This is a genomic window from Streptomyces sp. NPDC042364, from assembly GCF_056437585.1.
The window spans coordinates 1-108,018 of the sequence record NZ_JBWKAJ010000024.1 but is presented as its reverse complement, the minus strand read 5'-3'; the positions used below and the strand labels follow the sequence as shown (position 1 = coordinate 108,018).

Annotated in this window: 124 protein-coding genes, 1 tRNA gene and 3 pseudogenes (1 of these 128 only partly in view); 91 read left to right on the top strand and 37 right to left on the bottom strand. The window is 70.7% G+C overall.

Translation table 11 applies throughout. The annotated features are described in order from the left end of the window. The 7 genes from AC067N_RS33450 to AC067N_RS33420 all read left to right on the top strand — a co-directional run. Positions 1–248, top strand: partial view of a hypothetical protein gene (locus tag AC067N_RS33450; protein WP_478682676.1) — the final stretch only. The gene continues 1,060 nt to the left of window position 1, outside the view; the window shows 248 of its 1,308 coding nt (coding positions 1,061–1,308); its start codon lies beyond the left edge, outside the window; it ends in the stop codon at positions 246–248. After that, positions 245–2,353, top strand: coding sequence for an FtsK/SpoIIIE domain-containing protein (locus tag AC067N_RS33445; RefSeq protein ID WP_478682675.1), 2,109 nt, complete (start codon positions 245–247; stop codon positions 2,351–2,353). Before AC067N_RS33450 ends, AC067N_RS33445 begins: the two co-directional genes overlap by 4 nt. A 192-nt stretch (positions 2,354–2,545) precedes the next feature. Beyond that, the gene (locus tag AC067N_RS33440; protein ID WP_478682674.1) at positions 2,546–3,166 is read left to right on the top strand and encodes a DnaJ-like cysteine-rich domain-containing protein; all 621 of its coding nucleotides are present in this window, start codon (positions 2,546–2,548) and stop codon (positions 3,164–3,166) included. Between the two features lie 8 nt (positions 3,167–3,174). After that, the gene (locus tag AC067N_RS33435; protein WP_478682673.1) at positions 3,175–3,627 is read left to right on the top strand and encodes a hypothetical protein; all 453 of its coding nucleotides are present in this window, start codon (positions 3,175–3,177) and stop codon (positions 3,625–3,627) included. 11 nt (positions 3,628–3,638) lie between these two features. After that, positions 3,639–3,860, top strand: a complete 222-nt coding sequence (locus AC067N_RS33430) for a hypothetical protein (protein ID WP_478682672.1) — start codon at positions 3,639–3,641, stop codon at positions 3,858–3,860. A gap of 12 nt (positions 3,861–3,872) precedes the next feature. Then, on the top strand, positions 3,873–4,142 hold the full coding sequence (locus AC067N_RS33425) for a hypothetical protein (RefSeq protein ID WP_478682671.1): 270 nt from the start codon (positions 3,873–3,875) through the stop codon (positions 4,140–4,142). A 266-nt stretch (positions 4,143–4,408) separates the two neighbouring features. Beyond that, positions 4,409–4,717 (top strand): hypothetical protein, encoded by a 309-nt coding sequence (locus AC067N_RS33420; protein WP_478682670.1) that lies wholly within the window; start codon positions 4,409–4,411, stop codon positions 4,715–4,717. A 76-nt stretch (positions 4,718–4,793) separates the two neighbouring features. Here the strand turns inward: AC067N_RS33420 and AC067N_RS33415 are convergent, their stop codons facing one another. Further along, positions 4,794–5,087, bottom strand: a complete 294-nt coding sequence (locus AC067N_RS33415) for a hypothetical protein (protein WP_478682669.1) — start codon at positions 5,085–5,087, stop codon at positions 4,794–4,796. A gap of 149 nt (positions 5,088–5,236) precedes the next feature. Between AC067N_RS33415 and AC067N_RS33410 the strand changes: the two genes are divergently transcribed. From AC067N_RS33410 to AC067N_RS33280, 27 genes are all read left to right on the top strand, one after another. Continuing rightward, positions 5,237–5,974, top strand: coding sequence for a hypothetical protein (locus tag AC067N_RS33410; protein ID WP_478682668.1), 738 nt, complete (start codon positions 5,237–5,239; stop codon positions 5,972–5,974). Between the two features lie 68 nt (positions 5,975–6,042). After that, entirely contained in the window at positions 6,043–6,207 is a 165-nt protein-coding gene (locus AC067N_RS33405) for a hypothetical protein (protein ID WP_478682667.1), read from the top strand. After that, positions 6,204–6,983 (top strand): tRNA(His) guanylyltransferase Thg1 family protein, encoded by a 780-nt coding sequence (locus AC067N_RS33400; protein ID WP_478682666.1) that lies wholly within the window; start codon positions 6,204–6,206, stop codon positions 6,981–6,983. The genes AC067N_RS33405 and AC067N_RS33400 overlap by 4 nt, the downstream gene beginning before the upstream one ends. A gap of 125 nt (positions 6,984–7,108) precedes the next feature. Beyond that, entirely contained in the window at positions 7,109–7,351 is a 243-nt protein-coding gene (locus tag AC067N_RS33395) for a helix-turn-helix domain-containing protein (protein WP_478682665.1), read from the top strand. Between the two features lie 107 nt (positions 7,352–7,458). After that, positions 7,459–7,962, top strand: coding sequence for a phage tail fiber protein (locus AC067N_RS33390; protein WP_478682700.1), 504 nt, complete (start codon positions 7,459–7,461; stop codon positions 7,960–7,962). Between the two features lie 11 nt (positions 7,963–7,973). Next, on the top strand, positions 7,974–8,909 hold the full coding sequence (locus tag AC067N_RS33385) for a hypothetical protein (RefSeq protein WP_478682664.1): 936 nt from the start codon (positions 7,974–7,976) through the stop codon (positions 8,907–8,909). Next, positions 8,900–9,193, top strand: coding sequence for a hypothetical protein (locus AC067N_RS33380; RefSeq protein ID WP_478682663.1), 294 nt, complete (start codon positions 8,900–8,902; stop codon positions 9,191–9,193). The genes AC067N_RS33385 and AC067N_RS33380 overlap by 10 nt, the downstream gene beginning before the upstream one ends. Before the next feature lie 12 nt (positions 9,194–9,205). Beyond that, positions 9,206–9,916 carry a hypothetical protein gene (locus AC067N_RS33375; RefSeq protein ID WP_478682662.1) on the top strand — a complete coding sequence of 237 codons (711 nt, stop codon included), beginning with the start codon at positions 9,206–9,208 and terminating at the stop codon, positions 9,914–9,916. Further along, on the top strand, positions 9,913–10,110 hold the full coding sequence (locus AC067N_RS33370) for a hypothetical protein (protein WP_478682661.1): 198 nt from the start codon (positions 9,913–9,915) through the stop codon (positions 10,108–10,110). The genes AC067N_RS33375 and AC067N_RS33370 overlap by 4 nt, the downstream gene beginning before the upstream one ends. After that, positions 10,107–10,706 (top strand): class I SAM-dependent methyltransferase, encoded by a 600-nt coding sequence (locus AC067N_RS33365; RefSeq protein ID WP_478682660.1) that lies wholly within the window; start codon positions 10,107–10,109, stop codon positions 10,704–10,706. Before AC067N_RS33370 ends, AC067N_RS33365 begins: the two co-directional genes overlap by 4 nt. Continuing rightward, positions 10,706–11,572: an NAD-dependent epimerase/dehydratase family protein gene (locus tag AC067N_RS33360; protein WP_478682659.1), complete on the top strand. Its 867-nt coding sequence runs from the start codon at positions 10,706–10,708 to the stop codon at positions 11,570–11,572. Before AC067N_RS33365 ends, AC067N_RS33360 begins: the two co-directional genes overlap by 1 nt. Before the next feature lie 24 nt (positions 11,573–11,596). After that, positions 11,597–11,995, top strand: a complete 399-nt coding sequence (locus AC067N_RS33355; protein WP_478682658.1) for a hypothetical protein — start codon at positions 11,597–11,599, stop codon at positions 11,993–11,995. A 35-nt stretch (positions 11,996–12,030) separates the two neighbouring features. Beyond that, positions 12,031–12,765: a zinc metalloprotease gene (locus AC067N_RS33350; protein ID WP_478682657.1), complete on the top strand. Its 735-nt coding sequence runs from the start codon at positions 12,031–12,033 to the stop codon at positions 12,763–12,765. 19 nt (positions 12,766–12,784) lie between these two features. Beyond that, on the top strand, positions 12,785–12,976 hold the full coding sequence (locus AC067N_RS33345; protein WP_478682656.1) for a hypothetical protein: 192 nt from the start codon (positions 12,785–12,787) through the stop codon (positions 12,974–12,976). Then, complete coding sequence (locus AC067N_RS33340; protein WP_478682655.1) at positions 12,976–14,022, top strand: hypothetical protein; 1,047 nt, start codon at positions 12,976–12,978, stop codon at positions 14,020–14,022. The genes AC067N_RS33345 and AC067N_RS33340 overlap by 1 nt, the downstream gene beginning before the upstream one ends. A gap of 3 nt (positions 14,023–14,025) precedes the next feature. After that, on the top strand, positions 14,026–14,301 hold the full coding sequence (locus AC067N_RS33335; protein WP_478682654.1) for a hypothetical protein: 276 nt from the start codon (positions 14,026–14,028) through the stop codon (positions 14,299–14,301). A gap of 301 nt (positions 14,302–14,602) precedes the next feature. Further along, complete coding sequence (locus tag AC067N_RS33330) at positions 14,603–14,821, top strand: hypothetical protein (RefSeq protein WP_478682653.1); 219 nt, start codon at positions 14,603–14,605, stop codon at positions 14,819–14,821. A gap of 301 nt (positions 14,822–15,122) precedes the next feature. Continuing rightward, entirely contained in the window at positions 15,123–15,293 is a 171-nt protein-coding gene (locus AC067N_RS33325) for a hypothetical protein (protein ID WP_478682652.1), read from the top strand. 211 nt (positions 15,294–15,504) lie between these two features. Then, positions 15,505–15,939, top strand: coding sequence for a phage terminase small subunit (locus tag AC067N_RS33320; protein ID WP_478682651.1), 435 nt, complete (start codon positions 15,505–15,507; stop codon positions 15,937–15,939). Further along, complete coding sequence (locus AC067N_RS33315) at positions 15,920–17,665, top strand: terminase (protein WP_478682650.1); 1,746 nt, start codon at positions 15,920–15,922, stop codon at positions 17,663–17,665. The genes AC067N_RS33320 and AC067N_RS33315 overlap by 20 nt, the downstream gene beginning before the upstream one ends. Beyond that, the gene (locus AC067N_RS33310) at positions 17,662–19,125 is read left to right on the top strand and encodes a phage portal protein (protein ID WP_478682649.1); all 1,464 of its coding nucleotides are present in this window, start codon (positions 17,662–17,664) and stop codon (positions 19,123–19,125) included. The genes AC067N_RS33315 and AC067N_RS33310 overlap by 4 nt, the downstream gene beginning before the upstream one ends. Next, positions 19,112–20,968, top strand: coding sequence for a VG15 protein (locus tag AC067N_RS33305; RefSeq protein WP_478682699.1), 1,857 nt, complete (start codon positions 19,112–19,114; stop codon positions 20,966–20,968). Before AC067N_RS33310 ends, AC067N_RS33305 begins: the two co-directional genes overlap by 14 nt. Positions 20,969–21,028: 60 nt before the next feature. Beyond that, the gene (locus AC067N_RS33300; protein ID WP_478682648.1) at positions 21,029–21,682 is read left to right on the top strand and encodes a hypothetical protein; all 654 of its coding nucleotides are present in this window, start codon (positions 21,029–21,031) and stop codon (positions 21,680–21,682) included. A gap of 22 nt (positions 21,683–21,704) precedes the next feature. Then, positions 21,705–22,661, top strand: a complete 957-nt coding sequence (locus AC067N_RS33295) for a phage major capsid protein (protein ID WP_478682647.1) — start codon at positions 21,705–21,707, stop codon at positions 22,659–22,661. A gap of 74 nt (positions 22,662–22,735) precedes the next feature. Beyond that, complete coding sequence (locus tag AC067N_RS33290) at positions 22,736–23,692, top strand: glycosyltransferase family 4 protein (RefSeq protein WP_478682698.1); 957 nt, start codon at positions 22,736–22,738, stop codon at positions 23,690–23,692. 13 nt (positions 23,693–23,705) lie between these two features. Further along, positions 23,706–24,122: a hypothetical protein gene (locus AC067N_RS33285; protein WP_478682646.1), complete on the top strand. Its 417-nt coding sequence runs from the start codon at positions 23,706–23,708 to the stop codon at positions 24,120–24,122. Next, positions 24,122–24,484: a hypothetical protein gene (locus AC067N_RS33280; RefSeq protein WP_478682645.1), complete on the top strand. Its 363-nt coding sequence runs from the start codon at positions 24,122–24,124 to the stop codon at positions 24,482–24,484. Before AC067N_RS33285 ends, AC067N_RS33280 begins: the two co-directional genes overlap by 1 nt. Here the strand turns inward: AC067N_RS33280 and AC067N_RS33275 are convergent. Next, positions 24,481–24,807 carry a DUF4429 domain-containing protein gene (locus AC067N_RS33275; RefSeq protein ID WP_478682644.1) on the bottom strand — a complete coding sequence of 109 codons (327 nt, stop codon included), beginning with the start codon at positions 24,805–24,807 and terminating at the stop codon, positions 24,481–24,483. The genes AC067N_RS33280 and AC067N_RS33275 overlap by 4 nt on opposite strands. A gap of 39 nt (positions 24,808–24,846) precedes the next feature. Between AC067N_RS33275 and AC067N_RS33270 the strand changes: the two genes are divergently transcribed. The 13 genes from AC067N_RS33270 (at position 24,847) to AC067N_RS33210 (ending at position 38,307) form a co-directional block, all read left to right on the top strand. Beyond that, positions 24,847–25,176 (top strand): HK97 gp10 family phage protein, encoded by a 330-nt coding sequence (locus AC067N_RS33270; RefSeq protein WP_478682643.1) that lies wholly within the window; start codon positions 24,847–24,849, stop codon positions 25,174–25,176. Beyond that, positions 25,173–25,565 carry a phage tail termination protein gene (locus tag AC067N_RS33265; protein WP_478682642.1) on the top strand — a complete coding sequence of 131 codons (393 nt, stop codon included), beginning with the start codon at positions 25,173–25,175 and terminating at the stop codon, positions 25,563–25,565. Before AC067N_RS33270 ends, AC067N_RS33265 begins: the two co-directional genes overlap by 4 nt. A gap of 75 nt (positions 25,566–25,640) precedes the next feature. Then, positions 25,641–26,228: a phage tail tube protein gene (locus tag AC067N_RS33260; protein WP_478682641.1), complete on the top strand. Its 588-nt coding sequence runs from the start codon at positions 25,641–25,643 to the stop codon at positions 26,226–26,228. A 92-nt stretch (positions 26,229–26,320) separates the two neighbouring features. Then, a complete protein-coding gene (locus tag AC067N_RS33255; protein WP_478682640.1) occupies positions 26,321–26,674 on the top strand; it encodes a hypothetical protein in 354 nt (117 codons plus the stop codon). A 74-nt stretch (positions 26,675–26,748) separates the two neighbouring features. Next, positions 26,749–27,078, top strand: coding sequence for a hypothetical protein (locus AC067N_RS33250; RefSeq protein ID WP_478682639.1), 330 nt, complete (start codon positions 26,749–26,751; stop codon positions 27,076–27,078). A 22-nt stretch (positions 27,079–27,100) separates the two neighbouring features. Continuing rightward, positions 27,101–32,002, top strand: a complete 4,902-nt coding sequence (locus AC067N_RS33245) for a phage tail protein (RefSeq protein ID WP_478682638.1) — start codon at positions 27,101–27,103, stop codon at positions 32,000–32,002. A 3-nt stretch (positions 32,003–32,005) separates the two neighbouring features. Beyond that, positions 32,006–34,252: a hypothetical protein gene (locus AC067N_RS33240; RefSeq protein ID WP_478682637.1), complete on the top strand. Its 2,247-nt coding sequence runs from the start codon at positions 32,006–32,008 to the stop codon at positions 34,250–34,252. 15 nt (positions 34,253–34,267) lie between these two features. Continuing rightward, entirely contained in the window at positions 34,268–35,365 is a 1,098-nt protein-coding gene (locus tag AC067N_RS33235; protein ID WP_478682636.1) for a DUF5047 domain-containing protein, read from the top strand. Next, positions 35,365–36,093 carry a hypothetical protein gene (locus AC067N_RS33230; protein ID WP_478682635.1) on the top strand — a complete coding sequence of 243 codons (729 nt, stop codon included), beginning with the start codon at positions 35,365–35,367 and terminating at the stop codon, positions 36,091–36,093. The genes AC067N_RS33235 and AC067N_RS33230 overlap by 1 nt, the downstream gene beginning before the upstream one ends. A gap of 8 nt (positions 36,094–36,101) precedes the next feature. Further along, positions 36,102–36,371 carry a hypothetical protein gene (locus AC067N_RS33225; protein ID WP_478682634.1) on the top strand — a complete coding sequence of 90 codons (270 nt, stop codon included), beginning with the start codon at positions 36,102–36,104 and terminating at the stop codon, positions 36,369–36,371. A 10-nt stretch (positions 36,372–36,381) separates the two neighbouring features. Next, positions 36,382–37,011 (top strand): hypothetical protein, encoded by a 630-nt coding sequence (locus tag AC067N_RS33220; RefSeq protein ID WP_478682633.1) that lies wholly within the window; start codon positions 36,382–36,384, stop codon positions 37,009–37,011. Between the two features lie 11 nt (positions 37,012–37,022). Beyond that, on the top strand, positions 37,023–37,454 hold the full coding sequence (locus tag AC067N_RS33215; RefSeq protein ID WP_478682632.1) for a hypothetical protein: 432 nt from the start codon (positions 37,023–37,025) through the stop codon (positions 37,452–37,454). 13 nt (positions 37,455–37,467) lie between these two features. Next, on the top strand, positions 37,468–38,307 hold the full coding sequence (locus tag AC067N_RS33210; RefSeq protein WP_478682631.1) for a peptidoglycan recognition protein family protein: 840 nt from the start codon (positions 37,468–37,470) through the stop codon (positions 38,305–38,307). Between the two features lie 10 nt (positions 38,308–38,317). Here AC067N_RS33210 and AC067N_RS33205 read toward each other — a convergent pair whose 3' ends face one another. Beyond that, on the bottom strand, positions 38,318–38,854 hold the full coding sequence (locus AC067N_RS33205) for an HNH endonuclease (protein WP_478682630.1): 537 nt from the start codon (positions 38,852–38,854) through the stop codon (positions 38,318–38,320). A gap of 17 nt (positions 38,855–38,871) precedes the next feature. Between AC067N_RS33205 and AC067N_RS33200 the strand changes: the two genes are divergently transcribed. From AC067N_RS33200 to AC067N_RS33185, 4 genes are read left to right on the top strand one after another with little or no spacing between them, the layout of a single operon-like run. Continuing rightward, positions 38,872–39,423 (top strand): 3'-5' exoribonuclease domain-containing protein, encoded by a 552-nt coding sequence (locus AC067N_RS33200; RefSeq protein WP_478682629.1) that lies wholly within the window; start codon positions 38,872–38,874, stop codon positions 39,421–39,423. Further along, the gene (locus tag AC067N_RS33195; protein WP_478682628.1) at positions 39,420–39,782 is read left to right on the top strand and encodes a hypothetical protein; all 363 of its coding nucleotides are present in this window, start codon (positions 39,420–39,422) and stop codon (positions 39,780–39,782) included. The genes AC067N_RS33200 and AC067N_RS33195 overlap by 4 nt, the downstream gene beginning before the upstream one ends. 12 nt (positions 39,783–39,794) lie before the next feature. Continuing rightward, the gene (locus tag AC067N_RS33190) at positions 39,795–40,229 is read left to right on the top strand and encodes a hypothetical protein (RefSeq protein ID WP_478682627.1); all 435 of its coding nucleotides are present in this window, start codon (positions 39,795–39,797) and stop codon (positions 40,227–40,229) included. After that, the gene (locus AC067N_RS33185; RefSeq protein ID WP_478682626.1) at positions 40,226–40,555 is read left to right on the top strand and encodes a hypothetical protein; all 330 of its coding nucleotides are present in this window, start codon (positions 40,226–40,228) and stop codon (positions 40,553–40,555) included. Before AC067N_RS33190 ends, AC067N_RS33185 begins: the two co-directional genes overlap by 4 nt. Before the next feature lie 17 nt (positions 40,556–40,572). On the opposite strand, the gene AC067N_RS33180 is transcribed toward AC067N_RS33185, so the two are convergent. Next, entirely contained in the window at positions 40,573–41,781 is a 1,209-nt protein-coding gene (locus tag AC067N_RS33180; protein ID WP_478682625.1) for an RNA-guided endonuclease InsQ/TnpB family protein, read from the bottom strand. A 157-nt stretch (positions 41,782–41,938) separates the two neighbouring features. Here AC067N_RS33180 and AC067N_RS33175 point away from each other — a divergent pair, with 157 nt between their 5' ends. The 3 genes from AC067N_RS33175 (at position 41,939) to AC067N_RS33165 (ending at position 44,413) form a co-directional block, all read left to right on the top strand. Continuing rightward, complete coding sequence (locus tag AC067N_RS33175) at positions 41,939–42,247, top strand: hypothetical protein (RefSeq protein ID WP_478682624.1); 309 nt, start codon at positions 41,939–41,941, stop codon at positions 42,245–42,247. Between the two features lie 315 nt (positions 42,248–42,562). After that, positions 42,563–42,639, top strand: a tRNA-Ser gene (locus AC067N_RS33170). Between the two features lie 100 nt (positions 42,640–42,739). Beyond that, on the top strand, positions 42,740–44,413 hold the full coding sequence (locus AC067N_RS33165; RefSeq protein WP_478682623.1) for a TROVE domain-containing protein: 1,674 nt from the start codon (positions 42,740–42,742) through the stop codon (positions 44,411–44,413). A gap of 62 nt (positions 44,414–44,475) precedes the next feature. Here the strand turns inward: AC067N_RS33165 and AC067N_RS33160 are convergent, their stop codons facing one another. Next, on the bottom strand, positions 44,476–45,147 hold the full coding sequence (locus AC067N_RS33160; protein WP_478682622.1) for a hypothetical protein: 672 nt from the start codon (positions 45,145–45,147) through the stop codon (positions 44,476–44,478). 208 nt (positions 45,148–45,355) lie between these two features. On the opposite strand from AC067N_RS33160, the gene AC067N_RS33155 reads away from it, so the two are divergent. Then, positions 45,356–45,808, top strand: a complete 453-nt coding sequence (locus tag AC067N_RS33155) for a lamin tail domain-containing protein (protein ID WP_478682621.1) — start codon at positions 45,356–45,358, stop codon at positions 45,806–45,808. Positions 45,809–45,884: 76 nt separating this feature from the next. Here AC067N_RS33155 and AC067N_RS33150 read toward each other — a convergent pair whose 3' ends face one another. Beyond that, a complete protein-coding gene (locus tag AC067N_RS33150) occupies positions 45,885–46,073 on the bottom strand; it encodes a hypothetical protein (RefSeq protein ID WP_478682620.1) in 189 nt (62 codons plus the stop codon). A gap of 180 nt (positions 46,074–46,253) precedes the next feature. Between AC067N_RS33150 and AC067N_RS33145 the strand changes: the two genes are divergently transcribed. From AC067N_RS33145 to ku, 7 genes and pseudogenes are all read left to right on the top strand, one after another. Continuing rightward, complete coding sequence (locus AC067N_RS33145) at positions 46,254–46,490, top strand: hypothetical protein (protein WP_478682619.1); 237 nt, start codon at positions 46,254–46,256, stop codon at positions 46,488–46,490. A 2-nt stretch (positions 46,491–46,492) separates the two neighbouring features. Further along, positions 46,493–47,539 carry a site-specific integrase gene (locus AC067N_RS33140; RefSeq protein ID WP_478682618.1) on the top strand — a complete coding sequence of 349 codons (1,047 nt, stop codon included), beginning with the start codon at positions 46,493–46,495 and terminating at the stop codon, positions 47,537–47,539. 2 nt (positions 47,540–47,541) lie between these two features. Next, positions 47,542–47,871, top strand: a pseudogene (locus tag AC067N_RS33135) (endonuclease domain-containing protein); the annotation flags it as partial. Between the two features lie 51 nt (positions 47,872–47,922). Further along, complete coding sequence (locus AC067N_RS33130; protein ID WP_478682701.1) at positions 47,923–48,057, top strand: hypothetical protein; 135 nt, start codon at positions 47,923–47,925, stop codon at positions 48,055–48,057. 13 nt (positions 48,058–48,070) lie between these two features. Then, a complete protein-coding gene (locus AC067N_RS33125) occupies positions 48,071–48,400 on the top strand; it encodes a hypothetical protein (protein WP_478682617.1) in 330 nt (109 codons plus the stop codon). A gap of 79 nt (positions 48,401–48,479) precedes the next feature. Beyond that, the gene (locus AC067N_RS33120) at positions 48,480–48,896 is read left to right on the top strand and encodes a hypothetical protein (RefSeq protein ID WP_478682616.1); all 417 of its coding nucleotides are present in this window, start codon (positions 48,480–48,482) and stop codon (positions 48,894–48,896) included. 110 nt (positions 48,897–49,006) lie between these two features. Next, complete coding sequence (gene ku / locus AC067N_RS33115; protein ID WP_478682615.1) at positions 49,007–49,801, top strand: non-homologous end joining protein Ku; 795 nt, start codon at positions 49,007–49,009, stop codon at positions 49,799–49,801. 170 nt (positions 49,802–49,971) lie between these two features. Here ku and AC067N_RS33110 read toward each other — a convergent pair whose 3' ends face one another. Further along, positions 49,972–50,313, bottom strand: coding sequence for a DUF6233 domain-containing protein (locus AC067N_RS33110; RefSeq protein ID WP_478682614.1), 342 nt, complete (start codon positions 50,311–50,313; stop codon positions 49,972–49,974). 65 nt (positions 50,314–50,378) lie between these two features. Between AC067N_RS33110 and AC067N_RS33105 the strand changes: the two genes are divergently transcribed. From AC067N_RS33105 to AC067N_RS33095, 3 genes are read left to right on the top strand one after another with little or no spacing between them, the layout of a single operon-like run. Beyond that, the gene (locus tag AC067N_RS33105; protein WP_478682613.1) at positions 50,379–50,621 is read left to right on the top strand and encodes a hypothetical protein; all 243 of its coding nucleotides are present in this window, start codon (positions 50,379–50,381) and stop codon (positions 50,619–50,621) included. A gap of 1 nt (position 50,622) precedes the next feature. Then, entirely contained in the window at positions 50,623–50,823 is a 201-nt protein-coding gene (locus tag AC067N_RS33100) for a hypothetical protein (protein WP_478682612.1), read from the top strand. 38 nt (positions 50,824–50,861) lie between these two features. Then, positions 50,862–51,071, top strand: a complete 210-nt coding sequence (locus AC067N_RS33095) for a hypothetical protein (protein ID WP_478682611.1) — start codon at positions 50,862–50,864, stop codon at positions 51,069–51,071. Positions 51,072–51,158: 87 nt separating this feature from the next. On the opposite strand, the gene AC067N_RS33090 is transcribed toward AC067N_RS33095, so the two are convergent. Beyond that, positions 51,159–51,362: a hypothetical protein gene (locus AC067N_RS33090; protein ID WP_478682610.1), complete on the bottom strand. Its 204-nt coding sequence runs from the start codon at positions 51,360–51,362 to the stop codon at positions 51,159–51,161. Between the two features lie 247 nt (positions 51,363–51,609). Continuing rightward, positions 51,610–51,828 (bottom strand): GntR family transcriptional regulator, encoded by a 219-nt coding sequence (locus AC067N_RS33085; RefSeq protein WP_478682609.1) that lies wholly within the window; start codon positions 51,826–51,828, stop codon positions 51,610–51,612. A 307-nt stretch (positions 51,829–52,135) separates the two neighbouring features. Between AC067N_RS33085 and AC067N_RS33080 the strand changes: the two genes are divergently transcribed. Continuing rightward, the gene (locus tag AC067N_RS33080) at positions 52,136–52,294 is read left to right on the top strand and encodes a hypothetical protein (protein WP_478682608.1); all 159 of its coding nucleotides are present in this window, start codon (positions 52,136–52,138) and stop codon (positions 52,292–52,294) included. A 127-nt stretch (positions 52,295–52,421) separates the two neighbouring features. Here AC067N_RS33080 and AC067N_RS33075 read toward each other — a convergent pair whose 3' ends face one another. Then, entirely contained in the window at positions 52,422–52,625 is a 204-nt protein-coding gene (locus tag AC067N_RS33075) for a helix-turn-helix domain-containing protein (RefSeq protein ID WP_478682607.1), read from the bottom strand. A 920-nt stretch (positions 52,626–53,545) separates the two neighbouring features. Here AC067N_RS33075 and AC067N_RS33070 point away from each other — a divergent pair. Together AC067N_RS33070 and AC067N_RS33065 are read left to right on the top strand one after the other, a co-directional pair. Next, entirely contained in the window at positions 53,546–55,150 is a 1,605-nt protein-coding gene (locus AC067N_RS33070) for a carboxylesterase/lipase family protein (RefSeq protein WP_478682606.1), read from the top strand. 73 nt (positions 55,151–55,223) lie between these two features. After that, the gene (locus AC067N_RS33065) at positions 55,224–55,874 is read left to right on the top strand and encodes a DedA family protein (RefSeq protein ID WP_478682605.1); all 651 of its coding nucleotides are present in this window, start codon (positions 55,224–55,226) and stop codon (positions 55,872–55,874) included. 45 nt (positions 55,875–55,919) lie between these two features. On the opposite strand, the gene AC067N_RS33060 is transcribed toward AC067N_RS33065, so the two are convergent. Next, a complete protein-coding gene (locus tag AC067N_RS33060; protein ID WP_478682604.1) occupies positions 55,920–56,462 on the bottom strand; it encodes a gamma carbonic anhydrase family protein in 543 nt (180 codons plus the stop codon). Positions 56,463–56,586: 124 nt separating this feature from the next. Here AC067N_RS33060 and AC067N_RS33055 point away from each other — a divergent pair, with 124 nt between their 5' ends. Then, positions 56,587–57,333 (top strand): acyltransferase, encoded by a 747-nt coding sequence (locus AC067N_RS33055; protein WP_478682603.1) that lies wholly within the window; start codon positions 56,587–56,589, stop codon positions 57,331–57,333. Positions 57,334–57,446: 113 nt separating this feature from the next. Here AC067N_RS33055 and AC067N_RS33050 read toward each other — a convergent pair whose 3' ends face one another. Beyond that, positions 57,447–58,304, bottom strand: coding sequence for an EamA family transporter (locus tag AC067N_RS33050; protein WP_478682602.1), 858 nt, complete (start codon positions 58,302–58,304; stop codon positions 57,447–57,449). A gap of 93 nt (positions 58,305–58,397) precedes the next feature. Here AC067N_RS33050 and AC067N_RS33045 point away from each other — a divergent pair, with 93 nt between their 5' ends. Then, the gene (locus AC067N_RS33045; RefSeq protein ID WP_478682601.1) at positions 58,398–58,970 is read left to right on the top strand and encodes a helix-turn-helix domain-containing protein; all 573 of its coding nucleotides are present in this window, start codon (positions 58,398–58,400) and stop codon (positions 58,968–58,970) included. Positions 58,971–59,013: 43 nt separating this feature from the next. Then, complete coding sequence (locus AC067N_RS33040) at positions 59,014–59,571, top strand: YbaK/EbsC family protein (RefSeq protein WP_478682600.1); 558 nt, start codon at positions 59,014–59,016, stop codon at positions 59,569–59,571. 83 nt (positions 59,572–59,654) lie between these two features. On the opposite strand, the gene AC067N_RS33035 is transcribed toward AC067N_RS33040, so the two are convergent. Then, complete coding sequence (locus AC067N_RS33035) at positions 59,655–60,215, bottom strand: NAD(P)H-dependent oxidoreductase (RefSeq protein ID WP_478682599.1); 561 nt, start codon at positions 60,213–60,215, stop codon at positions 59,655–59,657. A gap of 131 nt (positions 60,216–60,346) precedes the next feature. On the opposite strand from AC067N_RS33035, the gene AC067N_RS33030 reads away from it, so the two are divergent. From AC067N_RS33030 to AC067N_RS33020, 3 genes are all read left to right on the top strand, one after another. Then, positions 60,347–61,003, top strand: a complete 657-nt coding sequence (locus AC067N_RS33030; RefSeq protein ID WP_478682598.1) for a TetR/AcrR family transcriptional regulator — start codon at positions 60,347–60,349, stop codon at positions 61,001–61,003. Positions 61,004–61,274: 271 nt separating this feature from the next. Then, on the top strand, positions 61,275–62,171 hold the full coding sequence (locus AC067N_RS33025) for an AAA family ATPase (RefSeq protein WP_478682597.1): 897 nt from the start codon (positions 61,275–61,277) through the stop codon (positions 62,169–62,171). After that, on the top strand, positions 62,168–63,814 hold the full coding sequence (locus tag AC067N_RS33020; protein ID WP_478682596.1) for a VWA domain-containing protein: 1,647 nt from the start codon (positions 62,168–62,170) through the stop codon (positions 63,812–63,814). Before AC067N_RS33025 ends, AC067N_RS33020 begins: the two co-directional genes overlap by 4 nt. A gap of 117 nt (positions 63,815–63,931) precedes the next feature. On the opposite strand, the gene AC067N_RS33015 is transcribed toward AC067N_RS33020, so the two are convergent. Further along, a complete protein-coding gene (locus tag AC067N_RS33015; RefSeq protein WP_478682595.1) occupies positions 63,932–64,300 on the bottom strand; it encodes a VOC family protein in 369 nt (122 codons plus the stop codon). A 134-nt stretch (positions 64,301–64,434) separates the two neighbouring features. Between AC067N_RS33015 and AC067N_RS33010 the strand changes: the two genes are divergently transcribed. Further along, positions 64,435–64,947 (top strand): MarR family winged helix-turn-helix transcriptional regulator, encoded by a 513-nt coding sequence (locus tag AC067N_RS33010; RefSeq protein WP_478682594.1) that lies wholly within the window; start codon positions 64,435–64,437, stop codon positions 64,945–64,947. 28 nt (positions 64,948–64,975) lie between these two features. On the opposite strand, the pseudogene AC067N_RS33005 reads toward AC067N_RS33010, so the two are convergent. The 3 genes and pseudogenes from AC067N_RS33005 to AC067N_RS32995 form a co-directional block, all read right to left on the bottom strand. Beyond that, positions 64,976–65,251 (bottom strand): annotated as a pseudogene (locus AC067N_RS33005) (PPOX class F420-dependent oxidoreductase); the annotation flags it as partial. A 73-nt stretch (positions 65,252–65,324) separates the two neighbouring features. Beyond that, the gene (locus AC067N_RS33000) at positions 65,325–65,720 is read right to left on the bottom strand and encodes a nuclear transport factor 2 family protein (protein WP_478682593.1); all 396 of its coding nucleotides are present in this window, start codon (positions 65,718–65,720) and stop codon (positions 65,325–65,327) included. A 669-nt stretch (positions 65,721–66,389) separates the two neighbouring features. Beyond that, a complete protein-coding gene (locus tag AC067N_RS32995) occupies positions 66,390–66,956 on the bottom strand; it encodes a TetR/AcrR family transcriptional regulator (protein WP_478682592.1) in 567 nt (188 codons plus the stop codon). An 87-nt stretch (positions 66,957–67,043) separates the two neighbouring features. On the opposite strand from AC067N_RS32995, the gene AC067N_RS32990 reads away from it, so the two are divergent. From AC067N_RS32990 to AC067N_RS32980, 3 genes are all read left to right on the top strand, one after another. Next, positions 67,044–68,498: an MFS transporter gene (locus AC067N_RS32990; protein ID WP_478682591.1), complete on the top strand. Its 1,455-nt coding sequence runs from the start codon at positions 67,044–67,046 to the stop codon at positions 68,496–68,498. A gap of 62 nt (positions 68,499–68,560) precedes the next feature. After that, positions 68,561–69,838, top strand: coding sequence for an FAD-dependent monooxygenase (locus AC067N_RS32985; RefSeq protein WP_478682590.1), 1,278 nt, complete (start codon positions 68,561–68,563; stop codon positions 69,836–69,838). A gap of 12 nt (positions 69,839–69,850) precedes the next feature. Further along, entirely contained in the window at positions 69,851–70,789 is a 939-nt protein-coding gene (locus AC067N_RS32980) for a universal stress protein (RefSeq protein WP_478682589.1), read from the top strand. A 32-nt stretch (positions 70,790–70,821) separates the two neighbouring features. On the opposite strand, the gene AC067N_RS32975 is transcribed toward AC067N_RS32980, so the two are convergent. After that, positions 70,822–71,229, bottom strand: coding sequence for a CoA-binding protein (locus AC067N_RS32975; protein ID WP_478682588.1), 408 nt, complete (start codon positions 71,227–71,229; stop codon positions 70,822–70,824). 177 nt (positions 71,230–71,406) lie between these two features. Between AC067N_RS32975 and AC067N_RS32970 the strand changes: the two genes are divergently transcribed. From AC067N_RS32970 to AC067N_RS32950, 5 genes are all read left to right on the top strand, one after another. After that, entirely contained in the window at positions 71,407–72,093 is a 687-nt protein-coding gene (locus tag AC067N_RS32970) for a hypothetical protein (RefSeq protein WP_478682587.1), read from the top strand. Further along, entirely contained in the window at positions 72,090–72,632 is a 543-nt protein-coding gene (locus tag AC067N_RS32965; protein WP_478682586.1) for a SixA phosphatase family protein, read from the top strand. The genes AC067N_RS32970 and AC067N_RS32965 overlap by 4 nt, the downstream gene beginning before the upstream one ends. A gap of 66 nt (positions 72,633–72,698) precedes the next feature. Next, positions 72,699–73,325, top strand: a complete 627-nt coding sequence (locus AC067N_RS32960) for a YigZ family protein (RefSeq protein ID WP_478682585.1) — start codon at positions 72,699–72,701, stop codon at positions 73,323–73,325. A 228-nt stretch (positions 73,326–73,553) separates the two neighbouring features. After that, positions 73,554–74,717, top strand: a complete 1,164-nt coding sequence (locus tag AC067N_RS32955) for an exonuclease SbcCD subunit D (RefSeq protein WP_478682584.1) — start codon at positions 73,554–73,556, stop codon at positions 74,715–74,717. Then, positions 74,714–77,707 carry an AAA family ATPase gene (locus tag AC067N_RS32950; RefSeq protein ID WP_478682583.1) on the top strand — a complete coding sequence of 998 codons (2,994 nt, stop codon included), beginning with the start codon at positions 74,714–74,716 and terminating at the stop codon, positions 77,705–77,707. Before AC067N_RS32955 ends, AC067N_RS32950 begins: the two co-directional genes overlap by 4 nt. A gap of 34 nt (positions 77,708–77,741) precedes the next feature. Here the strand turns inward: AC067N_RS32950 and AC067N_RS32945 are convergent, their stop codons facing one another. Beyond that, a complete protein-coding gene (locus AC067N_RS32945; protein ID WP_478682582.1) occupies positions 77,742–78,197 on the bottom strand; it encodes an Lrp/AsnC family transcriptional regulator in 456 nt (151 codons plus the stop codon). 159 nt (positions 78,198–78,356) lie between these two features. Between AC067N_RS32945 and AC067N_RS32940 the strand changes: the two genes are divergently transcribed. Then, positions 78,357–78,836: a rhodanese-like domain-containing protein gene (locus AC067N_RS32940; protein ID WP_478682581.1), complete on the top strand. Its 480-nt coding sequence runs from the start codon at positions 78,357–78,359 to the stop codon at positions 78,834–78,836. A 65-nt stretch (positions 78,837–78,901) separates the two neighbouring features. Next, positions 78,902–79,426: an Imm21 family immunity protein gene (locus AC067N_RS32935; protein ID WP_478682580.1), complete on the top strand. Its 525-nt coding sequence runs from the start codon at positions 78,902–78,904 to the stop codon at positions 79,424–79,426. 63 nt (positions 79,427–79,489) lie between these two features. Here AC067N_RS32935 and AC067N_RS32930 read toward each other — a convergent pair whose 3' ends face one another. Then, positions 79,490–81,181, bottom strand: a complete 1,692-nt coding sequence (locus AC067N_RS32930; protein ID WP_478682579.1) for a DUF885 domain-containing protein — start codon at positions 81,179–81,181, stop codon at positions 79,490–79,492. Between the two features lie 78 nt (positions 81,182–81,259). After that, positions 81,260–81,775 carry an Lrp/AsnC family transcriptional regulator gene (locus AC067N_RS32925; protein WP_478682578.1) on the bottom strand — a complete coding sequence of 172 codons (516 nt, stop codon included), beginning with the start codon at positions 81,773–81,775 and terminating at the stop codon, positions 81,260–81,262. 60 nt (positions 81,776–81,835) lie between these two features. On the opposite strand from AC067N_RS32925, the gene AC067N_RS32920 reads away from it, so the two are divergent. Then, positions 81,836–83,071, top strand: coding sequence for a trans-sulfuration enzyme family protein (locus tag AC067N_RS32920; protein WP_478682577.1), 1,236 nt, complete (start codon positions 81,836–81,838; stop codon positions 83,069–83,071). 333 nt (positions 83,072–83,404) lie between these two features. Here AC067N_RS32920 and AC067N_RS32915 read toward each other — a convergent pair whose 3' ends face one another. After that, positions 83,405–84,439: an NAD(P)-dependent alcohol dehydrogenase gene (locus tag AC067N_RS32915; protein ID WP_478682576.1), complete on the bottom strand. Its 1,035-nt coding sequence runs from the start codon at positions 84,437–84,439 to the stop codon at positions 83,405–83,407. A 124-nt stretch (positions 84,440–84,563) separates the two neighbouring features. On the opposite strand from AC067N_RS32915, the gene AC067N_RS32910 reads away from it, so the two are divergent. Continuing rightward, positions 84,564–85,229 carry a TetR/AcrR family transcriptional regulator gene (locus tag AC067N_RS32910; RefSeq protein WP_478682575.1) on the top strand — a complete coding sequence of 222 codons (666 nt, stop codon included), beginning with the start codon at positions 84,564–84,566 and terminating at the stop codon, positions 85,227–85,229. Between the two features lie 126 nt (positions 85,230–85,355). Here the strand turns inward: AC067N_RS32910 and AC067N_RS32905 are convergent, their stop codons facing one another. The 5 genes from AC067N_RS32905 to pdxR all read right to left on the bottom strand — a co-directional run bounded on the left by AC067N_RS32905 (position 85,356) and on the right by pdxR (position 94,658). Beyond that, on the bottom strand, positions 85,356–86,783 hold the full coding sequence (locus AC067N_RS32905; protein WP_478682574.1) for an N-acetyltransferase family protein: 1,428 nt from the start codon (positions 86,781–86,783) through the stop codon (positions 85,356–85,358). A 123-nt stretch (positions 86,784–86,906) separates the two neighbouring features. Then, positions 86,907–89,672, bottom strand: coding sequence for a DUF7824 domain-containing protein (locus tag AC067N_RS32900; protein ID WP_478682573.1), 2,766 nt, complete (start codon positions 89,670–89,672; stop codon positions 86,907–86,909). After that, positions 89,669–91,126 carry an SWIM zinc finger family protein gene (locus AC067N_RS32895; RefSeq protein WP_478682572.1) on the bottom strand — a complete coding sequence of 486 codons (1,458 nt, stop codon included), beginning with the start codon at positions 91,124–91,126 and terminating at the stop codon, positions 89,669–89,671. The genes AC067N_RS32900 and AC067N_RS32895 overlap by 4 nt, the downstream gene beginning before the upstream one ends. 130 nt (positions 91,127–91,256) lie before the next feature. Continuing rightward, positions 91,257–92,846, bottom strand: coding sequence for an alkaline phosphatase D family protein (locus AC067N_RS32890; protein ID WP_478682571.1), 1,590 nt, complete (start codon positions 92,844–92,846; stop codon positions 91,257–91,259). 360 nt (positions 92,847–93,206) lie between these two features. Continuing rightward, positions 93,207–94,658, bottom strand: a complete 1,452-nt coding sequence (gene pdxR / locus AC067N_RS32885; protein ID WP_478682570.1) for a MocR-like pyridoxine biosynthesis transcription factor PdxR — start codon at positions 94,656–94,658, stop codon at positions 93,207–93,209. Here pdxR and AC067N_RS32880 point away from each other — a divergent pair. Further along, positions 94,649–95,494, top strand: a pseudogene (locus AC067N_RS32880) (EamA family transporter); the annotation flags it as partial. The gene pdxR and the pseudogene AC067N_RS32880 sit on opposite strands and share 10 nt — an antisense overlap. Before the next feature lie 87 nt (positions 95,495–95,581). Here the strand turns inward: AC067N_RS32880 and AC067N_RS32875 are convergent. Beyond that, complete coding sequence (locus AC067N_RS32875; protein WP_478682569.1) at positions 95,582–96,412, bottom strand: alpha/beta fold hydrolase; 831 nt, start codon at positions 96,410–96,412, stop codon at positions 95,582–95,584. A 142-nt stretch (positions 96,413–96,554) separates the two neighbouring features. On the opposite strand from AC067N_RS32875, the gene AC067N_RS32870 reads away from it, so the two are divergent. Both AC067N_RS32870 and AC067N_RS32865 read left to right on the top strand, forming a co-directional pair. Continuing rightward, entirely contained in the window at positions 96,555–97,442 is an 888-nt protein-coding gene (locus tag AC067N_RS32870) for an RNA polymerase sigma-70 factor (protein WP_478682568.1), read from the top strand. A 256-nt stretch (positions 97,443–97,698) separates the two neighbouring features. After that, entirely contained in the window at positions 97,699–98,460 is a 762-nt protein-coding gene (locus AC067N_RS32865) for a GntR family transcriptional regulator (RefSeq protein WP_478682567.1), read from the top strand. 119 nt (positions 98,461–98,579) lie between these two features. Here the strand turns inward: AC067N_RS32865 and AC067N_RS32860 are convergent, their stop codons facing one another. Beyond that, positions 98,580–99,737: an ROK family transcriptional regulator gene (locus AC067N_RS32860; protein WP_478682566.1), complete on the bottom strand. Its 1,158-nt coding sequence runs from the start codon at positions 99,735–99,737 to the stop codon at positions 98,580–98,582. Between the two features lie 291 nt (positions 99,738–100,028). Between AC067N_RS32860 and AC067N_RS32855 the strand changes: the two genes are divergently transcribed. Beyond that, entirely contained in the window at positions 100,029–100,466 is a 438-nt protein-coding gene (locus tag AC067N_RS32855; RefSeq protein WP_478682565.1) for a hypothetical protein, read from the top strand. 29 nt (positions 100,467–100,495) lie between these two features. On the opposite strand, the gene mug is transcribed toward AC067N_RS32855, so the two are convergent. The 8 genes from mug to AC067N_RS32815 all read right to left on the bottom strand — a co-directional run bounded on the left by mug (position 100,496) and on the right by AC067N_RS32815 (position 107,878). Next, positions 100,496–100,993, bottom strand: coding sequence for a G/U mismatch-specific DNA glycosylase (gene mug, locus AC067N_RS32850; RefSeq protein ID WP_478682564.1), 498 nt, complete (start codon positions 100,991–100,993; stop codon positions 100,496–100,498). Positions 100,994–101,037: 44 nt separating this feature from the next. Then, a complete protein-coding gene (purB, locus tag AC067N_RS32845) occupies positions 101,038–102,480 on the bottom strand; it encodes an adenylosuccinate lyase (RefSeq protein WP_478682563.1) in 1,443 nt (480 codons plus the stop codon). Between the two features lie 126 nt (positions 102,481–102,606). Then, complete coding sequence (locus AC067N_RS32840; protein ID WP_478682562.1) at positions 102,607–102,945, bottom strand: DUF4326 domain-containing protein; 339 nt, start codon at positions 102,943–102,945, stop codon at positions 102,607–102,609. 43 nt (positions 102,946–102,988) lie between these two features. Further along, complete coding sequence (locus tag AC067N_RS32835) at positions 102,989–103,780, bottom strand: SGNH/GDSL hydrolase family protein (RefSeq protein ID WP_478682561.1); 792 nt, start codon at positions 103,778–103,780, stop codon at positions 102,989–102,991. Positions 103,781–103,985: 205 nt separating this feature from the next. Next, positions 103,986–105,002 carry a hemolysin family protein gene (locus AC067N_RS32830; protein WP_478682560.1) on the bottom strand — a complete coding sequence of 339 codons (1,017 nt, stop codon included), beginning with the start codon at positions 105,000–105,002 and terminating at the stop codon, positions 103,986–103,988. Next, positions 104,999–106,342, bottom strand: a complete 1,344-nt coding sequence (locus AC067N_RS32825) for a hemolysin family protein (protein ID WP_478682559.1) — start codon at positions 106,340–106,342, stop codon at positions 104,999–105,001. The genes AC067N_RS32830 and AC067N_RS32825 overlap by 4 nt, the downstream gene beginning before the upstream one ends. 524 nt (positions 106,343–106,866) lie before the next feature. Continuing rightward, on the bottom strand, positions 106,867–107,286 hold the full coding sequence (locus tag AC067N_RS32820; RefSeq protein ID WP_478682558.1) for a GNAT family N-acetyltransferase: 420 nt from the start codon (positions 107,284–107,286) through the stop codon (positions 106,867–106,869). A 217-nt stretch (positions 107,287–107,503) separates the two neighbouring features. Then, the gene (locus tag AC067N_RS32815) at positions 107,504–107,878 is read right to left on the bottom strand and encodes a hypothetical protein (protein WP_478682557.1); all 375 of its coding nucleotides are present in this window, start codon (positions 107,876–107,878) and stop codon (positions 107,504–107,506) included. Positions 107,879–108,018 lie beyond the last annotated feature (140 nt).

The window sequence follows — 108,018 nt, the reverse complement described above, 5'->3', positions numbered from 1 at the left end:
TCGAGGCGGAGTCGCGTGCCGCACAGGCCCGCATGAAGGTCGCCACCGACGTTCCGATAATCGGTGACTTCGCGCAGGTCGAATCCCAAAAGGGTCCCCGCGCCAAGAAGGACCCCGACGTCCCCGACGGACGCCGCAACAACGGCGGCACCCCGCCCCGGCGTACCCCCGGTCAGACCGCCCCCTACACCCCCATCGCCCGCGCCCAGGCGCGCCTCGAGCAGACCGAGAAGAAGGACTCGCAGTGAGCATCGAGACGACCCCCAGCAGCACCCCAGATCCGGAGTGGGAGCGGCTCACCGCCACCCTCGTCAAGGACCCCGAGCCGGCCCGCGTCTTCGAGTTCGAGAAGCGGCCCCGGCCGGCGTGGATGATGTCGGGCGAGCAGTTGCGGCAGTGGGCGGTGTACGCCCGCGAAAACGCGGTCGACGCGATCCGCTTCCACGCCACCCACAGCCCCTACTACCTCGGCTGGTCGATCCGCGGCTACCGGCGGCTGTGCCTGCGTTGGTGGGAGGCCCTGCACGACGACTACCGGCAGCAGATCGCCACCGCGAAGCTGATGCTGCGGCAGGCGAAGGAGCAGTCGCGCGGTGAGGCGCGAGCCGCTGCCGAGTCGAAGGCCCGGGCACTGCTGGAGGTGCGGCGCGCCGAGTTCAAGGCGCACAAGAAGCGACACTGGATCCGCACCGGCATCAGCGGCCTGATCGTCGTCGGCGTCGGGACAGCCGGCTTCACCGTGGGGAGTTGGTGGGTGCAGCTGCTGTTGACGGTCGCCGTCATCCTCACCGGCGCCTACTTCGGCCGGCCCGACGAGCCCGTCGTCCAGCCGATCCAGGCGCCCACCCGCACCAGCCACCTGGGCGAAGAGACCATGCGGCGCGTCCTCGTCGAAGCCGGCGTCGTACCCGAGAAGCGGGCCGCAGAGATCCGCGGCGTCGGCATCCCCCACACCGAGGGGCCCGGCATCGCCTACGCCGTCCACATGGCCGGCCTCCCGGCCTCCTCGGCTATCGCCAAGAAGAAGGAGATCGCTGCCGCGCTCGGCGTTCACACGGACTGGGTCGACCTGGCCGTCGGCACTGTCGAGTCGGAGCTGAAGATCTGGGTGGCAAGCGAGGACCCGTTCGGAGTCGTGCGGACCTCACCCCTCCTCGACCACGAGGGCCAGATCAACACGTTCCGCGACGGGATCGTCGTCGCGTTCGGCAAGCGCGGCAACCCGATCACCTTGTGGATCCGGGACAGCAGCCTCATCGTGGCGGGTGCCACCCGCCGCGGTAAGGGCATGCTCCTGGCCAACATCCTAATCGGCGTGGCCAAGGACCCATGGGTCAACGTCCGTATCTTCGACGGCAAGGGCACCGCCGAGCACAACCCGTATGCGCCGATCGCTGCGACGTTCGTCAAACGCGATCCGAAGCGGCTCGCCCTGTTCCTGCGGGCCGTGGTGGACGAGCTCGCCCGCCGCTCCGACCTGCTCGACGAGCACGGCTACGAGAAGATCGACGACGACAACTACGAGAAGGCCATGGGTCTCCTCGGCGGACGTGAGTTGATCGTGGTCGACGAGCTCGCCACCTATACCCCCAAGGGCACCAGCCCCTGGGCCGACGAGATCACCGAGAACCTGTCCCAAGTCGCCGCCGTCGGAGCCGCCCTCGGCATCACCCTCATCAGCCTCACCCAGGTGCCCGAAGTCGACGTCATCCGTGGCAGGCTCCGCCAGAATCACGTCGCGCGCGCGGCGATGAACACCGAGTCGCCGACGGCGTCGAACACGATCCTCGGCGACGGCATGGCCGGCCAGGGCTACGACGCGTCGAAGATCCCCATCAACCAGCCGGGCCGGAACTGGCTCGCCACCCCCGAGACCGGCGTCATCGAAGACCGTTCCTATCTGGTCAAGCCTGCGGACAAGAAGCGGGTCGCCGTCGAGGCCTACGAGATCCGCAAGGCCGCCAGGCGCCTGCCGGGCCAGTGGAAGGACCCGGTCGAGACGTACCTCGTCGCCGAGACCGGTGTCTCCTCGGCGGCCGGCGGCGAGGGCGGCAAGGGTCGCATCGTCCGCGTCGACATCCTGGAGCAGCTCGCCGTCCTGGCGCGCGCCACCGGCAGGGGCAACGTCACCAACGCCGAGGTCTTCACCGCGTTCGCCGAATCGAACCCGGCCCAGTTCGGGCGCCGGGATGGCGAGACGGAGGAGGGCTGGTCGGCCCGGGTCGGCAAGGCGGTCCGGGAGCGGATCGAGGCAGTGACGTCCGATCTGAAGGTGAAGCGGGTGCCGACCGCGGACGGCAAGCGGCCTCAGGGCTACCTCCTGGAGGACATAGAAGCCGCCCGTAATGCGTAGATATGCGCCCTGACAGGCCCCTGTTGGCAGGTGGATCGCCGCAGGTCACCGCCCTGACTCCACCCTGACGGGGCCTGTCGCCCAGTACCCCGCGAGCCGCTGGTGTCAGCGCCCTGTCAGGGGCCTGACCTGCACGGATCCCCATCTGTCAGCGCGACTGTCAGCCCTAAATGCGAAGAAGGTCCGTATCCGATGCTCACCCTGAAGATCCAGCAGATGACGATCGATGGGAACCCCTACCGGTGCCCCGAGTGCATGTCGGAGGCGTTCACCCTCGACGGTGATGGCTTCATCGACGGATTTCCCGTCTGGGGTAACTGCTGGAATGGGCACAGCTGGGAAGAGTCGCTGATCACCCTCGGCGACCTGAAGCAGATCAACCAGGTCCGCACCGGTCGCGAGCGCGCCGAGGACATCGACACCTTCGAGATCACCATCGGTGGCGCCCGCCTCGCCGGGATCCTCCACCCCGAGGTCAACATCGACGACATCAAGAAGGCCGTCACCCGCGTCTACTGGGGCCGGATCTTGAAGCCTGCCATCCGCCGCCGGAAGCGTGCCGCGCTCCGCGCGGTGACCCGGCCCGTCAAGACGGCCGCCCGTAATGGTGTCGCCTCCGCCAAGGCCGCCGCTCTCGGCGCAGCCTGGGGCCTGCAAGCCGGCGGCCACGAACCCGACCCCGACTACACGCCCGAACCCGTCAACCCCTGCCCGGCCTGCAACGGCCGAGGCCACCACCGCATCGAATCCCGCATCCACGCCGCCACAAAGGTCCGCTGCACCGTCTGCAGCGGCACCGGCGAAATCGACTAGGAGACCCCATGCCCGAGCACCGCACCCCCGTCAGCGAGGAGGTGGCCGAGGAGGAAGCCGCACGACTCATCGACGAGGCCTACCGGCCCACCTCATTCCGCGACACCACACCCGTGCCCGCCATCGGCACCGCCCCGCCCGTACCCCAGCCCGGCCGGCCGCCCATGAGCCAGTCCGCAGTCGACGCCAGCACCCTCATGCTGTCCGGGGGAGTCGCCACCGTCCTCGTCGGCGGCGCCGCAAGCCTCGTCATGGTCGCCTCCGGGCACGCCGACCCCGTCGTCTGCGCCATCGTCCTCGGCGCCCCCACCACCCTCGCCCTCGCCGTCGGACGCGTCCTGCGCCGAGCCAAGAACGTGCTGCCAGACGAGCACCACCACCACTACAACGGCCCCGTCGACCAGCGCACCACCCACAGCAGCACCCGCGGCGTGTGGGCGAAGACCAACAACCAGCAGTAGGAGGAGACGCGATGCCCGACTCGTGGAACGGCCAGCCCCTCCGAGACCGCAAGCGGATCAACCGGCCGCTGCCCGAGCAAATCCACTACCGGCTGTACGACCAGCGCACCCGCCAACTCCTCAGCTTCAACTCCACCAACAGCCTCGCCTCGCTCGTGGCAGACGTCGCCAGCGCCCAGCTCGAACACCCGACCGCCCGCATCGACATCGTCCAATACGACGGCCCCGCCTAGAAGGAGCGAACGATGGCCATACGACAGACCACGTGCTTCGGCGCCGTCTGCGACCTGTGCGGCACCAGCGACACCCGCGAGGGCTACACACCCCACGGGCCCACCGAACAGGCGGTCATCGACATCGTCACGGAGAAGTGGGGCGACCCGACATGCGGCTGGACCGTCACTTGGGACGGCTGGCTCGTCTGCGACACCGTCGACGACGAAGCCCACCAGGCCGCCCACGAAGAAGCGGGGAAGACCATCAGCAGCTGCGCCATGACCGTCACATTCAGCTGAAAGGAACTCCACCTGGCTGAGGGCCACACCGACTGCACTCTCTCGGCCCCGCCCTGGCCTGTCCAACGGCCGGTGGCGGGGCTTTCTCGTGCCGTTTGGGTGCCATCCGCTGGTGGTGTGCCGCTACGATCCGGGACCCGAACCACATACTTGGGGGGACCGTGCGCCACGCCGCTACTGTCGTGTTTGCTGTCGTCTGTGTTGTGCTGGCGGGTTGTTCCAGCGGTGGCGATACCGAGCCGGAAGCGAAGCCGAAGGCCACGCTGGTGAAGGATCCGGCCGACGAGTTCATGGCGGCCGTCACCGACGCGCACCTCGACTCCTGGGCCGACAGCTACATTCGCGTCCCACCCCGCGAGGAACTCACCGCGTTCCCGCCCAGGTGGTGCGAGGAACTGGACGCCGACCACACGGTGCCGTGGATCCTGGATCAGATGGACCTGTACCCCGTCGGGGAAGACTGGGGCACCGAAAAGACGGACGCCTACCAGCTTGTTCTCCTCGGTACGAAGGCGTACTGCCCGAAGTATGTCGAGCGGGTACGGGAGGATCTGCGGGACTCGGGCGAGTACTGATGGGCTGTGTGGTGAGGCCCCGTCCCGGTGTTCGTCGTCATGCGGTGGGAGCGTGAAGTCCCGGAAAGAATGACGGCTACGGCGCCCACGCAGCGTCGAAGTCAGCATGTCCGGCGTGCTCCGCAGCCAGAAGGCGCAGTTGCTGTTCGGCGATCCGCCCCGTCGGGCCAGCAGTGCCAAGGTAAGGGATCACGGTTTCCTCGAACAGCTGGGACCTGGCTTCGGCGGCGTGCAGGCTGGCCCGAGTCTGCTGCTCCGCCTGCTCGCGAGGAACCCCGAAGCGTTCCTCCGCGTTCGTCACGAACAGGTTCCCGAACTCGCGGGCATGCGCGATCCCTTCCGCATAGCGGGCACGCAGGAACTCGACCATAGCGGCAGTTTCATCGGTCACACCCCCATCATCTCCGCCCCCACCCGGCACGCAACGCCGCCGATCCATTGGCCCCGGACTGTCAACCCCCTAGTGCACCATTGGCTCAAGCATCACTCTGCTTCCCGTACCGCCCCGAGGAGCCGACCATGCACCACCAGCCCGCCACCCTGGACGACTACGACTGGCCGACGTGCGTGACGCCCCGCTGCAACAAGCAGCTTTGGGCATCCGAAACCAGCCGCTGGGCATGCCGGCCATGCGAAGACGCCACCGCAATCCGGATCGCTGAACTCCCCGCCCTATACCGCCAGCTCGACACCACAGCCGCCCTCATGCGCGGCGCCCGACGCTCAGGCGGCGGCACTTCCGGCAGCAAGACCCCGCCGATCCCGCCCCGCCTCGACGTCCTGGCGCTCGTCGGCCCCGGCGGAATCGCAACTCGACTGCAGGCGATCGAAGACTCGTGGCGGCAGGCCCTCGGCTGGCCAATCGAAGTCCGCAGCGACGGCGCCCGTGTCTTCGCCGCCTGGCGCAGCGACCCGGCCCGCGGCCTACCCGCCCGCGCCCGGTTCCTCGCCAACAACCTGCTGTGGGCCTGCTCCAGCTACGAATCGGTGGGGCAGGACATCGAGGAGATCCGGCGGTTGCACGGCGAATGCCAGACCCTCGTCGAGGGCGATCGCAGGCCCGGCAGTGTAAAGATCGGCAACTGTCCGGTGCGAGCCGACGACGGCATCTGCTGGACGCCGCTGACAGCCACAGCCGCCTCGCACCGGGTCCGCTGCGACGGCTGCGGGGCACGCTGGGAAACCCTCGGCGAGTGGAGGGAACTCCGGGCCGCGCAAGAGCGGGTGCTCGCCGAGGCGGCAGGAGCCGCAGCATGAGCGGTCAGCCGACGCCACACGCGGCCGACCAACTCCCAGTCCTGACCGCCAGCAACGGGCAGCCATACATGCCCTGCGACGCAGTCCTGGCCCTGCTCCGCGCTATCGCCGAGTCCTGCCGGAACCTCGCCGACGACCCCGACTGCGACCTCCACACAGCCGGAGCAGCCATCGACAGCGAAGCCGACGCCCTCGAAACACGCGCCATCAGCCACACCATGGGGATGCCATGAGCGACAACACCGCACTGGGCGACCGTATGAAGGCCTACGAGGCTGCACAGCGCACCATCCTGCCGCGGCGCACCTACACGCTCCTCCGCTTGGACGGCCGCGCCTTCCACACCTACCTACGAGGCTGCCAGAAGCCGTTCGACGAGCAGTTCATCACTGACATGGACGCCGTCGCCGAGGCCCTCTGTGCCGAGATCAGCGGCGCCGTGTTCGCGTACACCCAGTCCGACGAAATCAGCATCCTCGTCACCGACTTCGCCACCACCCAGACCCAGCCCTGGTTCGACGGCGTAGTCGCCAAGCTCCTGTCCGTCTCCGCATCGCTCGCCACCGCAGTACTCAACGAGCGACGCCCCGGCAAGCGGGCCCTATTCGATGCTCGCGTCTTCACCATCGCTGACCCGGTCGAGGTCGCGAACTACTTCCTGTGGAGGCAACGCGACGCCGTCCGGAACTCGGTAAGCATGGCCGCACAAGCCCACTTCTCCCACAAACGGCTCCACGGCGTAAGTAGTGCAGGCATGCAGGAACTCCTGTTCGCTGAGGCTGGAGTGAACTGGAATGACTACCCCGACGGCTGCAAGCGCGGACGCGTCACAGTGCGACAGAGCGGGGAACGCCCTGTCGAGTACGTCGACAAGCGCACCAGCATGACCGTCACGGGGAGCGCAATTCGCTCCTGGTGGGAGACCGCAGCAGCTCCGCACTTCACCACAAAGCCAGGTGGCTGGCTCGCCGACACCATCCCTGAACTGCCGTCACTGCGCACCGCGTGATGCTGTTTCAGCAACACCACTTGCCGTTTGATCAGGGATGAGCGTATCGTCTGCTCCAATCGATCTCGCTGTGTCTGGAGGGCCGCCCCCACTGGCGGCCCTTTCGCGTTCCCGGAGGTGATCAAATGCCTCCGCAGTTGGTTCCCGAGGACCTCGCCGCCTACTGGACCGGGCGGCCCGCCACCACTATCCGACGGTGGGCGGCCGAAGGCCGACTTACGCGACACCACAACCCGCAGCGACGCAACGGCGTCCTCTACGACCTCGCCGAACTCCCTGAAGGTGAACGCGACAAGGACACTCGAGCCCTCATCGCCCCCGCCCCGACGCCGCCAGTGCTCGACACCACACCCTTACTGGCCGCATAGCTCCTGCGCCCGGGCGGTAGCGCAGGCCGGGCCTTGTAGCGCCTCGCGCTCGGCCCACCCGTCCGTCCGGTCCTAGTGGGGGGCCGGGCGGACGAACCTCCCACCGAATCCCCCTGACTCGGGGCCGGCCAGCTCATCCCGCCCCGAACGTCCCGCCGCCCGGTCGATCCCCCGCCACGGGCGGCGGGACCCCCAAACCGCACGCCAGGAGGGCAGTAGCCATCGCCGACAACCTCACTGACACAGCCGAATCGCTCCTGCTGAACTGGCTGCACGGCATCGGCACGCCCACCCGGCCCACCACCCCACTCAAGGTCGCCCTCGTCACCGCCAACGGCACAGACTCTGCGGCCGGAACCGAGGTCACCGGCGGGTCCTACACGCGGCAGAACATCACCCTCACCACCTCGGCCAGCGGCAGCGGAGTCTCCAACGACGCCGACATCCTGTTCGCGGGCATGCCAGCCTGCACTGTCGTCGGCATCGAGATCTGGGACTCCGCCGGAACGCCTGTCCGGCTGTGGCACGGGCCCCTCGCCGCGAACAAGACCCTCAGCGCTGGCGACGAACTCAAGCTGGCCGCCGGAGACGTGGACCTGTCGATCGGGTGAGGTGAGCCGCAGTGCCCACCTTCGCCGAACTCGTCGACGACTTCGAGGACGGGGTGCTCGACACCGGCCTGTGGTCCGGCAGCTACGGTGACCCCGACGAAACCGGTGGCCGGGCCCGAATCCCCTGCACGACCGGATACGCCGGGCTGAAGTCGGCGAGCGTCTACACGCTCACCGGCTCCGGGATCACGATGCGCCTGCACGCCCCCACACCGGGCGGGGCCACCACCTCCGCAGCCAGCTGCCTCGTCCTCACCAGCACCGGCGGCACCGACGCCGGGTTCATCGTCGACACCGCGCAGACCGCACTCGGCCTCTACCTCCGCGCAGGGTACGCCGACGGCGCCGCCGTTTTCCTCACCTACAGCGCCGCCGACCACGCCTGGCTCCGCTTCCGCGAAGACGCCGGCACCCTCTACTGGGACACCTCGCCCGACGGCACCACCTGGACCAACCGGCGCACCGCCACGACCCCCGCATGGGCCGCCGACACCAACCTGGCCTTCCTCATCGAAGGGCACCGGGACGCTGGCGCCAACGACTTTGTCGAAGTCGACTCGGTCAACGTGCCGCCCTTCGAGACCGTCGCCGGGTCGGCCGCGCTCACCGCTACTGGGACCGCCACCGCAGCCGGCGTCCGCCGCACGCTCGCCGCAGGCAGCCTCACCGCCACCGGCACCGCCAGCGCGACCGGTGTGCTCCGCGCCCGCAGCCAGACAGCCCTGGCGGCTGGCAGCATCGTCGCCGCGGACGGTACCCGGCGCACAGGAGCAGCGGCAGCAGCATCGGCTACGGGCACCCTCACCGCCACCACACAGCGAGCAGTCCGAGCAGCTGCCGCACTCACCGCCAGCGGCACCCTCGCCGTCGCCGAAACCGCGGTCGACTACGAGTTCGCTGCCGGTCGGCCTGCTCTGGCCTGGGAGGTTGGCACCCCATGGCTGTGATCCCCGCCAGCAGCACCGAATACCTGCACGTACCCGTTACCGCCACACCTGCCGGAACCAGCCTCACCGGCGTCCCTGTCAAGATCGCCGCTGTTGCGCACCGCAACAACCCGGCCGACGACGAATGGCACACCGCCACCTGGGACGGAACAACCGCACGCGTCCTCATCGGCCCCGGCACCAGCCTCGCCCTCGACGCCGGCGACTACCGCGTGTGGATCCACATCGACCCGCCCGGAGCAGAAGCCGTCATCCGCCGGTCCGGCATCCTCACCGTCATCTAAGGAGCCCGCGCCATGGCCGACGATCTCCTCGTCATCATCCCCACCCGCGGCCGGCCGCAGGCGATACCGGAGATCATGCAGGCGTGGGACGACACCGGGGCGACCGCGGATGTGCTGTTCGCCGTCGACACCGATGACCCCGAGCTGGCCGCGTACAAGAAGCACGCAGCCGCACTGAAGGCGGACGGCCGGGTGCGGTTCACGTTCGGCAAGCGGCGCCGCCTCGTCGGCACCCTCAACCAGCAGGCCGTGAAGAACGCGGGCTCGTACCGGTTCCTCGCGTTCCTCGGCGACGACCACCGGCCCCGCCCAGCCGCCATGGCTTGGGACGCGCGAATCCGCGAGTGCCTGTCAGGCGGGCCCGGCATCGTCTACGGCAACGACCTGCTACAGGGCGAGGCGATGGCCACAGCCGTAGCGATGACCAGCGACATCGTGCAGACGCTGAACTACATGGCCCCGGACTGCCTGGTGCACCTCTGCGCGGATCTGGTGTGGGTCGACTGGGGGCGCGGCATGGGCCGCATCACCTACCTGCACGACATGGTGATCGAACACCTCCACCCCGCGAACGGCAAAGCCTCAATGGACGCCGGGTACGCGGAGGTCAACAGCGAACAGCAGGTGTCCGCCGACTCGGCCGCCTACTACGACTACCGCGACAACGGCGGCCTCGCCGACGACCTGGAGAAACTCCGCAAGCTCGTCGAGGCATCTGCGTGATCGACCTCAACGACTACCGCGTCACCGCCGACGAACCGTCCGCGGATGCCCCGATCGTCGCCCTCGTCTGCTCGATCTGCTCACAAACGAGTGGCCGCGGTGACGTCCGCTGGTGGGAGCACGGCTACAGCCCCTCCATCCCCGAACTCGTCGCCGAAGCCGAGGCACACGAGAGGAAGGGGCACGCGCCGTGACCGCCGAAGCCGTCATCCGAGCCTGGGACCAGGCCGACCCTGCTGCCATCCATCCGACGCGCGGCATCTCCGAAGACGCCTACTGGCAGTCCGGGCAAGCGCAGGCCGACATGCTCGCCTCCGTCATCCCCGACGGGGCGAAGGTCATGGACTTCGGCTGCGGCGACGGCCGCGTCGCCATCCCCCTCGCCGTCCTCGGCTTTGAGGTGACGGCCGTGGACTCGTCAAAACGGATGCTCGACCGGCTCACCGAACGCGCCCCCGATATCACCGTGGTGCAGGCGGACGCCGACGGCATCGCCGGACACCTCGGCCGCCGCCGCATGGACGCCGTGTACAGCCTCGCCGTCCTCATCCACCACAGCTACACAGACGGCCTGCACATCATCGGCAAGCTCCGCGCGGCAACCAAGCTCGGCGGACTCCTCATCCTCGACTGGCCCCTCTCCGAGACACCGACCGAAGCCGACTCGTGGATCGGCGTCACCACCTGGTCACGCGAGCAGCAGACCGAAGCCTGCGAGCAGATCGGGCTGGAGCCTGTCGACTCCGGCCTGCCGTGGGGCGTCTACCGGGCAGTGAAGGCGGCCGGCTGATGCGCGTCCTCCTCACCGGCCACCGAGGCTTCGTCGGCCGCCACTTGCACAAGGCGATGGACGCCCGAGGCTGGGACGTCACCGGCATCGACCTTGCCGACGGCGACGACGCCCTCGACTTCTTCCGCACCAACGACACCCGCTACGACCTGGCTGTGCACTGCGCGGCCATCGTCGGCGGCCGGGCCAGCATCGACGGGTCGCCGCTCGGAGTCGCCACCAACCTCGCCCTCGACGCCTGGTACATGCGGTGGCTCATCCGCACCAGCACCCCGCGCGCCGTGTACTTCAGCAGCAGCGCTGCCTATCCGGTCGCGCTCCAGCAGCCCGGCGACGTGCGGCGTCTGTACGAGGAGGACATCAACCTCGCGTACATGGAAGAACCCGACGCCACCTACGGCTGGGCGAAGCTGACGGGCGAGAAGCTCGCCAGCTACGCCCAGGCTGAAGGCTGCCGCATCCTCATCCCGCGGCCGTTCTCCGGGTACGGCGAAGACCAGGACGACTGCTACCCGTTCCCCGCCTTCATCCAGCGGGCCAAACGACGCGACGACCCCTTCGAGATCTGGGGCGACGGCACCTCAACGAGGGACTGGATCCACATAGACGACCTCGTCGGCGCCACCCTCGCCCTCCTCGACGCCGACGTCACAGGCCCCGTCAACCTCGGCTGGGGACGCGCCACCAGCTTCGACGAACTCGCCCGCATCGTCACCGCGGCAGCCGGCTACCGGCCGCAGCTCAAGCACCGGGCCGATGCACCCCGCGGCGTCCACCACCGCATCTGCGACCCCAGCCGCATGCTCAACCACTACGTCCCCACAGTGACCCTCGAAGAGGGCGTGCGGCGGGCACTCAACACCTGATCGCCACTCGGAAGGCCCGCGCCCATGGCTTCCCCCGACCTGTCCGCCAACGAGCCGCTCGCCGCCGAGAACCTGTGCGAGCACGCCTGGTCGTACAACAAGCCCGCCCACGCCACAGCCTCAATCCGCATCTGCAGCCTCTGCCACACCATCGACGGCGAAGACCTGATGCGGACACTGAACGAGTGCACACAAGAGCAGATGAGCCTGCTCAAGCAGAAGCCGACCACGCTCGTGTACGCCTGGTCCGACGGACAGACGTTCAGCGTCGTCGACCAGGCGGGCGGCATCCCCGACAGCGGGCGTGAACGGGCGCTCCTGCGCGGACTCCTGGCCTACGCGACCACCCAACTCGACCGCTACGAGATGGACACGGCCCTGGGCATCCACCGCGTCACCGCCTCTGGCGGCGAACCGGCGTAGTCCGGTCAACAGCAGCCGCCCGGATCGGAGGTGCCATGCCGATCCGCCTCCGGGCCGCTGCCGCCGCGTTGATCGCCGCAGCCATCCTGCTCCTCGCCGCCCCACCCGCTGACGCGTCCACCGGGCCCGTGTACTCCGGGAAGGGCTGGAAGGCGGAGACCAGCAACTTCCACATCTACAGCATCAACCCCGGCCCCTACACGATCGTGTTCGCCACCTCCACCGCCCGCACCAAACTCCCCCCGTACCTGAAGGCGCTCGCGGCCCAGATCACCACCATCACCGGCGTCCAAGTCACCGTGACCACCGCCCTGGACAGCACGCCGATCGAGTCGTGCCCGTCGCGGCACCGCATCGTCGTCCACTACAAGTACCGGCCCTCCGGCGCCAAGGGGTACAGCCGGGCGCTGCCCTGCTACGACATGGGGGACGGCTCGGCGTGGGGCGGGCACGTGCTCATGGACTCCGAGTACTGGACCGTCCCGAACTGGTTCTCCAGCAACGCCACGGTGAACGAGTCCTACCGGAAAGACGCCGTCGCCCACGAACTCGGGCACATCTTCGGCCTCGGCCACCCCAACACCGACCTCAACAAGAACGGCATCGTCGGGGCCGGGGAGTGCGTGAAGAACAGCGCCGGTCTGAAGCCCGTCATGTGCAGCCCCAACCGGGGGCCCGTACCGACCACGGCGGGCGGAAAGTACACGACTGAGTTCGATGCCGTCGGCCTCAAACAACTCGCCCGCAACTGGTACCTCCGACTGACCTGACCCCACAGGAGCCCGCGCCATGGCCCGCTACACCATCAAGTACCTCACCGGTGACGAAGAGATCGTTGAGGCGAAGTACATCGAACCCTCCGGCAACCACTACATCGGCTGGGCCGGAGACGGATCCGCCTGCGCCTACATCCCCATAGCCAACGTGCTCAGCGTCGTCCGCCTGGCTGGCGATGACGCACCCGAGGCGGTGACCGGCTGATGGCCCGCCTGCAGATCCTCGAACTCCCCGAAGGCAGCGGAGACGAACGTCCGCCTTTCATCCTCGTCCTGGATCAGGTCGACGACGACCTCGCCGAGGAGATCACCCGCTGGCCCGAGAACATCGCCACACGGATCGGCGCCCGACAAGTCCTCTGCTTCCCCGGAACCATCGACATCCCCGCCAACGACACCACCGCCTACCTCCAACAGGTCGCGGAGGAAACCGGCGCCACGATCGGCAAGATCACATCCGGATTCAACGCCCAGATGCTGGCCGACGAACGCGCTGACATCGCCAACGACATGGACCGACTCGCCAAACGACGCGACGAACTCGCCGATGCACTCGGAATGGAACCCGGCAGCAACTGGGACGACATCCGCAACACGGCCGCAGAGTTCCGCTCCGAGCTGGTCCGGTCCGAGAATGCGCGCGACCGCCTCCGGCAGGACCGCGACGAGGCCCGCTCGTGGGCCCGACACGGCTACGAGATCGGCCAGAAGCACTGCGGGTGGACCGACCACGGCGTCGCCCCGACCTGGCTCACCGAAGGCTGGCCGCCCCACATCGAGAGCTGCGAGCACCTGAAGCAGGCGGCCGAACTGGACGACGCGCTCAGCCGAGTCCGGAACCCGCCCGAAGCGCCCGAGAGCATGAGCGACCAGCCCCCAGCCCTGCTGACTACCTTCAGGGCTACGGCGTCGCCATCCGAGAGGCCAAGCGGACGACGTACCGGCCTGAGCAGGCAGAATCTCCAAAGCAGAACCGCGACTGGTGCTGCAGCCTCGCCTTCCAAACCCTCGACAAGCAGCACAACGGCGACTGCCCCAATGCCGATGCCTGACGTGACGGTGAAGCTGTCCGACGGTGTCCGTGAAGTGACCGTCGAGATCAGCGGATCCGACGACGATCCCCTCGGCCGCGCCGAAGCAGCGGCAGTCCGGCTCTACGGCGTGGCCAGCGCCGGCAGCCCGACCGGACACCGCGCTGGCTTCGGAGGCTGGGCACTCAGCAGCGACACCGAGCGCAGCCCCGAGGAGTGAGCGATGAGCGACCCCGAATACGGAGACGTCCAGCTCACCCGACACCTCGGCAAGGGCATCACCGTCGACGAGGCCCCGCAGCGGGCCAAGATGAACGTCGACCTCCTCGCCCAACCAGGCCTCTACACCCGCATCGAACTCGGCGACATCAACATCGCCGACCAGGTCGTCTACCGCATCACCGGCTACAACCCCGACGACTGCATGCTCTTGCTTGAACTCGTCAAGGACTGGCGACCCGGGCAGAAAGACGACCCCAACGCCGAGACGCAGCCATGAGCAGCGGCTGGTCCGGGTCCGACAGGCGACGACGCCTCCCGCCCCAGTGGGCAAGGATCCGCGCCGAGATCCTGGAGCGCGACAGCACGTGCGTCCTGTGTGGCGTGCGCCCGTCCACGCATTGCGACCACATCAAGGCCAAGACGGATGATCACCGACCTGAGGGACTACAGGGAGTTTGCGGACCCTGCCATGATCAGAAGTCGTCGCGCGAAGGTAACGACGCGCAGCGCGCCAACCCGCGGCCCGGACGAAAACGCCCGCCCGAGCAACACCCCGGTCTCCTGTGAGGCGGTGCCCCATGCCCGCATACCTCATCGTCCACCCGCGTGAGCAGCGGCGTGAGGACGTCCACATCGAAGGCGACGACCTCACCCTCACCGTCACCGACGGATGGGCCGTCTTCTCCGATCACGCTGGCATCTGCCTCGCCATACCCGCAGGACTTGGCGCACAAGTACAGCGGGTAGACGAACCCCAAGTTCCAGACCACCACGAGCCCGCGCCACAGAAGGAGTGATCTGTCGTGGCGAGCAAGGGACGCGGAAGCCGAGGCAACGCCGAGACGCTTCGCAGGTACTGGACCAGCGGAGCCGGCGCAGCCCGCATCAGGTGGGGAACACCAGGCGACTGGACCCGATGCAACCGGATGCTCAGCCGCTACATGGGAGCAAGGGCCAAGGGCTACTGCCAGCTGCTGCACCGCCGGGCAACAGGGGTCTACACCGGGAGCCGCCTGAACCCGGGGCGGCGGGGCCGGTAGGGCATCCGGTCGCCCGGCTCGGGCAGGGCAGGGCAGGGCAGCAGGGAGTGTGGTCAGGGTGCTGCACGTCGTGCCACTGGGTGATGCGGTAGAGCACACGTCCGACGACGACTGTGTCTGTGGACCAACAGCCAAACCGATCAAGGGTGAAGACGGATCGGTCAACTGGATCATGGTCCATCACAGTCTCGACGGCCGGGAGATCGACGAGAGTGATCGTCAATCTTGACCATCCCCACCAAGATCACCTGGGGGGATACCCCATGATCCACTTTTCCCAGGGATCGGGGCCGTCTAGCTCACGAGATCCAGTACGGGTTTCCTAGGCCGCCCAGCCGATCCGATTACGCGCCGTCACGGTGCGGCCCTGGTGGCTGCCCGGCTGGCGCATTACATCTGCCCCGCACGCCCTGGCGGCGTGCCTGACCCTGGAGGTCGCTATGGGCACTCGTGGACCCATTCCGGAGCGCTCCGAGGCGCGCCGGCGTCGGAACAAGGACGACGGCCCGAGCTTGGCGAAGGCTTCCGCCGGCCCGCCGGTCGATGTTCCGGACTTGCCCGAGCCCGATCCGCTGTGGCATCCGATTGCCGCGGACTGGTATTTGTCCCTACAGCAGTCCGGCCAGGCCGCGTTCTACGAGCCGTCGGACTGGGCGATGGCCCGGTACGCGGCGGAGTTGATGTCGCGTGGCCTGTCCTCGGATCGGCCGCCGAACGGCCAGTATGTCAGCGCGCTCGACAGCGTCATGGCCCGTCTCCTCACCACCGAGGGGGACCGGCGCCGGGCTCGAATCGAGCTGGAGCGCAAGCCGGCCGGTCCTCAGTTGGCGTCGGTGAAGCCGCTGGACGCTTACCGTGACCTCGCTGGTGGCTGACGAGGTCGTCCCGGAGATCGTGCAGCCGTTCACCATCGGGCCAACGTGGAAGCGCGGCCCGGACGGTCGGTTCATACTGCCCGAGTACACGCTGGGCTGGCACTGCCTGGCATGGACGGCTACCTACCTGCAGCACTACGTCGGCAGGGCGTGGCAATACACCCCTGAGCAGGCGCGTCTGACCCTGTGGTGGTACGCGATGGACCCGGCGACGAACCGGTTCCTGTACCGAGACGGCGTGATCCAGCGGCTGAAGGGCTGGGGAAAGGACCCAGTCGTCGGCACCTGGTCCGGGTTTGAGTTCGTCGGCCCGTGCCGTCCGTCGGGGCAGGTGGCGGACGAGGGCAACGAGTGGGGCATCCCTCCGGGGCAGCCGCTCGGGATGCAGCATCCGGCGGCATGGGTTCAGATCGCGGCCGTGAGCCAGGATCAGACGCGGAACACGATGACGCTGTTCCCGTCGTTGTTCTCGAAGCGGGCGATCGAGGAGTACCGCATCGATCTCGGCAAGGAGATCATCTACGCCGACAAGGGGCGGGCTCGGATCGAGGCCGTGACCTCGTCCCCGCGTGCGCTGGAGGGTGGCCGCCCGACCTTCGTTCCGATGAACGAGACTCACCACTGGGTGGAGTCGAACCAGGGCCACGAGATGGCCGCGGTGATTGAGCGCAACGCCACCAAGTCGGCCGACGGTCAGTCACGGACGCTGGCGATCACGAACGCCTACGAGCCCGGCGAGGACAGTGTCGCCGAGCGAACGCGGGAGGCGTTCGAGTCGGCCGAGTCGGGCCGGGTGGTGAAGACGGGCCTGTTCTACGACTCGCTGGAGGCACCGGCCGAGGCGAAGCTGACCGAGGCGTGGATTGAGCCCACACTGCGGGCGGTCCGCGGAGACTCGACGTGGCTGGACATCGAGCGACTGAAGGCGTCGATCCTCGACGTCCGGAACCCGCCGTCGCGTAGCCGCCGTTTCTGGTTCAACCAGATCACTGCCGCCGAGGACGCCTACTTGGCGCCCTACGAGTGGGATGCCAACCCGCACGAGGGCTTCAGCCTGGAGGATGGCGACGACCTCGTCCTGTTCTTCGACGGTTCCAAATCGGACGACGCGACTGGCCTGGTGGGTTGCCGGATGCGGGACGGGTTCGTGAAGACGCTCGGCGTGTGGCAGCGGCCGGCGAACTGGCCGGGAGATCAGCCGTACCGGGTGCCGCGGGATGAGGTGGACGGGGTCGTCGACCACGTCTTTGCTCGGTACAGGCCGCTGGCGTTCTTCGCGGACCCTGGCGCTGGCTACGACGAGTCGGACGGCGAACGCTACTGGGATGGCTACATCGATGCGTGGGCGCAGCGCTACGGCAAGCGTCTGAAGCTGAAGGCTGTGCCGTCTGGGCATGGGCAGCATGCGGTGATGTGGGACATGGGCGACCGGCGTCGGCAGCAGATATTCACGGAGGCCGTGGATCGCTTCTATCGGGACGTTCTGGAGCGGCAGGTGCCTCATGACGGGAACAAGGTGCTGCGGCAGCACGTCGCGAACGCGCGGCGCAGGACGAACGCGTGGGGTTACACGATCGGCAAGGAGCATCGGGAGTCGGCCCGGAAGGTCGACCTCGCTGTGTGTGCGATCGGGGCGCGGATGTTGCGCCGCATGGTCATGAACTCGCCCTCTTGGGCCAAACGCTCGAAGGCCACAGGTAAGGGACGGGTGGTGGTGTTGCGATGACCCTGTCCATCCCTGAGCTCCCGCTGGTGACGCTCTCAGATGATGAGCTGGCCCTGGTCAACATGCTGCGCGCGGACATGCAGCGGGACCGGTGGGCGCTCCTTCTGCGGGATGCGTACTTCAACGGCGAGCAGCTGATCCGTGACTTGGGTATCAGCATCCCGCCGCAGCTCAAGGGCTTGCACACCGTGATCGGGTGGCCGCGGGTGGGTGTCGAGTCGCTTGAGGAGCGCCTGGATCTGGAGGCGTTCCGTTGGGCTGACGGTGCGGACTCGTCGGAGCTTGCGGAGATCGCTGAGGCGAACGATCTGTTCGACGAGTCGAGCCTGGCGCATCTGGATGCGCTGGTGTACGGCCGGGAGTATCTGGCGGTCGGCTCGGGGGACTGTGACGGGGATTGCCCGCCGCTGATCTCTGCCGAGTCGCCGCTGGATATGACGCTGCTGTGGGATGCCCGGCTGCGGATGGGTACGGCGGCCCTGCGGGAGTGCGCGGCCGACACGTACATCGAGTCGGGCCCTGAGGAACGGATGCTGGTCCTGTACCTGCCGGATCAGACGGTGATGTGCCTGCCGTCGGTGTCGGGCGGGTGGGAGGTCATCGACCGAGACATCCACAACCTGGGTGTGGTGCCGGTGGTTCGGATGGCGAACCGACAGCGCACTGCGGACCGGGTGGGGAAGTCGGAGATCACACCCGAGGTCATGTCGATCACGGATGCGGCGTGCCGACGGCTGATGGGTATGGAGGTGGCGGCGGAGTTCTTCGGCGCCCCGCAGCGGTACATTCTCGGCGCCTCCGAGTCGGCGTTTCAGGACGCGGACGGTACGGCGAAGAGTGCGTGGGAGACGTACATCGGCCGCGTGCTCGCCCTGGAGCGGGACGAGGACGGCAACGTCCCGAACGTGGGCCAGTTCGCCGCGCACGACCCGACGGGCATGACGCGGATCATCGACCTGTATGCGCGGATCATGTCGTCGCAGTTTGGTCTGCCGCCGCACATGCTCGGCTACACCACCGACAACCCGGCGTCGGCGGATGCGATCCGGTCGACGGAGGCGAAGCTGGTGAAGCGCTCGGAGCGGCGGATTCGCCGGTTCGGGGCGGCGTGGCAGCAGGCGATGCGTCTGGCGCTGTGGGTTCGTGACGGTGAGCCGCCGGAGAAGACGCGGCGGATCGAGACGGTGTGGCGGAACCCGGCGACTCCGACGGTGGCGGCCCAGGTGGATGCCACGGTCAAACTCGTGCAGTCCGGGGTCCTGCCCGCCGATTCCGATGTCACGTTGGAGATGGCTGGGTTCACGGAGGCGCAGCGGCAGCGGATCGCTGTCGACCGCAGGAGGGCGGCGGCTGCGGCGGCCGGGAACGGGATCTTGCAGCGTCTGGCGGCTTTGAACGGACAGTCTGAGGCGTCTCTGCCGGATGTGGTGGAGGTTGACGGTGGCGATGGCGGTCTCTGATGGTGGCCGTGATCCGGACCGGTATCGGGCTGCGCAGCGTGGGTTGACGCGGTTGCTGCTGAGGGATGTTCGCGGCCTGCGCAGGCTGATCATTCCGTCGCGGTTGCGGCAGTCGATGCCGGACTGGTTCGCCGCGGTGCAGACGGTCGTGGACCAGTACGCGCAGGCATCGGCGGCCTTGGGCGCCGATTTCTACGACGCTCAGCGTGACGCAGCTCGCGTGCCTGGTTCGTTCACGGTTCCGGTTGCGGAGCCTCCCCCGGAGGAGAAGACGGAAGCCTCGCTGCGGTGGGCCGTGAAGGACGTGTGGGAGCGCGATCCTGAGCAGGCCACGCCGGCGCAGCGGGAGCCGATCGAGGTCCGGCTGGAACAGGCGGAGAAAAAGGCCGAGCTGGTCGCGCAGAAGCTGGTCGCCGATACGGGCCGGAGCACTGTCCTGGAGGCGGTGCGGCAGGACCCGCAGGCGACGGCTTGGGCACGCTCGGCCGCGCTCGGTGCGTGCGCCTTCTGCAAGATGCTGGCCAGTCGGGGGAGTGTGTACGCCCAGGAAACTGCGCGCTTTCGGGCTCACGACAACTGTGTGCCTGCGGGGACGCTAGTCGATGGGCCTGCCGCTGAAGTCGGATACCGACGGTGGTATGAGGGGGAAATGCTCGTCATCGGCACCGCCGCTGGCCACGAGCTTTCCATCACCCCGAATCACCCGATACTGACGGACTGCGGATGGATCCCTGCTGGCTTGCTGGCCCCAGGAGATCGCGTACTCAGCAGCTTCAACGCACAGGGGAGCGCGCTTGATCTCCCATACGAAGAGTATGTGCCAGCCCGCATTGAGGATGTATGGCGTTCGCTGAGCGTGCTCGGGTTTGTAAGCGTGCCAGTTGCCTCCGAGGATTTCCACGGCGACGGAGCCAACGGCGAAGTCGATGTTGTACGGGCCGACGGCCTTCTGGGGAGTTACAGCCACCCCGTGGCCGCGGAGGTGTTTGCCGAATTCGAACTCACGCTGGCTTGCGTGCGAGAGAGTCTGCTCGCGCTGCTGGGCACGCCTGCAGAGTTCTTCGGCGGGGACCTCACGGCCGCGAGTAGCGTTGTGCGCAGCCTGTGCAAGGCGGAGTCGCTCCTCGCGGCTCAGCTTGGCCAGTCGGTTGGCTTGGGCCTGACCTCGGTCTCGGATTGGAGTTTCGGACTCAAGCAGGGCGCGTCTTATGGCGTCGCGGCTGATCTGGTAGCGCTGGGCGAGCGACAACTCGCTCTCGCCTCCCAGGTAGGCAGCGGCAATGTCGGCGGCGGGCAGGCTGGCCTTGTTGGTGCGAGTTGGGATTCCGCGCTTGCGGAGTTCGCGCGAGAGCACGGATGGAGGGACGCCGCAGGACTCGGCAACCTCGGCTCCGGTCTTGCCGCTGACGTAGAGCTCCACAGCGCGGTCAAGGTCGGTCTTGCTGGTTCGGTAGGGGCGCGGCGGTTCGATCCCTCGGGCCTTTACGGCTCGGTGGATGGTCGTGACTCCTATGCCCGTCTCGGCCGCGACCTCGGCGAACGTCTTGCCGGACGAGTAGAGCGTGACCGCATTGTCGATGTCCGTCGCACTGAATTTGCGGGGCACGTGTACAACCTCCAAACGGAGCAGGGCTGGTACCGGGCAGATGGTGTAATCGTATCTAACTGCCACTGCGGCGCCATACCTATTTTCCGTGGGCAGACGTTCGAGCTGTCCCCGCAGGCCCGCGAGTGGGCGCGGCTTTACGAGGAGTACGCGGCCGGGCATTCGGGAAGCCAACTCGCCCGGTTCAGGCGGGCGCTGGCGGAGCACGACTCGAACCCGCTCCCGGGTTCGTTCTGACCTTGGTCGCCCTGGTGGCGGCCTTTCTCATTTCCACAGCCCCTGGAGGGCCGATTCGTCATGCCCGAAGAGACCGAGACCGTCGAGCAGCAGCAGGAGTCCGGGACCGAGGAGACCGTCGAGGAGGCGGCCACCGAGGGTCAGGACGGCACCGCGCAGCAGGACGACGCCCAGGAGGCGGAGTCCGGCGACGAGGAGAAGCCGTTCGACCGGAAGCAGGCCGAGGCGAAGATTCGGAAGGCGAACTCGGAGGCCGCGAACCTCCGTAAGCGCCTGAAGGAGCTGGAGCCTCTGGCTCGGAAGGCGAAGGAGTTCGAGGACGCGCAGAAGTCCGAGCAGGAGCGCCTCAACGACCGTCTGGCCGCCGCTGAAGCCCAGATCGCAGCGACCCGCAAGCGTCTCGTAGAGGCACGGGTGCAGGCCCTGGCTGCTTCCCCGTCCGAGGTGCGGGCGGCGTTCACGGACCCGGAAGACGCTGTCACTTCGCTCGACCTCTCCGCGTACATCGACCCCGATTCGGGCGACGTCGACGAGTCCGCCATCGAGGCGGATCTCCAGGCGCTGTTGGAGCGCAAGCCGCACTGGGCGAAGACCCAGCCCCAGGAGGGCCCGCGGCGTCCCGCGCCGGATCGCACTCAGGCGTCCGGTGCCAACAAGAAGCAGGCCCCCAGCCCGCGCGAGGAGTTCGCCGGGTGGCTGAGTTCGAAGCTGTAGCAGCTTCGGGAGAAGAGACATCATGGCGGTCACCGCCCCCCTCACTCTGTCCAATGTCGATGCGTCGCTTCTGCCGCGCACGATCACCGCACCGATCTTCGAGAAGTCCGTCGAGCAGTCCGCGGTCATGGCGCTGGCCCGTCCGGCGCCGCTGGCCCTGGACGCGACCACATCGGTGCCGATCCCGATGGACGTGCCGACTGCGGACTGGGTCGGCCAGGCTGCGAAGAAGCCGCTCAGTACGGGCGGCGTGGATGTGAAGCAGATGCAGGCCAAGAAGCTGGCCGTGCTCATCCCGGTCGCCATGGAGGTCGCGAAGACCAACGCGGGCGGCCTGTACGACCAGCTGCAGAAGGATCTGCCGACGGCGTTCGCGCGGGCCTTCGATCACGCGGCGATCCACGGCAAGACGATGAAGGGCGCGGCAGGCCCCTTCAGCGAGTACCTGGCCGCCACCTCCAACTCGGTGGCGCTGGGCACGGCGACGCAGGCGAACGGCGGCATCTGGGCCGACCTGGTGACCGGCATGGAAGAGGTCATCGACAGCGACTGGGACTACACCGGTACCGTCGCCGACCACCGGCTGAAGCCGAAGCTGCTGCTCGCCACCGACACCACCGGCCGACCGATCCTCGTCGACACCCAGACGCCGGGAACGGACATGGCGGCGGCGGGCACGCTGATCGGCGAGCCGCTCGCCTACTCGCGGAGCGTGTCGGGCAAGCAGCGTCGTCAGTCCGCGTCGACGGACACGGGTCTGCGTGCGATCGGCGGTGACTGGTCTCAGGCCGCTTACGGCGTGGGCATGGACATCACCGTGCGGATCTCCGATCAGGCGACCTACGTGGACGAGGAGGGCGGCGTCCACTCGGCGTTCCAGGAGAACCTGGTGCTGATCCTCGCGGAGGCGTACTACGGCTTCGTCCTCGGCGACGTCGACGCGTTCGTCAAGTTCACCGGCACCCCGAGCGGTTCCTGATGGCGAGGGCTGTCCCGGCTTCCGCGCCGGGCGGGGCAGCCAAGCCCCTGCAGATCGTCGCCCGCGTGCATGCGATGCCTCCGGAGCACAATGCCGGCGCCGAGCACATGCTGGTGTCGATGCTGCGGCCTTTGGTGGAGCGCGGGCACGATGTGTCCGTGTGGCTGTCCCGCTACGGCAGGGCTCACGAGGAGTACGAGTACAGGGGCATCCGTGTGGTGCCGCTGGAGTCGCGCCTCGATTTCCCGTCGGCGGTGCGTCGGGCGGATGTGCTGCTCGCGCATCTGGAGACGGTTCCGTCGACGGCGAGTCTGGCCCGCGGGTACGGCAAGCCGCTGGTGGTCGTCTGTCACAACACGCACCGTCCTACGTTCCGGGACGCTGCGGCGGGCGGGACGGCGTTGGCGGTCTACAACTCGCTGTGGATGGAGCGGGAGGCGGGGCTGTTCTTCGCGGAGTTCCCGAAGTCCATCCGGCCTGCGGCGAGTCTGATCGTGCGTCCGCCGGTGTTCGCCGACGAGTATGCGACGAAGCCCGGCAAGGCCGTCACGCTGATCAACTGCAACCCGGAGAAGGGCGGCAAGGTCCTCAAAGCCCTCGCCGAACGAATGCCGGATCAGCAGTTCATCGCCGTGAAGGGCGCCTACGGGGAGCAGATTCTTCCCGACTTGCCCAACGTGGAGATCGTCGACCACGTCCGCGGGGAGGACATGCGGGAGAAGGTGTACGCCCGCACGAGGGTGCTGCTGATGCCGTCGTCCTACGAGTCGTGGGGCCGGGCCGGAGTCGAGGCGCTCGCTTCAGGCATCCCGGTCGTCGCGCACCCCACGCCGGGCCTGTGCGAGTCGCTGGGCGAGGCTGGGGTCTTCGTCGACCGGAATGACGTGGCCGGCTACGAGGCGGTACTGCGGAAGTTGCAGACCGCGGCCGAGTACCGGCTTGCGTCAAAGCGCGCCAGGGCCCGTTCGGTGGAGCTCGATCCTGCTGCGGATCTGGCGGCCTGGTGTTCCGCCGTGGAGGCGCTGGCCTGAGAGGAGGCGCGCGATGGCATTCGTGGCTCCTACCGTCGAACAGCTCGGCCTGTACCTCGGGCTGGACGAGATCGACGGCAACCGTGCGGACCTGCTCATCGCCACGGCGATCTCGCTGTGCCAGACGGTCGTGAAGCCTCTTCCGGAGGGCGCGGATGCGGTTGTTCTGTCTGTGGCAGGCCGCGCCTACGTGAATCCGCAGCAGGTGTCTTACGAGACGATCGGCCCGATGTCGGTGCAGCGCCCGTCCGGGTCGGGCGGCCTGTATCTGACGAAGAGTGACAAGTCCGCGCTCAAGAGCCTCGCCGGCCGCGGGGGAGCGTTCACCGTGGACCCGACCCCCGCAACGGCGGACCCGTCGCCTACCTGGCCGATCGACGATTTGACTGGGTGGGCGGAGGACTACGAGGCGGGCTGGGGGTATCCCTGATGCCTGCACCGTTCCCGTTCGGTGAGACGGTGCGGATTGTGCGCACCGGTGAGTCTCCGGGCCGCGGGCCCCGCGGCCAGCCGCTGCCCGGCCCGGACGAGTCGTTCGACCTGGAAGGCTGCGTGGTCACGCCGCGCGCCGAGTCGCCGCAGGTGGGTGGTTCGCAGCAGCAGGACCGCGACACCGTCATCGTGGGCTGGACCGTGTACGCCCCGGCCAGTACAGCGCTGCGGACGACGGACCGAGCGGTCATCCGCGGGGTTGTCTGTGAGATCACGGGCGAGCCCGGTGATTGGGGCAGAAGCCCGTTCACCGGAGCCCGCGGCGTCATCCAGTTCGCAGCAGACCGGGTCACCGGCTAGCTGCGGGCCTGCTCCACGGCGGCAACGAGTTTCTCGGCGAGCCCGTTGGACTTGCGGGGGATGGACAGGCTGTGCGGGTCCTCATACGGCGGACGCCCGGCGTGCAGGACACCGCCCTTCTCCCCGGCGGGCAGGCTGCCCGGCAGCACGAACTGCACGTAGCCGTGCATGAGGAGTGTGGCCGCCTTGAAGCGAGTGCCGGTGATGTCGGCGGCCCGGATGCGTACAGGCGCCGGCTTGGGCCCGACGGGCGTCTTGGTGATGGTCACCCATTCCCCGTCGAAGCTGATGCTGCCGAGCACTCCCTTGACCTGAATGTCCATGTCCGTCCGCCCCCAGCGGCTTGAGTTGCAGGAGGGGCTATGGCAGCACGGTTCAAGATGAAGCGCAAAGGTGTCGGCGAGATGCTGCGGATGCCTGGTATGCAGGCGGAGATGCGCCGCCGCGCCGAGGTCATCAAGGGGGTGGCGATCGGGCTCTCTCCGGTCGACCCGAACAGCCCGCACCCCGGGCACTACAAAAACTCGTGGGAGACCGACAGCACGGCCCGCGGCGGCCGACGTAGGGATCGGGCGGTCGCCTACGTGCGGAACACGGCCTACTACGCCCGGTGGGTGGAGTACGGCACGGAGCGCGTCCATGCCCACCACGTGCTGCTGCGGGCGGCCCAGTTGGGCGGTCGGAACCAGTGACCGCGCTCGTCGATATCGAGCTGGAGCTCATCGCCCGGGCCACGGACCGCTTTCCCGATGCCGTGGTCCGGGACGAGCTCGACAACAACCTGCTGAACGAGCTGCCCACGATCCAGATCAACCAGATCCCCGGCGGCGACGATGACGGGATCCGGCTGGCGCGGATGCTCGTCGACATCAACGTGTACGCGGCCACCCGCGCGGACGCCATCGTCCTGGCAAAGGACGTTCACCAGTGGGTGACTGGGGAACTCCGCGGGTCGTCCACCGACTCCCTGGTGATCGGCCGCACAGGTGCCCTGACACTGCCCGCTGTACGGCCCTACGAGAACACGGCCCTGCGCCGCGTCGGGGCCACCTACGAAATCTTCTGCCACCCGGTCTCCTGACCGGCCTCATGGGCCCGCGCCGGACCCTTCAAGTTCCCGCCCGTGCGCGGGCTTCACGCATGTCTGGAGACAACGATGGTCAACATCACCCGCGCGGCGGATCTGCTGGAGGTCGGCGCGAACGGCGGCGGCTGGGTGGCCCCTCTGGGAACCGCCTCGCCCGGCGACCCGGAGGTTCAGCCGCTGTCGCCGTGGGCGCCGCTCGGCGCCATCTCCGACGACGGCCTGGTGCAGGGCTTCGAGGAGGACACCCAGTCGTTCACGCCGTGGGGCTACACGGCGCCGATCCGCACCACCATCACGTCCAGCCTGCGCACGTTCGGGCTGACGGTGTGGGAGGTCGGCCGCACGACGGTGCAGTCGCTGCAGTACCGCCTCGACGTCGCGGATCTGGCGCCGACGTCTGGTCTCACGTCGTTCGCGGAGACCGCCAGCCCGGTCCCGGACCGCAGGGCGTTCTGGTTCGTCGTTCTCGACGGCGACAACTTCCAGCGCGGCTTCTACGTGCCGGAGGGCGAGATCACCGAACGCTCGGACGTCACGCACAAGCAGGACGAGATCGCGGGCTTCGAGTGGACGATCACCGCCTACCCGGATGCGGCCGGCAACACGGTGTACCACTTCGACCGGGTGCCGGAGACGGCCGCCTACACCGGGTCCTGAGCTGGTGGGCGGGCCGATTCACCGTCGGCGCGGGCCCGGCCCGCCCACCTTCGTTCCTGTTGCCCGCGCCGTGATGTGAGGAGGCCCGCGCCATGCCAGCCACCAAGGACCAGATCGACGCCGCACGCGCCCAGGAGGCGGAGGCCGAGATCGACGACGGGTACGTGACCGTGCCGCTCGCCGGATACGACGGCGTCAGCAAGGACGTGCGTGCGCTGCCGGCTACCCGGTGGCGTGCGTCTGCGCTGCGCTGCCTGAACCAGGGCGACTTCGACGGGTTCTTCGAACTCGTGCTGCACGAGGACGACTACGACATCTACGAGGAGCTCGACCCGACGTCGGAGGGCATCGGCAGGTTCGCCGAGGCTGCGGCCCGGGCGGGGGAGGAGTCGCTGGGGAAATCCGGTGGACCTTCGCGGTCCTCTCGGAGCACGCGGAGGCGGTAGAGGCCGACCTGCTGGAGCGCGGCATCGACGTCCTCGACGTTCATCGGGGCCGGATGTCGTGGCGGCGCCTACGCGTGCTGATCCAGCATCTGCCCCCGGAATCTCACACGATGACGGCGCTTCGCAACGGAATGTCGGCTGAGGAGCTTGTGGCGCAGGCGGAGCGGGGTGAGCCGGAGAAGGCTCGGTGGTCGCAGCAGGAGCAGTTGCTGGCTTCGGCGGTGGATGCGATCCGCCGTGTGGAGTGGGTGCTGTGGAGCGTGAACATCGAGCAGAAGTCGAAGCGGCCTGATCCGCCGGAGCCGCTGCGCCGTCCGGGAGCGGGGCCGCGCAAGGTGAAGGCGAAGCTCAACGAGAACAGTGCGAACAAGCTGTTCCACCTGCTGAACGGGGGCGCCGCGTAGGGGCGCTGGGAGGAGGCTCCCAGTGCCCGCTATCTCCGTCGGCTCGGTCGAGGTCGATGTCGTCCCCAACGCGCAGGGCGTCTATCGGCACCTGCGCAGCGCACTGGTCCCCGCGGCAACTCGTGCCGGCCAGGATGCCGGAAATGCGGCGGGCAGGTCTTTCGGCCCCGCCATGCAGGGGCAGGTCGGAAACGTCGGCCTCCAAATCGGGCAGCAGATCGGCCGGCAGATCGCCAGCCGCATCACGGCGTCTTTGCGGGACTCGCTGCGCGACGGCATCACCCAGGGTGGGCGGGCCGCACGGCCAGCAGCCGCACGGCAGGGCGAACAGGCGGGCGGCGCCTTCGCGCGGTCCCTCAGGGCCCGCCTGGAGGCGGCATTCCGCAGCATGCCCCGCCTAGATGTGCGGCTGTCGGACACCGGCGTGGATGCGGACCTGGCGCGGCTGCGGGCCCGACTGGAGACGCTGGCCGGGAAAACGATCGGCATCGACGTCGACGCGGCTACCGCCCGTGCGGAGGCCGCGGACATCGAGGAGCGGCTGCGTCGTATCGGAGCCGCGCACCCGAACGTCGCGGTCCGCGCGGACACGGCGGCGGCGATCGCCCAGTTGCAGGCGCTGCAGGCGCAGATCGACGAGGTCACTGCGGACCCGGCACGGGTGCGGGTGGAGACGGACGGCACGTTCGGGCAGCGCCTCCGCGCCCAGGTCCAGGCCGCCGAAGCCTCGCTCCCGAACATCAACCTGACCGCCGACTCGTCCGATGTCGACGTTGAGATTGCCCGGCTGCGCGCCCAGCTGACGGCGCTGCGGGATGTCCGCATCGGCGTCGATATGGACGCCGCGACGGCGACCGCGCGCATCGACGCGATCCAGGCCCGCCTGCAGAGGCTCGCAGCGTCGGACGCTGACATTGCGGTGCGCGTCGACGCGGGTGCCGCGGTTGCCCAGCTCGCGGCGATGCAGGCCCTGGTGAACCGGCTGGACGGCCAGACCGCCACGGTCAACGTGCACGTGTCCGGCATGCAGATGCTGGTCACGGCTGCTCTCGCGTTCGGCCCGGCGATCATCCCGGCGCTGCCGGTGGTGGCGGCCGGTCTGGGCGCGGTGGCCGCGGCGGGGACGGCTGCGGCAGCGGGTATTGGCGCTGTGGGCCTTGTGGCGCTGCCTGCCTTGAAGGGCATCGGGTCGGCGCTGCAGGCGCAGAAGGCTGCGCAGGATGCGGCCACGAACGCCACCTATCAGGGTGGTGCCGCGGCGGGGCAGGGGGCGAAGCAGGCGCTGTCGGCTGCAGGCGCGCAGCAGTCGCTGGCGTCGGCGCACCGGAATGCGGCCCGCCAGATTTCCCAGGCGGAGCAGGCTGTCGGCGACGCGGTCCGTAACAGCGCGGAGGCGAACCGGCGGGCCGCCGAGCAGGTCGTACAGGCCAAGCGGGGGCTGGCGGACGCGGTCCGTCAGGCCGCGGACCAGCAGCGGGAGGCCGCCGAACGCGTCATCGACGCGGAGGAGTCTCTGGCTGACGCGCAGCGGTCCTCCCGTCAGGCCCAGCAGGACCTGACGCAGGCCCGCCGGGATGCGAAGGCGGAGCTTGAGGAGCTCGGGGATCGTCTGGCGTCCGCTCAGCTGTCGGAGCGGGATGCGGCGCTGTCGGTGCAGGAGGCTCTGCTCCGGCTGAACGCGGTCCGTGCCAAGGGCGCCGCCGAAGGCAGCCTGGAGCTTCAACGCGCCCAGCTGGCCTACGACCAGTCGGTACAGCGACTGAAGGAGCAGAAGACCGAGACGAAGAACCTGGCCGCGGAGAAGAAGGCCGCGGACAAGGCCGGCGTGGAGGGCTCAAGGACCGTCCTCGACGCGCAGAAGCGTCTCGCGGACGCGGACAAGTCGGTCGCCGATCAGCAGAAGCAGCTGGCCAAGGCACGCGCTGATCAGAAGCGGGCTGCGTTGGATGGTGCGCGGTCTATCGCGGATGCGCAGCAGCGGGTTGCGGAGTCGCAGCGGAACCTGACGCGCACGCAGGAGGATGGTGCTCGGTCGGTTGCGCGGGCGCAGGAGAGTCTGGCGGCGGCGCAGCAGTCGGCGGCGGATTCGATTGCGTCGGCGCAGCGGCAGGTCGCCTCGTCGTCGCTGTCTGCGGCCGGCGGGATTGATCAGGCTGCGGTGGCGCAGGCCAAGTATGAGGCCGAATTGGCGAAGCTGACGCCGTCGGCGAGGGACACATTCAACGCGTTCGTCGATCTTCGGTCGGCGTTCGGCGAATGGTCGAAGAGTCTCCAGCCGAAGGTGATGCCACTGTTCACGCGCGCCCTCAACGGGATGCGGCGCGCCCTGCCTGGTTTGACGCCGTTCGTGACTGAGGCGGCGGACGCAATCGGTGAGCTGCAGGACCGGGCCAGCCGCGGCTTCAAGTCGCCGTGGTGGAAGTCCTTCAAGAAGGATCTGCAGGGCTCAGTGAAGCCGGCGATCGTCGGCCTGGGTGTGGCGTTCGGGAACATCTTCAAGGGCATGGGTGGCGTGATCGGCGCCTTCCTGCCTCACATGGACGACATCTCCGGGTCCATGCAGCGGATCACGAAACGGTTCGCTGACTGGGGCACATCGCTCAAGGGGAGCCCGGAGTTCGAGCGGTTTTTGTCGTATGCGGCCGAGATGGGGCCGCGTCTCGGTGACGCCCTCGGGAAGATCGCGATGGCGTTCTTCTCGATCGGACAGGCCCTGTCGCCGGTGTCGGGTCCGCTGCTCGCTTTCCTGGGGGGACTGGCCGAGGCGATCGGGATCGTTGCCGAGAATGCGCCGTGGCTGGTGCAGGGCATCTGGCTGGCGGTCGTGGCGATGCGGGTGTGGACGATCGCCCAGTGGGCGCTGAACGCGGCCATGAGCGCCAACCCGATCACTTTGATCATCCTCGGGATTGTGGCGCTCGTCGCGATCGGCGTGTGGGCGTTCAACAAGTTCCCCTGGTTCCGGAACCTGGTGCTGTCGGCCTGGAACGGGATCAAGACGGCGTCGCTGTGGCTGTGGAACACCGTGCTGAAGCCGTTCTTCGCATGGTTCGGTCAGATCATGGTCTGGCTGTGGCAGCGGATCATCCGGCCCTACATCGGGTTCCTGATCGCCTACTGGAAGACCGTCGCTCAGGTCGCGATGTGGCTGTGGAATACGGCGCTGAAGCCCTTCTTCGTCTGGTTCGGCGGGGTTGTCGTCTGGCTCTGGCAGAAGATCATCAGGCCGTACATCGGCTTCTTGATCGCCTACTGGAAGAAGGTCGCCGACACCGCCGTCTGGCTGTGGAAGACCATCCTCGCGCCGGCCTTCCGCGGCATCGGGTCCATCATCTCGTGGTGGTGGACGAACATCGTCAAGCGCTACTTTGGGTTCGTCCGCGGGGCGATCAGCGTGCTGGGCGATGTGTTCCGCTGGCTCTGGCAGAAGGTCATCAAGCCGGCCTGGAACGGAATCTCCTCCGCTATCGGTGCTGCCTGGCGTAGCGGGATCAAACCTGCGTTCGATGCGGTGCGCGGTGCGGTCCGCCGTGTGGCCGAGGCCTTCGAGACAGCCCGCAAAGCCATCAAGATCGCATGGGACAAGCTGAAGGGCATCGCCCGCACCCCGGTCCAGTACGTCGTCGATGTCGTCTACAACAACGGCATCCGCGGCGTCTGGAACAAGGTCGCCGGCGCCTTCGGGGCGAAGAAGCTCGACAAGTTCACCTTCGCCTCCGGCGGCATCATGCCCGGCTACACACCAGGCCGGGACGTCCACCGGTTCGTTTCCCCGACCGGCGGGGCGCTCGAACTGTCGGGCGGCGAGGCCATCATGCGACCCGAGTTCACGCGGGCTGTCGGCTCCGGATTCGTCGGCGCCATGAACCGCATCGCCAAGTCCCGAGGGTCTCAGGGCGTCAAGGCTGCCCTGGCCCCGGTGTTCGGCGGTAACCCGGACACGCCGACCGACACTTCCCTGAGGTATGCGAGCGGCGGAGTGGTGCAGCGGTTCGCGGACGGCGGCATCTTCGACTGGATCGGCTCTGCGGCCTCGAAGGCGGCCGGTGCTGGATCGGCCGCCTGGAACGGCATCAAGGCGACCACCTCGTGGCTGGGTGACTCCCTGGAGGAGTCGGCGCGGGCCGGGGTGAAGAAGGTCGTCGACCCGCTGCTGAGGTCCTTCCCCGGTATGGACACCGGGATCGGCCGCATGATCCGGAAGATCCCTGACCGGATCATCGACACCCTGTTCGGGTACACCAAGAAGGCCGACAGGAAGGGCGGCGGCGGAATCGGCGGCCCGAAGATCCAGGCCGCCACGAAATGGGCCAAGACCCAGCACGGCCTGCCCTACCAGTGGGGCGGCAACGGGCATCCCTCGTGGGACTGCTCGGGCTTCATGAGCGCGATCGAGTCCGTGATCCGCGGGCAGAAGCCGCACCGCAGGTGGAGCACCCACGCCTTCAAGGGCGGCACTCCGCCCGGCTGGGTGAGGAACGGCAAGTCCGCGTTCCGCGTTGGCATCACCCATGCCGGCGTCGGCCACACTGCGGGCACCATCGGAAAGACCAAGGTGGAGTCGCGCGGCGGCGACGGCGTGGTGGTGGGCCGGCGGGCCCGCGGCTACAACGACCGCCTGTTCAGCAGCTGGTACGGGTTCATGCCGGGCAAGTACGACTCGGGCGGCTACATCCCGCCCGGCCTCAACCTGGTCTACAACGGCACGGGCAGGCCGGAACCGGTGTTCACGACAGCCCAGGCCAACGCGCTGACTTCGCTCGCATCTCGCGGGCAGGCCGGCGGGGCGGCGAGGTTCGAGGGCGACCTCTACCTCGACTCCGGTGAGTTCCTCGGCCGGGTGCGAGGCGAGGCGCGACAGATCGTGGACCAGAACAACAGCGAGCTGTTCACCGCCCTCGGGGCCCGACCTGCAAGGAGGTGACCGGTGGCGATCCCCGGCAACTTCTTGTCGGTGACAACCGAGTCGGTTGACCCGAACACCTCCGGGTGGGCGGCCAAGCTGAACTGCACGCTGCTGCTCGGCGCGGGCGGCAGGAACGGCGACGGCTGCGTGCAGATGAGGTCGACGGCGTCTGGGGAGATGCAGGCCCGCACCTACTCCTCCTACGCCGTCACCGTCGGCGAAACCTACTGGACGTTCGCGGACGCCAGCGGGTCCACGATCCCCGAGCGGATCGGGATCCGCTGGCTGAACTCCTCCGGCACGGAAATCTCCATCACCTGGTCGCTGACGACTGCCGCCGCGTCGGCGACGTGGCACCGCATCTCCGTCGGCGGGGTGGCACCTGTCGGGGCGGCCCGCGCGCAGGTGCTGGTGTCCGCGACAGCAACCGCAGGCAACCAGAACACCTACTTCGAGAACGTCTACTTCGGCTATCCCCTGCGATTTGCGTTGAATCTGCTGTCGTTCGACGCGGAGCAGCAGGAGATCAGCGGCACGACGTGGGCGGCCGAGGCGAACTGCACCCTCTCCCGCACCGCGCCAGTCGCGTCCTGGCCGGTCGACTGGTACTACTCGGGTGGCGAAGTCCTCACGCTGACGGTGACGGCGAACGGCAACGCGTCCGCACTGTGCACCGAGCGGCCCGCGGTGACGCCGGGGGTGGAGTACTTCGGGTACGCCTACCTGAGTCCGCCGACCGTCGGATCCACATGCTGGGTGGAACTCCGCTTCTACAACTCGGTCGGCACCCAGATCCAGGCCACGCGCTCAATCCTCGCGCCGCCGGGACCGGACTGGTACCGGCAGACAGCGTCCGCAGTTGCCCCTGTCGGCGCTGCCACGGCGTCGCTTGCCGTTGGGATCACGTCTGCTACAGCCGGGCAGGTGATGCGCAGCGAGGGCGCGGTGGTCAAACAGCGCACCACCTCAACGGTCAGCAGCACCCCTGACCCCAGCGTGGTGCTGTACTCGGACGCCAACTTCGAGCAGGGCGTGGGCCAGTGGACGGTGCCGTCCGGGGTGGCGACTCTCGCCCGCTCCACGCCGTGGGGTGCGCAAACCTACCAGGGCAGCTACAGCCTCACCGTCACGAGCGGCACGGCGACGGCCAGCACGATCCGCTCGGGCCAGTACGCGGTGACGGGCGGCGTGAACTGGCGGCTCAAGGTGTCCGCGAAACGAGTGGCCGGCGGCTGGACGCTGGCTTCTTCGGTCCGCTGGTTCGACGGGGCGTTGAGCCTGATCAGCACAACGTCCAGTGTCGCCGCAGGCATACCGTCTGACGGCCTCTGGTACATCCTGCAGCAGGACTTCACAGCCCCTGCGAACGCGGCATTCGCCCAGATCGACTACACGCTGACCGCCACCTCGGCGAGCAGCACCCTGCAACTCGACCTTGTGCAGCTTCTGCAGGTGCTGCCGGCGACGGCCGTCGAGGTCGACGATGCGACCGCATCAGCGCAGCTGACACTCCGCGAGATCAACACCTCTCAGTTGATGACCGTCTACCGGGTCCTCGACGACGGATCCAGAACACTGGTGCGCGGACCGTCCGGGCTGATCGAACTGCTGTCGTCCACCGCTGATACGTCCGTCATCACCGACTACGAGGTGCCGCTGGGGGTGCCGTTCTCGTACCGGATCGAGTTCTACAGCGCCACCACCGGTGCCTTGGCCGCATGGCGGACGACCAGCGTCCTCACCATCGACCCGGGCGACATCAACTACGCGTGGTTGAAGGACCCGCTCCGCCCGCAGCTCAACCGGCGGGTGCTGGTGAAACTGGCCCCGGACTGGCAGCAGCCCATCGAGCAGAACGTGATGAGGCCAGCAGGCCGCCAGAACGCGGTGGTGCTGTCGCGGATCCGGTCGGGCCGCGAAGGATCGCTGGTGGTGTGGACGCAGTCCGACGACGAGCGGGACGCCATGCGGTTCCTGATGGCGACCGGGAACGTCCTGCTGTGGCAGTCAGCGCCGGGAATGGGCGAGCCGGACGTGTACGTGTCCGTCGCGCAGACGTCTTTCCCCCGGGTCAGCCCTTTCGCGCCGGAGGCGTGGCGGGAGTGGACGCTGCCGTTGACCGAGGTGGACCGGCCCACGGGCGGCACCAGCGGCTCGGCGACGTGGACAGTACGGGACGTGGGCATCGAAAACGCCAGCGCTCTCAGCCTGATCGGCCGCTACGCAACCGTTCTCGACCTGGTTCTGGACCAGCGCACCGGAGGCTGAGAGGCGGGTGACCTCGTGTATCCCGTCCCCTCGGCCCGGTTCCTGCCGGCGCTGCGCGAGTCGCACGTCCCGTACACGCAGGTGCAGTTGCTGCGGGCTGACGGCGTCGTTCAGACGCTGGAGCACACCGATGGCAGTGTGACTGTGGACCGTGGCAGTGCCGTGCGCCGCACGTGCACGGTCACGGTACCGGACACGAGCCTCATCCCCATGACGCTCCCGACCCAGTCGGCGATCTACGGGGGTCGGCTGCTGATTCGCCGCGGCGTCGTCTACGGCGACGGCAGCGTCGAGTCGGTGCCGCTGGGCCTGTTCCGTATCGACTCGATCGACGGCGATCCGACGCTCGGGCCGGTCACCATCAACGGCTCGGGCCTCGAGGCTCAGATCGCCGACGACAAGTTCCTCACCCCGTACACGACGCGGGGCGGCACCGCCGCCGTCACCGCGATCACCGGGCTGATCCAGGACTCGATACCCGGCGCGGTGGTGGTGAACAGGGCATCGGACGCGACGCTCGGCACGATGACGTGGGACGCGCAGGGCGACAGATGGGCGGCAGTGCAGGAGTGCGCCACTGCGATCGGCGCCGAAGTCTATGCGGATGCCGACGGCCAGTTCATTATCGCCGAGCTCCCCGACATGCTGACCGCTGCGGTCGCCTGGGAGGTTGATGCCGGCGCCGACGGTGTCTTGATCTCCGCGAGCAGGTCGTTCTCCCGTGACGGCATGTACAACGTCGTTGTCGCCAGCGGCGAGAACGCGGAGGACAACGTCGCCGCGGTGTCGGCTACCGCCTCGGACACTGATCCGACCAGCCCCACCTACGTATCGGGGCCGTTTGGGCGGGTGCCGAAGTTCTACTCGTCCGCCACGATCATCAACTCGGGGCTGGCGCAGGCCGCGGCGGCCAAGCTGCTGCGGGATGCCCTCAAGCCGACCGCCACCGTGTCGTTGACGTCGCTGCCGAACCCGTGCCTGGAGCCGGGCGATGTCCTGCGCGTCACCTACGAGGACGGGCAGCGCGAGCTGCAGCAGATCCAGTCCTTCTCGATCAGCCTCGGCCTCGACTCCATCACCATCGCCACCATCGGCGGAAAGCAGGACACCTGATGGCCGGCCCCAGGGACGTGGCCGCCGCCATTGCCGCAGCCGCCGCTCAGGCCGGCCGTGACGACCCTGATGTGCGCCGCGCCGATGTGCAGTCCGGCACTGTCACCGCGGTCGGCGTCACACCGGGAACTGTCGACGTCGGCAGCATCCGAGCCCGCCGCTTGGAGTCCTACCAGAACCCGACCGTCGGCGAGCAGGCGCTCCTCGTCCAGTCCGGCACCGGCAACTGGTGGGCGGTCGGCCGGCCGGCGTCCGCCGCCTCGCCGCTCGGCCTGCCCCTCTACCGGTACAAGTCGGCGCACACCGACCGCGCGTCCACCACGACCCTCACCGACGACCCGGACCTCACCGTCACCCTCGACGCGAACGCCGTGTACGTCGTCGAGTTCCACCTGCACTATGCGGCCACCGACACCGCCCGCATCAAAACGGCGTGGACGGTGCCCGCCTCCGCGGCCGGCAATAGGTCCGCGGTGGGCCCTGACCAGGGCGTGATCCTGTCCGGCTCGTCTGGCGGAACAGGGCGTTGGGGAGTCCACAACTTCGGCACCAACTGCATCTACGGCACCCGCAACGATGCCGCCAACCAGTGCTCCGCCCTCGAAGAAGCCACCGTGATCACCACCAGTGGGGGGACGTGCGCCCTGCAGTGGGCGCAGGTCACCAGCAGCGCCACCGCCACCCGGATGGGCCAGGGCTCGTGGATGCGAGCCACCCGAATCGCATAGGAGACCTGATGCCCCTGCAGTGGAGCACCCCCACCGCACCCGAGTTCCCGATAGCGCCGACCAGCGTGAAGGTGTCGGCGACGAAGGATCTCGGTGACGGCACCAACGTGTCCCTGGCCGGGCAGCTCGCCCTCGGAGTGGAAGGCCCCGAGCCCTCCGAGGAGGACGTCCTCGGCTGGCTCGGCGTTGTCTACGACGCGCTGAAGACGGACGGCTGGACGGTTGGCCTGAGGTTCGAGGAGACCGCGGTGTCTCGGCGTCACATCGAGGAAGTCTGAGGAGGCCACCGTGCCGACGACGGACACGTTCGGGCAGGGTTTCACAGCCCTCGACTACGGAGACGTCCCCGACCTGAAGGTCATGGGCGACGGCCTGCTGAGAATCGCCGGACAGACAGTGATGCGGTTCGCGACCGCCTCAGCCCGCAACGCCACCCTGACCGCGCCAGTCGCAGGCATGACAGCGTGGCTGAACAGCGAACAAACCCTCACCGTGTACGACGGCACGGCGTGGGTGGCGATCGCCTCCGGTACGCAGGCGTGGACGAACGTCAGCCTCGCGGCCGGGTTCAGCAACAACGGCAACAGCAACGGCAACCTGCAGTACCGGGTTGTGAACCTGTTCGGGGAGAACACGCTGATGCTGCGGGGCGGCATCAACGTCACCTACTCCGGCTCCCCGTCGGTGATCGCGAATGGCGGTGTCGTCACAAACACCGCCCTGCCTGTCGCCGCACGGCCGACGTCGCTGCGCTCCCTGACGGGCGCCTGCTCAACCACGAACTCCGACGTCCTCTCCGTGAAGATCGACATCGCCACCACCGGTCACATCCAGATCGTCGGCACCACATCGTCGACCGCCACCCCGAAGATCCAGCCGCCGTGGGTGAGCTTCAACGGCGTCTTCTGCAGCCTGTAGGGAGGACCGCCATGGCTACCGAGTGCAAGCTGTACCGCGGCGACAAACCGCAGATCATCCGGCCGACCACATGGACGCTGGTCACCTTCGAGAAGGTGCTCGCCAACGACCGGTTCATGGCCCGCGACTACTCACTGATCATGCCCCCGTTCGACGGAAGCTTCACCTGGGGCCGGAACCTGCGCTGGGCCGCCATCACCATCCCCGAAGGTGACCTCCGCCCCCGGCAGATCATGTCCCGCTTCGTGCGTGACCCGCACGGTGTCCGCGATGACACCGGCGCCGACGACCGCCTCGCCACACCGGGCCGCTCGTGGCAGACCGTCACGTGGCCGTTCGCCGGGAAGGCAGGCCAGGGGGTCGGCGTGGAGGTGTGGCACGACCACAACGATGACTGGCCGCTGGAGCATGCGCAGTTCGTCGGCACGACCTGCGATTACTGAGAGAAGGCAGACCATGGCTTGGTATCCGGGCGCCGTGAAGATGGAGCTGCAACCCGAGTCGGACGATCAGGCGGCGATCCGGCCGACGCAGTTCATCATGCACAGCATCATCGCCCCGTGGACCGCGAAGCGGGTCTACGAGTACTGGCGCGACAGCACCAACCTGGAGTCCCACTTCGGCGTCGACTATGTGGGCGACGTCGGCCAGTACATCGGCACCGAGACCCGAGCGGACGCCAACGCCGGCGCGAACAGGCGGCCGGATGGCACGGGCGCGGTGTCCGTCGAGACCGCGTCGAACTTGCAGGGCTCGGACCCGTGGAACGACAAGCAGGTCGAGGACCTGATCGCCATCGGCGTCTGGCTCCACCAGCAGCACAACATCCCGCTGCGGATCTGCCGAACCCACGACGACCCCGGATACGGCTACCACTCGATGTTCCCCCAGTGGTCGACCAGCGGGACCGCCTGCCCTGGCGCGGCCCGTATCAAGCAGTTCCGTGAGGTGGTGTTCCCGGGCATCGTCGCCCGCGCCACCGCCAGCGAGGAGGACGACATGCCCACACCTGCCGAAGTCGCGAAGGCGGTGCTCACGTTGGACGGGGTCATCTCCGTTCCGGGGGCGCCGGCCACGAACCCGACGTGGACGCTGTCGAGCGTGCAGACGGAGATTCTGAAGCGGCTCGACAAGGTTGCGGCGACGGAGGCGGCGCAGACGGCTGCGATCGTCGCGCTCGCCAACCAGCTCGGGGAGGACGTGGACACGGCGGCTGTGGTCGCCGCGGTTCAGCAGGCCATCAAGGACGCCGTCATCAAGGTCGACGTCGACGTGTCCGGGCCGAGTGCCGCATGACCGCGATCGACTACGACCCGTACCGGGCGATCACCTCATGAGCCCAGGCCAACATGTCCTCGACGCGCTGACCGTTGGGCTGGAACTTGACCCACAACTCCAGGTTCTCCAGCCGGTTGTCCTGCTTGTCGCCGTTCTTGTGGTGCACGTTCTCGTCTGGGCGAAGGGGGCGGCCCAAGTGGCGTTCCATGACGAGGCGGTGCTCCAGAACCCAGAGGTTGTCGCCGACGGCATCGGGACGCCGTACCCGTATGTAGCCAGCCTTGGTGACGTATCGGCCCTCCAGCGAACGGCGACCTCGTTTGACGCCGGGGCTACCGCGCCCCGGCCCGGCGAGCGGGTCTCCGTGCCGTCGTTGGCGGTTGGCGTGGCCGCTGCACAGGTCAGCCGTGTGGGCCTTGAGTTCGCAGCCGTCCACTCGACAGGCGGGGCGTTCGGGCCTGTGGAGCCACCAGTACTGGTAGCAGCGTCGGCACAGCCTGCGCGCCTTGTACTGGATCGGCCGTTCGCAGTCCTCGGTCGAGCAGGTGCCCTCTTGTTCAAGCATGAGAGGATTCTACCGTCTTGAACCTGTACTACGACTTGGAGTTCCTGGAGGATGGTCGCACCATCGAGCTCATCTCGATCGGCATGGTGTGTGACGACGGCCGCGAGTACTACGCCGTCAGCCGGGACATGCCCGTGCGGAAGATCCGCAAGCACAGGTGGCTGATGGAGAATGTCGTCCCGAGTCTGCCGAAGGGGCACGGAGACCGACGCAACCACGTGCCGAAGTCCTGGCTGTTCGACTACGCAGACCCCGTGGTGAAGCGGCGCGAGCGGATCGCCGACGAGGTCATGGACTTCATCCGTGCCGCCGGGCCCGACGTGCAGCTCTGGGCCAACTACGGCGCCTACGACCACGTGTGCCTAGCCCAACTGTGGGGTCGCATGATCGACCTGCCTGAGGGCGTGCCGATGTTCACCAACGACATCCAGCAGGAGCGCGCCCGACTCAGCCTGTCCTGGGACGACCTGCCAAAGCAGGAGGCCGGCGAGCACAACGCGCTCGCAGATGCCCGCCACAACCAGCTCGTGCGGCGGTGGCTCGCCGAGCAGGAAGCGAGAACCTCATGAAGACCATCCTCGGCAGGGAGCCCGCTCTCTGGCTGAACAGTCTGTCCGCTGTGCTCGGCCTCGTCGTCACGTTCAACGTCGGCCTCACCGAGGAACAGGCAGGCTGGGCGGTAGCAGGCGTGTCCGCGATCCTCGGCGCTATCGCCGCGGCACTCACCCGGCCGATCGCCGTACAGGCATTCACAACCCTGGTGGCGACCATCGCCTCCGCAGTAGCCGCCTTCGGGTACGAGGTAGCGCCCACCACGACAGCCGCCGTCAACGGCGTTGTCCTCGCCGTGCTCATGTTCATCACCCGCGGCCAGGTGTCCCCGTCGACCCCGACGGCACCAGCGGGCGGCGCCGTTCGGAGGGTGTAGGTGCGGCGCCGGGTGGCCAGCTGGTTCAGTGGTCACCTCGGCCGACGCGGGCCATTCCTCGTGTTCATGGGCGTCGGCAAAGTCTGCTGGGGCATCGGCCTCATCATCGAGCCGCCACCCGGCATGGGGTTGACGCTCCTCACTCGGTACGCGCCGCTGCACTGCTGGGCGTGGATATGGGTGCTGGCTGGCATCACCACCTTCACATCCGCGTGGCTGCGATTCGGCCGCGACGGCTGGGGCTTCGTCGCCGCATCCGTGCCACCCGCCCTGTGGGCATTCGCCTACGGCTGGGCCGGCGTCGTCGGGGACTACAGCCGCGGCCTGTGGATTTTCGCCTGGTACATGACGTCGCACTGCGGGGTGATCTGGTGCGCCTCACGAGTTCCACCTGAGGCCGGATCACCCGGACCCCTCGGCCGGGTGGTTGAGGGGAGACCCGGATGAGCGGTATCTGGGGCGTTGTCGGCGCGTGCATCAGCGTCATCGGCGTGATCACCATGGCAGTACTGACATACCGTGGGACACGCGCCGCAGCACGCATCAACGCTGCACCGACCCAACGGCAGGTCGACCTGTCAGTGCTTCAGGCCTCGGTGGAACGCCTGGAGAAGGAATGCGTCGACCTTCGCGCCGAACAGACCCGGACCCGCGGTGTGCTGTGGTCGATCAGCCGATGGGCGCTGCGCCTGCGGGACCAGGTCGTCGCGCTGGAGGGCACCCCAGAAGCTCCACCCGAAGACGTGGAGAGCTATTACCGAACTGGAGTGTGATTGACATCCTCCCCCGCCTAAAGGCGGGGGATTCCAGCGGTCGCCCGCTGGGGTTCCTGCTTCACCGACGACCGCCCCGCCCGGGATGACTCCCGTTGAGGTCTTACACCGTCTCCACAGGCAGACGCCGCCAGCCCGGCGGCCAGGATGTTGCGTGCCGCGTTCACGTCGCGGTCATGCACGACGCCGCAGTCGCACGTCCACTCCCGGACGTTCAGCGGCATCTTCGCCGCGACCGTACCGCAGGTTCCGCACAGCTTCGAGCTGGGGAACCACCGGTCGATCACGACGAGTTCACGCCCGTACCAGGCGCACTTGTACTCCAACATGGAGCGGAGCTCCGTCCACGACGCGTCCGAGATGGCGCGCGCGAGCTTGCCGTTCTTTAGCAGGTTGCGGACGGTGAGGTCCTCGATCACGACCGTTTGGTTCTCACGGACGAGACGAGTCGACAGCTTGTGCAGGAAGTCCCGGCGCCGGTCAGCAATCCGCGCATGGACCTTGGCGACACGGCGCCGGGCCTTCTCCCGGTTTGCCGAGCCCTTCGCCTTCCGCGACAGCTCACGCTGCGCCTTGGCGAGCCGGGCCCGATCACGGCGCTCGTGCTTCGGGTTGGCAACCTTCTCACCGGTCGACAGGGTTACGAGGCTGGTTATGCCCGCGTCAATGCCGACCGCGTTCGTGGTGGCCAGGGCCGGAGCGATGCGATCGTCACACAGCATCGACACGAACCAGCGTCCGGTGCTGTCGCGGGACACGGTCACCGTCGTCGGCACCGCCCCCTCGGGGAAGGGACGCGACCAGCGGATGTCCAGCGGGGCGGACATCTTGGCCAGCGTCAGCTTCCCGTCCCGGAACTTGAAGCCGGAGCGGGTGTACTCGGCCGACGCGCGGGACTTCTTCCGGCTCTTGTGCCGGGGGTACTTGGCGCGCTTGGCGAAGAAGTTCCCGAACGCCGTCTGGAGATGGCGGAGCGCCTGCTGGAGCGGGACGGAGGACACCTCCGACAGGAAGGCGAGTTCCTCGGTCTTCTTCCACTCTGTCAGTGCGGCGGAGGACTGCACGTAGGAGACACGGCGCTGCTCGCTGTACCAGGCCCGCGTGCGTTCCTCCAGCGCCTTGTTGTAGACGAGGCGCACGCAGCCGAACGTGCGGGACAGCTCAGCTGCCTGCTCGTCCGTGGGGTAGAAGCGGTACTTGAAAGCCCGCTTGACCTGCTGCGCCATGCCTTACATTCTATCAGCCCCCGTGTTAACGGCGGCTCTTGGTCGGTGGGGGGCGCCGGTCCCCCCTGGCGGCGAACCGGCTTTCCCTGCCCTGCTCCGCAGGAGCTTCGTATCCTCCCCGCCCTAAAGGACAGGGTATCCACGAAGGAGACCGCCGATGAAGGTGACAGCCCAGGCGCCGCGACCCGACACCAGCGCCGCCGACGCCGGCACTCTCGAGCAGATGGGCCGCATTCCACCCCAGCCGACCCCGTCGGCAAGACCCGATCCGCCATCAAGGCCGACGCCGGCCGACGAGGCTGAGGAAGCGGCGCTCACAGCCGCGCTCGCCGATGCTGGCGTCACCGCCACGGCCGCCGACCGCGCTGCAGTGCAGGCCCTCGCCCGACTCGACGCAGCCACAGTCGAAGCGGTCACCCGGTGGGTGAAGACCAAGAAGGACAAGCCGGAACCCTCCGGCAAGTAGGAGGCCCTGTGCCTGAAGAAGACGAGACGCCGTTCTGGCTGTCGCCGCGGCCGTTCCTCGAACCGAGACTCCCGCCGCTTCCGGACGACGACACTTCCTGAACCTCGCTTGACGTTCGCCCCGCTGCCACACGGCGGCGGGGCGCTTCGCCATGTCCGGTGCACGAGTTGCGGCTATCCACTGGACTCATAACCGGTTGTACCGGTTACAGTGGGGGTCACAACTTCATGCACCTCCCGGTGCGCAGGCCCGCGGCTACTTCTTTGGAAAAGTGCCGCCGCAGGCCGACTTGATCTCGGGAGGCACAGCATCGGGGGTGCCCGGTGCGCAGGTCAGGGGTACTTCTCCTGCTAAGAGAGAGACGCGGGTTCGAATCCCGTCCGACGCCCCCAGCGTTGGTAGCTCAGCGGCCCAGAGCGCTACGTTCCCCTAGCCGATCTGATCTCGGGCACCCCACTGCTGAACCTCCCCTCCCAAGTGAGGGGCTTTTCCATGTCGCGCTTCAACCAGCGCAGTGCCCGTCCCGCCGTCCACTCGCCCGTGACTACCACCGGGGAGACGGCCCGCACCCACGAAGGCGCCGCCGGGCACCTCCGCGACGCCAAGTCCGAGCTGTTCCTGCTCGCGGTCTCCAACTTCGTTAACCAGGACACCTTCTACGAGAAGGGCGGCCAGCGCGACGACCGCTACACCCAGCTCATCCGCCAGCTCGCCGTCGAGGACCCTGCCTGGACGGTCGGCCTCCTCGGGTGGCTCCGCGGCGAGGGCAACATGCGCACCGTCGCGCTGGTGGGCGCCGCCGAGTTCGTCAAGGCTCGCCTCGACGCCGCCGCGACCGGCGACCTTGTACCGGACACGCTCACCGCAGCGGCCAACGGCGGTGGATGGAACCGGCGGGCCATCGACGCCGTACTCCAGCGCGCCGACGAGCCGGGAGAGATGCTCGGCTACTGGACCTCGAAGTACGGCCGCCGCCTGCCGAAGCCGGTGAAGCGCGGCATCGCCGACGCCGTCCAGCGGCTGTACACCGAGCGATCCCTCCTGAAGTACGACACCGACTCCACGGGCTACCGCTTCGGCGACGTCCTCAACCTCGTCCACGCCAGCCCCGACCCGGGCAAGCCGTGGCAGGGCCACCTCTTCCAGCACGCCCTCGACCGACGTCACGGCAACGCCGACGAGATCCCCGAGCCGCTGAAGACGCTTCGCCGCCGGGCCGAAATCGCGGCGTGGCCGGTCCAGGACCGTCGCAAGATGCTCGAGAACCACGACCTCGCGCCGACCTTCGAGGCGGCTGGCATGACGTGGGAGGCGGTGGCCGGCTGGCTCCAAGGCCCTATGGACAAGGCGGCCTGGGAAGCGATCATCCCGTCCATGGGCTTGATGGCGCTCGCGAGGAACCTCAGGAACTTCGATGAGGCCGGAGTCTCCGACGAGGTGGCCGCCCAGGTCTGCGCACGGTTCGCCGACCCGGCGCAGGTGAACGCGTCCCGCATGTTCCCGTTCCGCTGGTGGGCCGCCTACAAGCACGCCCCGTCCCTGCGGTGGGCGCACGCCCTCGAGCGGGCCCTCAATCACAGCCTCGCCAACGTGCCCCGACTGAAGGGCAGCACGCTGATCCTCGTCGACCGCTCGCCGTCGATGTTCCCCGGCTACGGCTTCTCCACCCCGAACAGCTCGGACATCACCCTCGCCGAGCAGGCCGCAGTGTTCGGATCCGCGCTCGCCCTGCGCGCCGAGAAGCCGACGCTCGTCGAGTTCGGCGGGCAGTCCAAGCATCTGGAGGTCGCGAAGGGCGCCAGTGTCCTCAAGCTCATCGAGCAGTACGGGCAGATCGACGGCACCGACATCCCCAGCGCCGTCAAGAAGCACTGGTTCGCCCACGACCGCATCGTCATCGTCACCGACGAACAGACCCGACCAGGCTGGCTCCCCTCCAACATGTCGCGGCACGGCGGCATGCAGGAGACAGCCATCGACGACCTCGTGCCGAAGACCATCCCCGTCTACCTCTGGAACATGGCCGGCTACAAGGCCGGGGCCATGCCGAGCGGCAAGACGGGTAGGCACTGCTTCGGCGGACTCACCGACGCCGCCTTCCGGATGGTGCCGCTCCTTGAAGCCGGACGCGACGCAGACTGGCCGTGGCTTCAGAAAACGGCCTGACCAGATGGCAGCGCCCCTCTTCTCGCCTCACCGGCGGCGGGGGAGAGGGGCGCTTCGTTGTGTCAGAACTCCAGCTGTTTCTTCACCTCGGCCACGTTCGGGCCGCTGTCCGTGGACGGCATCTCCCAGCGGAACGCCTTCTCCTCGCCGTCGATGTAGATCAGTGTGCCGCCCTTCGCCTGCGCCGGCCTGAGGTCGAACACCTGCGACCGCCACTGATAGCCGCCTGGCTGTACGGGGTCTGAGTTGTTGTACTTGTCCATCACGACGTTCGTCGAGTTGCCGCTGTCGAAGCCGATCATCTCCCCATCCGGCGCCATCCACTTCCAGCCCCCGCCGCTGATCGGCGCCGGTTCGTCGGCGGCCACGGCCGTCATCGCCTTGTCCTTCATCGTCACCACGGCGAACACCCCGTTGGCCGCGGTCTCCCCGCCGCCCTCCTTCGTGAACACCACCGTGTCCGGCGTGATTTCCAGGACGCCTGTGCCGCCATCGCCGGTCGTCCGGACCGGCGTCCCGAGCTTCATCCCCTTCTCGACCGTCCCGGGTGTCGGCTCCTCGGTCGGCACGGCCTCCGTCGTGGGCTCCGACTCCGGCTTCGACGACGCGGCGCCGTCGCCGCATGCGGTCAGAGCGGCAAGAAGCAGGGCAGCAGTGGCTGCAGTCACGCGAACACGCATGATCCCCCCAAGGTCGAACGTGCCGACACCGTAGACCCGCAGCAGAGGAAGCACGGACGGTGTCACCGAGCCGTGACACAGAAGCACGTGCACTCGGGCCCCAGCCGCCAGACGACGATGGTGAGTGGATCACGCCGCGTTCGAGTCTTCGAACCTTTCGTCTCATATCTGCAACCCAGCGAGGTTTGCGGCCTACCGCCCGTAGTGTGATCGCTCTCGCCGGGTCCATGGGGGTCCCCGGCACGATCCGCAAGGAACACCCATGCGCCTCACCCGAACTCGCGCCTGCACCGCTGCCGTCGCCGCCGCAGCCAGCCTCGCGCTGCTGCCTACTCAGGCCGAAGCTGCCAGCGCCATCCAGGTCTACAAGATCTACTACGACAGCCCCGGCAGCGACACCGGCAGCAACACCTCGCTGAACGCCGAGTACATCCAGCTGAAGAACACCTCAAGCTCGGCGATCCAACTGCAGGGCTACACGGTCGAGGACAACGCCGGGTTCGTCTACACCTTCCCCTCCTACAAGATCAGCGCGGGGAAGACCGTCAAGGTCCACACCGGCAAGGGCACCAAGAGCGCCGGCCACCTGTACTGGGGCCGCGGCTGGTACGTGTGGAGCAACACCAGCGACAAGGCGTGGGTCTACAAGGCGAGCGGCACGTTCGCTGACTCCTGCTCGTACAACTCCTCAGCCGCCGACTACAAGATGTGCTGAACCCCAGACCCGACGACGACGCCCCCGCCCCCTCGCCGCCTCACAGCGGCTGGGGAGCGGGGGCGGCTCGCTGTCCCTACTGCCCTTCTCGGATCGCAGCGGCCACGTCGCGGAGCGCTGCCCCAACGCAGAGGAGAGCCTGGATCTGCGCGATGGCGAGGAGCCGCGCTTCCGCCTCCTTCTGCCCGGCACCGGACGCACCCCAGGATTGCTCGACGTTGTCGAGCGCCCGCGCCTGCAGTGCCTCGTAGTTCAGCTCTGGCATGTCCGCCCCTTCGTTGTGAATCAACTCCAGGAGCCTGCCCTTCCCTCGACCGACTTCAAGCGTGGGGGCAACGGTGGTAGCGCATAACGTCCTATGGCTTATGTGCTACCACTATCCTTCGAGTCCGCTCTAACCCCGGATAACCTTCCTTATCAGCGGTCAGAAACGGTACCCTGGAGCATGGTTGACGACTCCCGCGCACGACTCATCGCATACCTCTGCCGAGCCGGGCTGAGTGCCGTCCGTGCCAACGCCGCCCTCGACGACTACACCCGCAGCCTCACCGCAGCCGACGGCCGCGCAGTCGCTGCCGTCGGGAGGCTGGGGGAACTGCTCGCTGACGCCAAGGCCGAAGTCGCACTCCTCAAAGCAGAGAATGCCCGCCTTCGGCAGCAGCCCGCGACGGTGAAGGAGTAGACGTGACCGACCTCGAACCCGTCGAGGGCGAACTCGTCCGCACCGCTCCCGCAAACACCGTGCATTCGCCGCGGGATCTTGAGCTGTCGGACGACACCCGGCAGGCCATCGCAGACTCCATCCCAGAGAACACGACGCGCGCCTACAGTCGCCAATGGGAAACCTTCGAGAAGTGGTGCGCCGAGCAGGACCGGACCCCGCTGCCTGCCACCGCGCAGACTCTCGCCCAGTACGTGCGGCACCTCACCGTGACACCGTCGAAGCGCACCGGCCGCACCCTGACACCGTCCAGCATCGAGCAGGCCATCGCCGTCATCCGGGTCGCGCACCGCGCGGCCGGGCACCGCGACCGTCCAGAGACTGTCGCCGCCCTGCGCGTTCTCAAGGGCTACAAGAAGGCGCGGTCCGAAGGCGGCACACGGAAGCGCAAGGCGCCCGCCATCAACCTGGCCAAGCTCCGACTACTCATCGCCGACTGCGACCCCAAGACACTCGCCGGACTCCGCGACCGCGTCATCTTCATCCTCGGCTTCACCATGATGGCCCGCCGATCCGAACTCGCTGGCCTCCACCTGGAAGACGTCCGCGAGGATGAGGAAGGCGACCTCACCATCCTCATCCGCTCATCCAAGACCGACCAGGAAGGCGACGGCGCCGAAGTCATCGTGCCCCGCGGCGTCCACAACGAGACCGACCCCGTCCGGGTCGTCCGCGCGTACAAGGCCGCCCTCGCCGAACGAGGCATCATCACTGGCCGGCTCCTGCGCGCCATCAACCAGTGGGGCCAAATCACCCACGACACGATGTCAGGAGACGCCATCAACGAGATGGTGCAGCGGCGAGCAGCCCGTGTGCTCCCAGGCGACGACCTGACCTACACGGCGCACGGCTTCCGGGCCGGCGGCGCAGGCGAGGCGTACAAGAACAAGGCGCCGCTCTCCGCCATCCGCAACCAGGGCCGTTGGGCCGAAGGCTCTCCGCAAGTCCTGGAGTACATCCGCGTCGTCGACGCCCGCGAGGAGAATCCGATGAGGGGGATCGGCCTGTGACCATGACCGCCGCTGATGCGCTGGAGGAAGTTCGGCGGAGAGACGCCGCCGAGCTGAAATGGCTGGGGACTACGACCGAAAGGCGCCCCGACTTCGCCGCTGCCGAACTCCTCGACCGGCAAGGTATCCCGTCCTGTCACGCCTGGCGCGTCCCTGACGGTGAGGTGCCGCCCCACCTATCTGCGACGCAGGCTCTCCGGCGGTGGCAGGACGGGGCATGCGCCATGTGCAGCGCACGCCCGGAACGCCTACTCGTCGACCACTGCCACCAGAGCGGGCTCGTTCGCGGGCTGCTGTGCACCAGCTGCAACACGGCCGAGGGCCTACGAGACGCGCCTTCCTTCGCTGCCTACCGGAGCCGCCCTCCCGCCGTGCTGCTAGGCATGGAGGAGCAGTACGGCTCGGCCTGGGACGGCTTCGCGCAGACGTCGACAGACCGGGCCGAACGCAACGCTGCCCACGTTGACGCAGCCGAAGCCCTCTTCGGCGGGATCACCGCCCGCTTCCGACTCACATGAGGAGGGTTGGACTATGACCTTGGAGATCCGCGACACCGGCGACCCCGATCACCTCAAGCTGTACGACGGCGAGGATTGGATCGGCGAGATCAAGAACGTTCCACTCGACGAAGAGGGCATCGCGCTCGGCGAGCCGCCCGACTGGAACGTCGAGCTGTGGAGCGCGATGGGAACCGGCAAGACCTGGCGGGCGGACGGCGAGTCGCTCAACGAGGTGAAGCAATACGCGCAGGAGATGTACGAGGACTTCGCCGCTGAGCGCCGCGAACTGAGCAAGGGGTCTCGCATCTGGACGACGGGCAGTGTCCCCATGGGCGGGAAACCAGGGTGGCGCCGACGGTAGCCGCCCCATGCCACACTGTTCGCGCGCTCGCCTCGCATCCCCCGTCGAGGCGGGCTTCTGGGACGGGGTGGAGGGCTTCGTGGCGGATGAGCTGCTGCAACTGGTGAAGGCGCGCCGCGGGGAGCTGGGGCTGTCGTACCACGCTCTGGCCGCTGCGTCTGTGGACGCCGACTCGGAAACGACCGTATCAGCTGGGTGGCTCCATCGGCTGGAGACCGGCGCGCCGGTCGTTGCGCCGAGCGTCGAGGTTCTGGGCGCCCTGTCGGCTGGATTGCGGCTGGAGCTGGTACGCCTGCAAGAGGCGGCCGCTGCGCAGTTCTTCGGGCTGCGCCTGCCGTGGGATGCATCTGGCGAGGCAGCTGAGCTACTGGTCCTGGTCGCCGACTTGCCAGATTCGCAGCGGTGGGCACTTCTGGACCTGATCAGGGTCATGGCGAAGAGTCGACAAGACCCCGCGGAACCCGTACAGGAAGTCGCCGACAGCCGGTGCGACTAACCGTGGTACTCGACGGCAGTGCGCAACATGCGGTTCCCATGCTCCGCGTGCCCGCCCCGGGGGCCGAGTCGTAGGCTGGTGCTGCTCGGGGCTGCATGCGGAGGTCTGCCATGCCCCACGCCATCTGGAGCGGAGCCATCAGTTTCGGGCTCGTCACGATCCCGATCAAGGTCACGTCCGCAACCGAGGACCATAGCGTCAGCTTCCGCCAGTACCACGTCGAGGACATGGGCCGGATCCGCTACCGCAAGATCTGCGAGCTCGACGGGCAGACCCTCAGCGAGGGGGAGATCGGGAAGGCTTACGAGTGGTCCAAGGACCAGCTCATCCCCGTCTCGGACGAGGAACTCGCCGAGATGCCGCTGCCCACGGCGAAGGCCATCGAGATCGTCGCGTTCGTGCCTTACGAGTCCATCGACCCGATCCGGATCGGGCCCGGCTACTACCTGGAGGCCGACGGGCCGGTCGCCGGGAAACCGTATGTGCTGCTCCGGAAGGCTCTCGAGCGGAGCTGTAAGGCGGCTGTCGCGAAGTTCGCGCTCCGCGGCCGGGAACGCCTCGGCCTCCTGCGGATCCGCGACGACGCGATCGTCCTGCACTCCATGCACTGGGATGACGAGATCCGCGACCCGGCCGCCCTCGCCCCACCGCCCGTAGAGCTCGACAAGGACGAGCTGGAGTGGGCTCAGAAGCTCATCGACCGCATGACCCTCGACAGCCTGGAGGGCGACGACTTCGTCGACCGGTACACCGAGGCCCTGGAGCAGGTCATCGACGCCAAGCGTGAAGGGCGTGACCTGCCCGAGGTGCCGGAGCCGGCCGCCGGGGCGGGGCAGGTGGTGGATCTGATGGCCGCACTGGAGGAGTCGGTGGCGAAGGCCCGGACAGCGAGGGGCGGCGTCTGAAGAATCCACCGGCCGATATCTATCGCCGTGGCTGGATTGTGGTGCATGGTGTGGGTGCGGGATCGGAGCCAACCCCCGGGTGATGGTCCCCTTGTTGGGCCCTGCCGTGCATACGGCGGGGCCCGCCGCACCTCCCGGTTTCCTCCCCACGGGAGGCTTTGCGGCTGCCGTCAGCCGTCGAGGTAGCCGAGCTCCGAGTCCGGCCGGCAGTGCGTGCAGGCGGGTACTCCTTCGGCGAGCCAGCGGAGCGCGTCGCTGCGGCCGATGCCACGCGACCGCTTGCCTGCCATATGGCAGTGGCCTTCGTGGACGTAGACCGGTGGTGCGTCCCGGTTGAGCCCCGGCTCCAGTAGCCATGCTGGCGCGGGAGGCCGGCGCTCCTCGCCGCGACGCCGCTCGGCCTCGCGCCGCTCCTCGTCCGCGATCCACCGCCTGGTGCGGTCGAGGTCCCGCTGCTGGACACGCTCGAGGAAACGCAGCAGGTCGAGGCGGGATGACGGGCGGTCGTTCACGTGTTCGATTCTAGGGTCTAGGGTGACAGACGGCAGCAGCAGGGGCGACGGAAGGAGGGCAGGCCGTGATCGACGACACGCATTGGCTCGCGCCCCTCGGCGTCGACCCGGGCATGCTGGAGCCAGCGCCCGACGGCCCGCTGCGTCACTCCGGCTACCAGGCCCGCATCAACCCCGGCCCCGCCCGACGCGCCTGCTCGGCCTGCGGGGCGCCTGCGGTAGCCACCCGGCGAGTCGACGTGCGCGGGCTCCGCTGGCTGGACTCCTGCCGCACCTGCATGATCAAAGGCATGCGAGCGGAGACATAGCGTGGACACGGAAGGCCGCTACCACCTCACCCTCACCTCCGGCGGGCGCCGCGTGATGCAAGGCTGGTGGGGGAGCGAGGCCACCGCGCGGGGCAAGTTCACGCGCCGGATCGGCGGGCACGGCAACGCGGACGGCGCCCGCATCACCCTCACAGACACCGCGACGGACACCGTGTTGACGAGCTGGCCCGACCAGCCGTAACGGTCTGCCATCCTGGGCTGGAGCAGAGGGAGACGTCCATGTCGTACCGCCCGTACCCGAACGCCGAGCGCGCGCTCGCCCAGGTGGCCCGCGGCCGGCGCGCTGACGGCGAGACGCCGCCCGCACTGCGCTCGGCCGTCGCCAGCCTGGCCCAGTTCCGCGAGAACGCCCGGCGCGCCGTGGAGGCGTGGCCGGTCGGCGAGTACCAGCTGTCGACGCGCCCCCGCATTGTCAGTGGCCGCTCGTAGCATGAAGGGAACACATCAGCGCATGCTGGCTGCGTGAGCTGAACCCCCGCCCCGGCGTGATGCACCGGGGCGGACGGCTGTCCGGGGTCAGGCCTCGGCCAGCGTGTGCCTGACGGCCCGCTTCAGCGCCATCTCCGCGGTGTGCCGGTCCAGGCCCGCCTCCGCAGCCCACTCGGTGACCCGGTCCTGCACGGCGCTCGCCTGCCCAGGCGTGAGCGTACCGGCCTGGATCGCCGCCCAGGCGGAACGTTCCAGCTCGATCAGATCGTCGGGGAAATCAATGTCAGCCACGGCGGGATACTACGCGGCCCGGTCACGCCGCCTTCACGACCTCCACGCGCCGCCGCTCAGCAGCCGTCGCCACAGTCCACTCCGCGACGAGCAGCGCATACCGATCCCGCGCCTCCCCATACAGCCAGCCCCCGCACGCCCGGACGAGGGCGCGGATCTCCGCATTCACGACCGCGGAAGGCCGCAGAAGACCCTGCGGCGGCGGGGAGGGAGGCATACGGCAAAGCCTACGGCCCGGCTCTGACAATCAGCCTTCGCCGGGAGGCTGCGGCGGCTCGGTGATGAACGTTCCCTTGTTCGGCACGGTGATTGCCAGCCCGCGGTCCCGCAGCTCCCGGGCGACGCGACTCGCCGTGCCCTTCGCGATCCCGTACTGGGCCGCAAGGTCCTGCTCCCCGGGCAGGCGCGCACCCACCGGTAGGCGCCCGGACCGCACATCAGCCTCGATCGCGTCGGCGACCTGCACATATACGTACACCGGCGAACTCGGATCCACTACTGATCCGTGATCATCACCCATGCCGTCAACCTAGGACTGCCTGGTCCCACCTGCGCGGATAGGAGGCCCCCGGGTGCACCATGTGGCCCCATGTGGTGGCATAGGGCGGTAACGTCTGACCAGGACACAAACGCCCCCCGGACGCGGCCCAGCATCCGGGAGGCAGCCGACGATCGGAGCGTCGACGATGACCGAGCCTACGGACCCCGCGGCCCCACCAGAAGCCGGTAGCCGGCCGAACCCGTTACCCGCGCCGGCCGCCCGCCCCACGGCCATGCAGCAGGCCCACACCGCCTACAGCCGCCACGCCACCACGTGCCCCCGATGCCGCGACGTCGACCGCGACCGGTGCCAAGACGGCCAGCAGTTGTGGCGGGCATGGAACGCCGCGTGCGACGAGGCATACCAGCAGCTCGCCGAGCGCACGGCGTGACCGTTGGCCAAGGGTTCGCGGGGTGTCGATGGCCTGCAAAGAATGTGTGGGGCCAGCACAGATATATGCGGAGTATGGATTCCCTTACTCCGGGTAGGCGGTGTTGACTCGGGTCAACAGGCAGCGCTTACTGCAGGAGGTCAGTCACGTGCACCCGCAAGGCGTGAGCGATGAGCAGCAGGTCGGAGTACTGCGGATCTCGCCGCGCGTTCTCGTAGCGCTGAATGCTCCGCCGCTCCATTCCCGCGAGATGGGCCAGCTGCTCTTGTGAGAGCCCCGCCTGTCGCCGTAAGTCGGCGATGCGGTGGCCGAGGTCGAGACGTCGTTGCATGACCCAGTCGGGTCGAGGATTGCGGCGGGCTGGCACCCGCCAAACGCTTCGGCGTCTGTGATCTTGTGTCAGTACCCAAGTGGTCGCCAATGCGGGTCGGAGCCCTGCGACGGTCTGGCATATGCCGCAGGGCTCTGTGTAGTGTCCAAAAATCGAACAAGCGTTCACCTGATCGTGTGAATCGCAGCCCATTCAGTGCGTCCTCGCAGGAAGCGCGGGCATCAGAGCCACACCCCCCACGGCCCACTACCACCCCCAACTCAACGGGAGACCAGATGGACCGCCAGCAGATCCTCAGCCTGTACGAGTGGCGGCTCGGCGTCTGCTTCAGACACCCCTGCAAGGGGCAAGTGCGGACGGCTGTGGTCGGGTCCATCCATCCCCGCGGCGACAGTGAGCGTGAGGTGCGCGGGTGCGAGGAGTGTGTCATCGCGATGGAGGACATAAGGCGTGAGCAGGCCGGCCGATCCGGGGACGAGTATCAGCCGGGGCCGGCCGCGCGGGGGGCGGAGTAGCCTTCCCTTGCGGGGGTTTACGCAGGTGGATCCGTTCGCCGAGCCGTCTCGCTCAGGGAGAAATCAGGGAGCGAGGGGGCGGTCAGGGTGCACGGGATGCCTCCGCTCGTCTCAGTTGGCCTCCTCTCGCCTCAGCGCATCTCTGCAGTTCACGGCCGCACTGGGAGCCTCGGCAGCAGATCTCGCAGGTCCAGCAAGGATGGCATCTAGATGACCGTGGTCTGGACCCTGCGCCCCAACGGCTGACCCCGGACCAACCCGTCACCCTCGCCGTCCGCCGCCCCGGCCGACCGGCGAGGGCTTTCCCGCGCACTGCATTGACACGAGTCACCCGCGGCCCTAGGTTCCCCGCCGACACGCGCACACGTGGTCCACCCACGACGCCTGCACGAAGGAGTGAGGCTCATGTCAGACACCGTGTCCCGGAGTTCCCGCTTATGGCGGCCGGCGGTGGCAGCGGCCGCCCTCGCCGCCACCCTCCTGACCACGGCCCCGGCCCAGGCCGCCGGGCCCGGACAGACGCCCGTCGTCCGCACCGACGCCGGCTGGGTGCGCGGCGAGGCCACCGCCGAGGGGCGTCAGTTCCTCGGCATCCCCTACGCCCAGCCGCCCGTCGGAGACCTCCGCTGGACCGAGCCCCGTCCGGTGCGCCCCTGGCAAGGCGTGCTCGACGCCGACGCGTTCGGCAACAGATGTGTCCAGACGTCCAGTTGGGACCCCGGCTACGAACAGCCCAGCCACACCGAGGACTGCCTGGACCTCAACGTGTACGCGCCGCACGGCACCACCCGCCGCCCGGTGATGGTCTGGCTGCACGGCGGCGGCCTCACCGCCGGCGCCGGCGAGGACGTCGTACCGGACGCCTTCGCCCGGCGCACCGGCACGGTCGTCGTGACCGTCAACTACCGCCTCGGCGCCATGGGCTTCCTCGCCACCGACGACCTCGACGGCGAGGTGCGCGACGGCGTCTCGGGCAACTTCGGCATGCTCGACCAGCAGGCCGCGCTCCGCTGGGTGCGGGCCAACATCGGCCGCTTCGGCGGCGATCCGGCCCGCGTCACCATCGCGGGCGAGTCCGCGGGCGGCCGCTCCGTCTGCACCCAGCTGGCCTCCCCGGCCGCCCGGGGCCTGTTCCGCGCCGGGATCGTGCAGAGCGGCGCGTACGGCGACTGCTCGGCCCGTACGCACGAGTCGGCGGTGGCCCAGGGCAGGACCTTCATGACGAGACTCGGCTGCGCCGATGTGGCCTGTCTGCGCGGTAAGCCCGCGGCCGAGGTCCTCGCCGCCCAGGCGGGACTGAACTGGGGGCCGGTGGCCGGCGGCGGCTTCCTGCCCGTCCAGCCCTTCGAGGCGTTCGAGAACGGGGCGGCCGCCCGGGTGCCCGTCCTCAACGGCGCCAACCAGGACGAGGGCCGGCTGTTCGCTTTCGCCCGCTTCGACGCGGCCGGCACCCCGCTCACCGCGGAGCAGTACCCGACCGTCATGCGGACCGCCTTCGGCGACGGCGTCCTGGCACGCTACCCGCTCACGGACCACCCCTCGCCGACCATCGCGTACGGCACCGCCCAGGGCGACCAGGGCTTCGCCTGCCCCGCGCTGCGGCTGAACAAGGCCCTCGCCGGGCGCGGACCGGTGTACGCGTACGAGTTCGCCGACCGCACCTCCCCGCCCTTCGCCTCACTGCGCGATCTGGGCACCGGCTTCGACTTCGGCGCGACCCACGTCAACGAGGTGCAGTACCTCTTCCGGCACTTCGGTCTGCGGAGCCCGCTGGACGCCGGACAACGGGCACTGGCACGGCAGATGACCGACTACTGGGGCTCCTTCATCCGTGACGGGGTGCCCACGGCCGCGGGCCAGCCCGCCGTCCCGCCGGGAGGGGACCGGGTGCTGACGCTCAGGGCCGCCGCGGAGGGCGGGAACGGGCTGAGCACGACCGTGCACCGTGAGCACGCCTGCGATCTGTGGGACAACCTGCGGGGCTCCGCCGCCGTCAGAGTAAGCGGGTAGGCTGCCCCGGCGTGCGCTCCACCGTGGGCGCACGCCGGGGGCCGGAGAACCGGACGCATGGGAGGAAGCGGCTTTGCACGTCCAGGAATGGCTCGAAACGGTGCCACCGCTCAGCATCTATCTGCTGGTGGGGCTGGTCATCGGTCTGGAGAGCCTGGGCATCCCGCTGCCGGGCGAGATCATCCTGGTCTCCTCCGCGCTGCTCGCCTCCCAGCACGGCGAGATCAACCCGTTCATCCTCGGCGCCTGCGCCACGGCCGGCGCGATCATCGGCGACTCGATCGGCTACGCCATCGGCCGCAAGGGCGGACGTCCGCTGCTGGCCAAGCTCGGCCGGAGATTTCCCAGGCACTTCAGCGAGAGCAACATCGCGGTCGCCGAGCGGTCCTTCGACCGCTGGGGCATGTGGGCGGTCTTCTTCGGCCGCTTCATCGCCCTGCTGCGGATCTTCGCCGGTCCCCTCGCCGGTGTCCTGCAGATGCCGTACTGGCGCTTCCTCACCGCCAACGTCCTCGGCGGCATCCTCTGGGCCGGTGGCACCACCGCCGTCATCTACTACGTCGGCGTGGTGGCCGAGGCATGGCTCAAGCGCTTCTCGTGGCTGGGCCTGGTGCTGGCCGTGGTGATCGGCGCGACCTCCATGCTGGTGATCAAGCGCAAGGCGAAGAAGGCGGCGGAGAAGGCCGGGGCCGGCGAGCCCGAACTGGTCCCGGCCGGGGACTGAGCCCGTCCCCGGGGCGTCCGCGGGCCGCGCGGGGCCGTGGGCGGCTCACGCGCCGTACTCCTCCTGCGCCGCCCGGTGGGCCTTCGCCAGCTCGGTGTAATGCGTCCCGTTCAGCGTGACCCCCTCGCGCTCCTCGTCGGTGAGGGGGCGCTTGACCTTCGCCGGGACGCCCGCGACCAGTGAACCGGGCGGCACCCGCATCCCCTGCGGCACCAGCGCCTGCGCCGCGACGAGGGAACCCGCTCCGATCACCGCGCCGTTCAGCACCGTGGCGCCCATCCCGATCAGGCAGTCGTCCTCGATGGTCGCCCCGTGCACGACGGCGTTGTGCCCGATCGAGACGCGCTCGCCGATGGAGACCGGGAAGCCGGGGTCGACATGGAGCGTGCAGTTGTCCTGCACATTGCTGCCCGCTCCCACCACGATCGGCTCGAACTCGGCCCGCAGCACCGCGCCGTACCAGACGCTGGACCCGGCGCGCAGCGTCACGTCGCCGATCACCGCCGAGGAGGGGGAGACGAACGCGGCATCCTCCACGTCCGGCTTCCTGCCGTCGAACGTCGTGATCAGGGCCCGCTGCCGATTCATTGCCGCCTCCTGGTGATGGATCAGTCTCCCTCCGCACCGTATGCCATGGACACGGCGTCGCGTGGGGTGAAGATCACAGTCGAACGGCGCGGTCCGGGTGCCGACCGGTGAGTACGGTGAGCGGGTGCCCAGGAGTAAGAACACGTTCTCGTCATGGCGGCGTCGCGCGGTGCAGCGCGCCGTCCACGCGGGCTGGCAGTGGGTGCAGCGCACCGGGGCGGTGACGGCCGAGCGTCCCGGCCGCTTCCGGTTCGGCGCGATGGGAACCGGTACCAGACTGGCCTTCCCGCTCGGCACGGTCTTCGGTGAGCCGTGGATCCATCTCGGCTCCCACTGCATCATCGGCGAGCAGGTCACGCTGACCGCCGGGCTGATGCCCGACCTCGACCTCGGCGCGGAGCCGATCCTGCGCATCGGCGACGGTGTCGTCCTCGGCCGGGGCAGCCATGTCATCGCCGACACCAGTGTGACCATCGGCAGCGACTGCTACTTCGGGCCGTATGTGTACGTGACCTCCACGAACCACTCCTACGACGACCCCCACGAGCCGATCGGCAGGCAGTGGCCCCGGATGGACCCGGTGTCGATCGGGCCCGGCTGCTGGATCGGCACCGGGGCGGTGATCCTGCCGGGGGCGCGGATAGGGCGGAACGTGGTGGTGGCGGCCGGGGCGGTCGTCCGGGGTGAGGTGCCCGACCGCTCGGTGGTGGCCGGGGCGCCCGCGAAGGTCGTACGGCGGTGGGACCCGGTGGAGGGGTGGCAGCCGCCGATCCGGACGCCCGCGCCCGTGCCGATTCCTGACGGGGTCACGCCGGAGCAGCTGCTGGCGCTCGCCGAGTGGGAGGCGGAGGGGGCCGGGGAGTCCGCCTGAGAGCCAGGGTTCCCGGTGTGGCCGGGCGGCCGCGGGGTCGCTGTGGCCGGTCGCGCGGCCCCGCGCCCCCTGGAGCGGCGGTGGCGTTCCCCTGGGGTGGATGTGGTGGCCGCTCAGCCCGTTGCCAGCAGGAGGGTGCCTGCCAGGGCCAGGCCCGCGCCGGCCGCCTGGATCACGCGGAGGCGTTCGCCGAGCAGGGTGCGGGCGGCCAGGGCGGTGACCACCGGGTAGAGCGAGGCGAGGACGGCGGCGATGGTGACCGGGCCGTGCTGGGCGGCCACGGAGTAGGTGCCGTTGGCGGCCACGTCCGCGAGGCCGACGAAGGCGAAGGCCGGGAGCGAGCCGTAGGGGAAGCCCTCCGGTGGGAGGGCCGGCGTGCCGCGCCTCACCGAGACGCAGAGGGCGGCGCCGCCCACGACGGCGTTCGTGACCCGCTGGACGAACAGGGCCAGGAACAGACCGGTGAGCGTCGTCGACGCCTCCGCGATCAGGGCCATCACCGCGCCGAAACCGAAGGCGGCGACGAGGGTGAGGAGGATGGCCTGCCGCTGGACGGGTGCACCGCGGAACTGCGGGCCGCCCGCCAGGACGACCCCGACGACGGCCACCAGGATGCCGGCGATCTGCGGGAGTGCGGGGCGTTCGCCGAGGAAGAGCCCGACGCCCACCGGGACGGCCACGCTCAGCGAGCCGAGCGGGGAGACGACGCCCATGGGGCCGAGGGCGAGCGCCTTGTAGAAGGCGAGCATCGCGACCGGGCCCACCGCACCCGCGGCCACGGCGAACCACAGCCGGGGCCCGGCCTCGCTCCAGGCGCCGGTCGCGAACACGATCGCGCCGAGCACCGCGGCGGCGATCGTCTGGGAGACGACGACCACCGTGAGCGCCGGGACACGTCGGCTCAGCAGCCCGCCGCCGAAGTCGGCCAGGCCCCACAACAGGCTGGTGGCCAGGGCGAAGAGTGCGGTCATCGGGCGGCCTCGCAGTACAGTTCGGTGAACGAAGGGTGCACTCCACCGTAGTTCATTCAATTGAACTCTGCCATTTAAAATATTGGACGGAATGTGTCGGATCTCGACCTGCTGACCCAGTCCCTGGCGCGGAACGTCAAACGCTGGCGGACGGAACGCGGCTTCACCCTGGACGCCCTCGCCGCCCGTGCGGGAGTCAGCCGCGGCATGCTCATCCAGATCGAGCAGGCCCGCACCAACCCCAGCCTCGGCACCGTCGTCAAGATCGGTGACGCCCTCGGCGTCAGCATCACCACCCTGCTCGACTACGAGCAGGGCCCCAAGGTCCGGGTCGTCCCCGCCGATCAGGTGGTCCGGCTGTGGCACACCGACGCGGGCAGCTACAGCAGGCTCCTCGCCGGTACGGAAGCGCCCGGCCCGCTGGAGATGTGGGACTGGAGACTGATGCCGGGCGAGGGCAGCGGCTCGGACCCGCACCCCGCCGGCACCGTCGAGATCGCACATGTCACCGCCGGCGAACTCACGCTCACCGTCGAGGGCGCGGAGTACCGCGTCCCGGCCGGCGCAAGCGTCACCTTCGAGGCCAACGCCACGCACCGGTACGCCAACGAGGGCGACGTCCCGGCGGAGATGGTGCTGACGGTCTCCGTGCCGCCCGTCCGCTGAGACGCCGGCTTCCCCGCGCCGGCGCTTTGTTAGCGTGCCGGTCATGCGCGCACCCATCGGAGACTTCGACCACGCCACCCCCGCCCCCGCATGCCTCGACGAGCTCGTCGGGCCGGTCGCCGACGCCGTACGCCACTGGAGCGGTGCCGTGCCCGCCGAGCAGATCCTGTACGTGGAGACGGACCCGCGGTGGGCCGACACCGCGGTGTTCGTCGAGCACTACGGGCGGGATCTGCTGGAGCGGTCCGCGAACTGCGTGGTCGTCGCCGGCAGGCGGGGCGGCGAGTCGAGCCTGGCGGCGTGCGTGGTGCTGTCCACGACCCGCGTCGACGTCAACGGCGTGGTCCGGCGGCAACTGGGCGCCCGCAAGGCCTCCTTCGCGCCGATGGACACCGCCACCGGGGAGACGGGGATGGAGTACGGCGGCATCACCCCCGTCGGGTTGCCCGAGCGCTGGCCCGTCCTCGTGGACTCCGCTGTGGTCGACCTGCCGTACGTCCTGGTCGGCAGCGGCCGGCGGCGCGGCAAGCTGCTGGTGCCGGGCAAGGCGTTCGCGGAACTGCCGAACGCGGTGGTGCTGGAGGGGCTGGGGATCGCCTGACCCGCGCGGTGGGGCAGGGAAACGGCGACGCCGGGCCCAGGACCTCGCGGCCCGGAACCCGGCGGCGTACGGCAGTGCGCGGATCAGGCGGCCGCGGCGCCCGCCCGCTCGGTCAGCTGCTCGATGACGGCGGTGAGGCCGGTGACGACCTCGGCGTCGTCGGCCGGGTGGGTCTCTGCGAAGCGGACGACGGAGCCGGGGATGGAGAGCTTGGCCTCCTCCAGGACCGTGGCACCGGCGATGCCGACGGCCTTGCGGGTCTCGTCCTGCGCCCACACGCCGCCGAACTGGCCGAACGCGGTGCCGACCACGGCGACCGGCTTGCCCGTGAACGAACCGGCACCGTACGGGCGGGACAGCCAGTCGATGGCGTTCTTCAGGACGGCCGGGATCGTGCCGTTGTACTCGGGGGAGAAGAGGAGGAAGCCGTCGGCCCGGCCGGCGGCCTCACGCAGGCGCGCGGCGGTGGCCGGGAGGGCCTCCTCGTTGTCGATGTCCTCGTTGTAGAACGGAACGTCGGCCAGGCCCTCGTACAGCTCGATCTCGACACCTTCAGGGGCGTGCTTCACGGCCGCCTCGGCGAGCTGACGGTTGTGCGAACCGGCGCGAAGGCTGCCGACGAGCGCGAGGATGCGTACGGACATGAGCTGACTCCTAGGAGGGGTGGAAGCTGAAGGACGGGGATCCGGGGTTAAACGGACCGGGGTCCGTTGAAATTTCTAGCAGCTATCCGGACCGCGGTCCACTTTTCTGTGGTGAGCGTTACGCTCTTTTCATGAACGAGCCGCTGCCACCCTTGGTCAGGCCCTCGGAAAGCGACCCTCTCGACGGGCTGATCGACGTCGTTCCGCCCGCCGCCGACCAGCCGCGACTGCGGGCGGACGCCGCGCGCAACCGCGCCCTGCTGCTGGAGGTCGCCGCCCGGCTGGCCCAGGAGTGCGGAGCGGGCAATCTGACCATGGAGGCCGTGGCGACCGCCGCGCAGGTGGGCAAGGGAACCGTCTTCCGTCGCTTCGGCGACCGGACCGGCCTTCTGGTCGCCCTCCTCGACCACCATGAGCGGGAGCTGCAGGCCGCCTTCCTGTCCGGGCCGCCGCCCCTCGGCCCGGACGCACCGCCCGTCGAGCGGCTCCGGGCGTTCGGCGCGGCCGTCCTGCGGCACGAGAACGCTCACCGCGATCTCTACCTGGCCGCCGGCGCGGACGCCTCCCGGCGGTTCAGCGGCCCCGCCAACCAGCTGCGGCTCGGCCACCTGTGCATGCTGCTGCGCCGTGCCGAGGTCGATGGGGACGTGGAGCTGATGGCGCACACCATGCTCGGCTACCTGGACATCCACCTGGTCAACCATCTGCTCACACGGCGGGGGATGCCGCTGGAGCGGCTGGAGGAGGGGTGGGAGGACCTGGTGAGGCGGTTGGTGCGGGCGGCGTGACGCCGGCCCGGCGATCCGCCGGGGTGGGCCCGGCGCCGTGCGGGAGTGGCGTGTGGAGCGTGAGCCGGCGACGCCTGCGCCCCGCCGATCGCCGGGGCGCGGCCGGGTTCGTGCGGGCGCGGTGACGCGTGACCCGGTGCCCCCTCGGGGTCGGGCCGGGCGTCCCCCGTCGGCGCGGGGCCCGTACCTCTGTGCAGGCAAAGCGACCGCTTGGTAGCTTGAGGGCGGTGTCGGTCGGCGGCACCGCGTACGGTGCGAGGGGGAGTGGCAGATGGCCGACACGAACGGGACCCGGCCCGAGATCGCGGGCACCGGGTTCTTCTCCTCCGTGGACGACGTCCTCGCGCGGCTCGCCGAAGCCGGCTACCTGGCCTCCACGGCCGTCGCCACCACGGTCTTCCTGGCCGACCGGCTGGGCAAGCCGCTGCTCGTGGAGGGCCCCGCGGGCGTCGGCAAGACCGAGCTGGCCAAGGCCGTCGCACGGGTCGGCGCCGCGCGTCTGGTCCGGCTCCAGTGCTACGAGGGCATCGACGAGTCCCGCGCCCTCTACGAGTGGAACCACGCCAAGCAGCTCCTGCGCATCAGCGCCGGACGCGACGAGGCCTGGGACGACACCCGCAACGACATCTTCAGCGAAGAGTTCCTGCTCACCCGGCCCCTGCTGACCGCCATCCGGGGCGACGAGCCGACCGTGCTCCTCATCGACGAGACCGACAAGGCCGACGTGGAGGTCGAGGGCCTGCTCCTCGAAGTGCTCAGCGACTTCCAGGTCACGGTCCCCGAACTGGGCACCATCGCCGCCACCCGGCGCCCCTTCACGCTCCTCACCTCGAACGCCACCCGCGAACTGTCCGAGGCCCTCCGCCGCCGCTGCCTCTTCCTCCACCTCGGCTTCCCCGACGCCGAGCTGGAGCAGCGGATCGTCCGGCTCAAGGTGCCCGGCCTGGACGCCGTGCTCGCCGACTCCCTGGTCCGTGTCGTCGGGGCGCTGCGGGAGATGGACCTGCGCAAGGCGCCCTCGGTGGCCGAGACGATCGACTGGGCCCGGACCCTGCTGGCGCTCGGCGCCGGCACCCTGGACGAGACGGTCGTCCGGGACAGCCTCGGCGTGATCCTCAAGCACCGGGACGACATCGAGAAGGCCACCCGGAAGCTGACCCTGGTATGACCGCGGTGGACGGCGCCGCGGCGTCCTCGGATGCGGCCTCCGCCGACGCGACTCCTTCCGGTGCGACACCTTCCGGTGCGGCCTCCGCCGACGCGGCTTCCTCCAGTGCGACTGCCGCCAGTGCGGCCGGCTCCGGTGCCGCCCCCTCCGGTGCGCCGCTCTCCGAGCGGCTCACGGGCTTCGTCCGGGCGTTGCGCGGCCACGGCATCCGGATCGGCCCCGGCGAGACCGTGGACGCGGCGGCCGTCCTGGAGGTGCTGGGTCTCGCCGACCGGGAGCGGATCAGGGAGGGCCTGGCGGCGGCGCTGCTGCGCGCCGACCGCCAGCGCGCCGTGTTCGACGCGGCCTTCGAGCTGTACTTCCCGCTCGGCGTGGGCGAGTTGACGGGGGCGTGGGAGCCACCGGCCGCGGACCGCGACGAGTTGCGCGAACGGATCGCCGCCGCGCTCGCCGCCGGTGACGTCGCCGCGCTCAACCGGCTCGCCGGCGAGGCGGTCGAACTGCTCGGCCGGTACGGCGCGTCGCCCGAGTCGGACGGCTGGTCGGCCCACCAGACGCTGGACCGCCTGCGGCCGCAGACGCTGCTCGCGGGGATCCTCGCGGCCCAGCGGGCGGGCGGGGGCGGTGGGGGCGGCGCGGGTTCCGGTTTCGGGCCGGGGACCGGTGCCGGGGTGGGCGGTGCGGGGTCCGGACGGGGTGCGGGATGGGGTGCGCGATCAGGGTCGGGGGCGGGATCGGGTGCGGGCGGCTCCGGTTCCGGCGGGTTCACCGACCGGCTCGACGCCGATGAGATCCGGCGCCGCATCGAGGACTTCCGTGAGCGGGTGCGCACCGAGGCGCGGCGCCGGGTCGCCGAGCGGCGGGGCGCGGCGCTGATCGCCCAGCGGGGCATCGCCCACAGCGCCGACCAGGTCGACTTCCTCGTCGCCAACCGGGAGCAGCTCGTCGAACTGAGGCGCACCGTGCAGCCGTTGGCCCGCAAGCTGGCGACCCGGCTGGCCGCCCGGCGGCGCAGGGCAGCGCGGGGCCGGATCGACATCCGGCGCACGCTGCGCCGCTCGCTGTCCACCGGGGGAGTGCCCCTGCGCCCGGCGTACCGCAGGCACCGGCCCGCCCGCCCGGAGATCGTGCTGTTGTGCGATGTGTCGGGGTCGGTCGCGGGGTTCGCCAACTTCACGATGCTGCTGGTGCAGGCGATGCGGGACCAGTTCAGCAAGGTGAGGGTGTACGCCTTCGTCAACAAGGTCGACGAGGTCACCCACCTCGTCACCACCGGCGAGGCCGACCCGGCGGAACTCGGCCGCAGGATCGCCGAGGAGGCCGCGATCAGCGGCTGGCACGGCAGCAGCGACTACGGGACCGCGCTCGGGGAGTTCGCCGAGCACCACCTCGACGCCGTGGGCCCGCGCACCTCGGTGATCGTCCTCGGCGACGCCCGCACCAACGGCTTCGACCCCAACGCGGCCGCCCTGCGCCGTATCGCCGGCCGCGCCCGCCGCGTCCACTGGCTCAACCCCGAGTCACCCGAGCAGTGGTCCACGGGCGACTCCGCTGCGCATGTCTACGCCGAGGTCGTCGCCATGCACGCGTGCCGCAACGCGCGGCGACTCGGAGAACTGGTGACGCGGCTGCTGCCGGTGTGAGGTGGCGCCGGCACCCGTCCGGGGCCGGCCCCGCCCTGGGCTGTCGCCCGCGGCGCCCGCCTCCAGCCGCCCCCGGCTTCGGGCCGACCCCCGCTTCAGGCCACCCCCTGCCCCAGGTCAGCCCCGGCCGGTGTCGATCACGCAGAAGCGGTTGCCCTCGGTGTCCTCCAGGACGATGAAGTCGGAGTCGTTCTCGTAGAGCTCCCAGTCGACGCGGCGCGCGCCGAGGTCGACCAGCCGTTCGACCTCCGCCGCCTGGTCCGCCGCGTTCCCGGCGTACAGGTCCAGGTGTACGCGGGGCCGCTCCTGAGCCGGGGTCTCGCTCCGCCCGAGCGACAACTGCGGCCGGCCGCCGTCGGGGTGCACGAGCACCACCCAGTCGTCCTCCGGCTCCTCGCGCGGCACATATCCGAGCGCCTGCGTCCAGAACACGGCGGCCCGTCGCACGTCGGAGGCGCCCATCACCACGGATCCGATGCTCAGCATGAACCGATTCTCACGCGTCACGGCCACCATTGTTTGACATCGCAGCAGAGCGGTGCAGCGAGGGGCATGAACGGCACTGCGGCTGCCGGCCTATGGTTGATGTCCATGGAAGATAGTTCTACGGATGATGAGTGATGGCTGACCTGAAGCGGCTGTACCGGGAACTGGTCTCACTGGAGATCGAGCTGTGGAACGGCATCGAGGGGCGCCTGCGGGCCGAGTGCGACCTGCCGCTCACGTCCTTCGAAGTGCTTCACCTGCTGTGGAGCCGGCCCGGGCAGAGGATCCAGGACATCGCGGAGGAGTTCTCCATCACGGTGGGCGGCACGAGCAAGGTGGTCGACCGCCTGGAGGCGGCGGGCTGGTGCGAGCGCCGCGCGAATCCGAACGACCGGCGCTCGTCGATCGTCGAACTGACCTCCGAGGGGAGGAAGTTGGTGGACGGGGCGGTGAAGGTGTTCGAGGAGGAGTTGGAACTCCGGATCGGTTCGGTGATCCCCGAGCGGTCCGTGCGGGAGGTGACCTCGGTTCTCGGTACGCTGCGGGCGGCCGGACGCGCTCTGGACGCGGAGCGGAGGGCCGCGGGGCGGGCTCCGGTGTCCGCGGTGCGGGCGCCGAAGCAGCCCGGCCGGTCGGCGGCTCCGTGAACCACGCTGCCGACGGCAGGACTTCGTTCTCGTCGGGATCCTCGGAGACCTCGGCATGTCCGTGCAGGACGACGAAGGCGTACGGGGGCCGGTCGTCGTCGACGCAGAGGGCGAGGCGTCCGTCGCGGGTGAGGTCGCGGCCCTTGACGCCGTCCTTCTCGGTGGTGGGCGCGATGTCGTCGCCGTCGAGGAGCAGCCAGACCGGGGTGACGTGAGGGCCGCCGTCGGCCCGGACGGTCGACAGCTTGCCGGACCGGGTGCCGTGGGTGATGAACGCCCGCCACTGCTCGTCGGTCGTCCTCCGCGTGCTGTGCCTCTCCCCGGTGGGAGCTGCTCGTGTGCCCCGCTGCCGGGGCGTCGCGGGGCACACGCGAGTGTCAGCGGCCCCAGAAGGCGTCTTCGGCACCCTGGTCGCCGGAGAAGAGCCACATTTCGGTGATCTTGCCGTTCTGGATGCGCAGGAGGTCCACGCCGTCCATGGCCATGGACGCATCACCGCGGCGGCCGGTGAAGTGGATGTGGGCGGCGACCTGATCGCCGTTGTCCATCAGGGAGTGGACCGCGTCGATGGCGAAGGTGCCCTGGCTGGCCTCCATCATGCTGCCGAGCATCTGGAAGACGGCGCTCTGTCCCTTGTGGTCGCCGGAGAACCGGTTGGCCCCGGGCTGGTGCCAGACGATCTCCTCGTCGAGGAGGGCGCCGAGGGTGGCCATGCCGCCGGTCTGCACGGCGTGGAAGTAGGTGCGGGCCAGGTCGAGATTGGCACGGGTCATCGTGGTCTCCTTGGGTTCGGTGGTCGGGGGTGGTCGGACGAAGTCGAGGCGGCCGGTCGCCCCGTGTGTCGGCTACGAGGCGGACGCGGAGAGGGTGCCGAAGTGGTGGCCGGCGGTGTCCCGCAGCCGGGCGAAGGTGAAGCCCGCGGAGTCGGAGACCGGCTCCATGGGGCGGATCGGTGTCGGGTGGTGGGTGTGCGGTGGTGGCGCCTCGCCCGCGACAGCAGGCGCCCGTGCGTGCGCTCCGGCGGCGGTGAGTAGCCGAGAGCCCCCCGGGCTCGCTGGTGCCCAGCCAACCATTTACATTCCATGGAAGCAAGTTCCAGAGATTATTGTTCCAAGGCGGGTTGCTCGCGGTCGGCCCGCAGCTTGGAGAAATCCACCTCAGGAGGTACATCCGCGAGCGCATGGACCGGGTCCTCGCCGACGGGCCCGAAGACGTCCGGGAGGAGGTCGTCCGCCATGACGACAACGACGCCCTGCGATGCCGGCTCGCGTCCTCGCCGCCGACGGTGAGGGCAGGGTGACCGCCGCCGCCCACCGGCACCCGGCCCTTCCGGGTGGCGCGCAACAGGCCGGCGGCCGGCCGCCGGGCGAGCAGTGCGCCGCGCAGTACGGCCGGCGTCGCCGCGCAGTACGGCCGGTGTCAGAGCGCGGCGGACGGTGCCTCTAGCGGACCAGCGGCAGGAAGATCGTGTCGACGATCTCCTCGATCGCGTCGGGAGGGACCGGCCGTAGCGTCATCATCGTCTCGCCTCGCAGCAGGTCGAAGGGGAGGGACGCGATCCGTGACGTGAGCCTGGCCGGATCGATCTCGCCGCGCTCGACGGCACGTTCCATGATCTCGTCGCGTCCGGAGCGCCGCCCGGCGACGAACATCTCGCGCAGCTCGGCGAAGCTGGTGTCCGTCTCGGTGAAGTAGCCGGTGAGCAGCAGGCTGAGCTGGACGAGGAACGGCCCCTGTTTCTCGCTCATCTCGGTGAGGGTGGCGATCAGGTCGCCGCGCAGGGACCCGGTGTCGGCCGGGGTGACCTGTTGGAGGGCGTGGCGGCGTACGACTGCGGCCTCGACCAGCTTCTGCTTGTCCGCCCAGCGCCGGTAGAGCACCGGTTTGCTGGTGCCGGCCCGCCGGGCGACGGAGTCGACGGTCAGGTGGGTGTACCCCCGCTCACTCAACTCGTCCCAGGCCGCTTCGAGGATCGCCGCCTCGAGTGCTTCACCGCGCCGTCTTCCCACAACTCCCCTTAGAAACTTTGACGTTTCTTATCGGGGTACTCTACTCTTCCAAGTAAGAAACCATTGCGTATCTTAAAGGGGGTGCGTGTGAGCACCGGAAGCGCTGACACCGGACTGCACACGGGATGGAACGGGCGGCTCATCGGCGTGGTGGCTGTCCTGGCCCTGGTGAACTTCGTGGTCGACTCGGCCATCACCGCGCCCCTGCTCGTCCTGCCGGAGATGCTCGACCACTTCGAGACCGGCCAGGCGGCCTGGCTCAACGCCACCGCGATGCTGGCGGGAGTGCTGTGGGCGCCGCTGCTCGGAAAGAGCGCCGACATCCACGGCAGGCGCCGGGTGCTCGTGCTGACGTTATGCCTGAGCTGCGCGGGCGCCGTCCTGTGCGCGGTGGCCCCCACCGTCTGGGTGTTCGTGCCGGGACGCATGCTGCAGGGAGCGGCCCTGGCCACCGTTTTCCTCTCCGTCGCCATCGTTCGGGGGATCTGCGCGCCTCGGATCGCGATGGTCGTCGTCGGCATCGTGACCTCCGGCTCCGCCGTACTCAACATCGCGTCCCGGTTCCTCATCGAGGAACTGGCCACGGAGTTCGGCTTCCAGATCCTGTTCGTCCTGTCGGCCCTCGGCGCGGCGGTGATGGCGATCTGTGTGCGCGTCGTCCTTCCCGAGTCCCCGACCAGGACACCCGGCAGGATCGACGCCGGCGGTGCCCTCCTCCTCGGCGGAGGTCTCGCCGGGGTGCTCGGCTACGTCAGCCTGGGCTCGGAACTCGACTGGCTCGCCGCCGGCCCGCTGGCTCTCCTCGGCGTCGGCGCCGCCGCACTCGCCAGGTGGTTCCTGGTCTCCAGCCGAAAGCCCGACCCCCTGATCGACATCAGGGGCCTCGGCGCGCCCCTGGTGCTCACGCTCCTCGTCGTCTTCCTCGCGGCCGGTTCGTACCAGAGCATGCTGCAGCTCATCCCGCTCATCGGTGACGTCCCGGCGGACCAGGGACTCGGGTACGGACTCGCCGGCCAGGGATCCGTGGCGCTGCTGCTCGCGGCACCGGGAGTCGGCGTCACGCTGGGCGGCCCGGGCGCCGGGTGGCTCGCCGCGCGCATCGGACCGGCCCTGACGCTGGCCGGGGCGGTCATGCTCGGAACGGTGGTGACCACGGGGATGTTCCTCGGGGTGTCCCGGCTGCTCGTCGCACTGTGCTGCGGATTCCTGCTGGGCGTCACGGTGGGGGCGCTCGGGACGTCCGGCTTCAACCTGGCGGGGAGCCTGGCGTCCGACGAGCGGCAGGGCATCGTGTCCAGCCTGGTCATGGTCATGGTCTCGATCGGATCCGTGGTGCTGGACTTCGTCGGGTCGGCCGTGCTCAGGTCGACCGCCGTCGTCGTCGACGGCGAAACGGCGAACTCGGCCACAGGCGTGTTCGGTTACGTCGCGATCGCCTCCGGCGCTTTCGCGATCGCCGCGGTGCTGGTCGTCCTGCTCGTGCGCAGCACACGTCTCGGCACCGCCGCGCCCTCGCCGGCGGTTTCCTCACCCACCGGGTGATCCGGTCCCTCCGCGCCGGCCGGCACTTTCACATGTTTCTTCCGGAACCGAGGAGTTGACGAATGGACAGAGGAACCGCGTCGAGGAGCACGGTCCTGGTCTCGGGGGCGGGCATCGCGGGTCAGGCGGTGGCGTTCTGGCTGGCCCGGTTCGGGTTCTCGGTGACCGTGGTGGAGAAGTCCGCCGGACCACGGGGTGGTGGGTACCCGGTCGACGTGCGCGGCACCGCCGTGGAGGTGTCCCGCAGGATGGGGATCCTGCCGCGGCTCAGGGAAGCGCACATCGAGTCACGCCGGTTGACCTTCCTCAACGCCGACGGCAGTGAGGCGGCGGTCGTGCACCCGCAGACGGTGGCCGGCGGGATCGAGGGACATGACGTCGAACTGCCTCGCGGTGTTCTGACGGACGTCCTGCACGGAGCCGTCCGCGACGAAGCGGAGTTCGTCTTCGACGACTCCGTCGATGAACTCACCGAGCACGAGCACGGCGTCGACGTGACCTTCCGCAGTGGCATCCGGCGCGGCTTCGACCTGGTCCTGGGCGCGGACGGGCTGCACTCGCACACCAGGAGGCTGGTGTTCGGACCCGAGCGGCGATTCCACCGCTATCTGGGCTACTGCTTCGCCGTGTTCACCATGCCCAACACCTTCGGGCTCTCCCACGAAGCGCTCATCTGGAACACCCCGGGAAGGGCCGCGGTGCTCTACGCGGTCGGAGACGGCGCGGAACTGCACGCGCTCCTCAACTTCGCGGAGCGCCGGCCACCACACGCGGTCCTCCGCGATCCCGAGGCACGACGGGACCTCGTCGCCGCCACCTTCGCCGGCGACGGATGGGAGATCCCGGCCATGGTCGCCGCCCTGGACCGGGCGACCGATCCGTTCTTCGACACCGTCGGCCAGGTCCGCATGCCGCGCTGGTCCCACGGCCGTATCGCGCTCGTCGGCGACGCCGCCCACGCCCCGTCGTTCCTGACCGGGCAGGGGTCCAGCCTCGCCCTCGTCGGCGCCTGCATGCTCGCCCGCTCGCTGGCGGCCCACCCGGACCACACCGCCGCCTTCGCCGCCTACGAACGTGACACCCGAGGCTTCGTCGAGCTGAACCAGGCGCAGATCGGTGAAGGCGACGCGGCGCTCTTCCCCACCACCGCCGAAGCCCTGGAAAGGCGCAACGCCAGACTCCGCGGCCTGACCGCCCTGCCGCCGACCACCGGGCGCCCGGCCCACACGGCCCTCACCTTGCCCCCGGAACAGCGCCCCCGGAACAGCGCCTGCGGTTCCGGGGTTCCTGTGTGCGCCTCCGTCGCCTTGCCGCGATCCTGGAGACAGACCTCGACATGAGGAGGTGCGCCCATGCCCCGCACCGTCACCGCGGGCTTCGACGGTTCCCGTGAGAGCGTCGCCGCCGTCGAATGGGCGGCCCGGGAGGCCCGGCTGCGCGCCCTGCCCCTGCTCCTGGTCAACGTCTGGGAACCGGTGCCCGAGCCGATGGGACGATCCCCGATGCCGGGCCCGTCGGCCCAGCAGGGCTGGGCCGAGCACGGGGTGACACCGGTGGGCCCCGGGGCGCGGCGGATCCTGTGTGAGGCGGCCGACGGGGTCCGGCGCCGCCACCCGGCCGTCGACGTGGACCTGGAGCAGCTGACGGGCCGGGCCACGGAGGAACTGCTGAAGGCGGCCGCGGACGCGGAACTGCTGGCCCTCGGCTCGCACGGGCGGAGCGGGGTCGGGGGCTTCCTCGTCGGGTCCGTCGGGCTGCACGTCGTCGCGCACACGGAGCGCCCGGTGGTCCTCGTCCGGGCCGGGGAGCAGGCCGAGGACGAGCACATGCCGGATCCGTCCGGTGCCGGGTCCGACGGTACGCCGTTCCGGCCCGTCGTCCTCGGCCTGGACACCGCGTACCCGGACGAGACGCTGCTCCGGTTCGCCTTCGAGGCCGCCGCCCTGCGCGACACCGCGCTGCGGGTCGTTCACGATCGGGGCCACCGTGCTCCGGCCGGGCCCGGTACCGGGGAGGGCGCCCCGCAGGACGCGAGGGCCGGCCACGGGGACGGCGCAGGACCGGCCGACGCACTGCTGCCCTGGCGGCGGGCGTTCCCCGGCATCGAGGTCGTCGAGCAGTCGCACCCCGGCAAGGCGCCGGACCACCTCGTCGCGGCGTCGCGCGATGCATCGCTGGTCGTCGTCGGCCGCCGGGTGCGTCACGCGCCGCTCGGCGCCCGCATCGGCCCCGTCACCCACACGGTGCTGCACCGCGCGGCGGCCCCGGTGGCGGTCGTCGCCCACACGTGAGGCCGCCGCGCGGACGGCCGGTCCGCGAACCGTCAGCCGAGGCGGGGGATCTCGATGGCCGGGCAGCGGTCCATCACCATGTCGAGCCCGGCGGCGCGCGTGCGGTCGTAGGCCTGCTCGTCGACGACGCCCAGCTGGAACCAGACGGCCTTGGCGCCGATCCGTACGGCCTCGTCGGCGACCGGACCGGCGAGTTCGCTGTTGACGAAGACGTCGACGACGTCCACGGGGAAGGGGATGTCGGCGAGCGAGGCGTACCCCTGCTCGCCGTGGACGGTCTCGGCCTTGGGATGGACCGGGACGACCCGCTTGCCGTAGCGCTGAAGGACCTCGGCGACGCCGTAGGCGGCGCGGCTCCGGTTGGTGGACAGGCCCACGACGGCCCAGGTGTCGCCGAGTTCCGTCAGCATCTTGCGGATCGTGGCGGCGTCGCCGTACATGTCCCGTCTCCTCATCTCCGTGCGAGAGCGCCCGGTGCGGGCTGCCTGCGCCAACAGCTGAGCGTGCCCGGTGATTCCCGCGCCCGTGCGGGAAGGCGCGGACGGTCACGTCGGTCCGCCGCACGGAATGTCGTGGTCCGCACTGCGCTCCGCCGCTCGCGCGCCTACGCTCACTGCGTGCTGCGTATCACCGACGCCCGGACCGGCGAGCCCGTCGACGTCCGCAGGGCGCTCACCAGGGTCCAGGCCCATGTGCCGGGCGACGACATCTCGGGGCTGCGCGTCCTGCTGGTCGCCGACGTCCTCGCGCGTGCCCTGGAGATGGGCGGTGTCCCCGTCCTGCTGATCGCCGATCCGCCCGCCGGGCTGCGGGGACGCGCCGACGACCTCGGCATCCGGCCGACGGAGGCCACCGCGGGGGGCGGCGGGCGGCAGGTGCTGCGGGTGGCCGGCACCGGGGAGACGGCGGGCGACGGCATCGGCGTCGAGGTCGCCCCGGTCACCGGGGCGCGGACACCGGCCGCGGCGGGCACCGCCCTGCGGTTCGCTCTGCTCGGCCTGCCCCGCCGCACCCCCGTCATCCTCGACGCCACCGCGCTGGCCGAGGCGGACGAGGCGCTCGCCACCTGGCGCAGGGCGGTGGCCGGCTGGGCCACACGTCCGTCGAAGCCGATCCCGGAGGACGTACGGCAGGCCCTGCGCGCCGCCTGGGAGAACGACCTCGACGTGCCCGCCGTGCTCGGTGTCCTGCGGGACGTGGAACGGGCCGACGGCCTCCCGGACGGGGCGCGCTTCGAGACGTTCGCCTACGCGGACCGGCTCCTCGGGCTGGAGCTCACCCGGGAGATCGGAGCACCGGCATGAGCGGACGGGGAGCGGGACCGCTGCGCAGACTCGTCGTCCTGCGGCACGCCAAGTCCGCCTGGCCGGTGGGCGTGCCCGATCACGAGCGGCCCCTGGCACCGCGCGGCCGCCGTGACGCACCCGCCGCCGGACGGGCCCTCGCCGAGGCGGACTGCCTGCCCGACCTGGCCCTGTGCTCCACGGCCGTACGGGCCCGCCAGACCTGGGAGGCGGCCGCCGCCCAGTGGGGGACGCCGCCACCCGCACGGTTCGATCCCCGCATGTACGCCGCCGACGTGGCCGAGCTGCTGGACGTCGTGCACGAAGTCCCCGACGGGGTCCGGACGCTGCTGCTGGTGGGGCACAACCCGGGTCTGGAGGAACTGGTGCTGGACCTGGCCGGAGACGCGCTCGACGACGCGCTGGACGCCGTCCGCGCCAAGTTCCCGACCTCCGCCATCGCGGTCCTCGCCTGGCACGGCGACACCTGGGCCGCGCTCGCCCCGGGCACGGCACTGCTGACGGACCTGATCGTGGCGCGGGGCGCGAAGAAGGGCTGACCGGGTCCGCCCGCCGGCACGGGCGCCCGGCGCGGACGCGCAGCCGCCTGCGCATAGGCTGGCCGGATGCAGGACGAGTACCGCACCGTCGCCCGCCCGGGCGTCCACGAGACCGAGGTCAACCGCTCACGTTTCCTGTGCGCGCTCGCCCCGGCTGCCACCGAGCAGGAGGCGCAGGAGTTCATCGCGGCCGTCCGCAAGGAGCACGCCGACGCCACGCACAACTGCTACGCGTACGTCATCGGCGCCGACGCCGCGGTGCAGAAGGCGAGCGACGACGGCGAGCCCGGCGGCACCGCCGGAGTCCCCATGCTGCAGATGCTGATGCGCCGTGACATGCGGTACGTCGTCGCCGTCGTCACCCGGTACTACGGCGGCGTCAAACTGGGCGCGGGCGGCCTCATCAGGGCGTACGGCGGTGCCGTGGGCGAGGCGCTGGACGCGCTGGGCACCCTCACCCGCAGGCGCTTCCGCCTCGCCACGGTGACGGTCGACCACCAGCGCGCGGGCAAGGTGCAGAACGACCTGAGGGCCACCGGACGCGAGGTCCGCGACGTCCGCTACGGCGAGGCCGTCACCATCGAGATCGGGCTCCCCGACGCCGACGTGGACTCCTTCCGCGCCTGGCTCGCCGACACGACCGCGGGCACGGCCGGTTTCGAACTCGGCGGAGAGGCGTACGGCGACGCGTGAGGTGCCGCCGGGACGGTGACGCGGTGTGGCGGGGTCGTGGAGGTTTCATCCCCTTCGGCGGTTTTCCCGGTGAAATGTCCGCTCACCTCCGCGAACCGGTGAGTGCGGCGGACCGTGCGGGACCAGGTGCCGACAGGTATTAGCGTGGTCGGTGCGTCGGCGCGGTGCGGGCCGGTCGCGGCGGGTCCAGGGAGGGATGAGGGGAAACATGCGGGTCGGAGTGGCGTCTTGAGGATTCTGCACACCTCCGACTGGCATCTCGGTCGGGCGTTCCACCGTGTGAGCATGCTGGGGGCGCAGGCGGACTTCATCGGGCATCTCGTCACGACCGCGCGGGAGCGCGAGGTGGACGCGGTGGTCGTCTCCGGCGATGTGTACGACCGGGCGGTGCCGCCACTCGCGGCCGTCGAGCTCTACGACGACGCCCTGCACCGCCTCGCCGAACTGGGGGTCCCCACGGTGATGATCTCCGGGAACCACGACTCGGCACGCCGGCTCGGTGTCGGCGCCGGGCTCATGGGCCGTGCGGGCATCCACCTGTGCACCGACGCCTCCGCGGCCGGAATGCCGGTGATCCTGGCCGACGCCCACGGCGACGTCGCCTTCTACGGGCTGCCCTATCTCGAACCCGCGCTGGTCAAGGACGAGTTCGCGGTGGACAGGCCGGGACACGAGGCGGTGCTCGCCGCCGCCATGGACCGCGTCCGCTCCGACCTTGCCACCCGCGCCCCGGGCACCCGCTCCGTCGTCCTCGCGCACGCCTTCGTCACCGGCGGCGCGCCCAGCGACAGCGAGCGGGACATCTCCGTCGGCGGGGTCTCCTCCGTGCCCGCCGGGGTCTTCGACGGCGTCGACTACGTCGCCCTGGGCCATCTCCACGGCAGCCAGACCATCACCGAACGCGTGCGCTACTCGGGCTCCCCGCTGCCGTACTCCTTCTCGGAGGCCGACCACCGCAAGAGCATGTGGCTGGTCGACCTCGGTGCCGACGGATCGATCGACGCCGAGCGCGTCGACTGCCCCGTGCCGCGCCGACTCGCCCGTGTCCGGGGCCGGTTGGACGAGCTGCTCGACGACCCGGGCCTCGCCCGCCACGAGGACGCCTGGGTCGAGGCCACGCTCACGGACCCGGTACGGCCCGCCGAGCCGATGGCCCGGCTCTGCGCACGCTTCCCGCACACCCTCAGCCTCGTCTTCGACCCGGAACGCGCCCCCGACGACCCGGACGTCTCCTACGCCCGGCGCCTGGCGGGCCGCGACGACCAGCAGATCGCGGAGGACTTCGTGGCCCATGTGCGCGGCACCGGACCCGACGCACACGAACAGGCCGTGCTCCGGGACGCCTTCGACGCCGTACGGGCCGACGAGACCCTCCGGGAGACCGCCCGATGAGACTGCACCGGCTCGACATCACCGCCTTCGGCCCCTTCGGCGGCACCCAGTCCGTCGACTTCGACGACCTCTCGGCCGCCGGACTCTTCCTGCTGCACGGCCCGACCGGCGCAGGCAAGACCTCCGTCCTGGACGCCGTCTGCTACGCGCTGTACGGCTCGGTGCCCGGCGCCCGCCACAGCGGCCAGGGCATGACCCTGCGCAGCGACCACGCCGACCCGTCGATCCGCACCGAGGTCCGCCTCGAACTGACCGTCGCCGGACGCCGGCTGGAGCTCACCCGGCAGCCGCCGTGGGAGCGCCCCAAGAAGCGCGGCGCGGGCACGACGCTCGACAAGGCGCAGACCTGGCTGCGGGAGTACGACGCCGCCGCGGGCTCCTGGAAGGACCTCAGCCGGTCCCACCAGGAGATCGGCGAGGAGATCACCCAGGTCCTCGGGATGAGCCGGGAGCAGTTCTGCCAGGTGGTGCTGCTGCCGCAGGGCGACTTCGCCCGGTTCCTGCGGGCCGACGCCGAGGCCCGCGGCCGACTGCTCGGCCGGCTCTTCGACACCCAGCGCTTCGCCGCGGTCGAGAAGCGCCTCGCCGACCGGCGCCGGGCGACCGAGGCGCGGGTGCGCGAGGGCGACGCAGACCTGCTCGCGGACGCCCACCGTATGCAGCAGGCCGCCGGGGGCGACCTCGAACCGCCCCGGCTCGCGCCGGGCGACCCGGGACTCGCCGAAGCCGTCCTCGGCTGGGCCGCCGTCGCCCGCAGCACCGCACGGGAGCGGCTCACCATCGCCCACTGCGCGCGCACGGCGGCGGAGTCGGCGCACACGGCCGCCGAGCGCGACCTGGACGACGTACGCGAAGTGGCGCGGCTCCAGCGGCGGTTCGCCGAGGCACGGGAGCGGGCCGCGAGGCTTCAGGAGCGGGCCGACGCCCACCGGGAGGACCGGGCGCGCATGGAACGTGCCCGCAAGGCCGAGGCCGTGGCACCGGCGCTGACCCTGCGGGACGAGACCGAGTCCGAGCACCGGCGGGCGAGCGCGGAGGAGGCACGCACGCGTGCCGCCCTGCCCGCTGCACACGCCGACGCCGGTGCCGCCGGACTCGCGGCCGCCGCCCGGAAGGCGGCGGAGGAACTGGGCGGACTGGAGTCGGCCCGCCGCGCCGAGCGGAAGCTGGCCGGCCTCCTCGCCGAGCGCGCGGAACTCGACAGCGAGGAGAGCGCCGACGAGGACGTCCTCCAGGACGCCGAGGACTGGCTCGACGGGTGGGAGAGCGCACGGGCCGAGCTGCAGGGCCGTATCGAGGCCGCCCAGGAGGCCGCCACCCGCGCCGAGCAGCTCGCCGTCCGGCGCGAGCCCGCCGAGAGGCGGCTCCGGGCCGCCCGTGAGCGGGACCGGCTGGACCGGGACACCGAAGAGGCCCGGGCGAGCCTGCTCCGGCTCGCCGAGCGTGCCGCCGACGCGCGCGCCCACTGGCTGGACCTCAAGGAACGGCGTCTGCGGGGCATCGCCGCGGAGCTGGCCGCCGAGCTGGTCGACGGCGAGCCGTGCGCCGTCTGCGGGGGCACCGACCACCCCGCCCCCGCCCGCAAGGTCGCCGGGCACATCGACCGGGACGCGGAGGAAGCGGCGCACACCGCGTTCCGGCGGGCCGACGAGGAGCGCGCCGAGGCCGAACGGCGTCTCGGGCTCGTCCAGCGGGCGCTGGCCGCCGCGAGCGCCGAGGCCGGAGACATGCCGACGGACCGGCTCGCCTCGCTGGCCGAGGAGGTGGAGCGTGACTACGCGGAGGCCCGGCGCGGCGCCTCCGACCTGCACCCCGCGCAGGAGGCGCTGCTGCACGCCGAGCGGGAACGCGACCGGCGGGCCGCCGCACGCCAGGAGGCGGCGGTCAGGGCCGCCACCCGCAACACCCGGCGGGACACCCTGGAACGGGAACGGACCGCGCTGGAGGAGGAGCTGGCGCGAGCCAGGGGAGACGCCGGCAGTGTGGCCGCGCGGGCCGCGCAACTGGAGCTGCGGGCCGCCCGGCTCGCCGAGGCAGCCGAGGCCGCGCGCGTGGCGCATGACACCGCGCAGCGGCTCAAGGACGCCGACGCACGCCTCGCCGACGCCGCCTTCCGCGCCGGGTTCGACACTCCGCAGGCAGCCGCCGCGGCCCTTCTCGACGACGCGGCCCACCGCGATCTGCAACGGCGCATCGACGCCTGGCAGACGGAGGAGGCGGCGGTGCGGGCCGTGCTCGCCGAGGCCGAGACGGCCGCCGCGGCCCGGCGACCGCCCGCCGACGTGACCACCGCCGAGCGGGCCGCCGAGGCCGCCGCCCGGCACCTTCAACGGACCGTGTCCGCGTGGGACGAGGCCGAGCGGCGCCGCAGCGAACTCGACCGGCTGTCCGCGCGGGCCGCCGCCTCCGTACGACGGCTGGCACCGCTGCGCGAGGAGTACGACCGCGTCGCCCGTATGGCGGGACTCGCCGCCGGTACGGCCGCCGACAACGAGCGCAAGATGCGCCTGGAGGCGTACGTGCTTGCCGCCCGCCTCGAACAGGTCGCCGCCGCCGCGACCGTACGGCTCCAGCGGATGTCCTCCGGCCGCTACACCCTCGTGCACTCCGACGACCGGTCCGGACGCGGGCGCAGCGGACTCGGACTGCACGTGGTCGACGCCTGGACCGGCCGGGAGCGGGACACGGCCACGCTCTCCGGCGGCGAGACGTTCTTCGCGTCGCTCGCGCTGGCGCTGGGCCTCGCCGATGTCGTCACCGACGAGGCCGGCGGCGTGCGCCTGGACACCCTCTTCATCGACGAGGGCTTCGGCAGCCTCGACGACCAGACCCTCGACGAGGTCCTCGACGTCCTCGACGCGCTCCGCGAACGGGACCGCAGCGTCGGCATCGTCAGCCATGTCGGGGATCTGCGGCGGCGCATCCACGCCCAGCTGGAGGTCGTGAAGGAGCGGTCGGGGTCGGTCGTGCGGCAGCGGACCACGGGGTGAGGGCCGCGGCGGCCCGGTGACGGGGGGACGGGTGTCAGCGACCGAGCGGCCGCCGGGGGAGCGGTGAGGAGTAGACGACGCTGGTGGTGACGGAGCCCAGTGAGCCGATCTTGCCCGACACCTCCTCCAGGTGGCGCATCGAACGGGCGGAGACCTTGATCACGAAGCAGTCGTCGCCCGTGACGTGATGCGCCTCCAGGATCTCGGGGGTGACGGCCACCAGGTCGTGAAAGGGCTTGTAGTTGCCGTTGGGGTAGCGGAGGCGGACGAACGCCAGGATCGGCAGGCCGAGCCGCTCCGGGTCCACCACGGCCGCGTATCCCCGGATCACCCCCGCCTCCTCCAGCCGTCGCACCCGTTCGGTGACGGCACTCGCCGACATCGACACGGCACGCGCCAGATCGGCGAAGCTCGCCCGCCCGTCGCGCTGGAGGACTTCGAGGATGCGCCAGTCGGTGGCGTCCGGGACATACGGGGAATTCGCGGTCATGGGGGAGGGATAGCAGGGGAATCCCCGGCCGGGCAAGGTTCGGGCCGTGGAACGCCCCTTCAGGAAGGTGATCGACGACCGTAGATTTCTGGCCATCGGGTCCGGACGGCGGCCCCGTCGAGGAGCCGGCCGCAGCGCCGGGCAGAGAGAGGCCCCCGGATGACCACCACGACCGCCATGAACCCCGTCCTGCGCGTCGCGCCCGCGGCCCCGGCCGAGGCCGCCGCCTACTTCCGGGCCGGCCTCGCCTTCCACGCCGACGTCTCCGACGTGGCCGCCGCGCTCGCCGGGGACGGCGACCCCGGCTTCGTCGTCCTCGACTCGCGCTCCAGCGAGTCCTGGGACCAGGGCCACGTCCCCGGCGCGGTCCACCTGCCCACCGCCCTCATCCCCGAGCGGGCCGAGCAGCTCCTCGACAGGTCCGTGCCGGTCGTCACCTACTGCTGGGGCCCCGGCTGCAACGGCGCGACCCGTGCCGCCCTCGCCCTCGCCGAACTCGGCTTCCAGGTCAAGGAGATGCTCGGCGGCTTCGAGTACTGGGCCCGCGAGGGCTTCGCGTACGAGACCCGGGAAGGCACCGAGCGGCGCGCGGCCGACCCGCTGACCGCGCCGGTGGGCGCCGACGCCTGCGGCTGCTGACACTCTGTCAAGAAGAGTGGTGTCCCGAGGAGTTGGACCTGCCGCTGGGCGTGTAACTTCTGGGCATGGCTCGATATGCGGATCCGGCGGTTCCAGGTGTGGTGCGGTGGATGGAGTCGGGCGGTGGACCGCTCATAGCCGTTCCGGAAGCGGTCCTGCCGTTCTGGGCGGGCGCCGACGGTGACGAGACGTCCTCCGACTACGACCGCGCCTGCGAGATCGACGGCCACGCCGGACTCCTGCCCGTCGGTGACACCCGCGCCCTGGTGCTGGGCGATCGACCTGCCGCCACCGCGTACCTGCCCGAGCACGGCATGTTCGTATGCCGCTACGCGGCCGGCGCCGTGGACCGGCCTCTCGCCGATGTGCCGGCGGCCCTCGACCTCGCCGTGTGGGAGCCCGGGCTGGAGTGGCGCGTGCCGGGCCCGCTCGTCCTCTTCGACGCGGCCCGACCCGGCGCCGCCGCCGCTGCCGCCGGTCATGTACGGGTGGAGCTGGAGCCCGGGTGCTACCGGGTCAGCGCGGCGTATGTCTCGACGGGGCCGGGGACCCGGCTCGGCCTGGTGCGGGTCGGACCGTCCGTGGGCTGACCCCCGGCCGTTCGCCGGCCGGCGGCCGGGCCCGGTGGTGCGATCGGGCCCGGCACGCCCGGGTCACAGCCGGGAGAGCTCGTCCACCAGGTCGTCCAGGCCCAGGGAACCCTGGGAGAGGGCGGCCATGTGCCAGGCCTTGGCGTCGAAGGCGTCGCCACGCCGCTGCCGGGCCTTCTCGCGGCCGAGGAGCCAGGCGCGCTCGCCGAGCTTGTAGCCGATGGCCTGCCCGGGCATGGTCAGATAGCGCGTCAGCTCACTCTCCACGAAGTCCGCCGGACGGCTGCTGTGGGAGCCGAAGAACTCCTGGGCCAGCTCGGGCGTCCAGCGCTCGCCCGGGTGGAAGGGGGAGTCCGCGGGAATCTCCAGCTCCAGGTGCATACCGATGTCGACGATGACACGGGCCGCGCGCATCATCTGCGCGTCGAGGTAACCGAGCCGCTCCTCCGAGTCCTTCAGGAAGCCCAGCTCGTCCATCAGCCGCTCCGCGTACAGCGCCCAGCCCTCCGCGTTGGCGCTGACCCCGCCGATGGTGGCCTGGTAGCGGGACAGGTCGTCCTTGACGTACACCCACTGGGCGAGCTGGAGGTGATGGCCGGGGACGCCCTCGTGGTACCAGGTGGACACCAGGTCGTACACCGGGAAGCGGGTCGCCCCCATCGTCGGCAGCCAGGTGCGGCCCGGACGGGAGAAGTCCTCGCTCGGCGCCGAGTAGTACGGGGCGGCGGCGCCGCCGGGCGGGGCGATGTGCGACTCGACCTTCCTCACCGGCTCGGCCAGGTCGAAATGGGTGCCGTCGAGAGCCTCGATCGCCTCGTCCATCAGGGACTGGAGCCACTCCCGGACCTCGTCGACGCCCTCGATGTGCCGGCCGTGCTCGTCCAGGTGCGCCAGCGCCACCCACGGCGTCTCGGCGCCGGGCAGGACCTTCTCCGCCTCCAGCTTCATCTCGCCGAGCAGCCGGTGGAACTCCGACCAGCCGTACGCGTACGCCTCGTCGAGGTCCAGGTCCGCCCCCGTGAAGTAGCGGGCCAGCCGGGCGTACCGCTCGCGGCCCACCGTGTTCGGGGCGCCCTCGATCGCCGGGGCGTAGACATCCCGCATCCAGTCGCGCAGCTCCACCACGGCCCGCGTCGCCCCGCGGGCCGCCTCGTCCAGTTCGGCACGCAGGGACTCGGGGCCCGCCGACGCGAAGTCCTCGAACCAGCCGCGGCCCGCGCCGTCCGTGTCCGCCCACTCGGTGAGCTGCCCGATGAAGGTCGCGGTCGGCCGGGGAGCCGCGTACAGCTTGCGCTCCAGACCGAGGGCGAGCGACTCGCGGTACCCCGCGTACGCCGTCGGCACCGCCCGCAGCCGCTCCGCGATCGCCGCCCAGTCCTCCTCGGTCTCCGCCGGGGTGATGGTGAAGACCTCACGCACCTCGTGCGGCGGCGTGACCATGTTCCCGACCGCGCGCAGGTGCTCGTCGGCCTCGTGCACGGCCAGCTCGGCGGTGAGTCGCTCACGCAGCAGGCGCGCGCACCGGCGTTCGATGTCGCTGTCCGCGCCCGGCCGCCGCTCCGCCTCGTCGAGCCGGGCGAGCGTCGTCCTGATCAGCTCCGCGCGGGCCTCCAGCCCGGCGGGCGAGGTGTCCGGCAGCCTGCTCGAACTCTCCTTCACACCCAGGTAGGTGCCGGTCAGCGGGTCGAGGGCGATCAGGTCGTCGACATAGGTGTCGGCGACCTCGCGGGGCAGCGGGCTCTTGGTGTCAGACATGCGGACAATCTTGGTACGGCGACCGGTCTCCGTCAGCTGCTTAACCGGGCCTTGAGTCTTACGGCGGCCGGATTCCGCTCAGGGCGCAGCGCCCGTCCCGCTCAGGCCGTGGGGCCGTTCGGCGTCCGGCGGCAGCAGCGGCCCGCACTCCCACTGCTGGAAGATCAACCTGGTCTCCACCCGAGCCACTTCACGCCGGGACGTGAACTCGTCGAGGACCAGCCGCTGGAGATCCGCCATGTCCGCGACCGCCACATGGACGAGATAGTCGTCCGGCCCCGTGAGGTGGTACACGGTCCGCGACTCGGGCATCGCCCGGATCCGCTCCACGAACGGCCCCACCAGCTCCCGCCGGTGCGGCCTGACCTGGACCGACAACAGCGCCTCCAGCCCCCGTCCGAGCTTGGCCGGATCGAGTCGCAGCTGATGGCCGAGGATCACGCCGGATCGGCGCAGCCGCGCCACCCGGTCCAGACACGTCGACGGCGCGACCCCCACTTGGGCGGCGAGGTCGCGGTAGGTCGCCCGTGCGTCGTTCTGCAGCAGGCGCAGAAGGTGGAGGTCCACCGGATCCAGTACGACAGATTCGGCCATTGTTCGAACGTAGCACGGGAAGCGCACCACCGATCCCGTCCGATGTTCACCCTGACGCCCATGAACTCAGCGAGCACGCACGCGTACGACCCCGCACGCATCACGCCGAGAGCACTGGCCACGGAGGCCGTGCACGCAGGCCGCGACGATCTCGCGCGCCAGGGCCTGCACGCCGCGCCCATCGACCTGTCCACGACCTACCCCTCGTACGACAGCCGCGGTGAGGCCGCCCGTATCGACGCGTTCGCCGTCGACGGCGCCGAACCGGAGGGCACCCCGATCTACGGACGGCTCGGCAATCCGACCGTCGCCCGTTTCGAGACCGCCCTCGCCCGTCTGGAGGGCACCGAGAGCGCCGTCGCCTTCGCCAGCGGTATGGCCGCGCTGAGCGCAGTCCTCCTCGCCCGCTCCGCCATGGGCCTGCGCCATGTCGTCGCCGTACGGCCCCTGTACGGGTGCAGCGACCATCTCCTCACCGCCGGGCTGCTCGGCTCCGAGGTCACCTGGGTCGACCCGGCCGGCGTCGCGGACGCGCTGCGGCCCGACACCGGTCTGGTGCTGGTCGAGTCCCCGGCCAACCCGACCCTCGCCGAACTCGATCTGCGGGCCCTCGCCCACTCCTGCGGCACCGTGCCGCTTCTCGCGGACAACACCTTCGCGACGCCGGTCCTCCAGCGGCCCGTCGAACAGGGGGCGCGGCTGGTCCTGCACAGCGCCACCAAGTACCTGGGCGGCCACGGGGACGTCATGGCCGGGGTCGTGGCCTGCGACGAGGAGTTCGCCGGGCGGCTGCGGCAGATACGCTTCGCCACCGGCGGCGTCCTCCACCCGCTCGCCGGCTACCTCCTCCTGCGCGGTCTCGCGACCCTCCCGGTACGCGTGCGGGCCGCGTCCGCGACCGCCGCGGAACTGGTCCGCCGACTCGGTGCCGACCCGCGCGTGGCCCGTGTCCACTACCCCCGTATCGGCGGCGCCATGATCGCCTTCGAGGTCCACGGCGACCCGCACGACGTCATCGCCGGTGTCCGGCTGATCACCCCCGCCGTCAGCCTCGGCAGCGTGGACACGCTGATCCAGCACCCGGCCTCCATCAGCCACCGCATCGTGGACGAGACCGACCGCCGGGGCGCCGGGGTGAGCGACCGCCTGCTGCGGATGTCGGTGGGCCTGGAGGACGTGGACGACCTGTGGGCGGACCTGGACGCGGCCCTGGGCACGGCCGCCACGGTCACCGCCGGCTCCACCGCCGCCGTGGGACAGCCGCCGGTGAGCCTCGGGTCGGTAGCCGGTCACTGAGGCGTCCTTGAGGGGCACGGCCCGCGGGTGCGAGCGCGGGTGCGTGTGCATGTGCGGGTGGCGGCGCCGGCTCCGCCCGGGCGCCATCTCCACTGCCGGTGCGGAACGGTCGGCCGCCCGTGAGCCTCGGGTCGGTAGCCGGTGACTGAACGGGGTCCATGGGGGCGCCGCCCGCCGCCCGTCGCCCGCCGGGTTCTGGGCGGGGGCCTGGCTTGCGGGTCTCGGAGCGGCCGGCCCCGGGTGGCTCTGGCTCCCGGGCTCCCTGGTGCTGCGGGCTGCGGGCTGCGGGCTGCCGGCTGCGGGCTCCCGGGCCCCGGCACGGGCCCCGTGGTATCACTCGGCGGGCACGGTGAGCGCCAGTTTGCCCGTGACACTGCCGTCGAGGAGGTGGCGGACGGCCGCGGCGGCCTCGGCGAGCGGGTACACGCGGTCCACCACGGGGGTGAGGGTGCCCGCGTCGATGAGCGCGGTCAGGTCGCGCAGCCCGTCGGCGTGTTCGGAGGCGATGAACGCGCCCAGCCGCTGGCCGACGAACGGTGACAGCAGCTGGGCTCGGAGCTGCCGGTCGGTGCCGCCGAGCCAGCGCCCGTCCGTCTCGCCGCCGGTGATGACGAGTCGGCCGCGCGGTGTGAGGGCGCGGCGCAGATCCCGCAGGGCGCGGTTGCCCGCGATGTCGATGATCGCGTCGTAGCGGCGCGGGCCCGCGAGGAAGTCCTCACGGGTGTAGTCGATCACCTCGTCTGCGCCCAGCGCCCGCACGGTGTCGAGTTTGGCCGTGCTCGCCACGGCCGTGACCCGGGCCCCGAAGGCATGGGCGAGCTGGACGGCGAAGGTGCCCACACCGCCGGCCGCTCCGGTGATCAGGACCTCCCGGCCCTCCCCGGCCCGTGCCTTGTCGCGAACCGCCTGGAGTGCGGTGAGCGCGCTGACCGGTACCGTCGCCGCTTCCTCGAAGGTCAGGGCGGCCGGCTTGGGAGCGATCCGGTCGGGCCGGGCGACGGCGTGTTCGGCGAACGCGGACGCCGCCGTGCCGTAGACCTCGTCGCCGGGCGCGAAACCGGTCACGTCCGAGGCGACCTCCTCGACGACACCGGCGATGTTGCGCCCGGGATTGGGGAGCTTGGGCCCGCGCAGCCCGCTCACGGGCCGGACCGCGTACGGCAGACCGGCCATCAGGTGCCAGGTGCCGCGGTCCACGCTGGAGGCGCGCACCCGTACCCGTACCTGTCCCGGCCCGATGCCCGGCCGGGCGAGCCGCGCCATGCGCAGGACGGCTTCCGGCACGGCGCCGTAGCGCTCCTGCACGACGGCCCCCATCGTCTCGGTCCCCCCGGCCCGCGCTGCCTCGCTGGTGCTCCGCATCGTCATGTCTCCCGCTTCGGGTGCCCCGCTGGACTTACGCCGTAAGTGCAGCACTTACGGCGTAAGTAGAGCACTTACGCCGTAAGCTCGTCAATCGCCGGAGTCCGCGAAGAGGAAGTGACCGTCCACAGTGACCCGACGTACCACCCCGCAGCCGGCCCGCGAGACGCTCACCCGGCAGCGGGTGCTGCGCGCCGCCGTGGAACTCGCAGACGGCGGCGGCCTGGACACGCTCAGCATGCGCAAGCTCGGCGAGGCCGTCGGAGTGGAGGCGATGTCCCTCTACAACCACGTGGCCAACAAGGAGGACCTGCTCGACGGCATGGTCGACCTGGTCTTCGGCGAGGTCGAACTGCCCTCTCCGGAGGACGACTGGCGGCAGGCGATGCGGAAGCGGGCGGTCTCGATGCGCCAGGTGCTGTCCCGCCACCGCTGGGCGATCGGGCTGATGGCGTCACGGTCCACCCCGGGACCGGCCACCCTGCGTCACCACGACGCCGTTCTCGGCTGCCTGCGTCGAGGCGGGTTCTCCCTCGCCCTGACCGCGCACGCCGTCTCGGTCCTCGACGGCTACATCTACGGGTTCGCCCTCCAGGAGAAGGCCCTGCCCTTTGACACCCCGGAACAGACCGCCGAACTGGCCGAGTCGATCATGAGCGGTTTCGGCGAGGGCGAGTACCCGTACCTGACCGAGATCGCCACGGAGCACGTCATGCGGCCCGGGTACGCCTACGGCGACGAGTTCGACTTCGGGCTGGACCTCATCCTCGACGGCCTCCAGCAGGCGGCGCGCTGAGGACCCGGCGCCGCGCCGGCCGCGCCATGGGCCGGCGGCGTGCCGGAGCACGGCCGTGCGACACAGCGCGGGAGCCGGTCACCGGCTCCCGCGCAGCGGATACGGCCCCGCCGCGGGGGCGGCGGGTCAACGACCCCTGCGGAGCCCTTCCGCGTCCTCGGCCCGGCGGGCCGTCACCGCCTCCAGGCGGGCCGTGATCACCAGCGTCCCTTCCTCGACCTGGTAGTCGAGCGGCAGGTCCAACGCCCGCATCGCCGCGACCATCCCGGTGTTGGACGACTGCGTCACGATGTAGACGTTCGCGCAGCCGGCCTCGCCCGCCATGGCCACCAGCCTGCGGAGCAACTCGCTGCCGATGCCGCGCCGCTGCCAGTCGTCCTCGACGAGCAGCGCGATCTCCGTCTCGTCGCCGTCCCAGAGCAGGTGGCCCAGTCCGACGAGACGCCCCGAGGTGGTCTGCGCGGCGAGCGTCCGCCCGAAACTGGGGCTCAGCAGATGCTTCAGGTACCGGTCCGCGTCGCCGACCGGCCCGTGGTACCGCATGCTCAACGTCCGTGCCGAGCACCGCTCGTGCATGGCCTTCGCCGCTCGCAGGTCCCCGGCGTCGGCGCGGCGCACCATGATGTCGTTGCCCTCGGGCAGCGTCAGCACGTCCTGGCTGCGCGGGATCCGCGGCCCCAGCCGGGCGTCCAGTTCCACCAGGGCCCGTGCCCGCGCGAACTCCGTGGGCGTGAACGGCAGATACGGCCGCTCCACGGTGATCACCCCGCCCTCCGGCGCCCGCAGCCGCATCACCGTGCCCTCCAGGGCTCCCTCGACCGGGGCATTCTCCAGGACCCGGCCCGAGCCGGGGGCGGTGGCGGGCAGCGAACGGATGGTGCAGCGACCGAGCAACTGCCGCAGCGCCAGAGGGAGTTCCGCGGCGTCCAGCGCCGTACGCGTCGCCAGGCCGAGCACCCGCGTCGGCGCGTCCACCAGATCGTGGGTGTCGCCCCGCTCGATCCAGGTCTCGCCGCCGCCCGCGCCGGACACCGCCCGGCTGATCTCCGTGGCGGACAACTCCTCGGGCGCCCGCAGCAGGAACTCGTCCACGGTGCCCTCGGCCAACGGGTGCGTCTGAAGGCTCAGGATGTCGACCCTGTGGGCCGCCAGCGCCGTGCACAGCGCCGCCAGCGAGCCCGGTTCGTCCTTCACCGTCGTCCGCATCCGCCACAGCACGGTCCCCCCGGCCATGGCCTCGGCGCCCGTACCGCCCGTCCCGCCCGCTCCGGCCGGCCCGGCCTGCCGCTCCGCGGGGAGGGACGACCGGGCGTCGGTATCGCTCGTCGGCGGCGCGTGCCCGTGGCGTCGTGTCCAGCGAACGTGGAAACCGGCGGCGGCCAGCAGGACGGCCGCCGGGACCGCCCACAGCACCACGCCGCGCGGCCCGTCCCCGGCCCGGCCGGACACCGCCTCGGCCACGGCCGCCGCCGCGAGCAGCGCGGCGAGGCCGACCATGGCCCGCCGCCAGTGGCGCACCGGGCGCCCGTTCCTCGCCCGCGTCACATCAGACATGTCTGGAGTCATGAGGCCACTGTGAAGGAAGGGTGTTGCGTGATCACGAACGCTTTGTGACTGGACGGTAAAAGCAGCGTTCCGCACCTTTTGTTGCGGATTGGATCACGGATGGTGCCGGGATCAGCCCGGCGCCAGCGCCGTACGCAGCCTCCGTGCCTCGGTCACCAGCCGGGACGAACCCCTCCGGTCCGCCGCCAGATCGAGGCGGGGCAGCTCCCCGTGTGCCCCGGAACGCTCCACGCATTCCGCGGCGACGGCCAGCAGTTCCCCGAGCCCCCGTGCCGGCAGGGCCGCCCTGCCCTTGCCCCTGGCGCCGTCCGTGCCGTCCACGCCGTTCGTGCCGTCCACGCGGTCCGTGCCGTCCGTGCCGTCCACGCGGTCCGTGTTGCCGGCGTCGTCCCTGCCGGGCGTGCCGGTCATGCCGCCCTGGGCGTCGGCGAGTTCGGCCAGCAGGTGGGGCAGGGCCGCACGCAGCAGCGACCAGGCCGTGACGTACGCCCCGGTGGACGCCGCCGTGCGGAGCGCCTCGGCTATCCGCAGCGGCTTCACACAGCCGGTCACGGCCAGTCGCCCGAGGTCGGCGCCCGTCTGCTCGGCGTCGAGCTGCCCCCGCGCCGTCAGAACCAGCAGGGCGTCCACGGCGGCGAGCCGGTCCTCCGGGCGCTTGGCCCCCAGCCCGTACACCACGCAGAGCCGCACGGCCGCGCCCGTCTCACCCTCCGCCTCGGCGAGCGTCGGCAGGAACGAGAACCCGGCCCTGGTGTCCTCGACGGCTCCCTGCGAAAGGTCGCGCAGGATACGTCCCGCCACCAGCTCGGGGCGCCCCGGTACGACAGCCAGCCAGTGCCGCCACTCCGAGTCGTCCCAGTGGGGGCAGTACCAGCGGGCCTGGTACACCGACAGCGGTCGCCCCAGGCGGCGGAACTCCGGTGGGAAGGACTCGTGCTGCAACTCCGGGAGTTCCCCGAACTCCACCAGGACCCTCGGCCCCTTCGTACGGCTGCGCTGAACCGGCTGGGAGGGCACGTCGGTCGCCAGCCACTCCGCGAGCCGGTCGCCCTCCTCCGTGCCCAACTCCCGCGCGGCCACACCGGCGGCCGCCAGCGCGGCCGCGTCGCCGCGCCGTACCCGCAGCAACGCCTGCGCCAAGTCGGCCTCACCGGGCCGGGCACCGAGGCGCCGATAGCCGTCGAGCCGCTCCACCAGTTCCCCGGGCTCCAGCGATCCGGTGCTCCAGGTGGGCGTGGCCAGCAGGAACGGCAGCGGCTCGGTGCGCACCCGATGGGCGACCTCCCGCAGCCGGGCGTCGAAGGCATCGGCGAGACCGCTGTGCACACACCCGTCGGACGCGGACGTGTTCCCGCGCGCTCCGTGCAGGTCGGAGAGACGGACCCGCTCGAACAGCGACGCCAGGACGATCTCCAGGCCGTGCGGGGACTCCCGGAAGTACCGGTCGACGTATTCCGACTCCATCCCCGCCCACCAACGCCTCGCCGCCACCGGGCGGAGCGCCTCCACGAGTGCCTCGCGATCCCGGTGCGCATGCCGTACGAGTCCGTCCAGCGCCCGCTCGAACGCGCTGACGTCGCCCGCCGAGGCCAGCAGTGCGTTGACCTCCTCGGCGAGTTCGGCGACCGTCTCCGGAGCGGGCGCCAGTCGCCTGGGCGAGGGGACGGGAGGGAGCAGTTCCTCGTACACCTCGGGGGCCGTGGGAGCGATGCCGAGGACGTCCTGCGCGCGGGCCCGCAGGCCCGGGCTCAGATCGGCCGCCGCGGCGGTGATCTCGTCCCGCGCCGCGTCCTCGTCACCGAGGTCGCCGATGTGCCGCTCGACCAGCTTCAGCGCCCGCTCCTGCACCTCGGTGTCCTCGTGCCCGAAGCCCTGGGCGACCACGGGCAGCAGCTCACCCGCGGCGGACGGGTCCTGCTTGAGCACCTTGCCCAACAGGACCAGCTGGGAGCGGACGAGCCTGCGCTCGGTGCGGAAGAGCACGGCGCCGGACATCTCGGTGAGCCGGCGTGACCCCAGCTCGCCGTCCAGGGCGAAGCCGGCCAGGACGGACTGCGCGTGCCCGGCCACCGCGGAAGGGGCGTCCGCGCACAGGGACATCCAGTCCGCGATCCGCTCGCACCGCTCGTCACGGGTGAGGTCGAGCGAGGTCAGCAGGCCGAGGAACACCTTGTTGTCCGCCGTGGAGCCGCCGCCGCGCAGCAGCCGGGAGACACAGCCGTCGATGAGGACCTTGCGGTCGAGGAGGCCCTCTTCGGCGAGCTGTGTGAGGGCGTAGGTCCAGTTGTTCAGTCCCTCGCCGTACCGCCAGTCGCTGCGGGCGCCGATCTCCTCGATGTCGAACAGGGCGGCGGCGAGCTCGGCGAGGTGCGGGTCCTTCCGCAGGTTGCCGATGACCGTGCCCGCCTTCCAGCGCGCCCGGCCGATGTGCTCCATCCAGCCCCGCACATAGGTCTCGGAGGTCGGCACCGCACAGCCAGCCAGCTTCACCAGGCCGGACATCAGCTCGTACGGCACCTGCGCGGTGAGCGGCCGCTGCGCCAGCCGGTGCACCAGGTCGGCGAGCCAGTGCGGCTCACGGTCGCCGAGCACGTCGATCAGGACCGCCGCCGGTGCCTGCCGCCAGCGCATGTCGGACCCCGCGAGCCAGTCGGCCACCGCCGCCGCGCCCGTCTGGCAGGCCGCACCGGCCGCGTGCAGCGCCGGATACGCGCGCTGGAGGGGCGAGCCCCACGGCTCGGACCGCAGCTTCTTGCGCAACTCCTTCAACTCGGGCATGCACGCCCGTCGTTCGGCGTCCGTCATGCCGTCCGCCAGGGTGACCACGTCACCCGTGTTCCCCGCCCTCACCGCGTTGATCAGCGTCGTCGCCGTCATCGCGCACCCCCGAAGATGCTCGTCCCGCTCGGTTCCATGTCGGCCGTCGTGCTGTCCGGCCCCATGGGGGCCGGGGTCCCGCCCGTCTCCGCGTCCGCGCCCCGCCGGACCATCCGCACCGCCAGCGCGTGTTTGCAAGGGCCCCGCCCGCCGCGGTACTTCGCCCACCACAAACAGGAGCAGCTCAGTGTGCCCCGGTCGTCGCGGACCCGGTGCACATGGCCGTCCTCGGCGGTCACCGTGCCGAGCGCGCCGTCCAGCGAGACCGCTCCGGCGGCCACCAGGGCTCGGGCGGAGCGCAGCCGCGGGTTGTGGCGCTCCACGCGGTCGGCGTCGTAGGGGAGTTCGCGGTGGAAGTAGGCGGCCTCCGCCGTGTCGTAGCCGACCCTCCCCGAGGTCCCCAGCCGGGTCAGCGCCGCCCGGACCCGCTCGGTGGTGAGGCCGGAGGAAGCGGCCAGGTCGCCGATGTCGATGCGCGGCTCCCAGGCGAGGAGGACGGAGACCAGCTCCGCGTCCTCGGCGGCCTCGTCGGTGGCGAGGGCGTCCAGCACACCGCCCTCGCCGGAGAAGCCCCGCGCGGCCTCGGGGGACAGCGTGAGGGTGAGCCGCATACCGGGCAGCTCGACCTCCCAGGCACTGGCCAGGGCGGCCGTCCCGGCGGCCGACGGGCCGTAGACGCGCAGCGCGGTCGCATGGCGCAGGACCCGCTGCAGCGCCACCAGCCGCTCGGGGCCCGGCAGACAGACGGCGCCCGGCACCGGCCGTGTCGTCGGGCGCAGGGTACGGCCGGAGGGCACGACCCACTGGGCGCCCCGCGACGCGCCCCGCCCGCCGCCGCGCGGCAGTGACCGCAGGAACCGTACGGCTTCGGCGGCGGTCAGCTCGGCCCGCAGATCGAAACCGGCGGCGACCACCTGGGCCTCGGCGAAACCGCGCAGCCAGCGGTCCGGCAGCGGCACCTTCTTCTCCACCACCGGGCCGTCCAGCGTGGTCACCGCCAACTCGTCCGGGCCGACCCGCAGATGGAGCGGATCGGCGGAGCCGACACGGGACAGCGCCTCGCGCAGCGGGTTGTTGACGTCCACATTGGTCGTGCCGTGTCCGACCTCACCCCCGTCGAGTCCCGGCTCCAGGACGTCGAGCCGGGCGTACACCCCGCCGCAGCCGGAGAACGACTCGAAGCGCAGCCGGTCGCCGTTGCCCGTCACCACCGGGTCCAGGGAGGCCCGCAACTGCTGCTGGTAGTACCGCGCCGCCGCCACGTCCGCGACCGCCAGCAGCCCGGCCGCGGCCACCTGAGGCGAGGTCAGGAAGCCCGTGAAGAACCGCGGATGGTCCTGGAAGCCCGTCGGGGTCGCGCCCCGGGAGGTCTCCAGTCCCAGCAGGGGTCCGCCCGCCGCGGACTCCAGCACGGAGGGTCGGGTATAGGCCACGGCCTGCAAAGATCGCGTCATGGGAAAACCGTAGAAGCGACCACTGACAATCGACCCTGACCTGCGAAAACGCGGCGGGCGACCCGGAGTTGCCGGGCCGCCGCCACCCGGGGTGTGCCCGGACCGCCGACGGGGATTCAGGCGGGGCGGGTCACTGCCCGACCAGCCCCGGCTGGAGCGTCTTGGTGTAGAGCACGGCGCCGTCCTGCTCGCGCAGCCGCACCGTCAACTCCCCGCTGTGACCGTCGATGTCGACCTCGCCGAAGAACTGGTAGCCGCCCGCCGGCGACACGTTCGCCGTGCTCGGCGCCTTGACGAAGACCCGTTCGGGCCCGAAGGTGCCGTCGAGGGCGTTGGCCGGGAACGCACCGGCGTTGAGCGGCCCGGAGACGAACTCCCAGAACGGCTCGAAGTCGGTGAAGGCGGCCCGCGACGGCTGGTAGTGCTGTGCCGAGGTGTAGTGCACGTCGGCCGTCAGCCACACCGTCCCGGTGATCCTCCGGTGCTTGATGAACCGCAGCAGTTCGGCGATCTGCAGCTCACGCCCGAGCGGCGCCCCGGGATCGCCCTGTGCCACCGCCTCGATGTTCGGCTTCCCGTCACTGGTGTCCGGTACGACCAGGCCGAGCGGCATGTCGGAGGCGATCACCTTCCACACCGCCCGAGACCGCGACAGCTCCCGCTTCAGCCAGCGCAACTGCTCGGCGCCGAGGATGCCCACCGGGTCGGTGCTCTGCCTGCCGGGCGAGTTGGCGTTGCGGTACGTCCGCATGTCCAGCACGAACACGTCGAGGAGCGGACCGTGCCGCACCACCCGGTGCACCCGGCCCTCGCGGGAGCCCGGCCCCAGGGTGGAGACGGGGAAGTACTCGCCGAAGGCGCGCCGGGCCCGGGCCGCGAGCACGTCCACGCTCTTCTCCGTGTAGCGCGTGTCGGTGAGGATCTCGCCGGGGTACCAGTTGTTGACGACCTCGTGGTCGTCCCACTGCACGATCGACGGCACCTGCGCGTTGAACCGCTTCAGGTTCTCGTCCAGCAGGTTGTAGCGGAAGTTGCCGCGGAACTCGGCGAGCGTCTCCGCGACCTTGGACTTCTCCTCGGTGGTGATGTTCCGCCACGTCCCGCCGCCGGGGAGCGTCGCGGTCTGCGCGAGCGGCCCGTCCGCGTAGACGGTGTCACCGCTGAACAGGAAGAAGTCGGGGTCCAGCCGGCCCATCGCGTCGAAGATGCGGTAGCCGCCCCGGTCGGGGTTGATGCCCCAGCCCTGCCCCGCCAGGTCGCCCGACCACAGGAACCGCACGCCGGAGCGCCGCTTCACCGGGGTCGTACGGAACGTGCCGGTGACCGGTTCGCCGGTGCGGCGCGGGTCGTCCGGGTCGGCGAGGAGGACCCGGTAGTGGATCTGCTCACCGGCCGGCAGGCCGCGCAGCCGGGTCGTACCGGTGAAGTCGGTGCCGGCGCCGAGCAGCGGGCCGTGCCATCTGCGCGGGTTGCGGAACGACTCGGTGGCGGCCGTCTCCACGATCATGCGCGCCGGCCGGTCCGAACGCACCCATACGAGACCGGAGTGCGCGCTCACGTCCCCGGCCTGCACACCCCATCCCGCCCGCGGCCGCCCCGCCCGGGCGAACGCCGGGGCCGCGGCGAGCGAGCCGGGGAGGGCGAGGGCCGCCGACGCGGCCAGGGAACCGCGCAGCACGCTCCGGCGGCCGGGCAGGGAGATCGGCGGACGATGTGACATGAATGAGCCTCCTGGGACGGATTCGGCCAGTGCGCAGTGCCACAAGTACTGGTGCGCCGAGGCGCACACGGAAACGACAAGTGAACAACTGACCGGGGCCGCGTGGGAAGCACGCCGTGACGCCCGGGCGGGGCGTGTCGCGGGGACCGGAGGCGGCCGGGCGGGAGTGTCGCGGCAGGTCATACGGGACAACCCTTAGAGCTCCGAACAAGAGTGGAGTCCGATCGGCTCGCGGCGTCTGGTGCGTGCGATCGCAAGGCGCCGGAAGCTCCTTGTAGCGGGGCTACCAGGGGCTTTCGGCAACGCGGCGAGCGTGCGTGCCAGACGCCGCGAGCCGGGCTCCACTTTTGTTCGGAGCTCTCAGCGGGCCGCCTCCGCCATCAGCCGTACGCCCTCCCGGATCCGCGCGGGCGGCAGGTGCGCGTACCCCAGGACCAGTCGCGGTCGGTGGTCCGGCACACGCCCGTAGCGGCCCAGCTCCCGCACCGCGATCCCGGCCGCCGTGACCCGCTCCAGGAACCGGTCGCGCGGTCCGTACCGCTCGGGCAACGTCGCGATCACATGGAGCCCGGCGGCGATCCCGGACACCCGCGTACCGGGGAGGTCCTCGGTGAGGGCTGCCACCAGGGTGTCCCGGCGTTCGCGGTAGGCCCGCTGGCAGCGGCGCAGTTGCCGGTCGTAGTCGCCGCGCTCCACGAACCGGGCGAACACGGCCTGGTCGAGGGTGGGATGGCCGAGATCCATGGTCCGCTTGCGCTCGACGACCTCCTCGGCCAGTGACGCCGGTACGAGGAGCCAGCCGAGCCGCAGCCCCGGGGCGAGCGACTTGCTGACGGAGCCCGTGTACGCGACCCGCTCGGGGTCGAGTCCCTGCAGGGCGCCCACGGGGGCGCGGTCGTAGCGGAAGTCGCCGTCGTAGTCGTCCTCGACGACCAGCCCGTCCACCGACCGTGCCCAGTCGAGGAGTTCGGCCCGGCGTCGCGCCGAGTAGGCGATGCCCGTGGGGAACTGGTGGGACGGCGTCGTCACCACCGCCCGCACCCCCGAGTCCCGCAGCGGACCCATGACCGGCCCCGCCTCGTCCAGCGGCAGTGGCACGGTGCCCATCCCGGCGGCGGCGTACAGGGACGCGTGCTCCGGGCTGCCGGGGTCCTCGACGCCCAGCGCGCGATGCCCGCGCGCGTGGAGCACGTGACCGAGCAGGGTCATCGCCTGGGCGACCCCGGAGACCACCACCAGCCGCTCGGGGTCGGCGGCCACGCCCCGGCGACGGGCGAGCAGTTCGGTCAGAGCGGTGCGCAACCGGGGCAGTCCACGCGGGTCCGGGTAGCCGAGCGCGTCGTGGGGGAGTTCCGCGAGGACCACGCGCTGCGCGGCGGCCCAGGCGGCGCGCGGGAAGAGCGACAGGTCGGGTGTGCCGGGGACGAAGTCGGCGCGGGCGCCGGGGGAGCGGGGAGCCAGATCACGTGCGCGTGGCGGCGCGGCACGGACCGCGGCACCCACCCAGGTCCCCGCCCCCCGGCCGCTGCGCAGATACCCCTCCGCCGCCAGCTGCTCGTACGCCTCGGTCACCAGCCCGCGCGACACCCCCAGATCGGCGGCGAGTTCCCGGCTCGACGGCAGCCGGGTCCCCTGCGCCAGCCGCCCCGTACGGATCGCCTCCCGCAGCGCGGCCTGCAACGTACGTCCACGCGCGCGTGCCGGCGCGGAGGCGACCGGCAGCAGCAATTCCCAGGCGGCGGCCCAGGTCGCGGACCCCCCGCCGTCCCCGGTTGAGCGGTCCGGCGGTGAATTGGTCCCCGATGACGTCATGGAAGTGGACCTTAAACCGGTCCGCCCGCGTCCCTAGCGTCACCGTCATGAACGCCACCACGGCCCGCGGAGCCCTGCTCGCCGCCCTCGCCTGTGTCCTCGTCGGCGGCTCCTTCACCGCCAACAGCGTCCTCGGCGACTACCCGTACGCCGGCGGCCAGTTCCTCCGCTACGCGCTCGCCTGCCTGCTGCTGCTCCCGCTCCTGGGCCGGGGCGGCACGGCGCCGCTGCGCCGTCTCACCGCCCGGCAGTGGGCGCGGCCGGCGCTGCTCGCCGCGGTCGGCATGGTCGGCTTCAACCTCGCCGTGCTCGCCGCCGAGCGGACGGCGGAACCGGCCGTGCCCGGCGTGTTCGTGGGCTGCGCCCCCGTCGTCGTGGCCGTCCTGGTCCCCCTGTCGGAGGGGCGGCGCCCCCAACGGACCGTGCTGTACGGGGCGTCGCTGGTCGCGGCGGGCGCGTTCACCGTCCAGGGCTGGGGCCGCACGGACGGTGCCGGGATCGCCTTCTCCGTCTGCGCGCTGGCCGGTGAGGTCGGCTTCGCGGTGCTGGCCGTGCCGGTGCTGCGGCCGCTCGGACCGCGGCTGCTGTCGGCGACCGTGTGCGGCGTCGCCGCGGTCGAGTCGGCGGCCGTCGGCCTGGTCGTCGACGGCGGTTCGTGGCTGCGCCGCCCGGACGGCACGGAGGCCGCCGCGCTGCTGTGGCAGGCGGCGGTCGTCACCGTCATCGGGTTCGTGTGCTGGTACATGGGCATGCAGCGGATCGGCGCCGAGCGGGCCACCCTCTTCTCCGGCCTCATTCCGGTGGCCGCCGCCTGCACGGCGCCCCTCGTCGGCACCGGCTCCTACGGCGCCGCCCAGGCCGTGGGCAGCGCCCTGGTGGGTGCCGGGGTGGCCCTGGGCTCGGGGATGGCGGCCCGCCGCGGCTCAGCGGCTGCCGTCGAGGATGACGCGGGCCACCAGCGCGGGGTCGTCGTTCATCGGGCAGTGGCCGCAGCCGGGCAGCCGCACCAGCCGGGCGCCGGGGATGATCCGCTTGGCTCGGACGCCCTGCCGGGGGACGAGCAGCCAGTCCCGCGTGCCCCAGGCCACGGTGACCGGCAGCTCCGGTACGTCGTCGGTGAACAGGACGCTGCCACCGGCCCGGAGGGTCGCGTCGAACCCGGTGGCCCCCGCCAGCGCGAGCGTCTCCGCGACCACCGCCTCGGGTGAACGGCGGCTCGGGCGCGCGTAGATGGTGCTCGTCAGGGCGGCCCGCCCGGCCGCCGAGCGGGACAACCGCTCGACCAGCGGCAGCGGCATCCGCCGGGAGATGTGCCGCATCGTGAGCAGGATGCCGAAGGCGTAGCGCCGCTCGGCCTCGTTCCAGAACCCGGCGGGCGACAGGGCCGTGACCGACCGTACGAGCTTCTCGCGGCCCAGCTCCAGGGCGAGGAGACCGCCGAGGGAGTTGCCCGCGACGTGGGGGCGGTCGAGCCCGAGGGTCTCGCAGAAGGCGCGGAACACGGCCGTGGTCGTGGGCAGGTCGTAGGTCAGGCCGTCCGGGAGCCCGGGGGAGACGCCGAAGCCGGGGAGGTCCACGCTGATGACCTCGCGTTCCGCCGCCAGCAGGTGCACCACCGGGTCCCAGGCCTGCCGGTGGTGGCCGATGCCGTGCAGCAGGAGCAGCGGTTCGCCGGTGCCCTCACGCGCGTAGGAGACCGTCACGGGCTGCGGGCCCAGCGGGGAGGGAACCTTGAAGGAGACCGTGGCGGACATGGTGCAGCTCCTCGTCTGTGAGGGTGGGGCGCGCCGTCGTACGGCATTCCTAGACAGCTTGTCAGCAACCGCTACCGGCGGGTAGTCCCCGTGGGTAACAAACGCCCTGGACACCCGCCCGCGCGTCGGATGGGATGGGACGGTGACCACTGACACCGCGACCGACGTCTTCGAAGAGCACCGCCCCGTCCTCATGGGAGTCGCCTACCGCATGCTCGGCAGGGTCGCCGACGCCGAGGACGTGGTCCAGGAGGCCTGGCTGCGCTGGACCGGCGCCGACCGGTCCGGCGTACGCGAACCCCGCGGCTACCTGGTCCGCGTGACCACACGTCTCGCCATCGACCGGCTCCGCCAGGTCCAGTCCCGCAACGAGGCATACCCCGGACCGTGGCTGCCCGAGCCCTACGTCACCGACTACGAGGCCACCGTCCCGGACGCCGCCGAACGCGCCGTGCTCACCGACACCGTCTCCCTGGCCGTCCTCGTCGTCCTCGAGTCCCTCTCGCCCCTGGAGCGCGCGGTGTTCGTGCTCCGGGAGGCCTTCGGCTACCCCTACGCCGAGATCGCCGGCATGCTCGACCGCACCGAGCCGGCCGTGCGCCAGCTCGCCGGGCGGGCCCGCAAGCACGTCGACGAGCGGCGCCCGCGCTACGAGGTCGACCCGGCCGAACGCCGGGAGCTGACCGAGCGGTTCCTCGCCGCGGCGGCCGGTGGCGACCTCGGCGGGCTCATGGCGCTGCTCGCCCCCGACGTCCGCCTCGTCGCCGACAGCGGCGGTCTCGCCAAGGCCCCGGTGCGGGTCATCGAGTCCGCCGACAAGGTGGGGCGCTTCCTCCACGGTGTGGCCGGCAAGGGCGCCGAGGACGCCTCGTTCCGCTTCATGGAGATCAACGGCGGCTCGGCGCTGGTCGTCCTCGTCGCGGGCAAGCCCGACGCCGTGTTCCAGCTCGACGTCGCCGCCGGGCGGATCCAGCGCGTCCACATCCTGCGCAACCCCGAGAAACTCCTCGCCCTGTCGCTCGACCGATAGCCCGTGGGCCGTCGCGCGCCCGCCCGCCAACCGCCGTACGACGTGTCAGGCAGTCGGTCGTACGGCGGTCCGCCACGCCGTCATGAAGCCTCTGTGAACGCTGTGCCACGCCCCGCGCGGTGGATGGCCGGGGGTTCGAGGATTGGTCTTGACCAAGGGTGGGGGCGGGCCTATGGTCGCAGGAAAGTGCAACAACCTTTAATAAACAAGGGCGCCAAAAACGCCGCCGGGACACGGCGAAGCAGCGGAGGACAGGGTGGGGACCCAGCAGCTCGAATCGGTGCCGGAACCGAAGTACTGGCACCTGAAGACCGTGCTCAGTGAGGCATTGGACTCCGAGTTCTCGGTGGGCGAGATCCTGCCCAACGAGCGCGACCTCGCGGCCCGCTTCGGCGTCGCCCGTGCCACACTCCGCCAGGCCCTGGAACAGCTCGAACTGGAAGGCCGGCTCCAGCGCCGGCGCGGCGTCGGCACCACCGTGGCCCCGCCCCGCGTGGGCGTCTCCGTCGGCGGAGAGCAGCAGACCTGGCCGGGCACCATCGGCGACGCCTGGCAGGCCGTGGACTGCACGGAGGCGGTGCCGCCCACCGCGGTCGCCGAGATCCTGGACACCCTCCACGGTGAGCAGGTGCATGTCGTACGCCGCTCACGCATGTCCCACGGCCAGCCCGTGGCGGCCGAGCTGCTCTACATCCCGGCCGCCTCCGTGCCCGCCCTCTCCGCCATAGACGCGCCCTCCGGCACGGCACGCGCGCGTGCCGTGCTGCGCGAACTCCAGCGGCTGGACCTGGAGGGGCAGGACCGCTCGGTGGAGCTGGGCTCCGCGCGCGCCGACGACGCGAAGGAACTGGACCGGCTGCCGGGCGCGCCCGTCCTCGTCGTCACGACCCGCTTCTTCGCCGAGGGACGTGCCGCCGCCGTCTCCCTGGCCACCTACCGCGCCGACACCTGCCGGCTGACCTTCGGCGCCTCGGGCGGCGTCGAGATCCACCACGGCCCGGAACGCAGGGCGTCCTGAGAACACCGGCTCCCGCGGGCCGCACGCGCCGCGTGTCCTGAGCACACCCGCAGCCCTCAGCCGCACCGCCGCGCCCCGGACACGTCCCGGGACGCGGCGTTTCTCATGCCCAGGAGGGGTCAGCGCCGGGCTGTGACCGTGCCCTCGACCGCGAAGAGCTGCTCCTCCACATGGTCGAGCGCGAGCCGCAGCGCGCCCATGGCGACGGCCGTCTCGCCCAGCCGGGACAGAGTCACCCGGGGCGGCCGAAGACAGTAGCGGGCGAGTTCCTGCCGCAGCGGCTCGAGGACGTCGTCGATGCCGGTCGCCCAGCCGCCGACGACGACCAGTTCGGGGTCGAGCGCGAGCACGAGCGCGGCCACGTCGTGCACCAGCCGCTGCAGGAAACGCTCCACCGCCGCGCGGGCCCGCTCGTCCCCCTCGCGCGCGTGCTTGAACACCTCGGCGACGGCCTGCTCGTCCAGCGGGTGCAGCGGCTCGCCGGTGGTCGACAGCAGCGTCTCCGGCGTGGCCTCCCGGCCCAGCAGATGCAGCGCCCCGATCTCCCCGGCCGCGCCCCCGAAGCCCCGGTGCAGCCGCCCGCCGATCAGCGAACCCGCGCCGGGGCTCAGCCCGGCCAGTACGAACACCATGTCGTCGGACTCGGTGGCCGCGCCCTTCCAGTGCTCGGCGACCGCGGCGGCGTTGGCGTCGTTCTCGACCAGGACCGGGCACTTGAAGGAACGGCTCAGCCGCTCGCCCAGGTTCAGCCCCGTCCACTCCGGCAGGGCCGTGCCCAGCCGTACGGTGCCGTCGGCCTCGACGATGCCGGGGGTGCCCACGCCGACCGCGCGCAGCGAGTCCCGCGAGACACCGGACCTGCGGAGCAGCTCCGCTACGGTCGAGCGCAGCCGCTCCAGCCGCTCGTCCGCCGCCGCGGTCTCGTTGACGTCCCTGGTCAGCGAGCCCAGCACCCGCCCGTCGAGGTCCGCGAGGAGCGCGGTGACCCCGTGCGAGCCCACCTCCAGCCCGAGCAGATGGCCCGCCTCCGCCCGGAAGCGGTACCGCCGCGCCGGCCGGCCCTGGCGCCGCGCGGCCCCTTCCTCGGCGGCCTGCTCGACCACCAGCCCGGCCTCGACCAGCCCCTCGACGACGCCCTCGACCGTGGGCCGGGACAGCCCGGTGACCCGGGTGATCTCGGTGAGCGTCGCGTGATCCGTGGCGCGCAGCGCGCGCAGCACCACCGCCGAGTTGATTCTCCGGAGCAGAGAGGGATCCCCGCCGGTCAGCTGCCCCAACGTCCGTCCTCCCGGCTAGCCCGCGTGTCTGCCGGATCGTACTCGCCGACGCCGACCCCGGCGAGTGCCTGCCGCCCCCGACCTGCCCCGGCGCGACCACCCACCGGCCGGACCCGGCCGCCCTCCGTGGCCCCGGTGATCGCCGTCCGACCCGCCGACCCGGACTCCGCCGACCCGGACTCCGCCGACCCGGACTCCGCCGACCCGGGCTCCGCAGATCCGGACTCCATCGGTCCGGGGCCGTCCGCTGACGGGCCGCCAATTGTCAGTGGTGCCCGCTTTACTGGACGCATGAGCATCACACAGCACCTCGCCCTGATCGAGCGGCTGTGCTCCGCCGAGTTCCCCGCGGAGCCCGGCCGGTCGGACGCCGGCACGGGCGGGCCCGGCTATCACGTCGCCGCGTTACAGACGAGCGCCGACTTCTGGGAGGACGACGGCGCCCGCCGGGAGGAGACCGAGGAACAGTACGAGGCGGACCGGGACGCCCTGTCGGAGCGGCTCACCGAGCGCTGGGGCGCGCCGGACGTGTTCAGCCTCTGGAGCGTCCTCGAGCGTTCCATGGCGGGCGAGGACATACCGGAGCCGTGGGCGGTGCTCAGCGCGCACGTCCCCGACGTGCACCTGTGGCAGGTCGACGGCCGCTGGGTCGCCCTCGGCGTCTCCCAGTGGGACAAGGAACTGCCCTTCCAACTCGTCGCCCTGATAACGGCGACGGACCCGCCCTGACGAGGCTCCGGTCCTGCTCAGCCCTTGGCTCAGTCCTCCGCCGCGACCCGCAGCCGGGCGAACTCCTCCACCATCGTCGCCGCCGTCCAATGCGCGTTCAGACCGCTGGGATTGGGCAGCACCCACACCCGGGACGCGCCGATCCTCCGCTCCTGCGGACCGACCACGGCCCTGCGGTCACCGAAGGCCGCCCGGTACGCGGTCACACCCACCACCGCCAGCCACCGCGGCCGCAGCCGCTCCACCTTGGCGGTCAGCAGGCGGCCGCCCTCGGCGTACTCCTCCGCCGTCAGCTCGTCGGCACGCGCCGTCGCCCGGGCGACCACGTTGGTGACGCCGAGCCCGTACGACGGCAACTCGCCCTGCTCGGACGGCTTCAGCAGCCGGGGCGTGAAACCGGACAGGTGCAGCACCGGCCAGAAGCGGTTGCCGGGCCGGGCGAAGTGGTGGCCGGTCGCGGCCGTCATCAGGCCCGGGTTGATGCCGCAGAACAGCACCCGGAGGCCGTCCGCGACCACATCCGGCACCAGCCGGTCGCGGGCGGCCTCAAGCTCCTGCGGGGTGAAGCGCGTCAGAGGATCGCTCCCGGGGTGTAACCGGCCGCCTCCGGACGCTGCTTGACGATCTCCTCGACGCGGCCGACGACGACGGCGACCTGGTCGGACGCGGCGCCCGTGAAGGACAGCTTGTCCGCCATCAGCGCGTCGAGCTGCGCACGGTCCAGCGGGATGCGCTCGTCCGCCGCCAGCTTGTCGAGCAGTTCGTTGCGCTCGGCGCCCTGCTCCCGCATCGCGAGGGCCGAGGCGACGGCGTTCTCCTTGATCGCCTCGTGGGCGACCTCGCGGCCGACGCCCGCGCGCACCGCGCCCATCAGGACCTTGGTCGTCGCGAGGAACGGCAGATAGCGGTCCAGCTCACGCGCGACGACGGCCGGGAAGGCGCCGAACTCGTCGAGCACGGTCAGGAACGTCTCCAGCAGGCCGTCCAGCGCGAAGAACGCGTCCGGCAGCGCGACCCGGCGCACCACCGAGCAGGACACGTCGCCCTCGTTCCACTGGTCGCCCGCCAGCTCGCCGGTCATCGACGCGTAGCCGCGCAGGATGACCATGAGGCCGTTGACGCGCTCGCAGGAGCGGGTGTTCATCTTGTGCGGCATCGCCGAGGAGCCGACCTGGCCCGGCTTGAAGCCCTCGGTCACCAGCTCGTGCCCGGCCATCAGCCGGATCGTCTTCGCCAGCGACGACGGCGCGGCCGCCAGCTGCACCAGCGCCGTCACCACCTCGTAGTCCAGCGAGCGCGGATAGACCTGGCCGACGGAGGTGAAGGCCTGGGAGAAGCCCAGGTGCCCGGCGATCCGGTCCTCCAGCTCGGCCAGCTTCGCGGCGTCGCCGCCCAGCAGGTCCAGCATGTCCTGCGCCGTGCCCACCGGGCCCTTGATGCCGCGCAGCGGGTAGCGGCCGAGCAGCTCCTCGACCCGGCCGTACGCCACGAGCAGCTCGTCGGCGGCGGTCGCGAAACGCTTGCCGAGGGTGGTGGCCTGCGCGGCCACGTTGTGCGACCGGCCGGCCATGACCAGCTCGCCGTACTCACCGGCCAGCTTGCCGAGACGGGCGAGGACCGCCACCGTGCGGTCGCGCATCAGCTCCAGGGAGAGACGGATCTGGAGCTGCTCGACGTTCTCGGTGAGGTCGCGGGAGGTCATTCCCTTGTGGACGTGCTCGTGCCCGGCGAGGTCGTTGAACTCCTCGATCCGCGCCTTCACGTCGTGCCGTGTGACCTTCTCGCGCTCCGCGATGGAGGCCAGGTCGACCGTGTCGAGGACCCGCTCGTAGTCGGCGAGCGCCTCGTCCGGCACCTCGATGCCGAGGTCCTTCTGGGCTCGCAGCACGGCCAGCCAGAGCTGCCGCTCCAGCCTCACCTTCTGCTCGGGCGACCAGAGCGTGGCGAGCTCGGTGGAGGCGTAACGTCCGGCGAGGACGTTCGGGATGCGGGGCTTGGCTGGCGCAGAAGTCACGTGTACGGATTCTACTGGCGATTCCTGCAGGTGGACGCAGCGGGCCCGCTCGTCGGAACCTACGAGAGCCCGGTCACAGACCCACCCGTGGCGGGCGCCCGACCGCGCGACCTGCCGGAAGCGGCCTCAGCGCCCGTCGGCGAGCTCGGCCAGGACGTCCCCGTGACACAGCTCCGGCGCGCACCAGCAGGCAAGCGTCCTGCCGCGCAGCTCCGGGACCAGCTCCAGCAGGTCGGGCCGGGCCGACAGATATTCCCGGTACTTGGCCATCACCTCGGCCCGTGTGCCGTCCCGCTTCCTCTTGTCGGTGTCGGGCTGGAACGGGTTGTAGAGCGGATGCTGCGGCAGGTCCCAGTGGCCCATGGTCCAGCGGCGGCCGATGTACACGACGTCGTCGGGGGCCTTCTCCAGCCGGGGCCCGAAGTCCTGGATGCGGCCCTTGAGGTTGATCACGGTCGTGGTCACACGCGGCTCCCTCCGGTACGGCCCGCTCGGGACCCCACGGACTTCAGATTGCCGGTTCCTCGTACGGCAGCAACTCAGGGCGCTTCGCCGGCAGCCCGTCGCCGGAGGAGCGGCCCGTCAGCCGGCGGCCGATCCACGGCAGCAGGTACTGCCGGGCGAAGCGGGCGTGGGCCACCTGACGGGCGACCCAGGCGGGCGGCGGTGTCGCGGCCATCGGCGTACGCCACTCGGCGTCCTCGGCCGGGTAGCCGAGGGTCTGCCAGACGGCTTCGGCGACCCGGCGGTGCCCCTCGGCGGTGAGGTGCAGACGGTCCACGTCCCACATCCGGGGGTCGGCCAGCGAGGGGGCGCCGTACAGGTCGACGACGACTGCCCCGTGCCGGGCGGCCAGGTCGTCGACGCAGACGAACAGTTCCTCCATGCGCGGGCGGAACCGTTCCAGGACGGGGCCCTGGCGGCCGGGGCTGCGCATCAGGACGAGCTGCTTGCAGGCCGGCGCGAGGCGCTCCACGGCCTCCTCCAGCAGCCCGCGCACCCGGCCCATGTCGCACTTCGGGCGCAGGGTGTCGTTGAGACCGCCGACCAGCGTGATCACATCCGCGCCCATCGCGGCCGCCACGTCGACCTGCTCGGCGACGATCTGGCCGATGAGCTTGCCGCGCACCGCGAGGTTGGCGTACCGGAAGCCGGGCGACCGCGCGGCCATCCGGCCCGCGAGGAGATCCGCCCAGCCCCGGTAGGAACCGTCGGGAAGCCGGTCCGACATGCCCTCGGTGAAGGAGTCGCCGACCGCGACGAGGCTGGAGTACGTGGGATGCGTGGCGTTCGTCTGCATGGCGAGAGCGATGGTATCCCGTTCACATACCCGACGGTCGGTCGCCCGTCTCATGGCCCTTCGCGTACGCCTCACGGCCCTTCGCGTACGCCTCACGGCCCTTCGCGTACGCGGCCCGGCTTCGTCGCGTACGCGGCGCGGCCGACCGCGTACGCCGCCACCCTCGGCCCTACGCGGTCGGCCGCCCCCTTCGTCGTGCCGGCGATCAGGCTGCCGGCTGCCCCAACAGTTCGCGCAACACGTCCTCCATGGTCACGATTCCGCCGAGCCGTCCGTCCGCGCCCAGGACGGCCGCCAGGTGCGTACGGCTGCGGCGCATCGCGGTGAGGACGTCGTCCAGCGGCGTGGTCTCCCGGACGCGGGCGATGGACCGCATGTCCCGGATGGGGAACGGCACATCGCGCGGGGCCGCGTCGAGCGCGTCCTTCACATGGAGGTAGCCCACGATCCGGCGTCCTTCGTCCACCACGGGGAAGCGGGAGAACCCGGACTCCGCGGACAGCCGCTCCAGCTCCTCCGGGGTGACGCCCACGCGCGCGTACACGACGCGTTCCAGCGGGAGCACGACGTCCCGTACGGGCCTGCGGCCCAGTTCGAGCGCGTCGTGCAGTCGCTCCCGGGCACGGTCGTCGAGCAGGCCGGCCTCGGTGGAGTCCCGGACGAGCCGGGCCAGCTCCGCGTCCGAGAAGGTCGCCACGACCTCGTCCTTCGTCTCGATGCGCATCAGCTTCAGCAGGGCGTTGGCGAAGGCGTTGACGGTGAAGATCACCGGCCGCAGCGCCCGCGACAGCGTCACCAGCGGCGGACCGAGCAGCAGAGCGCTGCGCACCGGCTCCGCGAGCGCGATGTTCTTCGGCACCATCTCGCCGAGCAGCATGTGCAGATAGGTGGCGAGCGTCAGGGCGATGACGAACGAGATGATGTGGCCCGCGCCCTCCGGCACGCCCATCGCATGGAACGCCGGTTCGAGCAGATGCTCGATCGCGGGCTCCGCGACCACACCGAGGACCAGGGTGCACAGGGTGATGCCGAGCTGTGCGGTCGCCATCAGCGCCGACACGTGCCGCAGACCCCAGAGCACACTGCGGGCCCGGCGGTCGCCCTGCTCGGCGTACGGTTCGATCTGACTGCGGCGGACCGAGATCAGCGCGAACTCGGCGCCGACGAAGAAGGCGTTGACGACCAGCGTCGCGAAGCCGATCAGCAGCTGGACGGCGGTCATCGCCTCTCCTCCTCGTGCTCGTCGTCGGCGTCGGCGTCGGCCGGCGCGTGTAGCAGTACCCGGGCGGCCCGCCGCCCGGAGGCGTCCACGACGTCGAGCCGCCAGCGGGCGACCTCGACGGTGTCGCCGACGGCCGGGATGCGGCCCAGCTCGGTGGCGACGAGGCCCGCGAGCGTCTCGTACGGCCCCTCCGGCACCCTCAGGCCGACGCGGGCGAGCTGGTCGGTGCGGGCGGCGCCGTCCGCCGAGTACAGCTCACGGCCCTCCTCGTCGGTGCCCACGGGAGCCAGGTCCGGGGTCTCGTGGGGGTCGTGCTCGTCGCGGACCTCGCCGACGACCTCCTCGACTATGTCCTCCAGGGTCACCACGCCCGCGGTGCCGCCGTACTCGTCGATCACGACGGCCATCGTGCGCTTGCCCGACAGCCGGTCGAGGACCCGGTCGACGGTCAGTGACTCGGGGACGAGCAGCGGCTCGCGCAGCAGCTCCGACACGGAGGTGCGCAGCCGGCGCTCGGCGGGCACCGCGAGGACGTCCTTGATGTGCACGGTGCCGACCACCGAGTCGAGACTGCCCCGGTAGACGGGGAAGCGGGACAGGCCGGTCGCCCGGGTGGCGTTCGCCACGTCCTCGCAGGTCGCCAGCGCGTCGAGGGCGATGACCTGCACGCGTGGCGTCATCACGTTCTCCGCGGTGAGGTCGGCCAGGTTCAGCGTCCGCACGAACAGTTCGGCGGTGTCCGCCTCCAGCGCGCCCTCCTTCGCGGAGTGCCGGGCGAGGGCCGCCAGCTCCTGGGGGCCGCGCGTGGAGGCCAGCTCCTCGGCGGGCTCGATCCCGAAGAGGCGGACGAGACGGTTGGCGGTGTTGTTGAGGTGGGTGATGAAGGGCCGGAAGGCGGCGCTGAACCAGCGCTGCGGGTTCGCCACCTTCTTCGCCACCGAGAGCGGCGAGGAGATCGCCCAGTTCTTGGGCACCAGCTCGCCGACGACCATCAGGACGACCGTGGACAGGGCCGTACCGATCACCAGCGCGACGGAGCTGGACGCCGAGGCGGGCACGCCCAGCGACTCCAGCGGGCCGGCGATCAGCTTGGCGATGGACGGCTCGGCGAGCATGCCGACGACCAGATTGGTGACGGTGATGCCGAGCTGGGCGCCGGACAGCTGGAACGTCAGATTCCGTACGGCCTTGAGGGCACCGGCGGCACCCGGCTCGCCGCGTTCCACGGCCCGTTCCAGCCGGCCGCGCTCGACGGTGGTCAGCGAGAACTCGGCGGCCACGAACGCGCCGCAGACCAGTGACAGCAGCACTGCCACCAGAAGGAGGAGCACTTCGGTCATCGGGTCACCTCCGTCCCATGGTCCGGCAGGGGCGGGATGATCGCGCGATGTCGTGTACCGGCTCGGGTGCGACAGGCACTGGGCCGGCTACTGGGAGGCTCGCCCATGGGCGGACGCTCACGACCTTTCCGTAGAGGGTCAATGGTCCCCCCATGGTAAAGGATCGGCAAAGTAGCGCATCGTCGTCCCGGTCGCATCGGCTCCCCCCGGTCCCGCGAGCGGCTCACCCACCGCCCCCGGGTCTCCCGGAACGCGTACCCGGGCGCCCGCCGCGCATGACGGTGCGGGCCTCGCCCCTTGCGAGTTCTTTCACGGTGCCCCCGCGACCTGATCGGACGCTCACAGTGAGAGGACCCCTTTTAGAGCTCCGAACAAGAGTGGAGCCCGGCTCGCGACGCCTGGCACGCACGCTCGCCGCGTTGCCGAAAGCCCCTGGTAGCCCCGCTACAAGGAGCTTCCGGCGCCTTGCGATCGCACGCACCAGACGCCGCGAGCCGATCGGACTCCACTTTTGTTCGGAGCTCTTACAGAGGCTTGACCCAGCGCCGCCAGTGGTCCTCGCGGTGGTAGCCGGTGGCGGCCCAGGCGTGGTGGGCCTGCTCGTTGGCCTCCAGGACCATGGCGTCGACGCGTCGCCCGCCGAGGGCGGTGAACCGCTGTTCCGCCGCTTCCAGCAGCGCGGTCGCGATGCCCTGCCGGCGGCTGTCGGGGTGTACGGCCAGCCGGTAGGCGGAGCACCGCCATCCGTCGAAGCCGGCTATGACGGTTCCGACGAGGCCGCCGTCGCGCTCCGCGAGCAGCAGGGCCTCGGGGTCCCGGGTGATGAGCCGGGCCACTCCGTCGTGGTCGTCGCTGATGCTGGTTCCCTCAGCGGCGTCGCGCCAGAACCGCAGCACGGTGTCGACGTCCGAGAGGGTGGCGCAGCGGATGACAAGATCACTCATGGGCTGAGCCAAGCAGAGCGCCCGCCCGCCTGGCGAACGGGTTTCCCCGACGGGAAAGCGCGAGGGCCGGACGCGGTCCCGACGCCGGCGCGCGCGTCCCAGCGAGGGGTCCTTTCACCATGAGCGCGCGACCCGGGCGCTCATGGTGAAAGGACCCCTCGGCGGCCCGGGACACGGACGACCGGCCGGTGGCTCGCCACCGGCCGGTCTCGTGGCCTTACGCGGAACGGCTGCCGCCACGCCACGGCGGGGCCGTCGGGCGGCGGGTGTCGTGCGCGGTGTGGGCGGCCTTGTCGGTCTGGCGGTGCAGACGGTCCTGCAGCTTGTCGACGACCTCCCGGCCGGTGGCCTCCTCGGCGAGGACGACCACCTGGTGACCGCCCACACGCAGGTCGGCCGTGGCCAACCACGGGTGCTCCGCGTGACGGGCGGCCGCCCGCACGATCCGCACCTCGCCGCTGACGTCGGGCATCCCCGGCCGGCTGACCACCGCGTCGATCTTCGTACGGGCGTAGTCGAGTGTGTCCTTGTCCACCGGGCCGTCCGAACGCAGCCGCACCGCGGGCGCTGTCCGGGACTTGTCGCTGGTCATGGTGATGTCCTTTCCGAAGGGGTCGACGTGGTTCAGGCGGCCGGGCCGGGCAGCCAGAGGTCGGGGCCGAAGACCTCGTAGCGGATGTTGCGGGCGGGTGTTCCGGCGTGCAGCAGCTGGGTGCGTGCCTGTCGCATGAA

Coding starts and splice junctions, on each gene's coding strand:
- AC067N_RS33205 (WP_478682630.1), bottom strand. CDS start 38,854: ATGCTTGAACAAGAGGGCACCTGCTCGACCGAGGACTGCGAACGGCCG.
- AC067N_RS33080 (WP_478682608.1), top strand. CDS start 52,136: ATGCAGCAGGCCCACACCGCCTACAGCCGCCACGCCACCACGTGCCCC.
- AC067N_RS32835 (WP_478682561.1), bottom strand. CDS start 103,780: ATGCAGACGAACGCCACGCATCCCACGTACTCCAGCCTCGTCGCGGTC.
- AC067N_RS33290 (WP_478682698.1), top strand. CDS start 22,736: ATGCCTCCGGAGCACAATGCCGGCGCCGAGCACATGCTGGTGTCGATG.
- AC067N_RS33020 (WP_478682596.1), top strand. CDS start 62,168: ATGACCGCGGTGGACGGCGCCGCGGCGTCCTCGGATGCGGCCTCCGCC.
- AC067N_RS32915 (WP_478682576.1), bottom strand. CDS start 84,439: ATGACGATGCGGAGCACCAGCGAGGCAGCGCGGGCCGGGGGGACCGAG.
- AC067N_RS33185 (WP_478682626.1), top strand. CDS start 40,226: ATGAGCGGTATCTGGGGCGTTGTCGGCGCGTGCATCAGCGTCATCGGC.
- AC067N_RS33440 (WP_478682674.1), top strand. CDS start 2,546: ATGCTCACCCTGAAGATCCAGCAGATGACGATCGATGGGAACCCCTAC.
- AC067N_RS33285 (WP_478682646.1), top strand. CDS start 23,706: ATGGCATTCGTGGCTCCTACCGTCGAACAGCTCGGCCTGTACCTCGGG.
- AC067N_RS32965 (WP_478682586.1), top strand. CDS start 72,090: ATGAGCGGACGGGGAGCGGGACCGCTGCGCAGACTCGTCGTCCTGCGG.
- AC067N_RS33150 (WP_478682620.1), bottom strand. CDS start 46,073: ATGCCAGAGCTGAACTACGAGGCACTGCAGGCGCGGGCGCTCGACAAC.
- AC067N_RS33025 (WP_478682597.1), top strand. CDS start 61,275: ATGGCCGACACGAACGGGACCCGGCCCGAGATCGCGGGCACCGGGTTC.
- AC067N_RS33125 (WP_478682617.1), top strand. CDS start 48,071: ATGACCTTGGAGATCCGCGACACCGGCGACCCCGATCACCTCAAGCTG.
- AC067N_RS32855 (WP_478682565.1), top strand. CDS start 100,029: ATGAGCATCACACAGCACCTCGCCCTGATCGAGCGGCTGTGCTCCGCC.
- AC067N_RS33310 (WP_478682649.1), top strand. CDS start 17,662: ATGACCCTGTCCATCCCTGAGCTCCCGCTGGTGACGCTCTCAGATGAT.
- AC067N_RS32890 (WP_478682571.1), bottom strand. CDS start 92,846: ATGTCACATCGTCCGCCGATCTCCCTGCCCGGCCGCCGGAGCGTGCTG.
- AC067N_RS33400 (WP_478682666.1), top strand. CDS start 6,204: ATGAGCGACAACACCGCACTGGGCGACCGTATGAAGGCCTACGAGGCT.
- AC067N_RS33000 (WP_478682593.1), bottom strand. CDS start 65,720: ATGACCCGTGCCAATCTCGACCTGGCCCGCACCTACTTCCACGCCGTG.
- AC067N_RS32960 (WP_478682585.1), top strand. CDS start 72,699: ATGCAGGACGAGTACCGCACCGTCGCCCGCCCGGGCGTCCACGAGACC.
- AC067N_RS33165 (WP_478682623.1), top strand. CDS start 42,740: ATGTCGCGCTTCAACCAGCGCAGTGCCCGTCCCGCCGTCCACTCGCCC.
- AC067N_RS33040 (WP_478682600.1), top strand. CDS start 59,014: ATGCGCGCACCCATCGGAGACTTCGACCACGCCACCCCCGCCCCCGCA.
- AC067N_RS33075 (WP_478682607.1), bottom strand. CDS start 52,625: ATGCAACGACGTCTCGACCTCGGCCACCGCATCGCCGACTTACGGCGA.
- AC067N_RS32820 (WP_478682558.1), bottom strand. CDS start 107,286: ATGAGTGATCTTGTCATCCGCTGCGCCACCCTCTCGGACGTCGACACC.
- AC067N_RS33255 (WP_478682640.1), top strand. CDS start 26,321: ATGCCAGCCACCAAGGACCAGATCGACGCCGCACGCGCCCAGGAGGCG.
- AC067N_RS33405 (WP_478682667.1), top strand. CDS start 6,043: ATGCCCTGCGACGCAGTCCTGGCCCTGCTCCGCGCTATCGCCGAGTCC.
- AC067N_RS33435 (WP_478682673.1), top strand. CDS start 3,175: ATGCCCGAGCACCGCACCCCCGTCAGCGAGGAGGTGGCCGAGGAGGAA.
- AC067N_RS33060 (WP_478682604.1), bottom strand. CDS start 56,462: ATGAATCGGCAGCGGGCCCTGATCACGACGTTCGACGGCAGGAAGCCG.
- AC067N_RS32950 (WP_478682583.1), top strand. CDS start 74,714: ATGAGACTGCACCGGCTCGACATCACCGCCTTCGGCCCCTTCGGCGGC.
- AC067N_RS33050 (WP_478682602.1), bottom strand. CDS start 58,304: ATGACCGCACTCTTCGCCCTGGCCACCAGCCTGTTGTGGGGCCTGGCC.
- AC067N_RS33030 (WP_478682598.1), top strand. CDS start 60,347: ATGAACGAGCCGCTGCCACCCTTGGTCAGGCCCTCGGAAAGCGACCCT.
- AC067N_RS33350 (WP_478682657.1), top strand. CDS start 12,031: ATGCCGATCCGCCTCCGGGCCGCTGCCGCCGCGTTGATCGCCGCAGCC.
- AC067N_RS33340 (WP_478682655.1), top strand. CDS start 12,976: ATGGCCCGCCTGCAGATCCTCGAACTCCCCGAAGGCAGCGGAGACGAA.
- ku (WP_478682615.1), top strand. CDS start 49,007: ATGCCCCACGCCATCTGGAGCGGAGCCATCAGTTTCGGGCTCGTCACG.
- AC067N_RS33215 (WP_478682632.1), top strand. CDS start 37,023: ATGGCTACCGAGTGCAAGCTGTACCGCGGCGACAAACCGCAGATCATC.
- AC067N_RS32985 (WP_478682590.1), top strand. CDS start 68,561: ATGGACAGAGGAACCGCGTCGAGGAGCACGGTCCTGGTCTCGGGGGCG.
- AC067N_RS33070 (WP_478682606.1), top strand. CDS start 53,546: ATGTCAGACACCGTGTCCCGGAGTTCCCGCTTATGGCGGCCGGCGGTG.
- AC067N_RS33395 (WP_478682665.1), top strand. CDS start 7,109: ATGCCTCCGCAGTTGGTTCCCGAGGACCTCGCCGCCTACTGGACCGGG.
- AC067N_RS32945 (WP_478682582.1), bottom strand. CDS start 78,197: ATGACCGCGAATTCCCCGTATGTCCCGGACGCCACCGACTGGCGCATC.
- AC067N_RS33345 (WP_478682656.1), top strand. CDS start 12,785: ATGGCCCGCTACACCATCAAGTACCTCACCGGTGACGAAGAGATCGTT.
- AC067N_RS33425 (WP_478682671.1), top strand. CDS start 3,873: ATGGCCATACGACAGACCACGTGCTTCGGCGCCGTCTGCGACCTGTGC.
- AC067N_RS32815 (WP_478682557.1), bottom strand. CDS start 107,878: ATGACCAGCGACAAGTCCCGGACAGCGCCCGCGGTGCGGCTGCGTTCG.
- AC067N_RS32935 (WP_478682580.1), top strand. CDS start 78,902: ATGGCTCGATATGCGGATCCGGCGGTTCCAGGTGTGGTGCGGTGGATG.
- AC067N_RS33355 (WP_478682658.1), top strand. CDS start 11,597: ATGGCTTCCCCCGACCTGTCCGCCAACGAGCCGCTCGCCGCCGAGAAC.
- AC067N_RS33225 (WP_478682634.1), top strand. CDS start 36,102: ATGCCCCTGCAGTGGAGCACCCCCACCGCACCCGAGTTCCCGATAGCG.
- AC067N_RS32975 (WP_478682588.1), bottom strand. CDS start 71,229: ATGTACGGCGACGCCGCCACGATCCGCAAGATGCTGACGGAACTCGGC.
- AC067N_RS33095 (WP_478682611.1), top strand. CDS start 50,862: ATGTCGTACCGCCCGTACCCGAACGCCGAGCGCGCGCTCGCCCAGGTG.
- AC067N_RS33305 (WP_478682699.1), top strand. CDS start 19,112: ATGGCGGTCTCTGATGGTGGCCGTGATCCGGACCGGTATCGGGCTGCG.
- AC067N_RS32980 (WP_478682589.1), top strand. CDS start 69,851: ATGCCCCGCACCGTCACCGCGGGCTTCGACGGTTCCCGTGAGAGCGTC.
- AC067N_RS33360 (WP_478682659.1), top strand. CDS start 10,706: ATGCGCGTCCTCCTCACCGGCCACCGAGGCTTCGTCGGCCGCCACTTG.
- AC067N_RS33295 (WP_478682647.1), top strand. CDS start 21,705: ATGGCGGTCACCGCCCCCCTCACTCTGTCCAATGTCGATGCGTCGCTT.
- AC067N_RS32930 (WP_478682579.1), bottom strand. CDS start 81,181: ATGTCTGACACCAAGAGCCCGCTGCCCCGCGAGGTCGCCGACACCTAT.
- AC067N_RS32900 (WP_478682573.1), bottom strand. CDS start 89,672: ATGACGGCGACGACGCTGATCAACGCGGTGAGGGCGGGGAACACGGGT.
- AC067N_RS32940 (WP_478682581.1), top strand. CDS start 78,357: ATGACCACCACGACCGCCATGAACCCCGTCCTGCGCGTCGCGCCCGCG.
- AC067N_RS33195 (WP_478682628.1), top strand. CDS start 39,420: ATGAAGACCATCCTCGGCAGGGAGCCCGCTCTCTGGCTGAACAGTCTG.
- pdxR (WP_478682570.1), bottom strand. CDS start 94,658: ATGACGTCATCGGGGACCAATTCACCGCCGGACCGCTCAACCGGGGAC.
- AC067N_RS33035 (WP_478682599.1), bottom strand. CDS start 60,215: ATGTCCGTACGCATCCTCGCGCTCGTCGGCAGCCTTCGCGCCGGTTCG.
- AC067N_RS33275 (WP_478682644.1), bottom strand. CDS start 24,807: ATGGACATTCAGGTCAAGGGAGTGCTCGGCAGCATCAGCTTCGACGGG.
- AC067N_RS33015 (WP_478682595.1), bottom strand. CDS start 64,300: ATGCTGAGCATCGGATCCGTGGTGATGGGCGCCTCCGACGTGCGACGG.
- AC067N_RS32825 (WP_478682559.1), bottom strand. CDS start 106,342: ATGACCGAAGTGCTCCTCCTTCTGGTGGCAGTGCTGCTGTCACTGGTC.
- AC067N_RS33320 (WP_478682651.1), top strand. CDS start 15,505: ATGGGCACTCGTGGACCCATTCCGGAGCGCTCCGAGGCGCGCCGGCGT.
- AC067N_RS32920 (WP_478682577.1), top strand. CDS start 81,836: ATGAACTCAGCGAGCACGCACGCGTACGACCCCGCACGCATCACGCCG.
- AC067N_RS33010 (WP_478682594.1), top strand. CDS start 64,435: ATGGCTGACCTGAAGCGGCTGTACCGGGAACTGGTCTCACTGGAGATC.
- AC067N_RS33260 (WP_478682641.1), top strand. CDS start 25,641: ATGGTCAACATCACCCGCGCGGCGGATCTGCTGGAGGTCGGCGCGAAC.
- AC067N_RS33280 (WP_478682645.1), top strand. CDS start 24,122: ATGCCTGCACCGTTCCCGTTCGGTGAGACGGTGCGGATTGTGCGCACC.
- AC067N_RS33415 (WP_478682669.1), bottom strand. CDS start 5,087: ATGGTCGAGTTCCTGCGTGCCCGCTATGCGGAAGGGATCGCGCATGCC.
- AC067N_RS33410 (WP_478682668.1), top strand. CDS start 5,237: ATGCACCACCAGCCCGCCACCCTGGACGACTACGACTGGCCGACGTGC.
- AC067N_RS33380 (WP_478682663.1), top strand. CDS start 8,900: ATGGCTGTGATCCCCGCCAGCAGCACCGAATACCTGCACGTACCCGTT.
- AC067N_RS33230 (WP_478682635.1), top strand. CDS start 35,365: ATGGCCGGCCCCAGGGACGTGGCCGCCGCCATTGCCGCAGCCGCCGCT.
- AC067N_RS33155 (WP_478682621.1), top strand. CDS start 45,356: ATGCGCCTCACCCGAACTCGCGCCTGCACCGCTGCCGTCGCCGCCGCA.
- AC067N_RS33335 (WP_478682654.1), top strand. CDS start 14,026: ATGAGCGACCCCGAATACGGAGACGTCCAGCTCACCCGACACCTCGGC.
- AC067N_RS33180 (WP_478682625.1), bottom strand. CDS start 41,781: ATGGCGCAGCAGGTCAAGCGGGCTTTCAAGTACCGCTTCTACCCCACG.
- AC067N_RS32925 (WP_478682578.1), bottom strand. CDS start 81,775: ATGGCCGAATCTGTCGTACTGGATCCGGTGGACCTCCACCTTCTGCGC.
- AC067N_RS33145 (WP_478682619.1), top strand. CDS start 46,254: ATGGTTGACGACTCCCGCGCACGACTCATCGCATACCTCTGCCGAGCC.
- AC067N_RS33175 (WP_478682624.1), top strand. CDS start 41,939: ATGAAGGTGACAGCCCAGGCGCCGCGACCCGACACCAGCGCCGCCGAC.
- AC067N_RS33270 (WP_478682643.1), top strand. CDS start 24,847: ATGGCAGCACGGTTCAAGATGAAGCGCAAAGGTGTCGGCGAGATGCTG.
- AC067N_RS33210 (WP_478682631.1), top strand. CDS start 37,468: ATGGCTTGGTATCCGGGCGCCGTGAAGATGGAGCTGCAACCCGAGTCG.
- AC067N_RS32905 (WP_478682574.1), bottom strand. CDS start 86,783: ATGTCTGATGTGACGCGGGCGAGGAACGGGCGCCCGGTGCGCCACTGG.
- AC067N_RS33375 (WP_478682662.1), top strand. CDS start 9,206: ATGGCCGACGATCTCCTCGTCATCATCCCCACCCGCGGCCGGCCGCAG.
- AC067N_RS33300 (WP_478682648.1), top strand. CDS start 21,029: ATGCCCGAAGAGACCGAGACCGTCGAGCAGCAGCAGGAGTCCGGGACC.
- AC067N_RS32895 (WP_478682572.1), bottom strand. CDS start 91,126: ATGACGCGATCTTTGCAGGCCGTGGCCTATACCCGACCCTCCGTGCTG.
- AC067N_RS33330 (WP_478682653.1), top strand. CDS start 14,603: ATGCCCGCATACCTCATCGTCCACCCGCGTGAGCAGCGGCGTGAGGAC.
- AC067N_RS33130 (WP_478682701.1), top strand. CDS start 47,923: ATGGAGGAGCAGTACGGCTCGGCCTGGGACGGCTTCGCGCAGACGTCG.
- AC067N_RS33430 (WP_478682672.1), top strand. CDS start 3,639: ATGCCCGACTCGTGGAACGGCCAGCCCCTCCGAGACCGCAAGCGGATC.
- AC067N_RS32875 (WP_478682569.1), bottom strand. CDS start 96,412: ATGTCCGCCACGGTCTCCTTCAAGGTTCCCTCCCCGCTGGGCCCGCAG.
- AC067N_RS32830 (WP_478682560.1), bottom strand. CDS start 105,002: ATGACCGCCGTCCAGCTGCTGATCGGCTTCGCGACGCTGGTCGTCAAC.